The sequence below is a fragment of the Micromonospora sp. NBC_01699 genome (assembly GCF_036250065.1).
In the GTDB taxonomy this organism is placed as follows: domain Bacteria; phylum Actinomycetota; class Actinomycetes; order Mycobacteriales; family Micromonosporaceae; genus Micromonospora_G.
The window spans coordinates 6,443,119-6,557,413 of the sequence record NZ_CP109199.1 but is presented as its reverse complement, the minus strand read 5'-3'; the positions used below and the strand labels follow the sequence as shown (position 1 = coordinate 6,557,413).

Genomic DNA, 114,295 nt, shown 5'->3' with positions numbered 1-114,295 from the left:
GCCCGATCCGCCAGGATTGGAAAGAGCGGGGCCGTGAGACGTGGCCGGCGTCGGGCGCCACCGGCCGGCTCGCTAGGCTGACCTTGGTCCAGCCGTACCCGCTCCCGCTCAGGAGGAAAACAGCGTGTCCACCAGCAGCCAGGACGAGCGCACCCTCGTTCTGATCAAGCCCGACGCGGTTCGCCGCGGCCTGGTCGGCGAGATCCTCTCGCGGTTCGAGCGCAAGGGCCTCGCTATCGACGCGTTGGGACTGCGCACGATTGGCGGCGATTTCGCCGACCAGCACTACGCCGAGCACGTCGAGAAGCCGTTCTACCCGCCGCTGAAGGAGTTCATGACCGGCGGCCCGCTGGTCGCGGTGGTGCTCTCCGGCGACCAGGTGATCGAGGTGGTTCGCGGACTGGTCGGTGCCACCGACGGCCGCCGGGCGGTGGCCGGCACGATCCGCGGCGACTTCTCCCTGTCCAACCGCGAGAACCTGGTGCACGCGTCGGACTCGGTCGACAGCGCCAAGCGCGAAATCGGGCTCTGGTTCCCCGAACTGGGCTGATCTCCGTACCCCGGTCGTGGGCCCGGCGGGTGGCGTGACGGGTGTGTCCGGTTGTCGTACCGGACGACTAGTTTCTGCGGCATGGCCACGCTGGCGACGTACTCATATCTGCGCCCGTCCGGGCTCACCCCCGACGACCGGCAACTGACCTTGCAGACCTCGGGTGGGCCATCGGCCCACCCGAGGTTCTTCGACGGCTTCCTGACCACCCCCGAACCGGCCGCCGTCGGCCTGCTCGCGGTCGCCGAGGTCGCCAGGACCCGCTACTACCAGCCGGTCAGCCCGGCCAGTCTCGACCCGGTCGTCACCGGTGGACTCGACCGGCTGCGATTCGAGTCGTTCTCCGGCTGCTGCGGGGTCTACGCCCGGCTCGACGTGCTGCCGGCCGGTCTCGACGGTCGGATCACCAGCCACGGCACCACCAACGTCGACGTCAACCCGCCGCTGCGCCAGTCCCTGGCCGGCCTCGGCGGCAACGACCCGATGCACGTCGCGGTCGGGCCGGACGACCTCACCGTCACCACCATCGACGACGGGCCGCTGGTCGAACGGAAGGTGCCGCTGCCCACCCGCTGGCTGCGCGGCTTCGCCGAGGCGCAGGTCATCACCGCACCGTTCGAGCCCCGGGTCGAGGTCAGCGGGGCCGAGGCGACCGCGTTCCTGCGCCGACTGCCCAGCGGATCGGACCGGTCGGTGCTGTGGGTGGTGCCGGCCGGGCGGTCCCTGCGGCTCACCTCACGCGCGGTGCCCGGCGCGGTCTGCCTGCCCGGCGCCGGCCGGTTGGCCGCCCTGCGGCCGTTCCTGCGGTTCGCCACCGCACTGCGGGCGTACGGGCCGGTGGTGCGGACGGGCAGCGGTCCGGTCGCCAGCACCTGGGAGCTGAGCACACCGGCCCTGCGGCTGTCACTGACCCTGTCACCCGAACCGCACCGAGGCTTCTCCGGCGAGGGCGCGGTGCTCGCCGCGCTCGCCGGTGACGACGTCTGCGACGACGCCGACCTGGTCAGCGCGTTGCTCTCCTGGGACCCGACGATCGACATCGGCGCGCTGGCCGCCGCCGCCGGGCTCCCCGTCGACCGGGTACGGGCCGCGCTGACCCAGCTCGGCACCGCCGGCCGGGTCGGCTACGACGTGGCCGAGGCGGGCTACTTCCACCGGGTGCTGCCCTACGACGGGGCCGCGGCCGAGCGGATGAACCCACGGCTGGTCGGCGCGCGGGCACTGGTCGACGCCGGCTGCGTGCGGATCGACGGCGAGCTGGCAACCGTACGCAGCGGCGAGGAGACGTACCGGGTCCGGTGGACCGGGGCCGCCGCCTCGTGCACCTGTCCCTGGTGGGGTAAGTATCGGGGCGGGCGCGGGCCGTGCAAACACGCGCTCGCGGTCCGGCTGGTCACCGCGGCCACCGCGCCGTCCGAGGTGTCGGTGTGAGCGCCATCCACCGGGAACCCGAGCTGAACTGGCCGGACCTGCGGCACGCGATCGAACTGGCCCGGGTCGGGGTGGTCGGCAAGCTGCTTCGCGGCGGGACCGAGGAGCAGCGCCGGACCTTCGGCCCGGAGCTGGAGGCGTACGTCAAGGGTCTGCCCGACGAACGCTGGTGGGGCAACCGCCGGCCGGCCGCGGCGGTGGCGGTCGCCGCGCTCGGCTGCCTGCCCTCCGCCGCCCGGACCGCGGCCCTGCTGACTCGCCGGAACGTACGCGACTGGTGGGGCGACATCCCGGTCGGCGAGATGGTCCAGATGGCCCGCGCCCGGGACCTGCCGTGGCTCGGCGACCTCGCCCTGCGACTCGCCGGCAAACTCGGCCGGGACGGGGAGGTGGGGCAGTGGGCGCTGGTCGCCGGGCTGCTCACCGAGGCCGGGGTCGCCCCGCCCACCGACGACGCGTTCGTCCGGGGCTGGCTCGGACACCTACAGGCGTGGCACCTCGGCGACAAGCGCCGCCCGCTGCTCGACCGGCTGCGGGTCGACCCGTACCTCGACGCGCTGCTGCCCCGTCTGTTCGAGGTCGACGGGCTCGGGGTCGAACTGGCCCGCAGCACCTGGGACCAGACGCAGCGGCGCTGGGACCACCAGCCGGCGATGCCGTCCGCCCTGGTCGCGCTCGCCGCCGAGGGACGCGTCGACCGGGCGGTGCTGCTCGACGGCGTACTCGGCCGGTTCCTGCGCGGGGACAGGGTGGGGGCGCTGCGCGCGTTCGTGGTGCTGCACGACGAACTGGCGCCGACCGACGCCGAGCTGACCGTACGCGTCGGCCGGTACGCGCGGCTGCTGCCGGACGCCCACTCCACCGTCGCCGGGCTCGCCCAGCGGGCCCTGCGCCGCTTGGACGACAACGGCCGGCTGGAGCTGGACACCCTGCTGCACGGCAGCGGCCAACTCCTGGCCCGGCCGGAGAAGATGCTGGTCAAGGCGCAGCTGAGCTGGTTGGACCGGGTCGCGAAACGGGACCGGGACCGGGCCGGCGAGGTGCTGGAGACGGTGGCGGTCGCCTTCGGACACGACGCCCTCGACGTACAGGAGCGGGCGCTGACCATCGTGCTCCGGCACGCCGCCCGGATCGAGCCGCCGGTCCGCGACCGGCTCGCCGAACTGGCCGCCGTACTCGGCGGTGACCTGCCCGGCCGGGCCGCCGCCGTACTCGGTGAGTCGTCGGTGGTGGTCGACGTACCGGCCGGGCTGCCGCTGGTGCCGATGCCGCCGGTCACGCCGATGCCGCCGCCGGTGACGAGCGCCGCCGAACTCGCCGAGGAGATCGGCGCGCTGGTGCACGACCAGAGCTCGTTGATCGGCTGGGAACGGGTGCTCGCCGGACTGGTCGCCTGTCACGCGGACGATCCGGTGGCGCTGCGCGACGCGCTCGTGCCGATCCTCGACCGGTACGAGGCGCAGTTCCTGCCCGGACACGTGCAGGGCGCTCCCCGGCTGCGGCAACTGCTCGGCGAGGCGGTCCGGGCGGCCGTACGCGTCGACACCCGGCTCTCCGGCTGGCAGCGCGGGGTCGGAATGGTCCGGGCCGCGCTCGGCGGTTCGCCCGCCGGGCTGCCGATCACCGGGTACGGGCCGGGACCGCAGCAGGTGATGGCCCTGCGGGTCGCCGAGATGGCGGTCCACACCCGGTACCGGCCGGTGCCGATGCTGGTCGCCACCCCGAGCCGGGCCAACGGCCAGCTCGACGCGACGGTACTGGTCGATCGGCTCGCCGAGGCCGAACGGGCGGGCTGGCAGCCGTGGCGGTTCGACCTGGAGCAGGCGTTGCTGCGGCTGCCCCGGGAGATCGACGGCGACGCGCTGAGCCGGGCCGCCGCGCTGCGTTCGCCGGCCGGCGTACGACTGGCCCACTGGCTTACCGACGGCGGTGCACCCGATCCGGTATCGGTCCGGGTGGAACAGCGGCGGCCGGCGGCCCGGCGCTTCGATCGCTGGGAGCTCAGTCAGCTGCCCGAGCGTCGGGTGGTCGTCGCGCTCCGGCCGGGTGCCGCCGAACACGGGCCGCTCGGCCGGGAACTGTTCGAGATCGACCCGCCGGACCGGCCGGTGTTCCAGTTCAGCGACCCCGAGCACCAGCTCTGGCCGGGGGTGCTGCCCAACCATCGCGAGGTGGTTGCGGCGTGGGCGCTGCCCACGTTCGCCGGCCTGGCCGACTCCGACCAGCGCGGGGCCGAACTGTTGCCGCTGCTCGCCGAGGTCGCCGGCCCGGTCGGCCCGGCGGTGACCCTGGCGCTGACGTACGCCCTGGCGGCCCGGCACGAGGCGGACCGGGTCGCCGGAGTGGACGCGTTCCTCGCCCTGGCCGGCTCCGGGGACCTCGACGGGCCCGCCCTCGGTCGGGAGTTCGGTGGTCTGGCCGCGGACGGCACGATCAAGCTGACCCGGGTGGTGGCGGGCCTGTCCGAGGCGGCTCGGGCCGGTGCGCGGGCGGAGGTCTGGGCCGCCATCGAGGCGGCGCTGCCGGCGGTGCTGGCCACCACTGGGCGCGGCGGACCGGACCTGCTCGCCCTCGGCGCCCAGACCGCGACCGTCACTCCCACCGTCACTCCCACCGCCCGTATGACGGGCGGCGGATCGGGGACCGGGGGCGCCGGTGAGGCGGCGGGCGGGCCCGGTCGGGGCGCGCTGCTGGCCGTACTGGCCGAGATTTCGGGGCGCGGGGGCAGCGGTCGGCTGGTGACCGAGGCCCGCCGGCTGGCCCGGGTGCTCGGCGAGTAGCGGCGCCTCAGGTTCGGCACACGGACAGGGCGGGCTCTCTCCCCCTCCCCCCTCCCCCCTCCCCCTCCCCCCGGGCCCCCGCCGCGCCCGCCTCCCCCGCCGCGTTGATCTAGGGCAAATGGGGGTGATTAGAGATCAACTAACACGTATTTGCCCTAGATCGCGGGAGTGACGGGGCGGGGGGAGGGGAGGGGGAGGGGGAGGGTTACTCGGGGGTGGTGGGGGTGGGGGGCGGGTAGGGTGGGGGGATAGGCGATGACCCGGATATCACCGGTGAGCCTCCGGAAGAAACGGCGGGGTCCCGACAGGGGTGCCGGCGGAGTAGAACCGGACGGGGCCGGCCCGTCACAGCCGACGAACGAGCGGGCGGTTGATCCTGACCGTCAAGCGGGGTGGTACCGCGGGTCCCGCGGCGCGCCGGCTGTCCGGCGTACCGTTTCGGGCTCGTCCTCGCAGTCCACTGACAGTGAGCTGCACCGAGGAGAGCGACCCCCGATGGCGTATCCCAAGCACGCGTCCGACGGCACGGGCGTACCGGCGAGCCCCGACCTGCCCGCGGTCGAGCGCCGTGTGCTGGAACACTGGACCGCCGACAAGACCTTCGAGGCGAGTGTCGAGCAGCGGCCGGCCGGCGACAACGGTGCCAACGAGTACGTCTTCTACGACGGCCCGCCGTTCGCCAACGGCCTGCCGCACTATGGTCACCTGTTCACCGGCTACGTCAAGGACGTGGTGCCGCGCTACCAGAGCATGCGCGGCCGGCGGGTCGAGCGGCGGTTCGGCTGGGACACCCACGGCCTGCCCGCCGAGGTGGTCGCCGAACGGCAACTCGGCATCACCAGCAAGGCCGAGATCCTCGACCTCGGGGTGGCGAAATTCAACGACGCCTGCCGTACGTCGGTGCTCCAGTACACCCACGACTGGGAGCGGTACGTCAACCGGCAGGCCCGCTGGGTCGACTTCGGCAACGACTACAAGACCCTCGACCTGGACTACATGGAAAGCGTCATGTGGGCCTTCCAGACCCTGCACAAGAAGGGGCTGATCTACGAGGGCTTCCGGGTGCTGGCGTACTGCATGCGCTGCGAGACGCCGCTGTCGAACACCGAGACCCGGATGGACGACGTCTACCGGGAGCGGCACGACCCGACGCTGACCGTCTGGTTCCAGCTCGACCCGACCGCCGACGGCCAACCCGGCGAGAAGATCGGCGTCTGGACCACCACCCCGTGGACGCTGCCGTCCAACCTGGCGCTTGCCGTCGGCCCGGACATCGAGTACGCCGTACTCGAACGCAACGGGGAGCGGTTCATCGTCGGCGCCGCGCGCGTCGGCGCGTACGCCAAGGAGCTGGACGGGTTCACCCAGATCGGCACGGTGTACGGCCGTGACCTGGTCGGACGCCGCTACACCCCGCTGTACGACTTCCTGGTCGAGCAGGCCGGCCCGAACGCGTACCAGGTGCTCGGGGCGGAGTTCGTCACCACCGAGGACGGCACCGGTGTGGTGCACCTCGCCCCGGCGTTCGGCGAGGACGACCAGAACGCCTGCAACGCGGCCGGCATCCCGACCATCGTCACGGTGGACGACCACGCCCGGTTCACCGCGCTGGTGCCGACGTACCAGGGCGAGCAGGTGTTCGACGTGAACAAGCCGGTGATCCGTCAGCTCAAGGAGCGGGGGGTGGTGCTGCGGCAGGACACGTACACCCACTCGTACCCGCACTGCTGGCGCTGCGACACCCCGCTGATCTACAAGGCGGTGTCGTCCTGGTTCGTGGAGGTGACCCGCTTCCGGGACCGGATGGTCGAGCTGAACCAGGAGATCAACTGGACGCCGGGGCACGTCAAGGACGGCTCGTTCGGCAAGTGGCTGGCGAACGCCCGCGACTGGTCGATCAGCCGCAACCGGTTCTGGGGGTCACCGATCCCGGTCTGGAAGTCCGACGACCCGAACTATCCCCGGGTCGACGTCTACGGCTCGCTGGACGAGATCGAGCGGGACTTCGGCGTACGGATCACCGACCTGCACCGGCCGGTGGTCGACGACCTGGTCCGCCCGAACCCGGACGACCCGACCGGACGCTCGACGATGCGCCGGGTGCCGGAGGTGCTGGACTGCTGGTTCGAGTCCGGTTCGATGCCGTTCGCCCAGGTGCACTACCCGTTCGAGAACCGGGACTGGTTCGAGGACCACTATCCGGGCGACTTCATCGTCGAGTACATCGGCCAGACCCGTGGCTGGTTCTACACCATGCACGTACTGGCGACGGCGTTGTTCGACCGGCCCGCGTTCCGTAACTGCCTGGCACACGGCATCCTCCAGGGCGCCGACGGGCGCAAGATGTCCAAGAGCCTGAACAACTACCCCGACGTGTACGGGGTCTTCGACTCCTACGGGTCGGACGCGATGCGCTGGATGCTGATGTCCTCGCCGGTGCTGCGCGGCGGTGACATGCCGGTGACCGAGGTCGGCATCCGCGACGCCGTACGTCAGGTGCTGCTGCCGCTGTGGAACGTCTGGTACTTCTTCTCCCTCTACGCCAACGCAGACGGCTACGAGGCGAAGCGGGTTGAACCGGAAGTAGTGGGCACTCTGCTCGACCGGTACGTGTTGGCGAAGGCGGGTGAGCTGGTCGGCACCGTGCAGACCCAGCTCGACGAGTACGACATCTCGGGCGCCTGCGCCACCGTAAGGTCGTTCCTCGACGCGCTCACCAACTGGTACGTCCGCCGTTCCCGGGACCGCTTCTGGTCCGGCGACCGGCAGGCGTTCGACACCCTCTACACCGTGCTGGAGACGCTCTGTCGGGTGGTCGCGCCGCTGGCGCCGCTGACCGCCGAGGAGATCTGGCGCGGGTTGACCGGCGAGCGTTCGGTGCACCTGACCGACTGGCCGGACGCGGCCGAGTTCCCCGCCGACCACGAGCTGGTGGCGGCGATGGACAACGCCCGTACGGTCTGCTCGGTGGCGTTGTCGCTGCGCAAGGCGAAGGGCCTGCGGGTCCGGCTGCCGCTGTCGTCGCTCACCGTGGCCAGCTCGAACGCGACCGCCCTGGAACCGTTCGCCGACCTGATCGCCGACGAGGTCAACGTCAAGACGGTGCTGTTCACCACCGAACTGGCCGGCTACTGCGAGCAGGTCCTCACGGTGGTGCCGAGGGCACTCGGCCCGCGCGTCGGTGGCCAGGTGCAGACGGTGATCAAGGCGGTCAAGGCGGGCGACTGGTCCCTGGTCGACGGTGCGCCGGTGGCCGCCGGGGTCACCCTCGCCGAAGGCGAGTACGAGCTGCGCCTGGTCGCCGCCGACGTGGAGCACTCGGCCCCACTGCCGGGCGGCGAGGGGGTGGTGGTGCTGGACACCACGGTCACCGCCGAACTCGCCGCCGAGGGCCTGGCCCGTGACGTCGTACGGGTGGTGCAGCAGGCCCGCCGGGCGGCCGACCTGGACGTGTCGGACCGGATCGAGGTGGCGTTGACGGCGTCGCCGGAGGTGGTGGCGGCGGTCGAGGCGTACCGCGACTTCGTGGCGGCGGAGGTGCTCGCCGACGCGATCGCGCTCACCACCGCCGACGGGCAACTGCCGCCCGACGCCTTCACCGGCGAGGTCGGCGAGGGCGAGCCGGTGGCGGTGACCGTGCGGCGGGTCTGACGCTGATCGCGGTGACCGTGCGGCGGGTCTGACGCTGATCGCGGTGACCGTGCGGCGGGTCTGACGCTGATCGCGGTGACCGTGCGGCGGGTCTGACGCTGAACCGGCGGGACCGTGGGGACGGGGAGGGCGCCGCTTCGTACATCGAAGTGGCCCTTCCCGGCCCGGCGGACCGGGCCCTGGCCAGCGCAGGGTGAGATGGAACGCTGGCGATGCTGAAGTCGGAGCGCCTCTGGCCTACCATCGGTGCGGCGGCGAGGGCCGCCGCGACCGGTGGGCCCGGGCGCTGACCAGGGGAGGCCGCGTGCCGCTGCTCTACACCGTCGGCAAAATCACCGTCGGAACGGCAATGAACGTGGTCTGGCGTCCCACCATCGAGGGGCTGGAGAACGTTCCCGCCACCGGCGGCGCGATCATCGCGGGCAACCACCTCTCGGTCGCCGACGAACTCTTCCTCGGCTCGGTGGTGCCCCGGCACATCTCCTTCTGGGCCAAGGCCGAGTATTTCACCGGGACCGGGTTCCGGGGCTGGCTGAGCCGCTCGGTGATCGGCGGGCTGGGGGCGATCCGGGTCGAACGCGGCGGCGGGCGGGCCGCCCTGTCGGCGTTCGACGGGGCGATCCCGGTGCTGCGTTCCGGTGAACTGGTGGCGATCTACCCCGAGGGGACGAGGTCACCCGACGGGCGGCTCTACCGGGGGCGTACCGGCACGGCCCGGCTGGCGATGGCGGCCGGCGTGCCGATCATCCCGGTCGGCATGATCGGCACCGACCGGGTCCAGCCGATCGGCGTACGGGTGCCGAGGCCGCACGTGCGCGGCGTGGTGATCCGGTTCGGCAAGCCGATCGACGTCAGCGGGCGACAAGACGACCGCACCTCGTTGCGCGAGGTCACCGACGAGCTGATGGCGGAGATCCAGCGGCTCACCGGCCAGGAGTACGTGCCGCGTTACGCGCCCGCCCGGCAGAGCCCCACCTCCGACCCGACCGAGTAACAGCACTCACCGTCGGCTCCCCGGTCCCGCGTCACGGGGCCGTGGAGCCGCGCCGCCGCTCCTGCTCCCGGACCGCCGGCACGTTGTCGAGCCGGTCGAGCTGGTGCAGGCTGCGGGCCATCCGCGCGTTGCCGGGCAGGCGCTCCCGATTACGGTCGAGAAAGACCCAGTGCCCGGCGGTGTACGGGCACGCGTCCTCGCCCAGCCGCCGCTTCGGGTCGTACCGGCAGCCGCCGCAGTAGTCGCTCATCCGGTTGACGTACGAGCCACCGGCCGTGTACGGCTTCGTGCTCAGCTGGCCCGGGTCGGCGTACTGGCTCATGCCGGCGACGTTGGCCGTCAACGCCCACTCGTGGCCGTCGACGAACGACCGGTGGAACCAGTCGACCAGCTCCGACGGGCGCCAACCGCGCTGCACCGCGTAGTTGCCGAGCACCATCAGCCGGGGCACGTGGTGCACCCAGCCCCGGTCCCGTACCCCCGCCAGCACGTCGGCGAGGCAACGCGCCTGCACCGCGTCGGCGTCGAGATCGGCGAACCAGGCCGGCACCGACTTGCGGGCGCCGAGCCGGTCGGAACCGCGGGAGCCGGCTTCGAAGTACCAGTACAGGTGCCAGACGAAGTCCCGCCAGCCGAGCAGCTGCCGGACGAAACTCTCCACACCGGATAGTGGGGCTTGCCGCTCCCGGTAGGCCCGCTCGGCGCCCCGGATCGCCTCCATCGGATCGAGCAGGCCGAGGTTGAACGACGAGGAGAGCAGGCTGTGCGCCATGAACGGGTCGGTGGAGAGCATCGCGTTCTCGTACGGCCCGAACGTCGGCAGCCGGTGTCGCAGGAAGTGCCGAAGCCGGTCGGTCGCCTCGGCCCGGGTGGCGGGGAACAGCCGGGGGCCGTCCCGGCCGACGAACCGGATCCCCTCCGCCGCCCACCGGTCGAGGTCGTACCGGACCTCGGCGTCGATGTCGTCCTCCGCCGGGAGTGGGGGTGGGGGGACGTCGAGCCGTTCGGACTCCCTCGGCGGCGGCTGCCGGTTGTCGGCGTCGAGACTCCACCGGCCGCCGACCGGCTCGTCGGCGTCGAGCAGGACCCGGTGCCGGCGGCGCGCGTGGCGGTAGAAGTCGTCCAGTCGCATCGCCCCGCGCCGGTCGTCGGCCCAGGCGGTGAAGTCGGCCTGGCTGGTGACAAAACCGCGCGCCGGCAGCACTGTCACCCGGTCGTCCAGGGACCGGACCAGGTCCCGGGCCCGGCGCGAGGTCGGATGGCAGACCTCGATCGGTCCCCGGACCTGTCGAAGCCCCTCCCGATAGGTGTCCGTCCGTACGTGCAATGCCTGGTCACCGAGCTCGGCGGCCCGATGTCGGAGCGCGGACAGGATCAGGTGCGCCTTCTGCCGGTGGAACGCCCGGCGACGGAAGACCGCCTTCGACTCGATCAGGAGTAGTTGCTGTTCGCGGTCGTCGAGGAAGTGCGGCCCGAGTTGGTCAGCGAAGATCCAGCGCCGCGACATAGCCCGATTGTGCACCGCCTGACTGGTTTCTACCGGAGCTTATCCGTCGGTCGACTGTGTATCCGGTCACACGAAATACGGTCACTCGTGCCTGATGATCTCGGTCCGCAACCGGGCGAGCAGACTCGCACTGTCCTCCATCGACAGTCGGGTGAACAGCACGGTTCCGAGGCTGCCGTGATCGGCCCAGGAGCAGACCACCACGTCGGTCCTGCCGGCCTGGCCGATGCCGCAACGCTGGAACTCGCCCCGTACGCCGGTGTCGATCACGGTTACGTCGTTCAGCGCGTACTCGGTGCTCAGTTGCGCCATCGCGGTGTCGAGGTCCTGCTCCGGGTTCAACCGGAACCCGGTGCTGCCGTAGATGGTGACCACCTTGTTCGACGGGTCGGTGTAGACCCCGGCGAAGGTGTCGCCGAACAGGTCGCTGGTGGCCATCTGCTCCCTGAGCTGCGTGGTGACCTGCTCGCTCGCCTGGTCCTCCCGCTTGTGCAGGTCGATCACCTCGGCCGGCAGGGTGGCGCTGACCGGGTACTGCTCCCACATCGGCTTGGCGTACCAGGCCGGGCCGCCGCAGCAGCAGACGAGGCCGAGCAGGGACAGCACCAGCATCACCCTCGGCCACCGTCGCCGTCGCCGGGCGGTGACCGCGACGTACCCGGGTGGTGGACGCCAGCCGGGCGGCGGCGCGGATGTCGGGCCCTGGGGCGGCGGCCGGTCGCGGTCCCGGCGGCCGCGCCTGGTCTGCGCCGGCACCTTCGCCACCGGAGCCGGCACCTTCGCCACCGGCGCCGCTGCCGGCGGCCGACCGGACCGCGCCGACGGCGGTGGCGGCGGCGGGGGCGCGGCGGCCGGCGGGCCCGCCGAGAACGGCCGGGTCGCGGGGTACGGCCGCACCGGCGGACGCGGCGGAGCCGGCGGGTACGCCTGCGCGGGCGAAACCGGTCGGTACGGCTCGCCCGGCGGCACCCCCCGGCGCGGATCATCCGACCCGACCGGCCGGTACGACTCCGCCGGCAAGGTCGGCCGGTACGGCTCCGCCGGGGAGACCGGGTGGTACGGCTCAGCTGGTGAGACCGGCCGGTACGACTCCGCCGGGGAGACCGGCTGGTACGGCTCAGCCGGCGAGATCGATGCCACGTGTGCCGCCCAGGGTTCCGGGTCTGCGGCGGCCCACGGGTCGACCGGGGTGTCCCGGTCCGAGATGTCCGGTTCGCCCACGGGTAGCCGCAGGGTGGGGTTGCGCGGCGGCGGCACGGCCCGGTTCTGCTCCCCGCCCCCGCTTCCGGCCGCGCCCCCGCTTCCTATTCCGCCCAGGGGGCGCCGCTTCTTCTTCGGCGTCGGTGGCGGCACCGCCGCCGACCCGGTCCAACGTGGTGGTGCCGGCTCGGTCACCGGCTTGTCCGACCTGGTCGCCGGCAGGTCGCCGGCCTGCGGCGTCTGCGCTCCGGCCGGGTCCGCGTCGCTTCCGGCCACCGGTATATCCGCCTTCGTCGCGGTCGCGTCGGTCGCGGTCACCGGCGTCTGCGCCTTCGTCGGCGGTGCGGGGGTCGGGCCTGTCGGCGTCTCTACCTTCGTCGGGGGTGTGTCGATCCGGGCCACCGCCGGCTCCGCCTTCGTCGGGGGTGCGTCGGATCGAGCCGGCGGCGGCTTTGCCCCGGTCGGCGGCGCGTCGCCGCGCGGTGTCTCGATCCCGGCCGTGGGCTGGTCGGCCGGGGGTACAACCGTGCTCCCCGCCCTCGCGTCGGCCGAGGTCGGCGGCTGCGGAGTCGGGGTGGGGGTCGGGTCGGCGGGACCCCGCTCCGGGGGCGGAGCGGCAGCCGAGGGCTCGGGCGGTCGGGACTGGCCGGCCGGTGGGGTGACTTCCGGCTGTGGCTCCGGCATCGGGGTGTGCTCCTCTCGCGCGCCGGTACGAGGGTAGTAGCGGCGGGCCACTGCGGCATCGAGGGCCACGGGGGGCATCAGCGCTCCCGCGCCGGTGAGCACACGACCGCTCGGGCATATGGTGACCGGTCGGCCGGGCGCGCCGCGTACCCTTGGCGGTCATGAGCGTCCCGACGACCACGACGAGCCACAGCAACAGCATCTGGCCGCAGCTTGAGCCGCTGTTGCCCCGGGTCAGCAAGCCCATCCAGTACGTGGGCGGCGAACTGGGCGCGGTAATCAAGGAGTGGGAGTCGGCAACCGTCCGCTGGGCGCTGATGTATCCGGACGCGTACGAGGTGGGCCTGCCCAACCAGGGCGTACAGATCCTCTACGAGGTGCTCAACGAGCAGCCCGACGTGCTGGCCGAGCGGACGTACGCGGTGTGGCCCGATCTTGAGGCGTTGATGCGCGAGCATCGGGTGCCGCAGTTCACCGTCGAGGCACACCGGCCGGTCGGCACCTTCGACCTGTTCGGCATCTCGTTCAGCACCGAGCTGGGTTACACCAACCTGCTCACCGCGATCGACCTGGCCGGCATGCCGATGCTCGCCGCCGACCGGACCGACGCCGACCCGATCATCGTGGCCGGCGGGCATGCCGCGTTCAACCCGGAGCCGATCGCCGACTTCATCGACGCGGCGGTGCTCGGTGACGGTGAGGAAGCCGTACTGGAGATCACCGCGATCGTGCGGCAGTGGAAGCACGAGGGGTCCCCGGGCGGCCGGGACGAGCTGCTGCTGCGGCTGGCCCGGACCGAGAGCGTCTACGTTCCCAAGTTCTACGACGTTGACTACCTGCCCGACGGCCGGATCCAGCGGGTCGTGCCGAACCGGCCGGACGTGCCGTTCCGGGTGCACAAGCGCACGACGATGGATCTCGACGCCTGGCCGTACCCGAAGAAGCCCCTGGTCCCACTCGCCGAAACGGTGCACGAGCGGTACGCGGTGGAGATCTTCCGGGGGTGTACCCGGGGTTGCCGGTTCTGCCAGGCCGGCATGATCACCCGTCCGGTACGGGAGCGGTCGATCACCACGGTCGGGCAGATGGTCCGCGACGGTCTGGAGTTCTCCGGCTTCTCCGAGGTGGGCCTGCTCTCGCTCTCCTCGGCCGACCACTCCGAGATCGGCGACATGTGCTCCGGCCTGGCCGAGCAGTACGCCGGCACCAACGTCTCGCTCTCGCTGCCCTCCACCCGGGTCGACGCGTTCAACATCGACCTGGCCCAGGAACTGTCCCGCAACGGCCGGCGCACCGGGTTGACCTTCGCCCCGGAGGGCGGTTCGGAGCGGATCCGCAAGGTGATCAACAAGATGGTGTCGGAGGAGGACCTCATCCGCACCGTCGTCACCGCCTACACCAACGGGTGGCGGCAGGTGAAGCTCTACTTCATGTGCGGGCTGCCCAGCGAAACCGACGAGGACGTGCTTCAGATCGCCCGGCTCGCGCACGAGGTGATCAAGGCTGGGCGGGCGGCGACGGGGTCGAAGGACATCCGCTGCACCGTCTCCATCGGCGGCTTCGTACCCAAGCCGCACACCCCGTTCCAGTGGGCGAAGATGGAGACCCCGGAGGTGATCGACAACCGGCTCCGGCTGCTCAAGCAGGCGATCAACTCGGACCGGTCGCTGGGCCGGGCGATCGGCTACCGCTACCACGACGGCGAGCCGTCGCTGATCGAGGGGCTGCTCTCCCGTGGCGACCGCCGGGTCGGCGCGGTGATCCGCAAGGTCTGGGAGGACGGCGGGCGGTTCGACGGCTGGAGCGAGCACTTCTCCTACCAACGCTGGGTGGGTGCCGCCGCCGAGGTGCTGCCGACCTTCGGCGTGGACCTCGACTGGTACACCACCCGCCAGCGCGAGGAGCAGGAGGTGCTGCCCTGGGACCACCTCGACTCCGGCCTGGACAAGACCTGGCTCTGGCAGGACTGGCAGGACTCGATGTCCGAGTTCGAGCAGGATGACTGCCGATGGACCCCGTGCTTCGACTGCGGTGTCTGTCCCTCGATGGACACCGAGATCCAGATCGGGCCGACCGGTAAGAAACTGCTGCCGCTCACCCCGGTCAACGCCGGCCTGCGGACGCCGACCGGCGTCTGACCCGGCCACCGTCGGCCGCCGCAGGCCGTACCCATCCGAGCCGGAGCGGGCCACCGCCCGCCCGGCCACACCGAGGAGCACCACGATCAGCAAGAAGAACCAGCCAGAGGGTGGTCAGGCGCCGGTCGTACAGCGGATCCGGATCAGGTACGCCAAGCGCGGGCCGCTCCGGTTCACCTCGCACCGCGACTTCGCGCGCGCGTTCGAGCGGGCCCTGCGCCGGTCCGGCGTACCGGTGGCCTTCTCGCAGGGCTTCACCCCACACCCCAAGATCTCGTACGCCAGCGCGGCCCCCACCGGGACCGCGAGCGAGGCCGAGTACCTGGAGGTCGGGTTGCAGGCCGAGGTCGACCCGGAGGCGTTGCGGGTCGCGCTCGACGCCGCCCTGTCGCCCGGACTCGACGTGTTGGAGGTGGTGGTCGCCCACGGCGGCAGTCTCGCCGATCGGATCGACGCCTCGCACTGGCGGATCGAGCTGCCGGGGGTCGAGTCCGACGTGGCACGGCAGGCGGTGGAGAAATTCCGGGCCTCGTCCGAGGTACTGGTCGAGCGGTTGACCAAGCAGGGGCGGCGTACGTTCGACGCTCGCGAGGCAGTCAACAGGGTCGATGTGATCGACCAGACTGGGGCACCTTCCGAGGTCGCGGGCGTACCGTGTGCGATACTCGACCTAGTCATACGGCAGGTCACTCCGTCCGTACGACCCGATGACGTCCTTTCCGGCCTCCGCGTGGTGGCCGACCTGGAGCCGCCGGTGCCGCCAAGGGCGACCCGGCTGGCACAGGGCTCGTTGACCGCGCACGGGGCGATCGCGGATCCGTTGGAGGCGGACCGCGACGGGGTAGACCATCGGTGAACGCTAGTCGAATTCCGGCCAGCGCTCAGTGTTAGCCAGACTTCGGTAGTCCGTGCATCTGGACGCGCTGCCGGAAACACCTTTGCGGCAACCCTGCGTGGCAGCGCTCACCCGCGCCCGGGGCAGCCAGAACTGGAGAACGTCCAATGCTCGACAACGAGCCCGAGGGCGGCGAACGGACCGGCTCCCAGCCGGCCGGTGACCCCGCCGAGACCACTGACAGCAGCACGCCCGTGCGGCGTACCCGCACGACCCGGCGGCGGACGCCGTCGGCCACCGCCGAACCTGCCCAGGCCGGTGCCCCGGTCGAGGCTCCGGGCGATTCCCGGACCGGCTCCGACGAGGCACCGCAGGCCGAGGTTTTCGCCCCGGTCGCGGGCGACACCGAGCCGGCGCCGAAGGTCACCCGTCGACGGCGAAAGGCCACCACCGCCGACAAGCGGGACGAACCGCCCGTGGCCGGTGAACTCGGCACGAGCGGCGTCGCCGATCCCGAACTGACCGCCTCCGGCGGAGACTCCACCCAGCTCACCGGCAGTGCGCCGGTGGCCGAGCCCGAACAGCCCGAGCCTGCCGCGCCGGTCAAGGTCACCCGTACCCGGCGGCGCAAGGCCGTACCGGCGGCGGCCGAGGCCGAGCCGGAGAACGTACCCGCCGAGCCTGAGGTCACCGCCGCGCCGCCGGCGCCCGCACCGGCCGCCGTCGAGGAGGAGCCGACCCCGTCCGCGAGCACCGAGCAGGTGCCGCCGGGTGTCGCCGTACCGCCGACCTCGGCGACCGCCCCGAGCGGGCCCGACCTCGCCGAGCCGGCCGAGGAGGAGGTGCCGCGTACGCGTCGCCGTCGCGCCGCGCTGTCCGCCCCCACCGTGCTGTTCATGGCGCCCGAACCGGAGATGGCGCCAATCCGGCCGACCACCCCGCCGCCGGCCGTACTGATCGAGCCGGTTCCGGTGCCCCTCGACGACGAAGCGGCCGAGGAGGCCGACGCCGAGCCGATCGAGCCGTCCCGTCGCCGTCGCCGCGGTCGCCGTACCGGTGAGCCGGTCGAGCTGCCCAACGACGCGGTCGAGCCGGTCACCGACGCCGCCATCGAGGGCGAGCCGGACCAGGTGGACCTGGACGAGGACGACGAGGACGAGGACGACGAGGCCGGTGCCCGGCGCCGTCGTCGCCGCGGTCGCCGGGGCCGGGGTCGGGGCAAGGGCCCGACCGACGAACTTGAGGACGAGGACGCCGAGGAACCGGCACAGGCCGAAGCCGAGGCGGAAGAGGACGAGGAAGACGACACCGACGGTGGCGACGGGCTGACCCGCCGCCGTCGTCGCCGCCGGCGCAAGGGCGCCGGGGACGGCACCGAGGCCGGTGCGGCCGAGGACGGCGTACACACCGTTGTCAAGATTCGCGAGCCGCGTCGGACCACCGACGAGGTGCAGGGCGTCTCCGGGTCGACCCGGCTGGAGGCCAAGCGGCAGCGTCGGCGCGACGGGCGCGAGCAGCGCCGTACCCGGCCGCCGATCCTGAGCGAGTCGGAGTTCCTGGCCCGCCGCGAGGCGGTCGACCGGGTGATGGTGGTCCGCCAGCGCGGCGACCGTACGCAGATCGCGGTGCTTGAGGACGGGGTGCTGGTCGAGCACTACGTCACCCGGGCCACCTCCGGAACCATGGCCGGCAACGTCTACCTGGGCAAGGTGCAGAACGTCCTGCCGAGCATGGAGGCGGCGTTCGTCGACGTCGGGCGGGGCCGCAACGCCGTGCTCTACGCCGGTGAGGTCAACTGGGACATGAGCGGCCTGGAGGGGCGCGCCCGCTCGATCGAGCACGCGCTGCGCTCCGGCGACGCCGTGCTGGTCCAGGTCACCAAGGATCCGATCGGGCACAAGGGGGCCAGGCTGACCAGCCACATCGCCCTCTCCGGTCGGCACCTGGTCTACGTGCCGAACGGCAACGCCTCCGGGATCAGCCGCAAGCTGCCGGACAACGAGCGCAAGCGGTTGCGCGACGTACTGAAGAAGCTGGTCCCGGACGGCGCGGGCGTGATCGTCCGGACCGCCGCCGAGGGGGCCAGCGAGGACGAGCTCGCCCGCGACGTCAAGCGGTTGCAGGCGCAGTGGGACGACATCCAGGCCCGAGCCGCCGAGGGTGGCGCCCCGGCGCCGCTCTACGAGGAGCCCGATCTGGTCATCCGGGTGGTTCGGGACCTGTTCAACGAGGACTTCCAAGAGCTGGTCGTGCAGGGCGACGAGGCGTACAGCCAGGTCGAGTCGTACCTGGCGCACGTCTCGCCCGACCTGGTGGCCCGGCTGCACCGGCACACCGGCACCGGTGACGTCTTCGTCGAGCGGCGGATCGACGAGCAGATCCTCAAGGGCCTGGACCGCAAGGTCTACCTGCCCTCCGGTGGTCACCTGGTGATCGACCGGACCGAGGCGATGACCGTGGTGGACGTCAACACCGGTAAGTACACCGGTGCCGGCGGCAACCTGGAGGAGACCGTCACCCGGAACAACCTGGAGGCGGCCGAGGAGATCGTCCGTCAGCTCCGGTTGCGCGACCTCGGCGGCATCGTCGTGATCGATTTCATCGACATGGTGCTGGAGTCCAACCGTGAGCTGGTGCTGCGCCGGCTCACCGAGTGCCTCGGCCGGGACCGGACCAAGCACCAGGTCACCGAGATCACGTCGCTCGGCCTGGTGCAGATGACCCGCAAGCGGATCGGTGCCGGGCTGCTGGAGGCGTTCAGCGAGACCTGTGACTGCTGCAAGGGCCGTGGTGTGATCATCCACACCGAGCCGGTGCCGGAGAAGCGCGCCCCGGCCGGCGTGAACGGTGGCGGCGACCGGGTGAAGGCGGTTGCCTCGGCGACCGCACCGAGCGGAACCACCGTACCGAGCGGCCCCGCCGCGTCGGCGGCACCGGCCGAGACACCGACGGTCAGCCGGCGTACGCGGGCCCGCAAGAGCGCGGCGCCGGAGCGGGTCGCGGTCGAGATCGCCGACTCCGACGAGATCGACACCATGGGGTACGACCTGTCGCGTTACGAGGTCGACACGAACGACGCGCCGGATGTCGCCGACGCCCCGTTGACCGGGTCCGCCCGGCTCGCCGGAGCCGACGACCCGGACGCGTTGGGCGACGAGCTCGACGAGGACGGCGAGCCGACCGAGGGCGGTGTCGGTGGCCGGCGGCGGTCGCGGCGCGGTGGTACGCGTCGGCGTACCCGTCCCTGACCTGTCCTCCGATCGACCCGGACGCCGATCCGTAACGATCATGTGCCCCGCACCGGTTGCGTCCGACGCGCCGGTGCGATGCACTAGGGGGCCGAGCGCTGAGAAGGCCCCTTCCAGGCCAAAATGCGACTGGAAGGGGCCTTTTACCATCCGCACCCCCTCGCGAGGAGAACAGATGCGACGCCCGCTGCCGGCCGCCGTCATCACGACCGTCGTACTCACCGCCGTCCTGCTGGTCGGTTCCGGTTGTGCCGCCGAACGTCCCCGTGGGGAGGCGTCGGGCACGGCCGCGCCGTCCGCGTCCGGTTCCGACGTACCGGGTGCGCCCGGTGCCAGCGGCATGCCGCCGGCCGGTTCGACCGACGCGCCGGGCGGTGCCACCGGTGGCCCCGGCGCCCCGGCGAATCCACCGCCGGTGCTTCCCCCGGCCGGCGGTAACGCCAAGGAGGTCTGCGCGGCGGCGCTGAAGACCAACACCGACATGGGTACGGCCTTCATCACCGAGATGGTGACGATGATGCAGGCGACCAGTGACGGCGACAACGCCGCGGCGACGGCCGCCCAGGGTCGGGCGCAGAAGAGCCTGGCCGACTGGACCGGCGCGCTGCGCGGGCACGCCGCCGAGGCCAGCGACGCCACGCTGAAGAGCACGCTTGGCGATCTGGCGACGCAGGTCTCCACGATGAAGCCCGAGGCGAACTCGATCGACGAGATCAAGCTTGAGTCGCTGAACGAGCGCATCGGTCAGCTCTGCGGGACCTGATCACCGGGGCCCGGTTTGGGCGTCGGACCGGCCATGGCGTACGCTAGCCTGCGGCGCACCTTTGGCGCCAAGCTCTCGCGTGCCCGCCCCCGCATTCGTGCGGCCGAGGCGGGCTCCGCGAACAGCATTCCAAGCAGCCTCAACGACAGGGAGTCCGCCTCCGATGTACGCGATCGTCAAGACCGGCGGCAAGCAGTACAAGGTCGCCGAGGGCGACGTGATCGAGGTCGAGAAGCTCGTCGGTGAGCCTGGCGACGCGGTGACGCTGTCCGCGGTGCTTCTCGTCGACGGTACCGACCTGGTGACCGACGCGGCCAAGCTCGCCAAGGTCGCGGTTTCCGGCGAGATCGCCGCCCACACCAAGGGCCCGAAGATCCGGATCCACAAGTTCAAGAACAAGACCGGTTACCACAAGCGTCAGGGGCACCGTCAGCCGCTGACCCAGGTCAAGGTGACCGGCATCTCCAACGGTAAGTAGTCGGCGGCAGGGTAAGAGTCCAGCGGAAAGTTAGGTCGTCCTCAGATGGCTCACAAAAAGGGTGCGTCCAGCTCGCGCAATGGTCGCGACTCCCAGGCGCAGCGGCTCGGTGTCAAGCGGTTCGGTGGCCAGGTGGTCAGCGCCGGCACGATCCTGATCCGGCAGCGCGGCACCAAGTTCCACCCCGGCGACCTGGTCGGGCGCGGCGGCGACGACACGCTCTTCGCGCTGGCCCCGGGTGCGGTCCAGTTCGGCACCAGGCGTGGCCGCAAGGTCATCAGCATCGTGCCGGCGGCACAGTAGTTAGCTTCTCCAATCGGCGGAGCGGGCCGTGGACCTGAGTGTCCCGGCCCGCTTCGCCGTTTGCGTGGCAGGCTTGTTGTCGCGGGGATGGACTCCGCGGAGAGGATTGGCGTCGTGATTACCTTCGTTGACCGGGTCGTCCTGCATCTGCGGGCCGGCGACGGCGGGCACGGCTGCGTCTCCATCCACCGCGAGAAGTTCAAGCCGTTCGGCGGGCCGGACGGCGGCAACGGCGGGCACGGCGGCAGCGTCTCGCTGGTCGTCGACCCACAGGTGCACACCCTGCTCGACTTCCACTTCCGGCCGCACATCAAGGCCGACAACGGCAAGGGCGGCGCCGGTTCCAACCGCGACGGCGCCAACGGCGGCGACCTGGTCCTCAAGGTTCCCGCCGGCACGGTGGTACTGAGCACCACCGGCGAGGTCCTGGCCGACATGACCGGCGCCGGCACCGTCTTCGAGGTCGCCCGCGGCGGGCGCGGTGGACGCGGCAACGCGTCGCTGGCCAACGCCCGGCGCAAGGCCCCCGGCTTCGCCGAACTGGGCGAGCCCGGCGACGAGATGGACGTCGTACTCGAACTCAAGAGCGTCGCCGACGTCGGCCTGGTCGGCTTCCCCTCGGCCGGCAAGTCGTCGCTCATCTCGGTCATCTCGGCCGCCAAGCCGAAGATCGCCGACTACCCGTTCACCACCCTGGTGCCGAACCTCGGCGTGGTCCGGCAGGAGAACCACACCTTCACCGTGGCCGACGTACCGGGGCTGATTCCGGGCGCGGCCAGCGGCAAGGGGCTCGGACTGGAGTTCCTGCGGCACATCGAGCGTTGCTCGGTGCTGGCACACGTGGTGGACACCGCGACCCTGGAGCCGGGCCGGGACCCGCTCGCCGACATCGACGCCATCGAGGCCGAGCTGTCCGAGTACGGCGGGCTGGCGGACAAGCCCCGGATCGTCGTACTGAACAAGGTGGACGTACCGGACGGGCAGGATCTCGCCGACATCACCCGGGCCGACATCGAGGCGCGGGGCCTGCGGGTCTTCGAGGTGTCGGCGGCGACCCGGGTCGGGCTGCGGGAGCTGACCTTCGCCATGGCGGAGTTGGTCGAGCAGCACCGGGCGGCGACGCCGGTGCTCGAACCGACCCGGATCGTGCTCCGCCCGGTCGCGGTGGACGACGCCGGTTTCACCATCGAGACCGACGCCGACGGGGCGTTCGTGGTGCACGGCCCGCGCCCGGAGCGCTGGGTACGGCAGACTAACTTCGACAACGACGAGGCGGTCGGCTTCCTCGCCGACCGGCTGGCCCGGTTGGGCGTCGAGGAGAAGCTCGCCAAGGCGGGTGCCGAGCCGGGCAGCCTGGTCCGGATCGGCGTACGCGAGTTCGACTGGCAGCCGACCCTCTACGCCGGTGCCGACTTCACACCCGGTAACCGGGGCACCGACATCCGGCTGGAGACCCAGTCGTCGCGTCCGTCGGCGTCGCAGCGGTTGGCGGCTCGGAAGGCCCGTCGGGTGCGTCCCGAGGACGAGTTGCAGGCGGCGCTGGCCGCGGCGGCTGCCGCCGACGCCGACGAGGCGCCGGTGACCGTCGGTGGCGGGGACAGCACCGCCGACTAGACGGATTCACGCTCTGTTGGCGCCACTTTCGAGAAACCTGGGCGAAACGGCGTTTGATTACCCTGAGTGGATGTTAATCGAGTCTCGTCCATACTCCGATCCGGAGCTCGCCGCCCTGATGACCGCGCAACAGCGGGAACTGCGTGAGGCGAACCGACCGGTCGGTGGGGTGGCCGACTCCGTACCCACCCGCGACGACGTACGGCACCTGGTTGGCGTGCTCAGCGGGCGTGCGGTGGCCTGCGGCGCGATCCAGTCCATCGATGAGACGACGGCCGAGATCAGGCGGATGTACGTCCGCCCGGCCCACCGCAGGCGGGGCATCGGGCGGCAACTGCTCGGCGCGCTGGAGGAACTGGCCTTCTGGGCCGGTCACTCCGTGTTGCGACTTGAGACCGGCACCTACCTGCCCTCGGCGCTGGCGCTCTACCGCTCGTCCGGCTACACCGAGATCCCGGTCTACGGCCGGTACGTCGGCAACCCGTACAGCGCGTGTTTCGAGAAACGGATCTTAGTTTCGGCGTGAACGGTGTACGGGGGAGCGCTGTGTCCCCCGTACACCGGGTCACCGCTCTTCAGGTGAGCAGGCCGATGGCGCGCTTGGCCCGGTGCACCGTGTCGGTGGCACCGTCGCGGGCCCGTTCGGCCCCCTCGGCCAGCACCCGCCGGACGTAACCGGGGTCGCGGGTCAGTTCGGCGTGGCGCAGTTGGATCGGCCGCAGCAGCGCCTCGACCGCCTCCGCCACCGCCCGCTTGAGCTTGCTGTACGAGGTGAACTCGTCGGCGAGGGCGGTCGGCGGAGCGTCCACACAGGCGGCCAGGATCTCCAGCAGGTTCGCCAGGCCGGGACGGGTGTCCGGGGCGTACTCGACGCCGCGACCGGAGTCGGTGACCGCGCGGGTCACCTTGCGCCGGATCACCTCGGGCGGGTCGAGCAGGAAGATCGTGCCGGCGTCCGCGCTGGTGGTCTTGCCCATCTTCGAGGTCGGGTCGCTCAACTCCATCACCCTGGTGGCCACCGGCGGGTGTACGGCGCGCGGCACGGTGAACGTCTCGCCGTACCGGGTGTTGAACCGGATCGCCACGTCGCGGGCGAGTTCGAGGTGCTGGCTCTGGTCCTCGCCGACCGGCACCTCCTCGGCGTCGTGCAGCAGGATGTCGGCCGTCATCAGCACCGGGTACGTCAACAGGCTCAGCCGTACGTGCTGTTGCTGGGCGGCGGACTGCTCCTTGAACTGGATCATCCGCTGGGCCTCGCCGACGCCGGTCGCGCATTCGAGCAGGAAGTGCAGCTCGGTGTGCTCCGGCAACTGCGACTGGACGTACAGGATGGCCCGGTCCGGGTCGAGACCGGCGGCCAGCAGCATGGTCGCCTGCTCCAGGGTCCGTTCGCGGACCCGGGCCGGTTCGTGGGCGACGGTGAGCGCGTGCAGGTCGGCGAGGAAGACGATGGTCTCGGCCCGGTACTGGGCGTCGACCACCGGGCGGATCGCGCCGAGCAGGTTGCCCAGGTGCAGCGAGCCGGTGGGTTTGAGGCCGGTCAGCCGGCGTTTCGGTACGGTCCGGGTGATCGTCGGGGTCGCGGTCATCGGGGGGCTCCTTCGGAGGTACGTCGACCGCCCGTCCCGGGTGCGCATACGTCAACGGCCGCCCGGGTGGGGCGGCCGTGGTGGGTCTCGGGGTGCGCGGATGCGTGGCCGCCCGTCAGGGGGCCCGCCAACCGTCTGTTGTCATCCGCACCCGATCAGCTTAACCCACCGGACCGGGCGGCTCGTCCGGGTGGCCGGGTGCGGATGTGCCGTAACGCCGTCGCCTCGGTGATCGTTTGCCCGATCGTGAGGGGCTGATCGGGGCATCGGAGCTGATCGGGGTCGGTGAGCATCGGAGGGATGCGTGAGCGGCCGCGCCGTTGCCTGGTTGGGCCGGCGGGACCCGGGCTACCGGACCATCCGCCGCGCCGTACGGCTGACGCTGATCGGTGTCTTCGTCTTCTACGGCGGCATCTACCTGGTCGGCAGCATCACGATGGCCCTGTACGCGGTCTTCACCGTCTTCGCCGTCGGGGTGCTGGCCCACCTGCCGGTCACCCCGTGGGAACGGGCTCGGGTGCTGCTCGCCGCGCTCCCGGTGGCCTGGGTACTGGTGGTGTTCGGCACCGTGCTGGCCGCGCACATCTGGGCGGCGGTGGCCGGCATGCTGGTGGTCGGGTTCGGGGTGACCTTCCTCGGGGTCGGTGGGCCCCGGCTGGCCGGGGTGGCAGCCGGGCTCCAGCTGTTCTACATCCTGTCCTCCTTCGGCCCGTACGCACCGGACACGCTGGGTGAGCGGCTCGGCGGGGTGACCGCGAGCACGCTCCTGCTGGTCTTGGCCGAGCTGGTGCTCTGGCCGGACAGGGTGACCCTGGTCCGTTATCCGCAGCGGCTCGCGAGCGCGGCCCACGCGGTCGCCTCGTTCCTCGACGTGCTCGCCGACGTGCTGTCCGACCGGGTCGATCCGGGGCCGGAGCCGGCCCGGCGGCAGGCACTCGCCGGGCAGGCGGTCAACCGGCTGACGTTCGAGGAGTTGCCGGCGACCGAGCGGCCGACGAGCGCCTGCCGCCGGGACCGGGCGATGCGTGACGCCGCCGTGGCCCTGCGGGAGGCGCTGGACTTCGCCGAACGGCTGGCCGTCGACACGGCGGTGCCGGGGGCGTCCGCCCCGACCGGTTCGCCGCCGCCGCCGGGGGTGCCGGGGACGCCGGACAGCGACCTGGACCGGTTGCTGCGCCGGGGAGCGGACCAGATCCGGGCCGCCGGCCGTACCTTCGTCGGCGAGGGGGAGCCGATCGGCGCGGGAGAGCCGCTGCGGCTGCACCGGACGATCGAGGAGATCCGGGCCCGGCCGCGCGGCGAGTCGGCACAGGAGCCGGGTCTGAGCCGGCTGTGGTTGGACGCGATCGTCCTGCGGGTGGTCGAGCAGGCGCCGATCCTGGCCACCGCGGCACGGATCACGGCCCGGTTGCCGGTCGGGGACCTGACCCGGCTCCCCGGCCAGCCACACCGCCCGTTCGAGTACGCACACCGCCCGGTGATCGCGCTCTACTGGGAGCGGCTGCGGGTGCACCTGACCCCGAGGTCGGTGCACTTCCAGGGTGCGGCGCGGATCGCCCTGGCGTTGTCGGCGGCTCGGGTGGTGGCCGGTTACCTGAACCTCCAGCACGGTTTCTGGGTGCTGCTGGCCACGCTCACCCTGTTGCGTACGTCCGCCGCCGACACCCGGACCACGCTGGGCCCGGCGGTGATCGGCACGGTGTGCGGTGCCGCCGCCGGGGCGGGGCTGCTGCTGGTCGCCGACCGGCCGGAGGTCTACCGGGGGGTCCTGCCGGTGGCGATGGTGCTGGCCTTCGCGGTCGGCCCGCTGCTCGGGCTGGCCTGGGGGCAGGGCTTCGTGACGCTGCTGCTCACCACCCTGTTCGCCCAGATCGGACCGGCGAGCCTACAGATAGTGCAGGCCCGGTTCCTGGACGTGGTGGTCGGTGCGGTGGTCGGTGTGCTGGCCGGTCTGCTGCTCTGGCCCCGCGGTGGGGGCGGTGAGCTGCGCCGGTCACTGTCGCACTATCTCGACTCGGCGGCGGCGTCGAGCGAGGAGACGGTCGAGGTGCTGACCGGCCGTCAGCCGGACCGGGGGGAGCTGGGGCGGGCGCAGCGGGCGATGGTGCTCGCCGAGGCGTCGATGATCCAGTACCAGGCGGAGCGACCGGCCCGCCGCAACGAGGGGGTGGACTGGAGCGCGGTGCTGATCGCCGGGCACGAGATGGTGCGGGGCGGCCAGGCCCGGCGGGACTACCGGCCGCCGCCGTACCCGGAGCTGACCGACGAGGTGGCGGGGCCGCTGGACGACTTCGCCCACCGGGTACGGCGCGCGTACGGGGACGTCGCGGACCAGTTGCGTCGGGGTGGCCGGGCGTACGAGGTGGCGACGCCGCCGGCGCCCGACGATCTGCCCGCCCGGCTGCGGACCCTGCTCGGGGCCGGTGGCACCAGGGCGGAGGCGTTGGATCTGGTGGACCTGGAGATGTGGCTGATCTGCCTGACCGCGCACCTGGACCGGATCCAGACCGAGGTCGACGGTGCGTCAAGACAACTACCGCTGCGTTAGCGCCGACCGCTGCCGCCACCGCCGGGGTCGGCCGTCCGGGCGGGACCGGGCGATGATCGCTCAGATCCGGCGTACGGCCGCCCGTGCGTCCGGGGCGCGTCGCAGCCTGGAGGGGCGAGCCCGGCGGATAGCGGAAGGGGTGCCATGACGCAGCAGCAGACGGTCGCGTTCCTGGGCCTCGGCGGCATGGGACAGCCGATGGCCGCCACCGCGCTGCGGGCCGGTCTGCCGACGGTGGTGTGGAACCGTACGCCCCGGGCGACGGAGTCGCTGGCCGATCTCGGTGCGCGGGTGGCCGGGAGTGCGGCCGAGGCGGCCGGGCAGGCGGCGATCGCGGTCACCATGGTGACGGACGTCAACGCGGTCACCGCGATCGCGGTCGACCAGGGCATGCTCGCCGCGTTGCCACCGGGTGCGATCTGGGCGCAGATGAGCACGATCGGGGTGGCCGGCATCGAGCGGCTCGCCGCGCTGGTCGAGCGGGAGCGGCCGGACGTGGTGTTCCTCGACGCGCCGGTGGCGGGTAGTCGGGGACCGGCGGCGGCCGGACGGCTGACCATCTACGCGTCCGGGCCGACCGGGGCCAGGGACCGGGTGGCGCCGCTGTTCGACGCGCTCGGTCAGCGTACGGTCTGGGTCGGTCCGGCCGGGCAGGGCTCCCGGTTGAAGCTGGTCAACAACATCCTGCTGGCGTTCCTCGCCGAGGGGATCGCCGAGTCGGTGGCGCTGGCGCACGCTGTCGGCATCGGTACGGAGACCGTGCTGACCGCGCTGGCCGGCAACCCGATCGTCCCGCCGTGGGCTGAGGCGAAGCTGCCCCGGATGGCCAGGGGGGATTACTCGCCGGAATTTCCGCTGTCGCTGGCGCTCAAGGATCTCTACCTCACGCTCGACGCGGTCGACCCGGCCGAGTTCACCGTCGCGGGCTGCCTCGCCGCGCAGTGGCGGCGGGCGGTCGACCGAGGCTTCGGTGGCGACGACGTGACGGTCATCGCGCGAGCCATGACGCCGGGCCCCGGATGACGGCGCGTGGGCCGTGACGCCGGACGACGGATGAGGGCGCGCGGGCCGTGACGCCGGGACCCGGACGAGGGCAGGCCCGTCCGGGTCATCCGAGCGGTCGGCCGGCGGCGCGGTCGCTCGGATGACCCGGAGCGGTTGTCGTCCTACTCCAGGTCGAACTCGCCGTCCTGGGCGCCGGCCACGAACGCGTCCCACTCGGCCTGGGTGAACACGAGCACCGGACCGTCGGGCTCGGCGGAGCTGCGCATGCCGATCAGGTCGTCCACGAACGCGACCTCCACCGCCGCCTCGGACGTGTCGCCCTCGGCCCGCTGCCACACCGCGCGGGACAGGTCGAAGTCGCCCTTCGGGTGCTGCGCCATCGTCGATTCCTCCACTGCGCGATCCGTCATGGGAAAGCCTTTCCACTCTTCATGTTGCAGGATATGCGGATGCCGAGCCTTACCCGGGTCGAGGCGGCCGAGCGCGCCGCGTTGCTGACCGTCGAGTCGTACCATATTGATCTTGACCTGACCGCCGGTGACACCGGTTTCCGGTCCGTCACCACGATCCGCTTCCGGGCCACCCCCGACAGCACCACCTTCGTCGATGTCAAGCCGGCCCAACTGACCAGCGTACGGCTCAACGACACGACGATCGATCCGGCGACGCTCGCCGACGATCGTCTTGTGTTGACCGGGCTGCTGGCCGAGAACACGCTGACCGTCGACGCGGAGATGGCGTACTCGAACACCGGGGAGGGACTGCACCGTTTTGTCGACCCGGCCGACGGCGAGGCGTACCTCTACGCCATGTCCTTCCTCGACGACGGACCCCGGATCTTCGCCAGCTTCGACCAGCCCGACCTGAAGGCACCGGTGACGTTGAGCGTCACCGCGCCGGAGAACTGGCTGGTCGCGGCGAACGGGGCGGCACTGCACCCGCCGACCGGCGGCCGCTGGGAGTTCGCGCCGACCGTCGCGCTGGCGACCTACTTCACCTCGCTGATCGCCGGCCCGTACCACGCCCGGTACGACGAGCACGACGGTATCCCGCTCGGCATCTATTGCCGCCGGTCGCTGGCCGAACACCTGGACCGGGACGCCGACGAGATCTTCACCGTGACGAAGCAGTGCCTGGACCGGTTCCACGAGCTGTTCGACGTCCGCTACCCGTTCGGCAAGTACGACCAGGCGTTCGTGCCGGAGTTCAACGCCGGCGCGATGGAGAACCCCGGTCTGGTGACGATCCGGGACGACTACGTCTTCCGGTCGGCGGTCACCGACAGCGAGCGGGAACTGCGGGCCACCACCATCGCCCACGAGATGGCGCACATGTGGTTCGGTGACCTGGTCACCATGCGCTGGTGGGACGACCTGTGGTTGAACGAGTCGTTCGCCGAGTACCTGGGGACCAGGGTGACCGCGGAGGCGACCCGGTTCACCGGCGCCTGGACCACCTTCGGCCTGCGGCGCAAGGGCTGGGGGTACGCGGCCGACCAGCGCCCGTCCACCCACCCGGTCGCCCCGGACGACGTTCCCGACGCCGCCGCCGGACTGCTCAACTTCGACGGCATCTCGTACGCCAAGGGCGCCTCGGTGCTGCGCCAGCTCGTCGCCTGGCTCGGTGACGAGACCTTCCTGGCCGGGCTGAACGCGCACTTCGCCGCCCACCGGTACGGCAACGCCACCCTGGCCGACCTGCTCACCGCGATGAGTACGGCCAGCGGGCGGGACCTGTCCGAGTGGACCGAACTCTGGTTGCGTCGGCCACAGGTGAACACCCTGCGGGCCGAGGTGACGGTCGCCGACGACGGCACGTACACCGAGGTGGCGGTGGTGCAGACGGCCACGCCGGAGCATCCCGTACTGCGTCCGCACCGGATCGGGGTGGGCCGGTACGACACCGACGACTCCGGTGAGCGGCCGGTGGCGGTGCTGCGGGAGCGTACCGAGGTCGATCTCGACCCGGCGCTCGACAAGGGACGGACGGTGCTGACCGAGCTGACCGGTCGACCGGCCGCGGCGGTGCTGCTGCTCAACGACGGGGACCTGACCTTCGCCAAGGTGCGCCTGGACGACGCGTCGGCCGCGGCCGTACCGCAGGTTCTGCCCGGCCTGACCGACTCGCTGGCCCGCGCGGTGCTGTGGACCGCGACCATCGACGCGGTGACCGACGGGGAGCGCCCGGTCTCCGACCTGGTCGCGTTGATCCTCGCCGCGCTGCCCGGCGAGACCGAGGTGATCGTGGTCGAGGATGTGCTGAAACTCGCCCGTACGCTGATCGACCGCTACCTCGACCCGGAGCGCCGGCTGGCCGCCCTCGGGTACGTCACCCAGGCCTGCGACCGGCTGCTCGGCACTGCGGCGTCGGGTGGTTCGGTGCAGCTCGCCGCCGCTCGCGGGCTGATCGGGGCGAGTGCCGACGCGGCCCGGCTGACCGGCTGGCTGGCCGGTGCGGGGGTGCCGGACGGGCTCGCGATCGACACCGACCTGCGCTGGGCGCTGGTCGGCCGGCTGGTCGTGCTCGGCGTGGCGGGGGAGGCGGAGATCGCCGCCGAACTGGCCGCCGACCGGAGTGCGGCCGGCGAGGAACGGGCCGCCCGCTGCCGGGCCGCGCTGCCGGACCCGGCCGCGAAGGAGCGGGCCTGGCAGATCATCGTCAGCGACACGTCGCTGTCGAACCGGCTGGTCGAGGCGAACGCGGGCGGGTTCTGGCAGCCGGAGCAGGAGGCGCTGACCGAGTCCTACGTGGAGCGGTACTTCGCCGAGATGCCGGCGGCGGCGCGGCGACGTACGGCCTGGACCGCCGACCAGGTCGCCAAGCTGGCCTTCCCCGAGTACGCCGTGCAACCGCGGACCCTGGAGTTGGCCGCGGCGCTGCTGGAGCGCGACGACCTGACGCCGGGGCTGCGCCGGGTGGTGACCGACGCCGACGACGACCTGCGCCGGGCGCTGCTGTCCCGCTCCGCCGGGCTGCTCTGAGGCTCGCCCGACCCCGGTACGGGGAGCATCGACCGGGTGCGATCTGCGTCATGCCGGGGCGGTTGGGCCACCGCCCCGGCATACGATCAAGAGGTGGAGGAAGATACCCGGCGAATCGGGATCATGGGCGGAACTTTTGATCCGATCCATCACGGTCACCTGGTCGCGGCCAGTGAGGTCGCCGACCGGTTCGGGCTCGACGAGGTCGTCTTCGTGCCCACCGGCCACCCGTGGCAGAAGGCCGACGAGCCGGTCTCCTCGCCCGAGGACCGCTACCTGATGACGGTGATCGCGACCGCCTCGAATCCGCGCTTCCAGGTGAGCCGGGCCGACATCGACCGGGACGGCCCGACCTACACCGTCGACACCCTGCGCGACCTGCACGAGGAGTACGGCCCGAAGGCGCAGTTGTTCTTCATCACCGGCGCGGACGCGTTGGAGAAGATCCTGTCCTGGAAAGACGCCGACCGGATGTTCGAACTGGCCCACTTCATCGGGGTGACCCGGCCCGGTTTCGAACTCTCCGCCGGGCACCTGCCGGCCGACTCGGTGAGCCTGGTGCAGGTGCCGGCGATGGCGATCTCGTCCACCGACTGCCGGGCCCGGGTGGCCGCCGGGGAGCCCGTCTGGTACCTCGTTCCCGACGGTGTGGTCCAGTACATTGCCAAACGCCGGCTCTATCAGTAACAGTTTGTGGTGGTTTGCGACCCGTTGTTCGCTAACTGCCAAGCTGTAACTCGGCCACGTGTGAGAGGCTAGATAGGTCTCATGGTCGACCCCAAAGGAGTACGGTGACAGCTTCCGATCGCGCCCTCGAACTGGCATTGGCCGCCGCCCAGGCCGCCGCTGACAAGAAGGCGCAGGACATCGTCCTGATCGACGTAGGCGACCAGCTGGCCATCACCGACGTGTTCCTGATCGCCTCCGCCCCGAGCGAGCGCCAGGTACAGGCGATCGTCGACGCGATCGAGGAGCAACTGCTCACCCTCTCGGACAAGGCGAAGCCGGTCCGGCGTGAGGGCGAGCGGGCCGGACGTTGGGTGCTGCTCGACTACGTCGACATCGTGGTGCACGTCCAGCACACCGAGGAGCGCGAGTTCTACGCTCTCGACCGGCTGTGGAAGGACTGCCCGATCATCCCGTTCGTGGATCGTGACCTCGTCGACGCCGACGCCGGCCACGGCGAATGACCCGACTGATCATCTGGCGGCACGGCAACACGGACTGGAACGCGGGCAACCGCGTGCAGGGGCAGACCGACACCCCGCTCAACGAGCTGGGTCTCGTACAGGCCGCCAACGCGGCAGCCCTGCTGGCCGAGCTGAAGCCGGACGCCATCGTCGCCAGTGACCTGCAACGGGCCAGCCGTACGGCGGAAGCCCTCGCCGCGCTGACCGGGTTGCCGGTACGCACCGACGCCCGGCTGCGTGAGCGTTACTACGGGCAGTGGCAGGGTCTCAGCATGACCGAGGTGGCCGCCCGGTTCCCGACCGAGCACGCCCGCTGGCGCAACGGTGACTCCGATCCCGGCTGTCAGGTCGAGGCGCTGGACGACCTGGCCGTGCGGATCGGCACCGCGTTCCAGGCGGCGGCCGACGCCAACCCCGGCGGCACCACCGTGGTCGCCACCCACGGCGGCGGCGCCAGGCAGGGCTGTGGCCACCTGCTCGGCTGGGGGCCGCCGATCCTGCGTGCGCTCGGCTCGTTGCAGAACTGCCACTGGACCGAGCTGCGCCACGACGAGGTACGCGGCTGGCAACTGCGCGCGCACAACGTCGGCCCGGCGGCCCGGGAGCCGATCCCCGCCGCCATCTGAGACGGCGCGCTGGCCGACCGGCCCGTTTTGGTGCTTGTTCCGCGCCCAACGCTGCTGATTTGCGGCATTCGTCCTGGTGGCACCCCATATCAACGACGGCGGTCACCAGGTGGATCGGCTACCGTGCCGGGATGCCCGTCGCGGTCGCCACCGACTCCACCGCCTACCTGCCGGAACCGCCCACCGACCGGGCGACGGCCGGCGCCGGTGCCCGGCCCACCGTCGTCCCGCTGACGGTGGTTCTCGGCGGGGTGCAGGGGCTGGAGGGCATCGAGGTGTCGCCGGCCGACGTGTCCCGGGCGATGACCGGGCGCCGGATCGCGGTGAGTACCTCCCGACCGGCACCCGAGCAGTTCGCGGCGGCGTACCGCCGGCTGTTCGACCTGGGGGCGAGCGGCATCGTGTCGGTGCACCTGTCCGCCGAACTCTCCGGCACGGTCGACGCCGCGACGCTGGCCGCCGCCGAGTTCGGCGACCGGGTCACCGTGATCGACTCCCGGTCCACCGGCATGGGTCTCGGCTTCCCCGCACTCGTCGCCACCAGCGCCGCCGCCGACGGCGCGGACCTGGCCCGGGTCGCGCAGGCGACGAGGGAAGCCATCGGGCGTACGTTCAGCTTCTTCTACGTCGACACCCTCGAATTCCTCCGCCGGGGCGGCCGGATCAACGCCGCCGAGGCGCTGCTCGGCACCGCCCTGTCGGTCAAGCCGATCCTGCACGTCCGCGACGGCCGGATCGCCGTCCGGGACAAGGTGCGCACCGCGAGCCGGGGACTGGCCCGACTGGTCGACCTGGCCGTCGCCGCCGCCGGTGACTCGGCGGTCGACGTAGCCGTACACCACCTGGCCGCGCCGCAGCGCGCGGAAGCCCTGGCCGAGGCGCTGGCCGTACGACTCGGCGACCGGCTGCACGACCGGCACATCACCGAGGCGGGTGCGGTGGTCGGGGCACACGCCGGACCGGGGCTCGCCTGCGTGGTGGTGCACCGCCGGCCGTGATGCCCCCTCCCGCGACTCAGCCGAGGGTCAGCCAGCGGACGCCGGTCCGGTTGATCCGCTCGGTCTCGGCGGGGGTGATCGGGGTTCTTCCGGTCGCCTTGCGCAGGAAGGTCAGCCGGTCCCAGCCGAGGTCCTGCCTCGCCGTGGTGCCTCTCAGCAGGTCCTCGACCAGTTCGGCGGCGGGTCCGGTCAGCCACGGTGGGCGGTCCAGCGCCGCGGCCAGGTCCAGGCCGTGCACCGCGACCTCGACCACCCTGGTACGCAGAAACTCCGTCAACAGCATCGGATCGCCGTGCCGGGTGCGGACGACCCGGTCGGGCGGCTCGGCCCGACAGAGCCGGTCGACGCGTGACCAGGTGGCGATGAAGTCCCGGACCAGCGATTCTCCGTTGTCGTATGCCGCCGCGTGCTGCTGGGCGAGCCTGATCCGGGTCCCGTTGGTGTCCGGGGCGAACCGGTCGTCCGGCCGGTAGTACGCCGCCGCGTCCACCTCGGCGCCCGGCGGTGGTTCGGCCGCCAGCATCTCCGGCAGCCAGGCGATCACCACTCGGACATGCCCCAGCAGGTCGCGTACGCGCCACGGGGTGCAGGCGGTGGGGCGGTCCCAGTCCCGTTCGGACAGCCCGGTCAGGGCGCGGCCGAGCTGCTCGGCCTCGCCCCGGAAGACGTCCAGCACCCGATCTTCCGCCATGCCGGTCAACGTACCAATCGGGCTGTGCCATCCGTCCTTCGGTCGGTCGAGGCCTTTCCGCCGGCTACGACAGTGCCGGACGGGATTGCCGGAATCCGTACTCGTTGTCCGAACGCAATGGGCGCCTGGTCGGTCATTGTTTCCTGCCGCTCGTACACCTCTTGTTAGCCGACCGCGGCTAGCTTTCGCTGGACCAATTCAGTTCGACCCGAAAGCCGAATGACATGAGCGCAATCCTTGTGAAGATCGCCGTCGACGTTCTCGCCGCCGCGCTGGTGGCCCTCGTCGCAGCACTCGTCCAACGGGCGCTGCGCGCCGCCTGAACCGCCCGACATCGTCGCCCGCCCGCCCGCCCGCGCCGCCGCTCGCGCGGCACGCCTTGACCTCAAGTCCAATTGAGGTTCTACCGTTCTGGGGTCCGTCCAGTTTGGTCGGCGGCCCGGTTCGTAGGCGCCCGGTTCGGTAGGTGTTCGGTGGGCGGTCGGGAAGGAGCAGCAGAGGTGGTCGTGAGGGAGTATTCGCAGGAGGAGCTTGCCGCCCAGCCCATTGGTTACTGGAGTGGCGAGGCATACCGCAGGGTGGTCGGCCGGATCCGGGCGGAGTTGGCCGTGGAGGACCTCACCCAGCCGCACTGGTGGACCCTGAACCATGTCGCCGGCGCTCCCGGCACGTGGACCCGGACAGCGCTCGCCGAACGGTTGCTTCCGTTCGACGACCTCGGGATCGACTTCGGCGGGGTCTTCGACGACCTGATCGCCCGAGGGTGGATGACGGAGGACGCCGGGCTGCTGACGCTGACCGAGTCGGGCGAGGGCGGCCGACTTCGGGCTCGGGCTCGCAACCTGGGCGTCCACGAACAGACGCACGAGGGCATAACAACGGCGGAGTACGTCGCCGCGCTCAACGTACTGCGGCGCATGGTCGCGAACCTGGGCGGCAACAGCGACCTTCCCTGAGCGGGGAACCGGTAAGCGCCCCGGGATCCAGCACCCGATCCCGTGGCAGGTCGGTCAACGTACCAAATCGGCGACTGCGGGGGAGTCAGCTCGGCCGGGACGGGGGTGTGTTGGCCGACATGCGACGGAGGGGCACACCCAACCGGGTGTGCCCCTCCTCTCCGCGCCGGCGCCGCTACTTCTGGTATCCGTAGTTGTCGCAGGTCCTGCGCTGGAAAACGCAGTTCTTGGTGCGCTTGTTCATGGTGTTCACGTCCCACATCACAAAGGCGTCACCGTGCATCGAGGAGGCGCTCTTGCCCTCCTTGTCGGAGGAGAGGTAGTAGCCCTGCGGGGTGCCCTTCGCCCCGTACTGGATGTCGAAGGTGATCGCCGGGATCTTCACCGGGTGGCTGGACGGGCAGCCGTCGCCGACGCCGTACGCCATGTGGTCCTTGTGGTTGGGGCTGTCCAGGTGCTTACCGTCCCAGCAGCCCGGAAACTGCATCATGAAGTGCAGGGTGGCGTCCCCGCCGCAGATGGGCCAGTTGCCGTTGGTGCTGCGGGCAATGCCGTCGAGGTCGCCGGGGCCGTAGAAGGCGCAGTAGAACTGGCCGGTCGCCCCGCGCGGCGTCGGTTTCTTCTTCTTGGCGTCGCCGCTGATCATGCGCAGACCGTTGGGCACCGGCAGCAGGCCGGTCGAGTTCTTCGTCAGCGCGCGGTAGTAGACCCGGAAGCCCGTGGTCTCGACCGGCTTGCCGGTCGCGTTGTCGTAGAGCGTCGGCACCCAGTACGCGGAGTGGTCCTGGACCGGCTTGCAGGAGGTGGCCGTGAACTTCATCAGGTCCTCGGCCACGGTGCCCGCGTCGACGGCCTTGTTGCCGACGAACGAGTGCATGTGCGAGGCGCCCGGCAGGCCGGGGGCGACAATCGGGTCGTCCGGCAGCGAGTGGCTGTACTGGCAGTCGGCCCGGAACTCCGGGAGGTTGCCCACACCGGCCGGGACGGCGTCGATCTTCAACCCGTTGTACGCGTCGACCTGCGCCTTCCAGGCCGCCTTGTCGACCGGGATCCAGCCGGTGGCGGGGATCTTCTGCGTGCTGGCGGCGGGCGGCTTCGCGGAGCCCGAAGGTGTCCCGGCGGCGGACGGCGTGACGGAGGCGGACGGCACCGCGCCGAGCGCCTCCGCCTGCGCGGCCGGCGCCGAGGCGTACGGGAGGGCGTTGGCCGCGTTCGACGGCTGGGGCTCGGCGGGGGCGTTGGCCCGGTACAGGGCCGTGGCCGCGACGGCGATCACGACGACGGCCACACCGGCGGCCATGCTCAGCCTGTTCCGGGCGAGTCGCCCCGGCAGGCCGGGGCGCGCCGGCGGTGGGCTTGCGTCGGGTTCGCGGAACGAGGCGTACGACAAGGGTTACTCCCCAACAGGCAAGACACGACAAGCTGACCGAACGGCCACGGCCGCCGTATGTTAGGCGCTTCCCGCCCGTACCCGATAGTTTCTTAAACCTCCCTTAAAGCAGGAGCTACGAGTATGTGTATCGCGGTTGGTTGTCGTCGCCGAAACTGTAATGTCCGCTGACCACGACGGTCCGCGCCCGTGGTCCGACGGGCGGACCAGTCCGTCTACCGTCGACCCTGCACCGTGAAGCGGATCACGAGCAGGGCGACAAGCTGGCGCACTCCAGGTGGCGGAATCTCCTTGTCGCGGGATACTTGCGCCGTGACGGAGCGAGCCCAGTGGCACAACCTCGGGGCGATGATGCGCACGGCCCGAATCAAACATCGCGACGGTTCCGGACAGATGTTGTGGCCGGTCCAGCGTCTGGTCACCGAACTAGATCGTGCCTTGCCGACCAGTGAGCTGGCTCGGGTCCGTGACCAGGGCGTCATTCTGCGTCCTTGGAAACGTAGCGCAATTTATGCGGCCGAGAGTGGTCAGGTGCCCTCGCGGGAGCTCGTCGAACTCTATGATGCCCTGTTTGATTATGGTGCTGGCACGCTGGTTATTGTCTACGAGAATGCGAAGGCGGTATCGCCACCTCGTTACCGGCCGAGCCGAGGGGATGATGGATATCCGTTGGAAGGCGATGCATCGGAATTCGTCTGTGACGTAACCGTGCCCGATGGCCTTGCCGTCCCGTTGGGGGCACGTTTCACCAAGATCTGGCGCTTCCGTAATTCCGGCACGGTGCCCTGGGTTGGCCGTAGACTTGCCCATATCGGTGCAATAAGTCATTTCGCGATGCCTACCGCGCCACGCGCCGTGTTGGTTCCCGATACCTATCCGGGCGATATCGTGGACGTCGGAGTCGAGCTGGTGGGGCCTCCGATGCCGGGTGCCTTCATCACCTACTGGAAGTTCGTGGACCCCGACGGATCACCGTATTTCCCGCAGTACCCACTGGGGGTCAACTGTCTGTTTCGGACAGTTGAAGGAGTTCCTATGCCCGATACGCGTATCCCGTTCGTCTCGGGTGAGCGGCAGGGTTGACCAACCGTTGGTAACGGGCCGAATGCTACGGCCTCTACTGGTGCAGCTCGCGGCGCTCATCGCGCCGAGCTGCACCAGTGGGCCTTATTCGAGTTAACATCCGATCGGTACTCCGAGAACTGCTCAGCAGACGGTCTCGTAATTCGAGCCGGCGTTGTATGTCTCGGCATAGTGACTGCCGTTGGAGTACTTGAGGTGTACCTGGAAGTGGATGCAGGTGCTGCCCGGTGCATAGACCTGCATGCTGTAGCTGGAGCCGGTGCCGTAGTCTGTCTCCGCGGGAATGCCGGGCTGTCCGTCAGCCCAAAGGTTCTTGACGGTGGCGCCACCGGCGGGATTGCTGCGCACTCGAATCCAGTTGGTCGCGCAACTCGAAGAGTAGTACACGTCTACGTAGGACACGATCTGGCCATACTCGGTCTCGATATCGCGGGTCGCCACCAGGAAGGCATTCTGGTTGCAGCCGGTCACCGCCGGGTCGGTGCCATGATGCTGGCTCCCTGCCATCGCCGCCTGGGGGTTGGGCAGGGTCGATACGACGCCGAGCGCAAGAATCGCGATCACCCTAGCGATTGTACGTCTCATTCGCGTTCTCCGATCCCATAATCTTTGGCTGGTTGTCGAAACTAGTGACAATCATGCGGTACGGGCCCTCGTCCGGCGATAGCTGGACATGCGATCATGAGATGAGTTTCTGGCGGTAAGGGGTCTTGCCGCGTCCACTTCTCGCTATGACGTGCCTCTACCGGAGAAAAGAATCGACAACCCGACCTGATGCGGGGCCCCGATGATCCGGGAGAGTCTGGCTCGCCATCGCCGGCCGAACTCTTCGGGATCATGGGCTTCGAATTTCTTGATTGTGGGGCCTAGCAGATTTGGGCATGATCAGGGCGTTTTCCACAGGCGGGAGAGTTGTCCACAGGAGAGCTTCGAGCGGCGGTGTGACGGGCGGATTCCGCCTAGCGTCCGGCTGGTGTCCGATGACGACGACGAGACGAGGGTGCGGGAGCGGCTGGCCCGGCTGCTGGGTGGTGCGGCGGCTCGTCCGGCCGTACCGGTGGAGGTTGGTGTAGCCGCGCCGGGTGACAACCCGGCGGCGGATCCGCCACCGGGCAGGCTGGGTGGGCCGGGTGCCTTCGATCCCGGTCGGCGTGGGGTCAAGGCGCTCGCGGTGGTGGCCGCGCTGGTGGTGCTCGGTGCCGCCGGCTGGGCCTGGCGTGCCCGCCCGCAGGCCGAACCGGTCGACGTGGCAGCGACGGCGGGCGCCGACGAGCCAACATCCGCGAGCGCCGGACCCGGTCCGGGCCCGAGTGCGAGCGCCGGGCCGGAGGTGGTCGTGGCGGTCGCCGGCAAGGTACGCCGCCCCGGCCTCGTTCGGCTGCCCGCCGGAGCCCGGGTCGCCGACGCGCTGACCGCCGCCGGAGGTGCCCTGCCCGGAGTCGACGTCGCCCTACTCAACCTCGCCCGCAAGGTCACCGACGGCGAGTTGATCCTGGTCGGGGTGACCGCCCCGCCCGGAGTCGCCGCCGCACCCGCCGGTCCGGGACAGCCCGGCGACCCGGCTGTGGCCGGCGGCGGCAAGGTCAACCTGAACACCGCCACCCTGGCTCAGCTCGACACGCTGCCCGGTGTCGGGCCGGTGCTCGCCCAGCGCATCCTCGACCATCGCGACCAGCGCGGCGGCTTCCGATCCGTGGGCGACCTGCGGCAGGTCAGCGGCATCGGCGACGCCCGCTACGAGCAGCTCAAGGAACTGGTCACGGTATGACCAAGGCGCACGCTACGAGCAAGGCGCACGCTAGGAGCACGGCTCACGGTACGACCACAGCAGTGGCGAGCCGGGCTGGACGGGTCGAGCCCGACGTCCGGCCGACACCGCCGGACCTGCGGCTCGCCGCAGTGGCGCTGGCGACCTGGCTCTCCGCCCTCGCGACGCTCTACCTGTCGGCGCGCTCCGGAGTGCTGATCGCCGTACTGGCCGGTGCCGGTGCGCTGACCCTCGTCGCCTGGCTGACCCGGCGGAGCGGCCCGTTCGGCAACCGGTACGGCTGGGTAGCGGTCGCCGTACTGATCGGGGTGGTTTGTGGCAGTGCGGCAACGGCCGCCCGGCTGGGCGTACGGGACGCGGCGCCGCTGGCCGAGCTGGCGCGTACGCGGGCACCGGTGACCGTCGAGCTGGTCGTGCGCGACGATCCGCGCGCGGTGGCCGGGGCGGCGGGGCGGCCGGCGATGTTGCTGCTCTCGGCGGAACTGGCCTGGCTGCGCGGGCCGGACCGGCGGCGGATCGAGCTTCCGGCCCGGATCCTGGTGCTGGCCACCGATCCACAGTGGCGAAACCTGCTGCCGGGGCAGCGGCTGACCACCGATGGTCGGCTGGCTCGGGCACGCGGTGGTGACCTGACGGCGGCCGTACTGTCGGTCAACAGTGCGCCGGTGCTGGTCGGGGCGCCCTCGTGGACCCAGCGGGCGGCCGGGGCGCTGCGGGCCGGATTGCAGCGGGCCTGCCTGCCGCTGGCCGACGAGCCGGGCGGGCTGCTGCCGGGGCTGGTGGTCGGTGACACCAGTCGACTGTTGCCAGCGGTCGAAGACGACTTCCTGACCACCGGCATGACCCACCTCAATGCTGTTTCCGGGGCGAATGTGGCAATTGTCGTTGGACTGGTGCTGCTCTGTGCCCGCTGGGCTCGCGCCGGCCCGTGGCTGACCGCCGTGATCTGCGGCATCGCCCTGGTCGGCTTCGTGATCCTGGCCCGGCCGTCGCCGAGCGTGGTCCGGGCCGGCACGATGGGCGCGATCGGGCTGCTGGCGCTGGCCCTCGGTCGACCGCGCGCCGCCCTGCCGGCGCTGGGAGCGGCGATCACCGTCCTGGTGGTGGTCGATCCGGAACTGGCCGGCGACGCCGGGTTCGCGCTGTCCGTACTCGCGACCGGTGGGTTGCTGCTGGTCGCGCCGAAGTGGCGGGACCGGTTGCGGCGCCGGGGAGTGCCGGCGGGGCTGGCCGAGGCGTTGGCTATCCCCGCGGCGGCGCAACTGACCTGCGCCCCGGTGGTGGCCGGGCTCTCCGGGACGATCAGCCTGGTGGCCGTCCCGGCGAATCTGCTGGCCGTGCCGGCGATCGCGCCGGCCACCGTACTCGGGGTGGCCGCCGCCACGGTGTCGCCGGTCTGGCCGGCGGGAGCCGAGTTCGCGGCCTGGCTCGGTGGTTGGCCGGCTTGGTGGCTGGTGCTGGTGGCGCGCTACGGCGCCCGGGTGCCGGCCGGCACGCTGCCCTGGTTGGACGGTGTCGCCGGTGGACTGCTGCTCGGTGCGCTCACCGTGGCGCTGCTGGTCGCCGCCCGGCATCCGCTGGTCCGCCGGCTGGTCGCGGTGGTCGCGGTCGCGGCGGTGATCGGCGCGCTGCCGGTACGCCTGGTCGCCGCCAATTGGCCACCGGACGGCTGGGTCTTCGCGCTCTGCGCGGTCGGGCAGGGCGACACCGCCGTGCTGCCGATCGGGGCCGGGCGGGCCGTGGTGGTCGACGCCGGACCCGATCCGGCGGCGGCCGACCGGTGCCTGCGCCGGCTCGGCGTACGGGCGGTGCCGCTGCTCGTGGTCAGCCACTTCCACGCCGACCATATCGGCGGACTGGCCGGGGTGCTGCGGGGCAGGCGGGTCGGGGCGGTGGTGACTCCGCAGTGGCCGGAGCCGACCGCCGGCCGCTCCTCGGTCGAGCGGGCCGCAGCGGCGGCCGGAATCCCGGTCGGCGGCATCGGCCCCGGCTGGCGGTACGTCGCCGGCCCGGTGGAACTGACCCTGCTCGGCCCGCCGTACCCGATGCGCGGCACCAGATCGGACCCGAACAACAACTCGCTGGTGCTCAAGGCCAGGGTCGGCGGTGTCCGGGTGCTGCTCGCCGGGGACGCCGAAGAGGAGGAACAGCGGGCCCTGCTCGACCACCTGCCCGCCACCGACCTGCGGGCGGAGCTGTTGAAGGTGGCCCACCACGGATCGGCGTACCAGGAGGTCGGTTTCCTCGACGCGGTCGACCCGGCGGTGGCGCTGGTGCCGGTCGGGGTGGGCAACGACTACGGCCACCCGAACCCGGCCGTGCTGGCGAGGCTGACCCGCAACGGCGCGCGGGTGTTGCGTACGGACACCGACGGCGACCTGGCCGTGATCCGGCGCGACGGTGCGCTCGCGGTCGTCCTACGGGGACTCGGACCCGGCGAGGAACGGCCGGACTGATGACAGCCGGAGCCCACAGGTCAAGAGCAGTACGTCAGGATTAAGATAAATGTCTGGATTTGCGCTAAGTGCGGGCTCGGCTACGGGTACCGGGGTGACCAGGCCCGACCTGCGCACCTGGCGTGCGACGATGCTCAGGTGACCTCCGTTAGCCTCGCCCCGGTCCTGCTCGTCCTCGGAGACGAGGAACTGCTCGTCACCAGGGCGCTCGCCGGGGCCGCCGAAACGGCCCGCGAGATCGATCCCGGCGCCGACGTCCGTGACTACGAGGCCGGCTCGGTCAACCCCGGCGAGGTCGCCGAGATGCTCAGCCCGTCCCTGTTCGGCGGTCGCCGGGTACTGCTGCTGCGCAACGGCCAGGACGCCCGCAAGGACCTGGTCACCGTGCTGCTCGCGTACGCGAAGAACCCCGACCCGGACGTCCACCTGGTGGTGGCCCACGCCGGTGGCGCCAAGGGCAAGACCTTCGCCGACGGGCTGCGGACCGCCGGAGCGACAGTGATCCCGGCGGCCAAGCTCAAGGGCGAGCGGGAGCGGATCGCCTTCGTCCGCGACGAACTGCGGCGCGGCGGCGGCAAGGCCACCGACGACGCGGCTGCCGCCCTGGTCGCCGCAGTCGGCAACGACCTGCGTGAACTCGCCTCCGCCTGCGCCCAGCTCATCGCCGACACCGACGGGCGGATCGGTGCCGACACCGTCGCCCGGTACTACAGGGGGCGGGCCGAGGTGAGCGGCTTCACCGTCGCCGACGCCGCCATGGTCGGTGACCTGCCCGGCGCGCTGGAGGCGCTGCGCTGGGCACTGCACGTCGGCGTCGACCCGGTGCCGATCGCCGATGCCCTCGCCGACGGCGTACGCACGGTCGCCCGGGTCAGCTCCGCCGGGCGAGGTAGCGCGTACCAGTTGGCCAGCACCCTCGGCATGCCGGCGTGGAAGATCGAGCGGGCCCAGCGGCAGGGGCGCGGCTGGACCCCGGAAGGGCTGGTGGACGCGATGCAGGCCGCCGCCGAGTGCAACTCCGCGGTCAAGGGCGGTGCCGACGACCGGGCGTACGCGCTGGAACGGGCCGTCTTCGCGGTCGCCGCGGCCCGCACCGGAAGTGGTACGCGATGAGCGGGCCACCCCATCTTCGACTGCCCGTCCGGTTACCCGTTGGTTGGCGCCGCCGGACGGCCGACGAGGCGAGCTACCCGGACCTGTCGGAAGCGTTGGACGATGCCGGCCCGATGGTCGCCGGGAACGTCGCCGTGAGCTACCCCGGCCTGGTCGCGGAGGTCTGCGCCGACCTCGACGGGGCCTCGCGCGCCGACCAACCCACCGTACGGGTCTACCCCCGGCTGCTCGAACCCGTCCACCAGCCCCCGCCCGTCGACGACGAGCGGGTACGCCCGCTGTACTCCCGCGTGCTCCGGCTGCACCACGTCGACCCCGGTGGCCTGCTCTGCTTCCTCTTCTTCGAGGGCACGGTGGCCCTGGGTCTGCTGCTCGCGCTCGCCGAACTGGTCAGTTGGTGGGGAGTGCTGGTCCTGCCGGTGACGGTCGCCGTCATGGTCAAGCTCAACGACCTGGTCGCCGCCGCCGTGGTCCGCAACGCGGCCCGAGTGCCCGACCTGGAACAGGAGCGGTTCCGGCGGGAGATGCTGCCGGCGGTCGGCCGAGCCCGAGTGCCCGACGCGTGGAAAATCAGCCCGTACGCGCCGCCGCCCGCTGCGATCGGCGCGCCGGACGCGTACGGCACCGGCAACCCTGCCTCCTTCGGCACCGGCAACCCGGCCGGAGACGACCTCGCCAGCGGCTTTGCCAGCCCGGTCGGCGGCGGAGCGCAGGCGGGTGGTGGCACGGCGGACCGGACCCGGCCACAGCCCGGCACGTCCGGTGCACCCGAGTCCGTCGAGCCGGGAGCGGCCGAGGCGCTGCCGGCGGTCGCGCGGGTGGTGCTGGGGCGGGTCGCCGCCAGCCGGATCCGCGCCAACTCCGGCCACCCGGGTTCCCGCCGTACGACGATCGGGCGCCCTGCCAACGCGCACCCAGCGGCGGGGGAGCGGACCGAGCAGTGGCCGGGCCAGCAGGCCGGGCGATGGACCGACCCGGCCGACCCGCCGCAGCAGCGCGCCCGTCAGTCGGGCACCCACTACTACGAGCAATAGGCAGGCGCTGTGTGATCGGCTGATGAGACCGGAGCTGCGCCGGTTATCACGACAGAGCGCTGATAGGACAGAGCTACGCCCCGAGCCTTCTCGGCTCGGGGCGTAGCGGTGAAGTCTGTGTCGAGTCCGTCAGGCAGCGACGGAGAGCGACTCCAGGCGCTTGGCGATTGCCGACTTGCGGTTCGCCGCCTGGTTCTGGTGGATGACGCCCTTGCTGACAGCCTTGTCAAGCTTGCGCGAGGCGTCGCGCATCAGCGCGGTGGCCTGCTCGGCGTCACCGGTGACAGTCGCCTCGTTGAACTTGCGGATGGCGGTCTTCAGCGACGACTTGACCGACTTGTTGCGCAGCCGGCGCTTCTCGTTCTGCCGGTTGCGCTTGATCTGGGACTTAATGTTCGCCACGCGACAGCCTCGTCTTGATAGCTCGGGTTGGTCAGCTTGATGCACGGGCGACGATCGGCGTAGGCCCTCCGGGGCACCAACACACAGTTACATCGCCACACGCGAAAAGTCAGGTTACCAGGTCGGCCCGGTGGGGCCAAAACCGGTCACCGTCCGGCCCCTGGTCGGCGGTGCTGTCACGGCCGCCAACCCCGCCGGGCGGCCAGCCAGCCCAGCGCCGTCTCGCCGCTCCACCGCTGGTGCGCCCGCAGGTGCGGGGAGTCGCCCGAGGGTTCCGCCGTCGCCCGGACCAGCCAGTATCCGGCGAGCGCGGCGAGCGCGGCGTCCAGCCCGTCGGCCGGTGCGTCCCGGGCGGCCGGATGCGTCGCGAAGGCCCGGTCGGCGTCGAGCCCGCTGGCGTACACGGTGACCAGGAACCCGGCCAGGTCGAACCAGGCGGGCCCGAAACAGAGCCAGTTCCAGTCGCAGATCCAGGCCGCGCCGGCCCGGTCGATCAGTACGTTGTCCAGCCGCAGGTCGCAGTGGATCACGCTGCTGCCGTACGCGTAACCGGGCAGCAGGCCCTCCAGGGCGGCCAGCTCGGGCAGCCGCCCCCGCAGGCTCGCCGGCACCCCGGCCGGCACCGGCTCGCGCCCGTCGACGATCTCCCGCCACCAGGACAGGTCGGCCCGGAGCAGGTCGGCGAGCTGCGGCAGGCCGAGCGCGACCAGTTCGGCCGGGGGTTCGCGCAGCGCCTGCGCCACCCGCGCGTACGCCTGGAGCGTGGCGGACAGGTCCGCCGGGTGCCACGGCAGGGCAGGCGTACGGCCGTCGATGGCGTCCAGACAGATGACGAAGTGACCGGCGGTGGTGAGGGTCCACCGGGGGCGGGCGACCGGCAGGTCGGGCGGGAGCGCGGCGATGATCGCGGTTTCCCGGGCGTACCAGTCGCTCAGGTGGCGCTGGTCGGCGAGCGAGGCGGCCTTGACGAAGACCCGGTCCCCGGCGGTGGTGTCGAGCACCCCGGCGAAGCCGTTGGTGAAGCCGCCACCGGCGGTGGTCGCCCAACTGACCCGGGCCCCGAGCCGGGCGCCGATCGCGGCGCGCAGTTCCGCCGGCAGATCGGCCCAGTCCGGCCGGACGGCGGTCGCACCGTACGGCACCAGCGGTAACGAACTCGCGGACATGCCCCCATCCTGCCTCAGCCGGCCCCACCGTCGCCGGCACCCGTGGCGGGGCTGGCGGGACCGGTCCACCAGTACTGGTGGCGGGGCTGGCGGGACTACTGGTGGAGGGGCTGGCGGGACCGGTCCACGAGCATCGCCGTCACCGGCGGCGGGGGTGGCGGGGGATGTCACAGCGGTCTGCCAGACTGCCGGGACATGAGGACCGACGACTTCTGGGCGCTGATCGATGATGCCCGCACCGGTGCCGACGGCAGCACCGAGGCGATCACGGCGCGGGCGGTGGCCCTGCTGGCGGCTCGGGACGTGACCGAGATCGCCGGCTTCGACCAGCACCTGTGGCGGGTGCTGGCCGCCTCCTACCGGGCCGATCTCTGGGGCGCGGCGTACCTGATCAACGGTGGCTGCTCCGACGACGGCTTCGAGTATTTCCGCTGCTGGCTGGTGCTACAGGGGCGGGCGACCTTCGCCCAGGCGGTCAAGGACCCCGACTCGCTGGCCGTCCTGCCGGCGGTTGCACAGGCGGCGGTCACCGGCGAGGAGTTCGAGGCCGAGGACGTGTTGCAGATCGCCCACGACGCGTACCGGAAGGCCACCGCGTCCGAGTTGCCGGACCAGCAGCACGCCACCTACCCGGAGCTGGACGAGTTCTGGGACTTCGACGACGAGGCGAGCGCCCGCCAGCAGCTGCCCCGGCTCGCGGCGCTCTTCGTGGAGCCGCCGGACTGAACATCTACGCACCCGGCCGGTGCCAGCGGCGGCGGTCATCGTCGTTCTGCTGCCAGCGGCGGCGGTCATTGTCGTTCTGCACGGCGGGGCCGGGGTGCTGTCGTACCGGGGTGGCACGCTGCCGGGCCGTGGACATCGACGGATTCTGGGCGCTGATCGAACGGTCGGCGGTCCTCGCCGACGCACCCGACGACCGGCTGGAGTGGCTGACCGACCGGCTCGCGGAGCTGCCGGCCGCCGAGATCACGGACTTTTCGGTACGGCTGGACGAACTGCGCCGCCGGGCCGACACCCATCACCTGTGGGGTGCCGCGTACCGGATCTGTGGCGGACTCTGCTCCGACGACGGGTTCTTCTACTTCCAGGCCTGGCTGGTCGGGCTCGGTCGGGAGGTGTTCGAGCGGGTGGTGCGTGATCCGGACGAGCTGGTCGAGGTGCCGGCGGTACGTCGGCTGGCCGGGCGGTCGTCGGGGGACTGGGACGACGACGAGTGGCCGGACTGGGAGGGGCTCGACTACGTGGCGGACGCGGCGTACGAGCGGGTGACCGGCGGGCCGGACGGGCTCGACGCGGTGCTGGAGCGGGACGGGCACGACCTGCTGCTCAGCCCCGAGCCGACCGACGACGACTTCGACCCGCGCGACCGGGCCCAGGCCGTGGCCCGCTACCCACGGTTGGCCGAGCTGTTCCCGCTGTCACCCGCCCGGCTCTGACCGGGGTCGGCCGCCGGCTGAAGCAGCGTCGGCTGCGGGTCGGCCGCCGGTCGGTTGCCGGCTGAGCAGACGGGCTGCGCCGGGGAGTCCCGGGGGCATGGGATCATAGAGAGTGGTCGGCGCGAGCGTCGGCCGTCGCGCCGCGCCCACCGGGCCGGCGCGCCCGCCCCAGCGTCGGGCAGCCGGACGGCTGCCGACCCGACCAGACCCGCTCGACTAGACCCGCTCTTGCCAGCCCGACTAGAACGGACCGCCGTGCCACCGACGCCCGACCCAGGCGCGAACACTCCTGGTGCCACCGATCCCGGCCGGATCAGGAACTTCGGCATCATCGCCCACATCGACCACGGTAAGTCGACCCTGGCCGACCGGATGTTGCAGCTCACCGGCGTGGTCGACCCGCGGCAGATGCGGGCGCAGTACCTGGACCGGATGGACATCGAGCGCGAGCGCGGCATCACCATCAAGAGCCAGGCGGTCCGGATGCCGTGGACCGTACGGGAGGGCGAGCAGCAGGGCGAGCACGCCGTGCTGAACATGATCGACACCCCGGGACACGTGGACTTCACGTACGAGGTGTCCCGTTCGCTGGCCGCCTGCGAGGGTGCCGTGCTGCTGGTCGACGCGGCGCAGGGGATCGAGGCGCAGACGCTGGCGAACCTCTACCTGGCGATGGAGAACAACCTCCACGTCATCCCGGTGCTGAACAAGATCGACCTGCCGGCGGCCCAACCGGAGAAGTACGCCGAGGAGCTGGCCCACCTGATCGGGTGCGAGCCGAGCGACTGCATCCGGGTCTCCGGTAAGACCGGCGACGGGGTGCCGTACCTGCTCGACGAGATCGTGCGGCAGTTCAAGCCGCCGGTCGGTGACGCCGCCGCCCCGGCCCGCGCGATGATCTTCGACTCGGTCTACGACGTCTACCGGGGCGTGGTCACCTACGTCCGGGTGATCGACGGGCGAATCGAGGCCCGCGAGCGGATCAAGATGATGTCCACCGGCGCGGTGCACGAGCTGCTGGAGATCGGGGTCATCTCGCCCGAGATGGAGAAACACACCGCGCTCGGCGTCGGCGAGGTCGGTTACCTGATCACCGGCGTGAAGGACGTACGCCAGTCGCGGGTCGGCGACACCGTCACCATCAACAACCGGCCGGCGACCGAGGCGCTCGGTGGTTACAAGGACCCGAAGCCGATGGTCTACTCGGGTCTCTACCCGATCGACGGCTCGGACTACCCCAACCTCCGTGACGCGCTGGACAAGCTCAAGCTCAACGACGCCGCGCTCGACTACGAGCCGGAGACGTCGGGTGCGCTCGGCTTCGGCTTCCGCTGCGGCTTCCTCGGCCTGCTCCACCTGGAGATCATCCGGGAGCGGCTGGAGCGCGAGTACAACCTCGACCTGATCTCCACCGCGCCGAACGTGGTCAACCGGGCGCTGCTGGAGGACGGCAGCGAGATCACCGTGACCAACCCCAGCGAGTACCCCACCGGCCGGGTCGTCGAGGTGTACGAGCCGGTGGTGCGGGCCACCGTACTGACGCCGAACGACTACGTCGGCGCGGTGATGGAGCTCTGCCAGGGGCGCCGGGGCAACCTGCTCGGCATGGACTACCTCTCCGCCGACCGGGTGGAACTGCGCTACACCCTGCCCCTCGCCGAGATCATCTTCGACTTCTTCGACCAGCTCAAGAGCCGCACCAAGGGCTACGCGTCGTTGGACTACGAGCCCTCCGGTGAGCAGAAGTCCGACCTGGTCAAGGTGGACATCCTGCTGCACGGCGAGCCGGTCGACGCGTTCAGCGCGATCGTGCACAAGGACAAGGCGTACAACTACGGGGTCACCATCGCGGCGAAGCTGCAAAAGCTGATTCCCCGGCAGCAGTTCGAGGTCCCGATCCAGGCCGCGATCGGCAACCGGGTCATCGCCCGCGAGACGATCCGGGCGATCCGCAAGGACGTGCTCGCCAAGTGCTACGGCGGTGACATCACCCGTAAGCGCAAGCTGCTGGAGAAGCAGAAGGAAGGCAAGAAGCGGATGAAGATGGTGGGCCGGGTCGAGGTGCCGCAGGAGGCATTCATCGCCGCGCTCTCCTCCGACGAGTCGTCCGGCGACGGCAAGGGCGGCAAGGCGGGCGGCAAGAAGTGACCCTGCGGGCGTACGGGCCGGACGCCTCGTTCTGCCCGCGCTGCGGGGCGCCGCTGGCCGGCGCCCCGCCCATCGCCTGCGGTCGCTGTGGCTACAACCTGTTCGTCAACCCCCGCCCGACCGCCTGCCTGATCGTGCTCGACGGCGACCCGGTCACGCCCCGCTTCCTGGGCCTGCTGCGCGCCGCCGAGCCCTGCTCCGGGCAGTGGGCGACGCCGGGCGGCTTCTGCAACGGCTGGGAACACCCGAGCGCCGCCGCCGTCCGGGAGGGACGGGAGGAACTCGGCGTCGAGGTCACCCTCGGCGACTGTGTTGGCATGTACCTCGGCAGCTACGAGTACCAGGGCGAGACGCTGCCCGTACTGGATGTGTTCTATTTTGCCGCGATCGACGCCGGTGAGATCCGGCTCGACCCGGCGGAGGCGTCCGAGATGGCGTGGTTCGAGTTGGCCGACCCTCCCAAACTGGCCTTCGAGACCATGAACGAGGCCGTTCGGGCAGCCGCGCGACAACTGGGACTCTGAGTCGGTTTGAGATTTCGACGGGTCGGGCACTAACCGGTCAGCACACGACAGGGTGTGAATGACCCGAGTAGGAGACGACCGATGACTGTTGTTGGCATCATCACCGCACTCATTGTTGGCCTGATCGTCGGCGCCCTCGGCCGCCTGGTCGTGCCCGGCAAGCAGAACATGCCGATCTGGCTGCACATGCTGATCGGCGTCGGCGCCGCGCTGCTCGGCACCGTGATCGCACGGGCCGCCGGCATCGCCACCGAGACCGCCGGCATCGACTGGCGCGAGCTGCTGGTACAGGTTGTCGTCGCGGCGATCGCGGTGGCCATCGTGGCCGGTGTCGGTGGGCGCCGCAGCGTCAGCCGCTACTGACCCCCGGTAACAGCACCTCCCCGTACGACATGGCAGGGGCGTCCGACCGAACCCGGTCCGGCGCCCCTGCCGTACGTCTCGGGGGCGTCGTAGGGTGTGGAACATGACGGGCAGAGTTGTTTCGGTCAACCTGGGCCTGGTGACGCGGGCGGCCTGGGCCGGCGACCCGAGCGGACGCACCGGCATCGACAAGCGGCCGACGACGGAACCGGTGGCGTTGCGCACCGGCGGGGTGGCCGGCGACTTCGTCGGCGAACTCTCGGTCCACGGCGGGCCGGACAAGGCGGTCTACTCGTACGCCCGCGAGGACGCCGACTGGTGGTCGCGGGAACTGGGGCGGGAGATCCCGCCGGGCGGCTTCGGCGAGAACCTCTCCACCGAGGGAGTCGACCTGACCGGGGCGGTCATCGGCGAGCAGTGGCAGGTCGGTTCGGCGCTGCTACAGGTGAGCCAGCCGCGTACGCCGTGCCGGACGTTCGCCGGCTTCTGGGACGTACGGGACCTGATCAAGCGGTTCGTCGCGCGGGCGCTGCCGGGGGCGTACCTGCGGGTGCTCCGTGAGGGCGAGGTGACGGTCGGCGACTCGGTGACGGTGGTGCACCGACCGGCACACGGAATCACCATCGGGGAGACGTTCCGCGCCCTCAACATCAGCCCGGAACTGCTGCCGCGCCTGCTCGACGTACCGGAACTCCCGGCCCACCTGCGGGAGCGCGCCGAGCGGCGGACCGCCGGCCGGCCGGGCTAGCGGAACCGCCGGTGTCCTATCCCTCGGCGTAGACCTCGGCCACGACCAGCGTCGAGTTGGCCGACCCGTCGGTGATCGGCGCCCACGAACCCTCGTCGGCCGTCCATTCCAGATTCTCGAAGCTGACCCGCTTCACGCCGTTGTCGCCCGCGTGCGAGACGAGCCAGTGGGCGTAGCGCCAGCCGGTCTGGACGCTGGCCGCGGGCACCGCCAGACCGGTCAGCTCGGCCGGCGCCGTCGTCTGCAACCTGCCCCAGTCCAGGTTGAGCCCGGTGGTGAGCGCGGTCGCGGCGGCGTCGCCACGCAGCAGCGGCTTGCTGCCGACGGTGCAGGAGACGGCCCCGGTCGCGTTGCCGAGCAGCGCCCTGGTGAGTACGGCCGACTCGTCGGACCACTTCTCGTACGCCTCGGGGAACGCCGACCGCTGCACCTTCTGGGCGGCGTCGGTGACCCGCATCTGTTCCCAGCCCTTGACCTTCTTCAGCGCGGCGTAGAACTTGTTTGCCGCGTAGCGCGGGTCCCGGATCTGCTCCGGGGTGCCCCAGCCCTGGCTCGGGCGCTGCTGGAACAGACCGATCGAGTCGCGGTCGCCGCCGGCCAGGTTCTCCAACCTGGACTCCTGGAACGCCGTGGCGAGGGCGACGATCACGGCCTGCTCGGGCATCTTGCGCTGGGTGCCGATCGCGGCGATCGTGGCGGCGTTCGCCATCTGCTCCGGGTTCAGGTTGACCCGACCGTCGGCCTCGACGGTGCAGCCCCGCACGGCCGTGGGCAGCGGCAGCTTGCCGACGATCTCGCGCGAACCGAGATAGACCCCGAAGGCGGCAACCGCCGCGAGCGCCACACCGGCGGCAACCATCGCTCTCGTCCGCACCCGCACCCCCTGCTCGTCCGGTCGGCCCGACCCGTCCGCGTCGATCCCCGGCCCGTCCGGGCCGGCGATGATCGTCGAACAGCGCCTAGCGTACGTCCCGTCGCCATACTCTCGGCCAGCCTTGTTTTCCCGGCAGACCTGTGCTCATTCGATCTTCATCGGTTCCATACCGGTGACCAACCCCGTCCGCCGCTGTTCAGGCCCCGGGTACCCAACGAGCCGGCCGTTTCTCGCGGAACGCGAGGATTCCCTCCCGCCCCTCCTCGGACCGGAAGTAGCCGGTCGACAGGGCGCCGAGCCGGGCGAGTTCGGCCCGCAGGTCGGCACCGGCCGGTCGGGACAGCAGCTCCTTGGTCCCGGCCAGGGCGCCGGGCGCACCCCGGACCAGGGCGGCGCAGTAGTCGGCCACGGCCGCGTCCAGCTCGTCGGCCGGCACCGCCCGGCTGACCAGCCCGATCCGCTCGGCCCGCTCCCCGTCGAAGGTCTCGCCGGTCAGGTACAGCTCGGCGGCGGCGCGCGGCTGCAACCGGGGCAATACGGTCGCCGAGATCACCGCCGGGATCACCCCGATCCGTACCTCGGTGAAGGCGAACGTCGCCTCCCGGGCACAGAGCGCTATGTCGGCGGCGGCGATCAGGCCCAGGCCGCCCGCGCGGGCCGGTCCGGCGATCCGGGCGAGGACCGGCTTCGGGCACTCCGCAACGGCGGCGAGTACGTCGCCGAGCATCCCGGCCGGCACCGAGCCGCTGTCGAACGCCGCCGCGGTCTCCTTCAGGTCGGCACCGGAGCAGAACACCGGCCCGTTATGCGACAGCACCACCACCCGTACGGTGTCGTCGGTCACAGCGTCGGCCAGGGCGGCGAGCAGCTGGGTCATCAGCGGGGTGGAGAGCGCGTTGCGGTTGCGCGGGCTGTCCAGGGTGAGCGTGGTCACCCCGGCGGCGGTCGACACCCGGACGAGAGTGTCAGCGGCTGCGGTCATGCCGGCACACTAGTCGCATGCCCGGCGTCCTCCCCGAAGGTGAACCCGTACCCGCTGACGGTTCGCTGCCCCGTACCGCCCTGGCCGCCGTCGGCGCCCGGGGGTTCGGGGTCTACGTGCACGTGCCCTTCTGCGCCAGCCGGTGCGGATACTGCGACTTCAACACGTACACCGCCACCGAACTCGGCGGCGGTGGTGGCCGGGACGGCTACGCCGACTCGGTGCTGGCCGAGCTGGCGCTGGCCGGGCGGGTGCTGGGCGAGGCCCCGCCGGGGCGGGTGGACACCGTCTTTGTCGGCGGCGGCACCCCGACCCTGCTGCCCGCCGACGAGCTGGCCCGGATCCTGGACGGGATCGACCGGACCTGGGGGCTGGCCGCCGACGCCGAGGTCACCACGGAGGCGAACCCGGAATCGGTGACCCCGGAGTCGCTCAAGACGCTGCGGGCCGCCGGCTACACCCGGATCTCGCTGGGTATGCAGTCCGCCGCCGCCGGGGTGCTCGCCCTGCTCGACCGCAAGCACACCCCGGGACGGGCGGTCCAGGCCGCGCTGGAGGCGCGTGACGCCGGGTTCGACCACGTGAACCTGGACCTGATCTACGGCACGCCGGGCGAGACCGCCGACGACTTCGCCGCCTCGCTGGCCGCGGTCACTCGGGCGGGCGTCGACCACGTCAGCGCGTACGCCCTGATCGTGGAGGACGGCACCCGGCTGGCCGGTCGGATGCGGCGCGGCGAGCTGCCGTACCCGAGTGACGACGTGGCGGCGGACCGCTACCTGGCCGCGGAGGCCGCCCTCGGCGCGGCCGGTTTCTCCTGGTACGAGGTTTCCAACTGGGCCCGCACCGCCGACGCCCGGTGCCGGCACAACCTGCTCTACTGGACCGGCGGGGACTGGTGGGGCCTCGGTCCGGGGGCACACAGCCACGTCGGCGGCGTGCGGTGGTGGAACGTCAAACACCCCACGGCGTACGCGGACCGCCTCGCCGCCGGTGCGTCTCCCGGTCAGGCGCGGGAACTGCTCACCGGTGACGATCGGCACATGGAGGACGTGATGCTGCGGCTGCGGCTGGACTCCGGTCTGCCGTTGGCCGGGCTCGACGACGCCGGCCGACTCGGAGCGGACCGGGCCCTGGCCGACGGTCTGCTCAGCCGGCCCGAGTACGCGGCCGGCCGGGCGGTGCTGACCCTGCGCGGCCGACTGCTCGCCGACGCCGTGGTACGCGACCTGCTGCCCTGAGCCGGCGGCCCCCCGTGCTGGCTCGGGCCGGTTCGGACCGACCCGAGCCAGCGCACGACAGCTACTTCACCAGGCGGTACGTCATCGGGTACCGGTAGACGGCACCCTCGTTCGCCTTGAGACCGCCGATGATCGAGAAGACGACCACCACGGCCCAGGTGATCAAGGGAAGGAAGGCGAGGAGCCCGAACGAGCAGACCCCGAGGATCACCGCGACCAACGTGGCGACGGCCCAGGTGATCTGGAAGTTGAGCGCCTCGACCGCGTGCACCCGTACGGTCGGCGACTCCTTGCCCTTCGCCAACAGCGAGATCAACGGGGCGATGAAACCCACGACGATGCCGCCGAAGTGCGCGATCAGGGCAAAGGTCTTCTCGTCGCTGTTCGCGTACCCGTGCGGGACCGGGCCGCCCGGGTAGCCGCCGGGCGGCGGGTAGCCACCGCCGGCGGGCGGGTAACCACCCGGCGGGGGGTAGCCACCGGGCGGGGGATAACCACCCGGTGGCGGGTAGCCACCGGGCGGGGGATAGCCGCCGCCGGGCGCGTCCGGTGCGCCGTACTGCGGGGCTGGCGGAGGGGAGCCGTACTGCGGGGCGGCCGGCGGCGGGCCGTACCCGGGCGGCGGAGCCTCACCGGGACTCGGGTACGAGCCCGGCGACGTGAACGGAGCGGTCGGCGGTTCCGGCGGGTGACCGCCGTTGCCGCCCTCTCCGGGAGGGCGGGGTGGTTCAGTCATGGTGGTCACGGTAGGGGTATCGATCAAGCGACGCCACCTACCACGGGTGACGACCGGTGGACAATTGCCGACTGAAGCTGTTGTGCCGACATCGGGTCGGTTACGGTCCACCAGATCACCCATGATCTCCGCCACCGGGTCAACCAGGTTCTCCTGGCGGCGCGAGGTCGATCATCGCAACCGGGTGGGCCCGCGTCGTAGACTGGCACTCGTTACAGTCGAGTGCCAGACTGGTGGCCCGGGTGCTCGCACCGACCCGGTCGCAGGGAGGTGAGGATGGGTCTCGACGACCGCAAGCTCGACGTGCTGCGCGCGATCGTGGAGGACTACGTATCCACCCAGGAGCCGGTCGGCAGCAAGGCCCTGGTCGAACGGCACCAACTCGGTGTGTCGCCGGCCACTGTCCGCAACGACATGGCCGTACTCGAAGAAGAGGGCTACATCCGGCAGCCGCACACCAGCGCCGGCCGGGTGCCCACCGACCGGGGCTACCGCCTCTTCGTCGACCGTCTCTCCCGGGTCAAGCCGCTCACCCCGGCCGAACGCCGGGCCATCGAACGTTTCCTGGTCGGCGCCGTCGACCTCGACGACGTGGTGCACCGTACGGTCCGGCTGCTCGCCCAGCTCACCCGGCAGGTCGCCGTGGTGCAGTACCCCAGCCTGGCCCGCTCGTCCGTACGTCACCTGGAACTCGTGCCGATCTCCACCACCCGGCTCATGTTCGTCATGATCGCCGACACCGGTCGGGTCGAACAGCGCCTGGTCGAGATGCCCGCACCACTGCTCGCCGACGACGTCACCGACCTGCGCCGACTGGTCAACGAGAAACTCGTCGGCAGCCGGCTCTCCGACACCCCGCCGCTGGTCCAGGCACTCGTCGACGAGGTCACACCCGACCTGCGCCCGGCGATGGTGACCCTGGCGACGGTCCTGCTCGAAACCCTCGTCGAACGAAACGAGGAACGCATCGCCCTGGCCGGCACGGCCAACCTGACCCGTGGCGGGCTGCTCGACTTCCAGGGCTCGCTGCGCCCGATCCTCGAAGCGCTGGAGGAGGAGGTCATCCTGCTCAAGCTCTTCGGCGAGGTCGAACCCAGTACGCTGCGAATTCGGATCGGCGACGAAAATGAGATCGACAACCTGCGGGCCACCTCGGTGGTGAGCACCGGGTACGGCACCGGCAGCAACATCCTCGGCGGGCTCGGGGTGCTCGGGCCGACCCGAATGGACTACCCCGGCACCATCGCGACCGTACGCGCGGTCGCCCGTTACGTGGGCGACCTACTGGCACAGAACTGATGGCGCCGGGGCAGCGGGCAGCACCGGCGCGGAACCGACCGACAAGCTGACCCGACAACATCGGCGGACGGCACGACTGACATGGGGACACGGAACACAGTGGCCAAGGACTACTACGGGATTCTCGGCGTCAGCCGGGGGGCCTCCGACGACGAGATCAAGCGCGCCTACCGCAAGCTGGCGCGGCAGTTCCATCCGGACGTCAATCCGGATCCGGAGGCGCACGAGAAGTTCAAGGACATCAACGCCGCCTACGAGGTCCTCTCCGACGACCAGAAGCGCCAGATCGTCGACCTTGGCGGGGACCCCCTGGCCCCCGGCGGTGGCGGCGGTGGTGCCGGACCCGGCGGAGCCGGCCCGTTCGTCGGCTTCCAGGACATCATGGACGCCTTCTTCGGTGCCGCGGGTGGGAGCAGGGGGCCCCGGCCACGTACCCGGCCGGGCGCCGACGCCATCCTGCGCCTCGAACTGGACCTGAACGAGACGGCCTTCGGCGTCGAGGCGCCGATCACCGTCGACACCGCCGTACTCTGCACCACCTGCGCCGGTGCGGGCACCGCCGCCGGCACCCATCTCGCCACCTGTGAGGCGTGCGGTGGGCGCGGCGAGGTCCAGTCGGTGCAGCGGACCTTCCTCGGCCAGGTCGTCTCGTCCCGGCCGTGCACGGTCTGCCAGGGCTACGGCACCGTCATCCCGCAACCCTGCCCGACCTGTGCCGGTGACGGCCGGGTCCGTACCCGCCGGTCGCTGACCGTCAAGATCCCGGCCGGGGTCGAGGACGGCATGCGGATCCGGCTCGCCCAGCAGGGCGAGGTCGGCCCCGGTGGCGGCACCGCGGGCGACCTCTACGTCGAGATCCACGAACGCACCCACGACGTCTACTCCCGCAAGGGCGACGACCTGCACTGCCGGGTCACCGTGCCGATGACCGCCGCCGCGCTGGGCACCCGGCTCACCATCAAGACGCTGGACAGCGACGAACCCGTCGACGTCAAGCCGGGCACCCAACCGGGCAGCACCCTGCGGCTGCGCGCCCGTGGCGTACCGCACCTGCGCGGCACCGGACGGGGTGACCTCTTCGTCCACCTGGACGTCCGTACCCCGACCAAGCTCGACGCCGACCAGGAGCGCATGCTCCGCGACTTCGCCAAGACCAGGGGCGAGGAGGTGGCCGAGCTGAGCAAACAGGGCGGCTTCTTCTCCCGCATGCGAGACGCGTTCAACGGGCACTAGTTTTTTGGCCCCGGCTCCGCCGGGGCGGCTCGCTCCGCTTCGCGCCGCCCAGGTGCGGTGACTTCGTCCTGCGGGCGACGAAGGCTTCGCCTCGTCGTCCTCGGACGAAGTCACCGCGGCGGCGCTCGGTCGACTCGCGACGTTGGTTGCGGTCAAAGCTGGCGGGGTGATTGGCAAGTTGTAGAGAAAGAGTGGTTATTCCTTTGGGGGTAGCCACTCTTTTTCTACGTGAGGGGCCTTATTGGGGGTGGGGGTGGGGGTGGGGGAGCGGTTAGCCTTTCTTCGTGTCTGTGGCGTTGTTTTTGGTGGAGGACCTGCCGGTGGGGGAAGTGTTCACGCTGGGGGGAGTTGAGGGGCATCATGCGGCTACGGTGCAGCGGTTGCGGGTGGGGGAGGGGTTGCTGCTCGCGGATGGGCGGGGTGGCACGGCCAGCGCGGTGGTGACGGCCGTCGGCCGGGGGACGTTGGAGCTTCGGATCAGCTCGTTGGCGTACGACGATGCGTGCGACCCGCGTCTGGTGGTCGTGCAGGGGATCGCCAAGGGGGACCGGGGCGAGTTGGCCGTACAGGCGATGACCGAGGTCGGGGTGGACGAGATCGTGCCCTGGGCGGCGTCCCGTTCGGTGGTGCAGTGGCGCGGTGAGCGGGGTGGCCGGGCGCGGGAGAAGTGGGTGGCGACCGCGCGGGAGGCGGCGAAGCAGTCCCGCCGGTCGTGGTTGCCGGTGGTGGCCGGGCCCCCGGACGAGTCGACCGGGCGGGTGGTGGACCGGATCGCCGGGGCGGCGGCGGGCTTCGTGCTGCACGAGGAGGCGACGGTGGGGCTTTCCACCGTGGAGCTGCCGGCGAGCGGGGAGATAGTGCTGGTGGTGGGGCCGGAGGGCGGCATAACCCCGGCCGAGGTGGCCGCATTCGAGGCGGTCGGTGCGCGGACGGTGCGCCTGGGTCCGGCGGTGCTGCGTACGTCGACCGCGGGCGTGGCGGCGCTGGCTGTGTTGTCGGCGAGGCTTGGGCGCTGGTAGGCCGGATCGATCGGGCCGGGGGCCGACGGTCAGTCGGTGACTTCCAGGGTGGTGGTCAGGCGGATGTCGGCGACGCCTCGGGCGGCTTCTACGGTGTAGGGGCCGGGGACCGTACGCCATTGACCGGCCCAGATCTGGGTGGAGCGGGCGGCCAGCGGGACGCGTACGGTGATCGTCTCGTCGGGTGCGGCGGTGACCGTGGCGAAGCCGGCGAGTTGCCGGGTCGGGCGCTCGGGGTCGGGCTCGGCCGGGCCGACGTAGAGCTGTACCACCTCACGGCCGGTACGGCTGCCGGCGTTGCGCAGCGTCACCACCGCGACCGGGTTGTCGGCGGTGGTGTCGACCGTCAGTGACTCGTACGCCCAGGTGGTGTAGCCGAGGCCGTGGCCGAACGGGAAGAGGGGTTCGGCCCGCCAGCCCCGGTAGCCGATGAAAACGCCCTCGTCGTAGCTGAGGGTGCGGTCGGTCGGGGCGGTGGAGAGGACGGGTGCGTCGTCGGCGTGTCGGGGCCAGGTGGTGGGCAGCCGCCCGCCGGGCTCGGCCACGCCGAGCAGTACGTCGGCGAGCGCGGCACCGGCCTCCTGTCCCGGAAACCAGGTGAGCAGGATCGCCGCCACCTCGTCGGCCCAGGGCATCAGGACCGGGGAGCCGGCGTTGACCACGACGACCGTACGCGGGTTGGCCGCGGCGACCCGGCTGACCAGTTCGTCCTGGCGGCCGGGCAGGGCGAGGCTGGTCCGGTCGAAGCCTTCGGACTCGACCTGTTCGGTGGTGCCGACCACGACGACGGCCACGTCCGCCTCGGCGGCGGCGCGGGCGGCCGCGTCGATCAACTCGTCGGGGCTGGCGGTCGGTGCGGCGTGGCCGAGGGCGAAGTGCACGGCGCCGGCCATTCCCTCGACCACCTGCTGGGTCAGGGTCACCTGCACCGGTTCGCCTTCGAGCAGGGTGATCGCGAAGCGTCGCTCCACCGGGGCGAGGAATGTCTCCGCCGGGTCCTGCTCCCCGTCGAAGAGCGGGCCGTCGAAGATCTCGGTGCCGGCGACGGTGAGCCTGAACAGCCCGAACCCGTCGATCGAGAGCTGGTGTTCACCGCTGGTGTGCGGGGTGCAGCGGGCGGACAGTTCGACCGAGGCCAGTTCGGTCGGGTCGACGCCGGCGGGCAGGGCGCCCAACCAGCGGGCGACGGCGGTGCTCAACTCGGCCCGGTAGAGCGCTTCGCCGTCGGCGTCGCGCAGGGTCGCGGTGATCGAGGACCACTGTTCGCCGCCGGCGGCGGCGAGCCTCGGCCGGGGGTCGGCGCCGATCGCGTACGTGACCTCGGCGTTGGGTAGCGCGAGGGTGAGCCCGGCGAGCGGGGAGACGACCCGCTCCGGGACGACCTGGGCGCTGCCGCCGCCGAGGATCCTCGCGTCGGTGGCGAGCGCGCCGCAGACCGCTACTCGGCGCAGCGCGGTCGAGTCCAGCGGCAGCAGGTCGGCGACGTTCCGGGCGAGCACGAAGGAGCGGGTCGCGATGTAACGCGCCACGTCGGGTCCGTGCAGCGGCGCCGGCCGATCGTCGGGTTCCACCGCCGGGGGTACGCCGTCCAGCAGGCCCACCCGTGCGGCGAGGCGCAGAACCCGCCGTACCTTGTCGTCCACCATGTCCTCGGCGACCCGGCCGGCGCGTACGGCGGCGACCAGTTGTGGCCCCCACGGGTCACCGTGGGCGGGCATCACCACGTCGAGCCCGCCGTTGGCGGTGCCCACCGCAGACCGGGCGGCGGTCCAGTCGGAGACGATGAACCCGTCGAAGCCCCAGCGTTCTTTCAGGAGCCCGTGTTGGAGGTCGGCGTGTTCGGTCATGGTGACGCCGTTGACCCCGTTGTACGCGGCCATCACGCCCCATGCTCCGGCAGCCACTATCCGCTCGAACGGGGCCAGGTACAGCTCGTGCAGCGCCCGGTCGGACACCCGTACGTCGACGGTGAACCGTTCGGTTTCGGAGTCGTTGGCGACGAAGTGCTTGACCGTGGTGCCGACGCCCTGGTCCTGCACGCCGGTGACATAGCCGGCGCCGATCTCGCCGGTGAGCAGCGGATCCTCGGAGTAGCACTCGAAGTGCCGGCCACCGAGCGGGCTGCGGTGCAGGTTGACCGTGGGAGCGAGCAGCACGTGCACACCCTTGCGCCGGGCCTCCTGGCCGAGCAGCCGGCCGGCTGTCCTGGCCAGCTCCGGATCCCAGGTGGCGGCGAGCGCGGTCGGGCTGGGCAGCGCCACCGACGGGTCGTCGGGGGTCCAGCCGATTCCGCGTACGCCGATCGGCCCGTCGGACATCACCAGGGAGCGGAGCCCGATCTCGGGCAGTGCGGGCAGGGTCCACCAGTCCTGGCCGGACAGGAGCCGGGCCTTGGTTTCCAGGTCGAGCGCGGTCAGCGCCCGCTCGATCGCCGTCTCGGTTGCCGAAGCTGTCGCCGCTGCCGTCATCCCGCCGCCCCCTGAAAGGTCGATTCCGCTCGATCCTGCCAGCCGAAAGCCGCCCCCGCATGCCCATCCACACCCCGATACCCGTGGTCGTCCGCAGGTCGCCTCGCGTGTCGGCGAGGGCTCCGCCTAGGGTGGCTGACGTGTCGGCAGTTGTAATGGATCAGGGTCAGCAGGAACGTACGTTTGGTGACGTCTTCACGCGCCGGTGGGTGGTGGACGTACTACTCGACCTGTCCGGCTACCTTGTCGACCGCGATCTGGCCCTGCTGAGGCTGGTCGAGCCCTCGGCGGGGGCGGGGGCGTTTCTACTGCCGGCGATCGAGCGGCTGCTGACCAGTGCCCGAGCCCACGGCCACGCGATCGACGAGCTTGCCGACTGCATCCGGGCGTGGGAGGTTCAGCCGCAGCTTGCCTCGGACCTGCGCGCGCGGATCGCCGCCACGCTGGTCACCTCTGGAGTTGACCCGGACGATGCCCAGCGGCTGGCCCGCTTGTGGGTGGTGAGCGGTGACTACCTGTTGAGTGGAAACGTGCGGTGGATATCGCCGGACCATCGGGCCGACATCGTGATCGGCAACCCGCCCTACATCCGGCTGGAGGACATCCCGGACGAGCTGGCGGGGCAGTACCGCAAGCGTTGGCCAGCGATGGGCGGGCGGGCCGATGCCTACGTCGGTTTCATCGAACGATCTCTGTCGATTCTGCGTCCGGGGGGACGGGTGGCGTTCATCTGCGCGGACAGATGGATGCGCAACCAGTACGGCAGGGGCCTACGCAAGATGGTCGCCGACGGCTACGCCCTCGACCATGTCTGGGTCATGCATGATGTCGACGCCTTCGAGCAGCAGGTGTGCGCCTACCCGGCCATCACGGTAATCCGTCAGGGCGAGCAGGGCGGTGTGATCGTCGCTGACACCACCGCCCGATTCGACGAGCACACGGCGGCGCGGCTGGTGGCCTGGAGCGCCACCGCTCGGGCGTCGGGGTTCAGCGGGCGCGGTGTCGAGGCATACAGGTTGCCCCACTGGTTCGGCGGCGACGAGTCATGGCCGACGGGAAGCCCGGCCCGGCTGAGGCTGATCGAGAAACTCAACGACAAGTTCCGTCCGCTGCACGACGCGGAGACGGGGACAAAGGTCAGTATCGGCGTGGCAACCGGGGCCGACGGGGTCTTCATGACGACGGACCCGCACTGCGTCGAGTCCGAGCGGCTGATCCCATTGGCGATGGTCCGGGACCTGACGTCGGGGACCTTCGCCTGGTCGGGCACCTACCTGGTCAACCCCTGGCACGAGGACGGATCACTGGTTGACCTCGACCACTACCCGAGGTTGAATGCTTACTTCAGGGCGCACAGGCTGAAGTTGCGCGGCCGATACGTGGCGACGAAGACCCCGGCGGCCTGGTACCGGACCATCGACAAGGTCGATCCCAATCTGACCGGGCGGGATAAGTTACTGCTACAGGATATGAAGTCCACCATTCATCCTGTGCTGGAATCGGGCGGGCACTATCCACACCACAACCTGTACTACGTGGTTTCCGACAAGTGGGACCTGAACGTTCTCGGGGGATTGCTGCTGTCCCGGATCGCGCAGGCGTTCATCGAAGCCTACTGCGTACGCATGAATGGCAATACGCTGCGCTTTCAGGCTCAGTATCTGAAGAAGATCCGGGTACCTCGCCCCGATGCCGTACACGCCGGTACCCGCGCCCGGCTCGCGCGGGCATTTCGCGATCGTGACGTCGACGCGGCAACCGTGGCTGCCGCCGAGGCGTACGGAATCGACCTCAAGGACTACGAACTTGTCTGACGACACCATCCCCGATCCCACCAGCGACGCAGTTTCCCTGTTCTGGGATAAGCGCACTGCTCAGTTGGCTGCCTTGCCTGACCGGGGTGCCGCCGGTGGTGGCGCCCGCGCCGGTAAGCACATGAACGGAATCCGTGAGCTTGTGGCGTCGATATTCGTCGAGGCTGGAATGCCCGAAGAGGCGATTGTCAGGGAGCCGTACCTGCCCGGCTACTACCGAGCCCGCAAAAATTGGGACCTGGCGGTACGGTACAGAGGAGCGCTGGTTGCTGCGTTCGAATTCAAGAGTCAGGTCGGTAGTGTCGGCAAGAATATCAGCAACCGTCTCGAAGAGGCTCTAGGAGCGGGAACTGACGCGAAGGAGGCGCAGCGTAAGTTCGAAGCGTTCGGGGATATCCCGCCCTGGCTCGGCTACGTCTTCGTCCTGGAGGAAAGCTCAGAGACCGAAAAGGCTGGTCGTCATATGTCCGCCCTGTTTCCGGTGGACCCTGCTTTCCATGGCATGTCTTACAGTCAGCGCTACCAGGAGATGATCCGTCGCTTGATGAGTGACAACGTGTACCAGCTCGGCTGGTTTATCACGACTTGGATCGACGACCACGGTGCTGTCTACTACGACGAACCCCTCGCGACGGCAACTGGAAAGGCGTTCCGGGCGGCTGTGCAAGGCCGGGTCGATTATGTTCGTCAAGTCCTCGGCTGAGGCCGAAACGCCAGCACCGGGCCGGACTTGTCCCGGCTGTCACGTATCTGGGCGGTGCGGTCGACGTACCGAGCTTCGACGCGCTGGCCGTCTCGATCTTGGTACTCGCCGTCCCGGATCTTCTTGATCATCGCAGTCGACGCCCTCGCGGACAACGCCGAGGCGCGCAGGCTGTTGAAGACGACGGTACAGCGCCGGACATCCTCGCCTTCGGCGCAGAGGTCGCCGGTCAGGCCCTCGATGTAGACACTCCGGGTCCAACCGAGCCGCGACGCGTTGCTCGATGGCTTCGGGTGCGGGCTGGGTCGCCCCGCCGCTCGCGATCGCGCGGGCGTACTCCTCGGTCTGAAGATGACCCGTTACCACGATGGTCTCGAAGTTCTGTAGCTCGTCGGCGGCGGATTCCAGGCCGATGTACTGGCGGTAGGTCGGTGGTGGGTCGCCCGCTTTTGCGGCTGGACGGTGCCGGGACGGCCTTTCCCGGCGATCGGGGGCGGGACTATGCCGCGTTCAGTTCCAGGGTCGTGCCGTCTGGGTCGTCGAAGTAGACGACCTCGGTGCCGGGGGCGCCGGTGGGAGCGTCCGCGTCCACGTACCGAAAGGGCAGACCGAGGAATTCGATGCCGGCCGCCGTCATGCGTTCCCGGACATCGTCCAGGTTGTCGACCCGGAAGCAAAGGTGCATGCTGCCTGGTCGGTCGCCGGCCACCACAGCCCGGTCGGCTGATGGTCTGTCGAATTCCACCAGGTTGATGCGTACGTCCCGAAGCTGAAAGATGGCGTACCTCAGCCGGGCCGGCGGTGAACCGGGCTGGTCGGGGGACTCGGGCCCCTCGGTCCGTTCGTTTCCGACACTGGGGTCGATGCCCGTGAGCAGTCGGTAGAAGGCGATCGACCGGTCCAGGTCGGCGACCGTGATCCCCACGTGAGCGGTCGCGGTCAGGCCGATCGGCGCCGACGTCGAGTCGCCGGGAGTGCTGGTCATGTGCGTGGCCCGGTCAGTCGTCGCCCACGAGGTCATCGGCTACCGGCCATCTGCCACCCGCCGGCATGTCCAGATTCTCGTGCAGGGATTCGCGCCATTCCGGCGTCGGGAACGGCTCGCCCCAGTAGTCGGTGACCTGGACCGCCTTGCCGTCCCGTACCTTGGCTATCGTCACGTTCCGGTAGATCCGACCGTCGCCGTAGTCGTTGCTCCACTCCACGATCCGGGCGTCGCCGGCATCCGTACGCTGCCCTACCGCGAGCCGTAGTCCGACGAAGTGCGACTCCACCTCGGCAATCGTTTTCCGGCCCCGAATCAGTTCACCGGATTGCGGCCACTGCCGTACGGCGTCGTCCGCCAGCGGCATGTCGAGAATCCGTTCGAGCCGTGTCTGCGCCCCGTCGCCCATATCTCGGAGCCTAATTGCGGGACCGGATGCGGCAGGGCCCAACGCGTCTCTTGATGTTGAGCCCGGGGCTTCCGGTCAGCTGCGCAGGTACGAGGCACCGTTGAGGTCGAGGATGGTGCCGGAGGCCCACTCGGCGGCCGGTGAGGCGAGCCAGTGCACGGCGGCGGCGATCTCCTCCGGGCGGGCGACCCGGTCGAACGGGCTCTGTGCCCGCATCGCCGCGGTGCGCGGCGCCTTGATGTGCTCGTTGGTCAGGTCCGGTTCGACGAAGCCGGGTGCGACGGTGGCGACCGCGATGCCGTACGGGGCCAACGCCACCGCCAGCGACTGGCCGAGCGCGTTCAGCCCGGCCTTGCTGGCGCCGTACGCGGGGTGGTTCGGCTCGCCCCGGAAGGCGCCCCGCGAGGAGACGTTGACGATCCGGCCGCCCCGCTCCCGCATGTGCGCGACAGTGCACCAGGTGACGTTGGCGGCACCGACCAGGTTCAGGTCGATCGTCCGGCGCCAGTGCTGCTGCCACTGCTCGTACGTGGTTTCGGTGATCGGGTGCGGCGTCGACTGCCCGGCGTTGTTCACCAGTACGTCCAGCCCGCCGAGCCGGGCGGCCGCGTCGTCCACCATCCGGCGTACGGCTTCGGGGTCGGTCAGATCGGCTCGGACCACGACGTGTCCGGTGCCGGGCAGCGCCGCCGCGAGTTGTTCGGCCAGCTCGGCGGACTCCCGGTGGTGGACCGCCACCCGGTCGCCGCTCTGCGCGAACGCGGTCGCCACCGCCCGTCCGACTCCCCGGGAGGCCCCGGTCACCAGCACCGCTCGTCCTGTCACGCGCATCATCATCCCCCGGAGGCATAGCATGCCGGGCGTGGAGACTGACTGCTTGTTCTGCCGGATCGTGGCCGGCGAGATTCCGGCGACCGTGGTCCGGGAGACCGAAACGACGCTCGCGTTCCGCGACATCTCGCCGAAGGCACCGGTGCACATCCTGGTGATCCCGAAGGAGCACTTCGTGGATGTGGCGACGCTGGCCGAGGCGGATCCGGCGCTGGCGGGTGCAGTGCTGGAAACGGCGGCGACCGTGGCCGAGCAGGAGGGGCTGACCCTGGACGGCTTCCGGCTGATCTTCAACACCGGGCCGTGGGGCGGCCAGGAGGTCTTCCACGCCCACGCGCACCTGCTCGGTGGCGCCCCGCTCGGGCCGATGCTCGCCGGCTGACCGCTGCCGGGCAACCGTCCTCGGCGTACGGGGTGGCGCCGCCGATATCATCAGCGTGATCTTGACGGTGGCGGGAACGTGGCGGTGGAGGGTTGGGCCGATGACCGAGGTGGGCCGGCAACTGGCACGGATGACCCGTGAGGTCCAGGCGCAGGAGCGGGTGCCCGCCCTCTCGGTGGCGCTGCACCGGGCCGACCGGCCGCTCTGGGCGCTCGCGGTCGGCGGGACCGGCAACGACAACCCGCTCGGGCCGCAGACCCCGTTCCGGATCGGCTCGGTGACCAAGACCTTCACCGCCGTACTGGTGTTGCAGGCCCGTGACGAGGGGCTGCTCGACCTGGACGACCCGATCGGCGCGCACCTGGACCTGCCGGCACACGGCGAGCTGACCGTACGCCGGCTGCTCTCGCACACCGCCGGGCTGCAACGCGAGCCGTACGGCGACGTCTGGGACACCCTGAGCGCACCCTCGGTGGACGGGCTCCTGGCCGAGCTGGACCGGGCCGAGCGGGTGCTGCCGCCGGCCCGCCGCTACCACTATTCCAACCTCGGGCTGGCGCTGCTCGGGCACGCGGTCGGCCGGCTGCGCGGCGGCACCTGGGCCGAGGTGTTGGTCGACCGGGTGCTGCGCCCGCTCGGCCTGTCCGCCACCACGATCACCCCGGCCCCGACCGCCGCGACCGGGTTCCTGGTCGACACCTACTCCGACCACGCCCACCCGGAGCCGCCCACCGACTTCGGTGCGGTCGCCCCGGCCGCGCAGCTCTGGAGCACCGCGCCGGACATGGCCCGGTGGGCCGCCTTCCTGGCCGACCCGGCGGCGGTCGACCCGGCCGGGGCGGTGCTCGCGCCCGCCACCCTGGATGAGATGCGCTGGCCGCTGACGGTCACCGACGAGACGCTCTGGGGCCGTACCTTCGGCCTCGGGCTGATCATGGTCCCGCAGCCGGACCCGGTGACCGGTGGGCCGCGCCGGGTGGTGCACGTCGGGCACGACGGCGCCATGCCCGGCTTCCTGGCCGGCGTCTACGGCCGCCGGGGTGGCCCCGGTACGCCGGGCGCGATGGGCGCCGCCGTGCTCGCCTCGTCCGGCACCGCGAGTGCGATCCTGGACCTGCCGCACCGGCTGCTCGAAGCCGCGGTCGCCGACGACCCGGCCGACATCGTCGCCTGGACTCCCGGCGAACCGGCCCCCGAGCGCTACCGGGGCCTGCTCGGCCGCTGGTGGGGCGAGGGGTACGAGTACGTCTTCTCCTGGCGGGACGGGACGCTTCAGGCGCGCGGCGCGGACGACCCGGCGGGGCGACCGCCGGCGATCTTCACACCGCTGCCGGACCGGCCGGACGTGCTGCGTACCGTCTCCGGGCGGGAGGCGGGTGAGCTGCTCCGGCTGACCCGTGACGAGCGGGGCACGGTGGTCCGGATGCACTGGGCGACGTACCGGTTCACCCGTGCCCAGGAGGGCTTCGACGGGTTCGACTTCCGGGCCGTCGACGGGCGGTAGCGGGGCGGTGCGCGGGCGGCGCCCGAAACGACCGACGGGTGTGGCGCCAGGAGCGGAAATGGGCGGCGCCCCGCCGGTGTTGAGCAGATACGATGGGAAAGTCGTCCGTACGCTGCGCCATCAGGGCGCGGCCATGAGATCGAGAGCAGGTGGCGTGGGGCCCGCCGGGCCCGACCTATGACCGGTACCCCACCTCCCGGGCAGGCCCGGGTGCAGACCAGGATCACCGTTCCTGACTCGCAGATCATGGTTAACCTGCTCGGACCGGGAGACGAGGTTCTCCGCCTGGTCGAGCGATCGATCAACAGCGACGTACACGTACGGGGCAACGAGATCACCATCACCGGCGCCCCGGCCGACAACGCGCTCGCCGAGCGGCTCTTCACCGAACTCCTCGAACTGATCGAAAAGGGCGAGACGCTGACCGTCGACGCCGTACGGCGTACGGTCGGCATGCTCGAACAGGGCAGCGCCGAGCGGCCCGCCGAGGTTCTCACCCTCAACATCCTGTCCCGGCGCGGGCGCACCATCCGGCCCAAGACGCTCGGCCAGAAGCGCTACGTCGACTCGATCGACGGGCACACCATCGTCTTCGGCATCGGCCCCGCCGGCACCGGCAAGACCTACCTGGCGATGGCAAAGGCCGTCCAGGCACTCCAGGCCAAGCAGGTCAACCGGATCATCCTGACCCGGCCGGCGGTGGAGGCGGGTGAGCGGCTCGGCTTCCTGCCCGGCACCCTCTTCGAGAAGATCGACCCGTACCTGCGCCCGCTCTACGACGCGCTGCACGACATGCTCGACCCGGACTCCATCCCGAAACTGATGCAGGCCGGGACGATCGAGGTCGCGCCGTTGGCGTACATGCGGGGGCGGACCCTCAACGACGCGTTCATCATCCTGGACGAGGCGCAGAACACCACGCCCGAGCAGATGAAGATGTTCCTCACCCGGCTGGGCTTCGGCTCCCGGATCGTGGTGACCGGCGACATCACCCAGGTCGACCTGCCCGGCGGCACGACCAGCGGCCTGCGGGTGGTCCGTGACATCCTGGCGAACGTGGAGGACGTCCACTTCGCCCAACTCGCCAGCTCGGACGTCGTACGTCACCGACTGGTCGGCGACATTGTCGACGCCTACGCCCGGTGGGACGCCGAGCGGGAGGCGAAGCAGGCCCAGGGCGTGCACGCCGTGCCCGGCTCGACCGCACAGGGTGGCCGCGCCAGCCGGCGCCGCTAGACCAGCCGCAACTATCAAGCAGCAGGGGAAACAGTTGTCCATCGAGATCGCCAACGAGTCGGGCGCCGAGGTCGATACCGACGCGGTGCTCGCCGTCGCCCGCTACGCCCTGGACGAGATGGGGGTCAACCCCCTCGCCGAGCTGTCCGTGCTGCTCGTCGACATCGAGTACATGGCCGAGCTGAACCACCGCTGGATGGGTGGGGACGGGCCGACCGACGTACTCGCCTTCCCGATGGACGAGGGCAGCGTCGACCACGGCCCCGGCGAGGTCAGCGGCGGTGAGCCGGCGCTGCTCGGCGACATAGTGCTCTGCCCCGAGGTGGCGGCCAAGCAGGCGGCCACCGCCGGCCACTCGTCCGGCGACGAACTGCACCTGCTCACCGTGCACGGGGTCCTGCACCTGCTCGGTTACGACCACGCGGAGCCGGAGGAGGAGCGCGAGATGTTCGCGTTGCAGGCCAAACTCCTCTCCGGTTGGCGAGCAGCGCGAGCCCATTGATGCCCGACCACTTAGCCGCCGCCGGTGCCACCGCCGCCGGCCTGCCCGATCTGCAACTCCTGTTCTTCGGCGCCGCCCTGGTGGTGCTCGCCGGCCTGTTCGCGATGACCGAGGCCGCGCTCGCCGCGATCTCCCCGGCCCGCGCCGGCGAACTGGCCCGCGACGGGGCACGCGGCGCCCGTACGCTCCAGATCGTCGCCGCCGACGCGGTCCGGCACCTGAACCTGCTGCTGTTGCTGCGACTGCTCTGCGAACTGACCGCGACCACCCTGGTAGCCCTGGTCGCGGTCGACACCTTCGGTGCCGGCTGGCGGGCGGCCCTGGTCACCGCCGGCGCGATGACCGTGGTCAGCTTCGTGGTCGTCGGCGTCGCGCCGCGCACCATCGGCCGGCAACACGCGTACGCGGTCGGCCGGGCCAGCGCGCCGCTGGTCCGCTGGCTGGGCCGGGCGCTGAACCCGCTCGCCTCGCTGCTGATCCTGATCGGCAACGCGGTCACCCCCGGACGGGGTTTCCGCGAGGGCCCGTTCGCCACCCAGGTGGAGTTGCGCGAGCTGGTCGACCTGGCCGAGCAGCGGGGCGTGGTCGAGCACGGCGAACGGCAGATGATCCACTCGGTCTTCGCCCTCGGTGAGACGATCGCCCGCGAGGTGATGGTGCCGCGCACCGAGATGGTGTGGATCGAGGCGCACAAGAAGCCGCCGCAGGCGATGCTGCTGTTCCTGCGCTCCGGATTCTCCCGGATCCCGGTGATCGGCGAGAGCGTCGACGACGTGCTCGGCGTGCTCTACCTCAAGGACCTGATCCGGCGCACCCAGGGCGGCGACCCGGCCGCTGAGGAACTGCCGGTCTCCGACCTGATGCGCGAGGCGATCTTCGTACCGGAGTCCAAGCCGGTGGACGACCTGCTCTCCGAGATGCAGGCCGCGCGTACCCACCTGGTGATCGTGGTGGACGAGTACGGCGGCACCGGTGGCCTGGTCACCATCGAGGACATCCTGGAGGAAATCGTCGGCGAGATAACCGACGAGTACGACGTCGAACGCCCACCCGTGCAGCGCCTCGACGACGGCGACGTACGGGTCACCGCCCGGCTGCCGGTCGAGGACCTCGGTGAACTGTTCGACGTCGAACTTCCCGCCGACGAGGTGGAAACCGTCGGCGGCCTGCTCGCCCAGGCGCTCGGCCGGGTGCCCATCCCCGGTGCCGCCGCCGAACTCGGCGGCCTGCGGCTGATCGCCGAGGGCACCACCGGCCGACGCAACCGGATCGACTCGGTGCTGGTCAGCCGGCTCGGCATCGGCGGCCGGGACGAGCCGGAGGGCACCGAGTCGCACCGGGCCGCCGAGCCGCGCAAGAATGCCGAGCCGCGCAAGAATTCCGACCAAGGCAAGAGCCAGAAGCAGAACCAGGACCGAACCGAGGAGAGGCAACCCGCTGATGCCTGAGTCGCCCGCCGTATCCGCCGCCGCACCGGCAGGGCCGATCGGCTCCGCCGACGCGCCCGCCGAGTTGAGCGCCGAGGACGCCAAGCTGGTTGTCCTGGCCCGGGGCGCCCGCGCCCGGATCGGCGCGGTGGAGGGAGCGGCCGTGCGCGACCAGGACGGCAGGACGTACGCCGCGGCCAGCGTCGCCCTGCCCTCGTTGACCATCACCGCCCTCCAGTTGGCGGTCGCCTCGGCGGCAGCCGCCGGAGCCAACCGACTGGAGGCGGCCGCGGTCGTCACCGAGGCGTCGACGCTCGACGGTGCCGGACACGCCGCCGTACGCGACCTGGCGGCCGACGCGCCGATCCACGTGGCCGCCCCGAACGGCACCCTGCTCGGCACGGTGCTCGCGTGAGCGGCCGGACGGCCACCCCGCGCGGGCTGCGGACGGACGGGACGGGGGCAGCGCCGTACCGTGCGGGTTTTGCCTGTTTCGTCGGACGGCCGAACGCCGGCAAATCCACCCTGACCAACGCGATCGTTGGCCAGAAGATCGCCATCACCTCCAGCAAACCGCAGACCACCCGGCACGTGATCCGGGCCGTCCTGCACCGCCCGGAGGCCCAGCTCGTCCTGGTCGACACCCCCGGCCTGCACCGGCCCCGGACGCTGCTCGGCGAACGCCTCAACGACCTGGTCCGCTCCACCTGGAGCGAGGTCGACGTGATCGGCCTCTGCGTGCCGGCGAACGAGCCGGTCGGACGCGGCGACCGGTTCATCACCGGCGAGCTGGCCGAGCTGAAGGCCAGCGTCATCGCCGTGGTCACCAAGACCGACCTGGTCGACAAGAAGCGGCTGGCCGAGCAGTTGCTCGCGGTCAACGACATGGGCGAATTCGCGGCCGTGGTGCCGGTCAGCGCGGTCTCCGGACACCAGGTCGACGTCCTGGTCGACGTGATGACCGGCTACCTGCCGCCGTCGCCGCAGCTCTACCCCGACGACATGCTCACCGACGAGCCCGAGCAGGTGCTGGTCGCCGAGCTGATCCGGGAGGCGGCGCTGGAAGGGGTCCGTGACGAACTGCCGCACTCGATAGCGGTGGTGGTCGAGGAGATGGTCCCCGAGGACAAGCTGATCCGGATCTACGCCGACGTGTACGTGGAACGGTCCAGCCAGAAGGCGATCGTCATCGGTCACCAGGCCAGCCGGCTCAAGGACGTCGGCACCCGCGCCCGGCAGCAGATCGAGGAACTGCTCGGCAGCCGGGTCTACCTCGACCTGCACGTACGGGTCGCGAAGGACTGGCAGCGGGACCCGAGGCAGTTGCGCAAACTCGGCTTCTGACACGGGGGAGATGGACGTGGCGCGGGAGCTTCTCGTCACCGGGTCGGCCGGCCGGATCGGTCGGCTGCTCCGGCCCCGGCTCGCCGCGCCCGGCCGTACGCTGCGCCTGCTGGACCGGGCCGACCAGGACCCGCCCGCGCCCGGCGAGGCGGTCCGCCTGATCCGGGCCGACCTGACCGATCCGGCGGCACTCGAAGCGGCCTGTGCCGGAGCCGACGCGATAGTGCACCTGGCCGCGCTGGCCGGCGAGGACAGCTGGGAAAACCTGCTCCGGACCAATGTGGACGGCACCCGTACGGTGCTGGAGGCGGCGCGGGCGGCGGGTGTGTCGCGGGTGGTGCTGGCCTCGTCGGTGCACGCCGCGGGTTTCTACCGCCAGGCCGGCAGCACCCCCGAACCGGCCGGGGTGCCCGCCCCGACCGGCCCGGACGGGGTGCCGGCCGACGTCCCGCCCCGGCCGGACACCTACTACGGCTGGACCAAGGCCGCGGTCGAGGGGCTCGGCAGCCTCTACGCCGACCGGTACGGGATGACCGTCTTCGCGCTGCGGATCGGCGCCTGCTTCCCCGAGCCGCCGGGCGTACGGGGCCTGGACATGTGGCTGTCACCGGACGACTGCGGTCGACTCGTCTCGGCCTGCCTGGAGACCGGGGTGACCGGCTTCCGGGTGCTCTGGGGAGTCAGCCGCAACACCCGCCGCTGGTGGTCACTGGCCGAGGGCCGGGAGATCGGGTACGAGCCCCGCGACGACGCCGAACCGTACGCCGCGACCGTACGTGAGCGCGCCGGAGAACGAGAGACGGCCGGCCTGATCGGCGCCGCCTTCTGCACCTACCCACTCGGCACCATCCCGCACTACGACAACTAACGCCTCCCCGCCTCTCCCCGCTCTCGTCGACGATCTTGCACTTGTGGTGCCTGATTTAGGGCACTCATCCGGATTTGTGGACGACCACAAGTGCAAGATCGCGCGGTGTTTGAGAGTGTGGTGTATATACACTGGATTGGTTCGGGGGGATATAGGCGGATCCTGTGGGGTTGTTCACCTGTGGGGCACCCAGTGCATCGTTCGAACGGTGGAGCGGCAGGGTAGGAAAACGTACGACCCCCTGTCGCCCCGGTTTAGATGCAGGCTGATGCGAAACAGATACGTAGATCTGCTCCGTTTTCTGGCAATCATCCGAGTTGTCGTCTACCACACCACCGGCTGGGCGTTCCTGACCATCGCCTTCCCCGCGATGTCGGTCATGTTCGCACTCGGCGGATCGCTGATGGCGGCCTCCCTCGACCGCTCCGGAGCCGGGGCGGTGGGCCGACGGTTGCGCCGCCTGCTCCCGTCGCTCTGGCTGCTCGCCGCGTTCTTCGTACCGGCCATGCTGCTCACCGGACTGCCGGTGAGCTGGCGGCTGCTGTTCTGGGCCGCGCCGATCGCCGACCCGCCCAGCAACGGCTGGGGCGCGCTCGCGCTGAGTGCCATCTGGTACCTGCGCGACTACCTCTGGTTCGTGCTCGCCTCACCACTCGCCCTGTGGCTGTTCCGGCGGTTCCCGCTGCCCACCCTGGCCGCGCCGTACGTGCTGCTGGTCGTGGTGGAACTCTGGTTCCCGACCGCGCCGATCGTGGTCCGCGACTTCGGGCTCTACTTCGGAGCGTGGCTGATCGGCTTCGCGCACCACGACGGCCTGCTGCGGCGGATCCCCCGCCGGGTGCTGATCCCGGTCGCCGGCACGCTCGCCGCGCTCGGCGCCGCGTGGTTCCTCACCCACCCGGGACCGCGCGGCTTCGACCTGAACGACATCCGGCTCGGCAACGGCCTCTGGTCGGCCGGATTCACCCTGCTACTGCTCGGACTCGCCCCGGCCGGTGCCGCCTGGGTGGACCGCAACGAGATCCTGGGCCGGGCGGTGACGGTGCTCAACCGGCGGGCACTGACCGTCTACCTCTGGCACATGCCGATCGTGATCGGCCTGACCGCGCTGATGGCATGGGCCGGTTGGAAGCAGACCGACCTCACCGGAGTCACCGTCCGGCTCGTCGTGGTCGCCACCCTGGTCGCGTTGGCCACCGGCCTGTTCGGCTGGATGGAGGACCTGGCCGCGCGCCGCCGTACGGTTCTGCTGCCCGGTGGCGAAACCGCCGCCCGACCGCGCGACGGGACAGCCGTACCAGGTGGTGGGGACGGCCGATCGCGGCCGGACCGGACCGGTGGTGCCGATCCCGCCGCGCCCGGTGCCGAGCAGCCGATCGCCCCGGCCCCCGAGCCGGCGGCGTCGCCCGCCCCGGCGGCCGGTCCGGTACGCCCGGTTCGCCCCACCCGCCCGGCGATCCCGATCCAGCGGACCGGGCCCGCGAACGGGCGCGGCTCCGCCGACCGGGGTGGACCGGCCCGCCCGCAGGAAACCGTGGACCGCGACCGGATCCGGCGGTGAACCGACTCAGCGGGGAGTGATCGTGATGTCGCCGCTGCCGGTCTCCAGGTCCAGCCGGTTGACCGCGCTCGGGTCGTCGGCCAGTCGGGAACGGGCCGTGCCGGACGAGGTCGCCGACCGGATCCGGTACGCCCCGTCGGGCACCGTCAGCTCGATCGAGCCGCTCGACGCACGCGCGTTCACCGAACCCGCCGTGTCCAGCGCCAGGATGATGTCCCCGGAGCCGGTGGTGGCGTCGACCGTACCGCCGAGCCCGTGGCCGTTCACCGAGCCCGAACCGGTGCGTACGGTCGCCGCGGTGCCGATCCGGCCGAGGTCGATGTCGCCGGAGCCGGTCTGTGCCCGGACCGTGCCGGTCGCGCCGATCAGGGTGATGTCACCCGAGCCGACCTTCACGTCGACGTCGCCGACGTCGGACAACTCCACGTCACCGGAACCGTTCTCGCCGCTGACCGACACCCCGGTCGGGGCGACGATCTCGTACGAGACACCGCACCGCGAGCCGCAGTCGGTGTCGATCCGCAGCTCGCTGCCCTCGATCACGTACGTGGAACCGGGCTCCGAGCCGCGGTAACGGACCACCCGCTTGATCCGTACGTCGGACACCGCCGCCGTCGACACCACCACGTCACCGGAACCCGGCGCCACCACTATCTTGGCGATCTTGACCTTTTCGGTCTGGTCGAAGTCGAGTCGCCGCTGCCCGACCGTCAGGTCGTCGCAACCGGCCAGGATGCCCAGGGTGAGCGCGCCCGCCGTGACGGCGGTGACGATCCGGAACATGGTCATACAGATCAGGCTATGAGCCGGCGGGCCCCCCGGACATCAGGGAGGAGCCACGCATCCGCCCCGGAGAAGACCCTGAGAACGCCCTCAGGGTCACCGTCCCGACCCGGGTGCACCGGGGCCGACCCGGGGCAGGGGAGAATGGTCGGATGGCCGGGTACCGCAGACAGCTCTACCGCGACGACGCCGTGGTGCTGCGCGTACAGAAGCTTGGCGAATCCGACCGGATCATCACCCTGCTGACCCGCAAGCACGGCCGACTGCGGGCGGTCGCCCGAGGCGTACGCCGAACCAGCTCCCGCTTCGGCGCCCGGCTCGAACCGTTCGGCCACGTCGACCTGCAACTCGCCGGCGACCCGCAGGGCAACATCGGCAGCCCGCTGCACACGGTCAGCCAGGTCGAGGGAATCGACCTGTACGGTCGCCGGTTCCTTGAGGACTACCCGCGCTACACCACCGCCAGCGCCATCGCCGAAACCGCCGAACGACTCACCCCGGTGGAACGCGAACCCTCGCTGCGGCTGTTCCAACTCACCCTCGGGGCGCTGCGCGCGCTGGCCGAGGGGAGCCACGCCAGCAGCCTGGTGCTCGACGCGTACCTGCTGCGCGGGATGGCGCTCGCCGGCTGGGCGCCGGCCCTGGTCGCCTGTGCCGTCTGCGGCACCCCCGGAGCGCACCGGGCGTTCTCCGTACCGGCGGGGGGTTGTGTCTGCCCGGACTGCCGCCCACCCGGCGCCGCCCACCCGGCCCCGGCCACCATCGACCTGATGTCCGCCCTCACCACCGGCGACTGGCGGGTGGCCGACGCGACCGAGGTCAGCCACCGGCGCGAATGCAGCGGCCTGGTCGCCGCACACCTGCAATGGCACCTCGAACGCGCGCTACGCTCGCTGCCGTTGGTTGACCGAGACGACCGGCCCGTCCGGGCCGATCGGAACGACCCGGCCGGAACATCGGAGTACGGGCCGGAGCAAGGGGAGACAACGCAGTGATCCGATCCATGACCCGCGGAGCACGTCGGCAACCGACCCCGCCGACCCCGCACCCCACCGGCGCCCGCCCGCCGGCTCTGCCCGCGGACGCCCTGCCCAAGCATGTCGCGGTGGTGATGGACGGCAACGGACGGTGGGCCAAGGACCGGGGCCTGCCCCGGACCAAGGGCCACGAGGCCGGCGAGTTCTCCCTGTTCGACACGATCGAGGGCGCCATCGAGCTGGGCATTCCCTACCTGTCCGCGTACGCGTTCTCCACCGAGAACTGGCGGCGCTCGCCGGACGAGGTGCGCTTCCTGATGGGCTTCAACCGGGACGTGATCCGGCGGCGCCGCGACCAACTGGTCGACCTCGGCGTACGGGTGGTCTGGTCCGGGCGGGCCGGACGGCTCTGGAAGAGCGTGATCTCCGAGTTACAGACCGCCGAGGAGATGTCCCGCGACAACACCGCGCTGACGCTCCAGTTCTGCGTCAACTACGGCGGCCAGGCCGAGATCGCCGACGCGGCGGCTGCCATCGCCCGTGACGTCGCGGCCGGCCGGCTCGACCCGGCGAAGGTCAACGAGAAGACGGTCGCCCGGTACCTCTACCACCCCGAGGTGCCCGAGGTCGACCTCTTCCTGCGCCCCTCCGGCGAGCAGCGGACCTCCAACTTCCTGCTCTGGCAGAGCGCGTACGCCGAACTCGTCTACCTCGACGTGCTCTGGCCCGACTTCGACCGCCGCCACCTCTGGTACGCCTGCGAGCTGTACGCCCAACGCGACCGCCGCTTCGGCGGCGCCCTCCCCAACCCCGTCCCCCCGAGCCCCCTCTCGCCCCCGAGCCCCCTCTCGCCCCCGAGCCCCCTCTCGCCCCCGAGCCCCCTCTCGCCGTCGATCTAGGGCAAATGGGGGTGATCGGAGATCAACTCACAACGATTTGCCCTAGATCGACGAGGCGGCGGGTGGCGAGGGTTCTGATTACCTCGGGGGTGTCGGTCAGGTCGGTTAGGACCGTGTGGGCGCCGGCTGCGGTGAGGACGGCGGCGGGGGTGGTGCCGGTGGCCACGGCTACGGCGGTTACTCCGTTGGCCAGCGCACCGGCTACGTCGTGCACGGTGTCGCCGATGACCAGGATGTCGGCGGGGGCGAAGCGGTGTCCGTACTTGGCCTCGGCCCGGTCACGGCACTGGCGGACCAGGGCCGCGCGTACGGTGTCGTGCCGGCCGTAGCCGCCGATGTCGAGATCCAGGCCGGCACCGAGACCGAGGGCGGTGAGCTTGTCCTCGGCGACGGCGGGGATGTTGCCGGTCACCAGGGTCTGGACGACGTGGGGATGGGCGCCCAGCCCGGCGAGCACCGCGGCGACGCCGGGTAGTACCCGCCCCTGCTCGGTGATCAGATGCCGGCGGGCGGCGAGCGCGGCGGCGTAGCGGAGGAAGAACTGCTCCAGCAACGGCTCGTAGTCGGCGACGCCGTGCGTGGTGAACGCCTCGGCGGCCAGGTCCCGGTCGGTCCGGCCGGCCGAGTGCGGCATCCGCTGCCAGGCCACCCCGGTCAGGGCGGTGAAAGCCTCCGCGTACGCGAGCTTCGCGACCCCTCCGGTCTGCACCAGCGTGCCGTCGATGTCCCACATCAGCAGCCGTGGTGCCGGCGTCAGCGGACCGGTGGGTGGTGCCGGCGCGCTCATCCGTCGGCCAGCCGGGCCTCGATGTGCGCCACCTTCGCCGTCAACGCGTCGGTGACACCGGCCCGGATGTCCGCCTTGAGGACCAGGCTGACCCGTGGCGACTGCTCGGCGAGTACGTCGACCGCCCGCTTCACCACCGCCATCACCTCGTCCCACTCGCCCTCGACCAGGGTGAACATGGCGTTGGTCTCGTTGCGCAGTCCGGACTCCCGGACCACCCGTACGGCCTCGGCCACGGCGTCACCCACGGACTCGCCACCGCCGAGCGGACTCACCGAAAACGCGATCAGCATGTCGTTGATGGTCGCACCGCTGGCCGGCCCGGACCACCATGACGGGTCCGGCCGAGATAAATCGGATGCGTCGGGGAGGACGGCGTGGTTAGTCTCTGCCCATGCGTTACTGATGCCCCTGTGCACCGTGCCGGCCCGCCGCCTTTTCGCCGTGGGCCCGTGCCGGGCGTCCACGCTCTCTCCGCGCCTGCCGCGATGATCCCGAGCGTTGAACATCCTCGCCGTCGATTGTCGTGACATCCGGTCGTCGTGACCGTCGCGGAGCCGTTGTCTTCGGACGCTCCGGGCACTCGTTTCTCACCTGACCGCCCCGACGCGAGCGGGGTGGAGATCTTCCAGAGGAGGCCAGAATGCCTGGTAAGTCACACTCTCGAACCAACGGTCAGCGCAAGCAGGGCGTCGCGTTCGTCGTACCGGCGCAGGAGCGGGAGCACGGCGACGTGACCGGGGTGCTCGGACCGATCGAGGTCCCGGAGACCGGCGAACCGGTGTCGCTTCCGCCGGCCGCGCCGAAGGCCGGTCCGCCGGTCCGGGGCGGGCGCTCGGGCGGCGTCGGCCGCTCGCAGGGCACCCGCCCGACCCGCCAGTACGCCTTCCGTCGCAGCTGATCGACCCGGCGACGGCTGATCCGCCCGGCCGTAGCTGATCCGCCCAGCCGTAGCTGATCCGCCCGGTCGCGGCGGGCCGGCGGCGTAGAGGGCCCCTTCCTGTCGTTCTCCGGCCGGAAGGGGCCCTTTTCCGGCCGCAAGCGGCCCTCTTTGGTGGACGCAACAGGCGTCGGGTCGGGCTGCTCGCGGCGTTGGATGACGCTCGATGTAGCGCGGTTCGGGTGGGCGGCGGGGTGCGGGGACGAAACCGGTGTTTCCGGCGCGGTCGGTCGCCGGGCCGGGCTACCGTGCCCAGGAGGGGGCCGGCGCCGCCCGCTGTCGCCGGACACGACGCCGGTGGCCCGACACACGCCCCGACCCGCCGCCTGGTCGGCCTAGCGGCTGGTGGACCCACCGGCTGGTCGGCCCGTTGGCTGGTCGGCCCACCGGCTGGTCGGCCCGTTGGCTGGTCGGCCCACCGGCTGGTCGGTCTGGTGGCAATCGAGGAGGTGGGACCGTGGTCGCCCGTGAGGTCGTACGGACCGACTACTCGGCGCGCCGGCTCACGATCCCGGTGGACGCGTCGTTCGACGACTTCCAGCGGCGGTACGAGCAGGCCGTACCGGTGTTCGACCCCGCGACGTTCAAGCCGCTGGCCGACCGGAAGGCAGACTGGTCGGAGTGGGTCGAGGTGACGAACAGGGCGGCGCCGTACGAGTTTCTCATCTACTGGCACATCGACACGCAGTGGATCATGGGGGCGGCCGGGGACCAGGCCCGCTGCGCCCAGTACCAGATGGGCAACCACGTCGTCGCCGAGCGGATGTTCCGGCACGATTCGACCGTGTTCCTGTACGTGCCGCTGGCGGTCACCATCACCGACGACGGCAGCACCGGCACCTGGTTCTCCATCGACCAGCCGAGCAGCACCCTCCGCTCGTACGGCCGTCCGGAGATCACCTCGGTCGGGATCGAACTCGACCACAAGGTCGCCCGACTGCTGGAACACCTCGGTGTGGCCGTACCGCCGGTGTTGGTGGCCTGATCGCCCCGACCGGTGTCAGTTCGGCGCCGGGGACGGGCTCGGGCTGAGCACCCGGCACGCGTCCAGGGCGGCGCCGACCTTCGGGTCGGTACTGTCCAGACCCGCGGCGAGCGGCACGCCGTGGTCGCTGAGGCAGTTCGCGTACGCGCTGTCGGGTGCGGCGCCGCCACCGGGTCGGCCGCTGTGGCCCTGGCCCCGGCCGGGTCCACCGCTGGGCAGCACGGAGGCACACGCCTGCTGAGCCCGCTGCCAGGTGGCGTCGTCCACGTCGGACGGCCGGAACCCGGAGAACCCACCGCCGGGCCCCCGATAGCCGCCCGGCCAGCCGGACGCACCCGGCGACGGCTGGCCGGACGGCCGCCCGGAGGGAAAGCGGGACGGGCGTCCGGACGGAAAGCCGGACGGTCGACCGGAACCGTCGGGCCGGGGTCGCGCGGACGGCCGCCCGGTGGGCAGGTTGTCAGGTACGTCGATGCCCTGCTTCCTCAGACAGTCGACGTACGCGGCGAAGGCGTCGGGTCGACCACCCGACGTCGGCTCGGCCGCATCCTGACCGCTGGTGTCGGCGCCCCCGCATGCCGTCGCGAGGATCAGGGCCGCCGACCCCGCCGCCGCGGCCAACGTCCAGCGCACCCACCAGCTCAACACCGCCACCGGTACCTCCCTCGGGTTGACGCCACCGGGGCCGGAGAGGGTGAGAGGGGTTCCCCGGGGCGCGTACACAGGTAACCGCGACCACCTCCGGGCAAGATCGGATCAGGCTCGACGCCGGCTGGGAATCCGTGCCGATGCCCGCGCCCTCGTGCCGCCGCGCGCCTGCGAAGGACTCTCAGCCGATTCCGAGGTGCGGCCGAGGCGGCCCCGAGCCGGGGCGATGACACTCGCCCGTCATGGGTATCGGCCTGAACGCCGCTGGGCATGCCGGACGCGGCCGGCGGGTGTGGTGGTTGTCCGGTGGCGTGACCGTGGTGCTCGTACTGTCCGGCTCGGTGGCGGCGTACGCGTTGACCGGCGACGATGCCGAGCCGTCCCGCCCGGCGGCGACCGTCCGGGTGGATCGTGGCGACGTCACGCTCGCCATCGCCACCACCGGCGTACTGCGCCCCGGCCGGACCCGCAGTCTCGGATTCAGCGGCGCCGGTACGGTCACCGAGGTCGGAGTACGGGCCGGCGACCAGGTCACCGCCGGTCAGTTGCTGGCCCGGCTCGATCCCGCCGACGCCCAGCAGCGGGTCGACTCGGCCAGGGAGGCGTTGACCGAGGCGCGAGCCGCGCTCGACGCCGCCGAGCAACGCCAGGCCACCCCACCCGGCACGGCCTGGGGCTCGGGCGCGGGTGGTGGCGCAACGGGTGCCAGCGGCGGGACCGGTGGCGGCGGGACACCGATGCCGAGCCGGTTGGCCGCTCCGAGCACGTTGGCCGCTCCGAGTCGGTTGGCCGCTCCGAGTCGGTTGGCCGCTCCGAGCTCGCCGAGCACGTCCGGCACGCCCGGCTCGTCGGCCACGACGGGGCCGTCCGGACCGTCGGCCAGCACCGGGCCGTCCGGACGGCCGGGAGCGTCCGCCGGTACCGGGCAACCGGCTGGCGGGGCGGACTGCGGCGGCCGGAGCGGATCCGCGTCGGTGGGCGGGCCGGATCCCGTACTGCGGGCGCAGCAGCAGGTGACCGACGCCCAGCTGAACCTGGACACGGCGACGGACGCGCTCGCCGGGACCAGGATCACCGTGCCGATCGCCGGCAGGGTGCTCTCCGTGGCCGCCGGGGTCGGCGCGGTGGTGGGCGGCGGCAGCTCCTTCGTCACCCTCGGCGACGTGGCCGCGATGGAGGTCGAGGCGAGTTTCCCCGAGGCGGACGTCGGACGGCTGGCCGTCGGCCTGGTTGCCACCGTGACCCTGGCGAACCGGCCCGGTGAGCAGTTCCCGGCGCACGTGGCGCAGGTCGACCCGGTCGGCACCACGGTCGGGCAACTCGTCCGCTATGGCGCCGTACTCGGTTTCGATCGGGTGCCCGCCGACGCGCTGGTCGGACAGACCGCCGACGTGCGGGTGACGATCGACTCGGTGTCGAGTGTGCTGCGGGTGCCCGCCGGCGCGGTGCACCCGACCGACCCGGCCGCCCCGAGCACGACGGACGGCACCGGACAGGTGCGGCTCCGGACCCCGGCCGGCGGCACCGAACGCCGCCGGGTCACCGTCGGCGTACGGGGGGACCGGTACGTCGAGATCGTCGGTGGCCTCGCCGAAGGGGACGAAGTCGTACTCGACTGGTGATAGCGCCAGCTCACCGTGACCCGGTTCCCAGGTCGCTCCCAGCGGACTGGGCTAGAGATGACCCGGAGTTCGAGGGGGAGGAGGCCGAGGGTGCGCCCATCGGCGGGAGAGTCGACCCGACGGTCGACCAGGGTGCTCGTCGTGGACGACGAGCCGAACATCTGCGCGTTGCTCTCGGCGACCCTGCGGCTGATCGACTTCGAGGTGCGGATCGCGTACGGCGGGCACGAGGCGCTGGTCGCCGCCGCCGAGTTCGAGCCGGACCTGGTGGTGCTCGACGTGATGATGCCGGACCTGGACGGCTTCCAGGTGGCGCGACGGTTGCGCACGGCGAGCGACGGCCGGGGCGTACCGGTGCTCTTCCTCACCGCGCGCGACGCGGTGGAGGACCGGATCTCCGGGCTGACCGTCGGTGCCGACGACTACGTCACCAAGCCGTTCAGCCTGGAGGAGGTGGTGCTGCGGATCCGGGCCATCCTGCGGCGCAGCCGGGTCGAGCCCGAGCCGGGTGTGATCCACTACGCCGATCTGGAGCTGAACGAGGACGCGCACGAGGTACGCCGCGCCGGCCGGCTGGTCGAGCTGTCGCCGACCGAGTTCAACCTGCTGCGCTACCTCATGGTCAACGCCGGTCGGGTGGTCAGCAAGGCGCAGATCCTGGACCGGGTCTGGAGTTACGACTTCGGCGGCGACGGCCGGATCGTCGAGTCGTATGTCTACTACCTGCGGAAGAAGATCGACCGCTGGGATCCGCCACTGATCCAGACGGTACGGGGCGTGGGGTATGCGCTCCGGCTGCCTCGACCGGTCGGCGAGTGACCGGCCGGCTCGGCCAGCCCGGCGGTTCCGGACCACCCGGTCCGGCCGCCGCACCCGGCTGGCCGCCCCCGCCACCGCCCGACTGGACGGCGGCACCCCCGGTCGGGCGGTGGCGGCGGCGACTGGCCCGGGTACGCAGGTGGAGCCACTGGACGCTGCGCGCCCGGCTGGTGGTGGTGATCGCCGTACTGACCGCCATCGCGCTGGTCGTGGCGAACGCGGCCGGGCTGGTGCTGCTCCGGTCGTACCTCACCGATCGGGTGGACGAGCAGTTGCAGCGGTCGATCCGCCCGTACATCGCGGGTTTGGTGCCGGAGCTCGGCCCCGCGCCGGCCCACGGCGGCCGATCCACCCCGGCCGGCGGGCCGGGCCAGGCGGTGGTGATCTACGACCCGGGTGGCTCGGTGCTGGTCGCCGTCCTCTCCCACGAGGAACTTTCCCCGCCCGACCTGACCGGCTTCGCCGACCTCGCCGGTCGGGCCGACGGCGGTAGGCCGTTCACCGTGGACGCGGTCGACTCCGGCAGCGGGTGGCGGGCGCTGTCCGCACCGACCGCGAGCGGCGGGCTGGCCGTGGTGGCGGTGTCGCTGCGCGACGTCGACGCCACCGCCGAAGGGCTGCTGCTGATCGACGGCACGGTGATGGTGCTGGTCCTGCTCGTGCTCGGGCTGGTCGCCGCGCTGGTGGTACGGATCGGGTTGCGCCCGCTGACCCGGATGGAGAACATCTCCAGCGAGATCACCGCCGGTAACCTGGCCCGGCGGGTGGAGGACGCCGACCCGCACACCGAGCCGGGGCGGCTGGGCATCGCGCTCAACGTCATGCTCGACCGGATCGGCGCCGAGATGGCCGCCCGTACCGCCTCCGAGCAGCGGCTTCGGCAGTTCGTCGCGGACGCCTCGCACGAGTTGCGTACGCCGCTCACCTCGATCCGCGGCTTCGCCGAGCTGTACCGGCGCGGCGGGGCACCACCCGGAGCGGCACTGGACGAGACGATGAGCCGGATCGAGGGCGAGGCGGCCCGGATGGGCCTGCTCGTCGAGGACCTGTTGCACCTGGCCCGGCTGGATCTGCGCCGGCCGATGGACCGGGCCCCGGTGGACCTGTTGGCGATCGCCGCCGACACCATCCGGGACGCGTACGCCCGCCGCCCCGACCGGCCGATCCGGCTGGTCCCGTTCGAGGGCGGCGCCGACGCGGACACCCCCGGTGGTGGCCTGGAGCCGGTCACCGTGCTCGGTGACGAGCACCAGTTGCGCCAGGTGGCGACGAACCTGGTCACGAACGCCCTGCAACACACCCCGCCGGACGCCCGGATCACCGTCCGGGTCGGCCGCTGGTCCGCCCCGGTCCCGGCCCGGTCCACCACCGACCCGATTCCCGGGTACGCGGTGCTGGAGGTGTCCGACACCGGTCCCGGCATCCCGCCCGAGCACGCCGGCCGGATCTTCGAGCGGCTCTACCGGATCGACCAGAGTCGCACCCGTACGCCCGGTGTCGGTTCCGGGCTGGGCCTGGCCATCGTGGCCGCAATAGTGCAGGCCCACGGCGGTCGCGTCGACCTGATCGACTCAACCGGCACCGGCGCAACCTTCCGCCTGCTGCTACCCACCCCACCCCACCCCCACTGACCCCAAGCCCGCCGCCCCCTCCTCCTCCCCCTCCTCCTCCCCCTCCCCCTCCCCCTCCTCCTCGTCGTCGATCTAGGGCAAATACGTGTTAGTTGATCTCTAATCACACGTATTTGCCCTAGATCGACGTCGGGGTGGTTCGGGGGGAGGGGGAGGGGAGGGGGTGGGGTTTTCAGGGGGCTTCGAGGTGGCGTTGGGGTTGTTTCGAGTTGGGGGATCCAGGCTGGACCGCATGCCGGTGCGACGTCTGGGTCTGCTACGCCGCCCGTCGGTGCTCGTCAACGCCGTACTCGGCCTGGCGATCATCGGCGGTGGTGTCTGGGTCTACGCCTCGTTTGTCGAGCCCGAGTCGAGCGCGGCGGCGACCGGGGGTACGACCCGTACGCTCCCGGTCGGGCAGGGCACGGTGACCGCCACCGTCTCCGCGCCCGGTACGTTGCGCAGCGCCGCCACCGCGACCGCCACCTTCGGCACCGGCGGTACGGTCAGCGAGATCCTGGTCAGGGTCGGTGACCTGGTCACACCGGGCACGGTGCTGGCAAAGGTGAACCCGACCGCCGCGAACCGGCAGCTCACCGCCGCGCGGGCCAACCTGGACGCGGCGAAGGCGGCCCGGGACCGAGCCGAGGCGGCCGGCGCCGACACCACCGACGCCCGGAGCCAGGTCACCACCGCCCAGTTGGCCGTCGACACCGCCCGGGACGCGGTCGACGGCACGGTGCTCAGGGCGCCGATGGCCGGCACCGTGATCGCCGTAAACGGAACCGTCGGTGGTTCCGTCAACGGCGCCGTTGGTGGTTCCGCCGGCAACGGCGCTGGCCCGAGCGGTAGCGGCTCCGCCGCCGGCCAGTCGAACGGTTCGTCCGGCGTGGGCTCGTCCGGTGCGTTGTCGTCGGGCGGCTCGTCGTCGGGCAACGCGTCCGGCTCGTCGTCGGGCAACGCGTCCGGCTCATCGTCCGGCAATGCATCGGGTGGCAGCGCGTCGTCCGGCAATGCATCGGGTGGCAGCGCGTCGTCCGGCAATGCATCGGGTGGCAGCGCGTCGGGCGGGTTTGTTCAGCTCGCGGATCTGGGCAAACTGGAGGTGTCCGCCTCGGTTGCCGAGGCCGACGCGACCAAGCTCAGGGTGGGGCAGGCGGCCACGATCGCCTGGAACGCGCTCGCCGGTGCCACCGCGACCGGCAAGCTCACCTCGATCGACCCCAACGCCAGCACCAGCAACAACGTGGTCACCTACGGCGTGGTGTTCGGGCTGGACCAGCTCCCGCCCGGTGTCCGTCCCGGCCAGACCGTCCAGGCGACCGTAATCGTCGGCCAGGCGCAGGACGCGATCTACGTCAACTCGGCGGCGCTCACCACCGTCGGCAACCGGCACACCGCGACCGTGCTGGAGAACGGGCAGCCGGTGACCCGCCCGGTCGAGGTCGGGCTGACCGGCGACCAGACCGTACAGGTCACCTCCGGGCTGAGCGTGGGTGAGCTGGTCGTACTCAGGACCGCCGCGACGGCCGGGACCGGATCGACCGGTGCCGGCCGGACGGGCGGCGGTTTCACCGGTGGCGGCGGCTTTCCCCGGGGCGCCGGGGCCCCGCGCGGTGGGCGATGACCGCGCCGGGCCGCGCGGTGCTCGACGTCCGCCGGCTGACCAAACGGTACGGCGACGGCGAGGCGACCGTACGCGCGCTGCGCGGGGTGTCGCTCGTCGTCGGCGCCGGTGACTACCTGGCCATCATGGGTTCGTCGGGTTCGGGCAAGTCGACGCTGATGCACATCCTCGGCTGTCTGGACGTGCCCACCACCGGGCAGTACCTGCTGGACGGGGTGGACGTCAGCCGGCTCGACGACCGGCAACTGGCGCTGGTCCGCAACCGACGGATCGGCTTCGTCTTCCAGGCGTTCAATCTGATCGCGCGGACCAGCGCACTCGCCAACGTCGAACTGCCACTGGCGTACGCCGGGGTCGGGGTGAACGAGCGGCGCCGGCGGGCGTTGGCCGCGCTGGACCTGGTGGGGTTGGCCGATCGGGCCGGGCACGAGCCGAACCAGCTCTCCGGCGGACAGCAGCAGCGGGTGGCGGTGGCCCGCGCACTGGTCACCGAGCCGGCACTGATCCTGGCCGACGAGCCGACCGGCAACCTGGACAGCCGGTCGACGGCGGACGTACTCGCCATCTTCGACCAATTGAACGCGGCCGGCCGCACCATTGTCGTCATCACCCACGAGTCGGAGGTGGGTGACCGGGCCAAGCGGCTGATCCGGCTCTTCGACGGGGAGATCGCCAGCGACCAGCGCCAGGACGGCCGCGATGGCCAGGACGGCCGGGCCGGTCCCGCCACCCTCGTGCCGGCGACGGTACGACCGGAGCCGATCCGGTGAGTCTCTTCGAGATCCTGCGGTTCGCCGTACGCGGCATCACCGTCAACAAGCTCCGCTCGGCGCTGACCATGCTCGGTGTCCTGATCGGGGTCGGCGCGGTGATCCTGCTGGTCGCCGTCGGCAACGGCTCGGCGAAACAGATCACCGACCGGATCGCCGCGCTGGGCAGCAGCACGCTCACCGTGCAGAGCACAGCGCGCGGCGGCAGCGGCGGTGACGCGATCACCGTACCGACGGCGTTGGCGTTGCGGGACCCGGTCCTGGCCCCGGACGTGCGGTCGGTCTCCCCGGTGGTGAACGCGTCGGCGACCATCACCCACCAGGGCGCCGACCACCAGGTGGCGCAGTTCGTCGGCACGTACCCGAGTTATCTGGGGGCGTCGAACACCTCGGTCGCGACCGGCGCCGCGTTCGGCGACTCCGATCTTGCACAGGGCCGGCGGGTGCTGCTGATCGGGCAGACCGTGGCAGCCGAGCTGTTTCCCGGCACCGACCCGATCGGCGCGCAGGTCACCGTCGGCGGAGCGCTCTACACGGTGGTCGGCGTACTGGCGGAGAAGGGTTCCGCGACCGGGTTCCAGGATGCCAACGACGTGGCGATCGCGCCGCTGACCGCGGTCCAGCAGACCCTCACCGGCTACGGACCGGTCAACTCGGTGCTGGTCGAGGCGACCGGACCGGACCGGGTGGACGACGCCCAGGCGCAGATCGCCACGATCCTCGACCAGCGCCTCAGGATCACCCCGGCCGCCGCCGGGCGGGCGCAGAGCGCACCGTACCGGATTCAGAACGCGGCCCAGCTGCTCCAGACCCAGACCCAGACCGAGACCGCGGACACCTTCACCGTCCTGCTCGGCGCGGTGGCCGGGATCAGCCTGCTGGTCGGCGGGATCGGGATCACCAACATCATGCTGGTCACGGTGACCGAGCGGACCCGCGAGATCGGCATCCGCAAGGCGCTCGGTGCGCCCCGCCGGGTGATCCTGACCCAGTTCCTGGCCGAGGCGACCATGCTCAGCCTGGTCGGCGGGGGACTGGGCGTGCTGGCGGCCCTGGTCGGCAGCCAGTTCACCATCGTCGGCGTCAAGCCGGTGGTGGTGCCCGGTTCGATTGCCCTGGCGCTGGGCGTCTCGGTCGCGATCGGACTCTTCTTCGGCAGCGTACCGGCGAGCCGGGCGGCCGGCCTGCGGCCCATCGACGCCCTCCGCTACGAGTGATGACGAGTGATTCGGGGCGGGCGGGCCCAGCCAGGACGAGACCTCCGGGGGAGCAGCCATGACGAGAGCAGCGCGGTGGGGCCGCCGGTCGCCGGACGTACCCGGTGTGCACCGCGACCTGTCGGCGGACGCCCCGACCGTGGTCGGTCCGCCGCCCGTGGCCGCCGGACCGGGTGCCCCGCCGGCCGGGGCGGGACCCGACGACGACCTCGCCGGTGAGCTGGCCGCCGTGGCGGGTCGCCGCTGGTGGAACCGGGCAACGCTTTACCTCGGTGCGGCGGTGCTGCTGATCGGCGGCTTCGCCGGTGGCGTGCAGGTGCAGAAGTCGTACGGTAATCCGGCCGGAACCGGTCCGGCGGCCGCGACCGGCCGGGGTGCCCAGCGCGGCGCGGCCGGCTTCCCCGGTTTCCCCGGCGCCGCCGGCCGCCCCGGCGCTACGGGAACCGCCGCTGGTGCCGACACCGAGACCGGTACGGCGCAGAGCACCACCGGCACCGTGAAACTCGTCGACGGCACCACCGTCTACCTACAGACCGCCGACGGCACCGTGATCACGGTACGGACCGGCGCCGACACCGCCGTGGCGATCGCCCGGTCCGGTTCGCTCAGCGACCTCCGGGCCGGTGACACCGTCACCGTCGACGGACCGAACTCCGCCGGCACGGTCACCGCCACCAGGGTCACCGCGCAGTCGAAGTGACCGGTGCCACCGGTCCGGCATCGGCTGGGGCGTGGTGCCGGACGTGCACGTGACCGTCGTTGGGGAACGGCGGCCGGGCCGGCAGGACCTGCTCGAACCGGTACCCGGCCTTCTCCGCCACCCGGCACGAGGCGGCATTGTCCACCTGGTGCAGCAGGTCCAGGCGGGTCAGGCCCGCCGGTGCGAAGGTCTCGAAGGCCCAGCCGGTCAACGCCGTCAGCGCCAGCGGTGCGATCCCCCGACCACGGGCGTAGACCGCCGTCCAGTAGCCGACCTCGGCGGACCCGGAGCCCGGCTCGACCGTCTTCAGCGCGACATTCCCCAGCAACCGCCCCGGCCGCTCCTCCCGCCCCGGCCCATCCTGCACCGGCCCATCCTGCACCGGCCCATCCTGCACCGGCCCATCCTGCACCGGCCCATCCTGCACCGGCCCATCCTGCACCGGCCCGTCCGCCAGCACGGCGAAGCTGTGCCGCTTTCCGCTCCGCCAACCCTCGCTCTGTAGGGCCAGCCAGCGCGCCGCGTCCCCGGCGTGCGCCACCGGCATCCGGGTCCACCGGCGCAGGACCGGATCGCGGTACGCCTCGACCAACCCCTCGGCGTCAGCCTCGATCCAGGGCCGCAGCAGCAGCGCGGGCGTGGACGCCGTGGCCCGTACCCGCAACACGAAAGTCATCGGAATCCTCCCCGAGCCGCGGTGCGACACCGACCGGTGATGATCAGCCGAGCAGCGGTTGGAAGGTACCGAGCAGGATGCTGACCGTCAGCGCCGCCCCGGCCAGTACGGCGGCACCCAGGATCAGTGCGGTGTCGGCGACGGTGAACCGCTGCCGTCGGGCGACCGTACGCGGGGTGCCGGCGTCGAAACCGCGGGCGTCCATCGCGGTGGCCAACCGGGTGCCCCGGCGGATCGCCCCGACGAGCAGCGCGAACGCGGTGGCGGCGAAGAGCCGCAGTCGAGCCACCGGGTTGCGCCCGGCGTCCACGCCCCGGGCCCGCCGCGCCATGCCCAGCAGTTGCCACTCGGCGGCGAGCAGCGGCAGCATCCGGAACGCGGCCAGCGCGCCGAGCGCGAACCGGGGCGGCGCCTTGGCGTTCTGGATCAGCGCGTCGGCCAGGTCGGTCGGGTCGGTGGTCGCGAACACCAGTACGCCGGGCAGGGCCACCGCCACCAGGCGCAACGCGAGTCCCGACGCCGAGGCGAGGACCCCGGTGGTGACCGTGACCGGGCCGGCGTCGAGCAGCAGGGTTCCGGTCCGGTCGGCGGCGAACAGCACCATCGTGAACACGACGCCGAGCGCGCTGAGCAGCAGCGGCCAGGCCCGTCGGGCCAGGGTGGCGTAGCGGACGCCGAACAGCGGCAGCACGGCGAGTTCGATCGCGATGGCCACGGCGGGCGCTACCGGGTCGATCGTGGCGACCAGCGTGAACGAGAAGACCAGCGCGGCGGCGAGTTTCGCGACCGGGTTGCGCCGGGCCAGCGGCGCCGTCGCCGTACCGACCGGCCCGGTGACGATCACGCCGACCCTTTCCGGTGCACACCGTCGGCTCCCCGGCGCACGGGGCCGGCCGCCGGGTCGGTGGCGCCGGCCAGGGTCACGGTCCGGTCGGCGATCGCGGCGACGAAGTCGGCGTCGTGGGTGACGGTGACGACGCCGTGGCCGGCGTCGCGCAGATCGGCGAGCAGGTCGACCAGTTCGATCCAGGTACGCCGGTCCTGGCCGAAGGTCGGCTCGTCCAGTACGAGCAGCCGGGGCGCCGTGGCCAGCGCGGTCGCCACGCTCAGCCGCCGCGCCTCGCCACCGGACAGGGTGTACGGGTTCGCGCGTGCGAGCCGGTCCAGTCGCAGCCGGGTCAGCAACTCATCCACTGTGGAGCGCACGGCGGCTTCGGGGTGGCCGGTCCGGCGTGGCCCGAGGGCCAGTTCGTCGAAGACCGTACCGGTGAGGAACTGGTGTTCGGGGGACTGGAAGACCGAGCCGATCCGGCGTACGAGCGCCGTGGCCCGCCAGCGGTGCGGTGGTGTGGCGGCGTCGGCTCCGGCCAGGGCGGCAGTGGCGGTGAGTCGACCCGTACCCGGTTTCATCAGCCCGCCGAGTTGCAGCGCCAGGGTGGTCTTGCCGACCCCGTTGCGCCCGAGTACGGCAACCGCCTCGCCGGAGCGTACGGTCAGATCGGTCGGGGCCAGCCGGGGTGGTAGGCCGAGCCGGTCGGCGGTGAGCAACCCCTCGCCCGCGGCGGTGGCCGCCGGTCGGGCGCGCACCGACCGGCCGGGCACCCAGACCCCGGCGTCGGCGAGGCTGTCACCGTGTGCCGCGAAGACCTCGTCCGGGGTGCCGTCGGCACGCACGCCGCCGCCCGGTTCCAGCACCACCACCCGGTCGACCAGCGGCAGTGCCTCGGCGATCCGGTGTTCGACCAGGATCAGGGTGGTGTCCCGGTCGACCGCCGCACCGATGGCGGCCCGGACCAGGTTGGCGCCGGCCGGGTCGAGGTTGGCGGTGGGCTCGTCGAGCAGGAGCAGTCCGGGCCGGAGCGCGAGTACGCCGGCCAGGGCGAGTCGTTGCTGCTCACCGCCGGAGAGGGCGGCGGTGGACCGGTCCCGCCCGTAGGGGAAGCCGACCCGGTGCAGCGCCTGGTCGACCCGCGCCCAGATCTCGCCGGCCGCCACCCCCCGGTTCTCCAACCCGAACGCGACGTCGTCCCCGGCCCGCGCCATCACCAGTTGACTCTCCGGGTCCTGGAAGAGGATCCCGACCCGCTCCCGCGCCGTACGCGGATCGCTGCCGTCGACCTCGATCCGCCCCTCCTGCTCCCCGGAGTCCTCGGCCAACAGCCCGGCGAGCGCGGCCAGCAACGTGCTCTTTCCCGCCCCCGAGGCCCCGAGCAACAACACCCGCTCCCCGCGCTCAACCCGCAGATCGACCCCCCGCACCGCCCACCGCTTCCGCCCCGCATGCCGCCACCCAAACCCCCGAACCTCAACCCCCCTAACCGCCCCCACCCCCTCTCACTCTCCTTTGTGCGCGTTGATCATGAAGTTAGCGACCGAAATAGAGATCAAACTTGCGCTAACTTCATGATCAACGATGTGGGCCGGCGGGCCGGGTGGGGGTGGGGTGGGGGTTAGATGGGGGTGCGGGTGCGGCCGGCGGGGAAGCGGTCCAGGGCGCCGGTGTTGGCCAGGGCTCGGGTGAGGGCGATGCTGCCGAGGCCGGCGACGACCAGGGAGCTGACCGTGGTCAGGGCGAGGTACGGCAGGCGGAAGCTGCCCCACGCGGTTCCGGGGTACCAGACGACGATGTCGTAGATCGCGGCGGCGAGCCCGGCCAGCGCGGCGGCCAGCAGTGACACCGGCAGCCGGTACACCCGGTAGGCGAAGAGCGCGAAGGCCAGCTCCGCGGCGGCCGCTTCGAGTGGCCCCTGCACCACGAGTGTCCAACCCCAGCTGGTGCCGAGGGCCACCGAGACCAGTGCGGCCAGGGTCAGGGTGTAGAAGGCGGCGCCCGGCTTGCGGATCACCAGTGCGCCCAGGACGGCCGGCACCAGCCACACCCCGTAGATGACGGCTCGACCGGGCAGCGGAATGGCGTCCGCCGGGCCGTTCCAGAGCAGGCCCCAGGCCCAGAAGATGACGCCGAACGCCACGCCGAGGGTCGACGCGATGACGATGTCGACGGTACGCCAGCGGTTGTTGGTGGAGCCTTCCATGGTGTTGCCTCCCAGTTCTCGAAGTGAACCAGGAGAAGTCGCACGCCTCGGCCGGCAGAATGCCGGACTCCGGCGCGGGCCGGAGCATGACCGAACTCCCTGCGCTGGCATTACCCAGATCAGGTTCGAGGGTCTGCGGATGTCATCCCGCACTCTCAGCGCTGTGCGCTCCCCTGTCGGATGTGAAGTTGTTTCGGCGACGCTAGCACCGACCGGCGGCGCGGCACAGTGCCGTATCGATCGGGTGTGGCGGTCGACACCGGGACTCGGGTTAGGGTGAGCTGCCATCGGACCAGGCCGAGCGAGGAGAGCAGAGACGCCGTGACCGCCTCCGACCGCGCGACCGAGCGTCGCGCCGGACCCGGCGACGAGATCGACTGGACGATCCCGCCCGCCACCGGCAGCGACCCGGCGGGTCCGCACCAGCACGGTTCGTCCACCGGTCCCGGCCGTGGGTCCACCACCCCCGGCGGTACGCCCACAGCTCGCGACAACCCGCCCCGGCGGCGCCTGTTCGGGGACAGGATCGGCTCGGTCGAGGTGCTCGCCGTGCTGCTCATCCTGCTGGTCGTCTTCCGTGACCCGGTCGCCGACGCGATCTCCGGTCCCCGGTTGCAGACCTGGACGACGGTCTTCGTCTCGGTGTTGGTGCAGGCGGTGCCGTTCCTGGTCTTCGGTGTCGTGCTCAGTGCGGTGATCGCGGTTTTCGTGCCCCGGTCGTTCTGGGCGAAGGCGTTGCCGAAGCATCCGGCGCTGGCCGTGCCGGTGGCGAGCTGTGCGGGCGTGATCCTGCCCGGTTGCGAGTGCGGCGCGGTGCCGATCGCCGGGTCGCTGATCCGCCGGGGCGTCACCCCGGCCGCCGCGCTGGCGTTCCTGCTCGCCGCCCCGGCGATCAATCCGATAGTGCTCACCGCCACCGCTGTCGCCTTTCCGCAGAATCCGGAGATGGTGGTCGGTCGGGGTGTGGCCAGCCTGATCGTGGCGATGGTGATGGGTTGGCTCTGGCTGCGGCTGGGCCGGGCCGACTGGATCCGGTTGCCGCACCGCCCCGACCTCGACGGGGTGTCGAAGGGGCGCGCGTTCTTCTCGGCCGTACGGCATGACGTGGTGCACGCGGGCGGGTTCCTGGTGCTCGGGGCGATGGCGGCGGCCTGTATCAACGTGCTGGTTCCGGAGCGCTGGTTGCAGACGCTGGCCGACAATCCGATTTTGTCGGTGCTGGCGTTGGCGGTCCTGGCGGTGCTGCTGTCGATCTGCTCGGAGGCGGATGCCTTCGTGGCCGCGTCGCTGTCCCAGTTCTCGCTCACCTCCCGGCTGGTGTTCCTGGTCGTCGGGCCGATGGTCGACCTCAAACTGATCTCGATGCAGGCCGGTGTCTTCGGTCGGCGGTTCGCGTTCCGGTTCGCTCCGGCGACGTTCGCGATTGCCGTACTGGCGGCGGTGGGAGTGGGAGCGGTGGTGCTCTGATGAACCGACAGGCACAGGCGGTCGTGTTGCTGCTGCTCGGCGGGGCGGTGCTCAAGGCCAGCCTCTCCGACCTGTACCTGCGTTATGTCAAGGAGGGGCTGCAACCCTTCCTGATCGGGTCCGCGTTGCTGCTGATCGCGGTCGCGGTGATGACCCTGGTGTACGACCTGCGCCCGGCCCGACGCAGGGCCGGGGGCGAGCAGGAGCACGACGACGATCACGGGCACGACCACGGTGGCAAGGGCCACCATGAGCCGCGGGTCGGCTGGCTGCTCATCCTGCCGGTGCTCGGCCTGCTGCTGGTCGCCCCGCCGGCCCTCGGCTCGTACGCGGCGGGCCAGGCCGGTACGGCGCTCGGCAGCCAGCCGTTGTCGGACTATCCGCCGCTGCCCGACGGGGACCCGGTTCGGATTCCGGTGCTCGACTACGCCTCCCGTGCGATCTTCGACAGGGGAGCGTCGCTCGGTGACCGGCGGGTGCAGCTGACCGGCTTTGTCGCCACCGGCGCCGACGGTGAGCCGATCCTGGCCCGCATGATCCTGTCCTGCTGTGCCGCCGACGGTCGGCCGATCAAGCTGGGGCTGACCGGCGACCCGCCGACCGGCCTGGCCCCGGACACCTGGGTCGACGTGGTGGGCCGCTATTCCGACCGGGTTGGCAAGGACCCGGTCAACGACGAGGACATCCCGTATCTCATGGTGGAGTCGTGGCGCCAGGTTGAGGCGCCGAAGCAACCGTACGAGTGAGTGTGGTCGGTGCCGGTTGTGCACCACCACGTCCCCCGCCAATCGGCCGCAACCATAGAAATAGCTGATGATCGATATCTAGGGATTAATCAGGCGAACTTCGTGTCGCCTTGACGACCCCGTACAAATATCGATCAACGCCTATTATCGGTCGGGTAAATGTCCGGTGATCTGAGCCACCGGACATGGCTTTCACGGGTGTATCGGAGGCGATGATCGGCATGGAGGCGGGTGAGCGACATGGACATGGAAGACGTCATGAATTACCTGGTGGACAGGAGGGCGGACGATTTGCCGCCACAGGCGTTCTCCGGAACCTTCATGTCGCTGTCGTGGTACCTGGCCCCGGAGGGGGACAAGATCCTGGCGGTCGCGAGGAAGTGGCTCACCCTCGACGACGAGTACCGGGTGGCGGTGGCGCTCGGGCTGGACGAGGTCTTCCCGGCCGATTCCCGCGCCGAACTGGTGGAGTTGGCCGCCTCCGTACGCGAACGGTTCCCGGCCCTCGCCGGCCCGGCCGAAGAATGGTTGGAACGGTGGGACAGAGCGTTCGGCGGCGGGTGAGGACGATCGTGTGTTGGCCGAGGCGTTGATCTGACGCGTCGGACAGGCTGGACCCCGGGCGTCACCGACGCCCGGGGTCCACGTTCTTCGGGGTCGTACGAGCACCAGCGCGCGGTAATCATCTCGTCGGCGGCGACACAGAACAGGGTGAAGGTCGCCGACGAGTTGGGAGTTCGGATGGGTCCACCACGCAGACGCGACGAAAACTGGTTCACCGGCATCTACGCCGACCAGTACCCCCACATCGTGCGCTACGGCCAGCGCCGGCTCGGCGATCCGGAGGCGTCGGCCGAGTTGGCCCAGGAGGTCTTCGTGATCGCCTGGCGGCGCCGCGCCGAGGTGCCCGACCACACCCTGCCCTGGCTGTACGGGGTGGCCCGGCGGCTGTTGGCGAACCACTGGCGGGCCCGTCGGGCGGCGCCGGACGTACTGCCGATCGGGGATGTGGAGCGGCTGTGGGAACCGGTTTCGGCGGGGCCCGAGGCGACCGTCGCGGTCACCGATCTCCGTACCGCGTTGTCCACTCTCACCGATCTCGACCAGGAGATTCTCCGCCTGGTCGGCTGGGAGGAGCTGACCGTGTCCGAGGCGGCGCGGGTCCTCGGCTGTACCCGTACGACCGCTGCGGTGCGGCTGCACCGCGCCCGTGGACGACTGACCGCCGCGATCACCGCCCGGACGGCCCGGCCGGCGGCCCGGCCGGCGCCGGCCCGGTCCTGAGAGGAACCGTGATGTTCGGAGAACAGCAGATCCGTACCCTGCTCGGCCCGGCGGACCCGGCCCGGCCCGGCGCCGTCGCACCGCCCCGGCTGTCGGCGCACGACCTGATCGTGCTCGCCGAGGCGGCGCCGGAACCGGTCGACACCCGCCTGCCCGCCCGTCCGACCCGGCGACTGGTGCTCGCGGCGGGCGCGGCGGTCGCCCTGGCCGCCGCCGGAACCGTCGTCTACACCTCCCGCGACGAGCCCCTGGAAGTGCCGAACGCCATGGGCCGCCCCGGCGCGAATCCGGCCGGGCCGGTGCTGGTGCCGATCGCGTACCAGTTCCCGGAGGGGACCAGACCGGCCGCCGCCGAACTGCTGGCCCTGGCCGGGCGGTTGCGGGACGCACCGTACGAGAACAGCGTCGGCCGGTACGCCTACCACTCCTCCAGGATGTGGGGCATTCCGATGATGATGGCGACAGCGGGGGGTCCGCCGAGAAGCGGCGGCCCCTACGTGATAGGCCCGGCCTACGAGCTCAAAACCTGGCAGGCAGCCGACGGGACCGGTCGGCAGATCCGGACGTTCTTCGATCCGGAGTTCCCGGACGAGGCGTCCCGCGACTCCTGGACCAACAATCCGCGCCCGTCGAAGGAGTTCCCGTCCTCCAGCTCCGAGGTACTGCCACCGGCGATCATCCGGCCGCTGCCGTCGGACCGCGCCGGCCTGTCCGACCTGCTCAGGGTCGGGCACGGCGCGGGTTGGGCGAGCCTGGAGACCACGAGGGTGTACGAGCGTTATGTCGTCCCGCGTGGGACCCGCGCGGAGATTCTGCGGGTGCTCGCCGACGTACCCGGTTTTGTCTGGCGGGGTGAGGTGACCGACCGGGCCGGGCGGGCGGGCCTGGCGATCACCTTCGATGACCGCGCCAGCGGTCAGCAGCACCTGCTCGTTTTCAACCCGACGACCGGCGAGCTGGCCGCGCACGAAGTGCTGACGCTCGAACCTTTGTTGCGGATCAGCACATACGCGATGATCCTCGACACCGGCCGGACCCACACCACCGGCTGACCCTCCGGCACCGGGCCACCGCTCACCGGTGGCCCGGTGCCCTCGGTCCGGTCACGTGCCGACGGGTCGGAGTTCGGATCCGACCGCACCGATGACCCGTTCGATCTCGTCCGCCGGGTACGGGGTGGCCCGGCTGGTCCCGTGCAGGTGCCAGTAGAACTCGTTCAGCGCGGTGCCGACCGGGGCGTACCGCCGGATGATCGCGGCGGCGGCCGGCGGCAGATTCGGCGGCTCCTCGCCAGCGGCGTACCGGCGGACCAGCTCGTTGCGTTCCCGGGCGGTGAACGGCCTCGGACCGACCGCGCCGATCAGCGCGGTGACCAGCCAGTTGACCAGCGTCGTGACGGCGTAGGCGGCGTCGTGGCTCGAATTGGCGGCGAGAAAGTCCCGCTCGGCGGGGGAGAGGTCGAACCGGGGCGAGGTCGCCAGGCCGAAGTCGGCGAGGTAGAGCCGCCGGCCGTCGGTAAGGATGTTCCGGAAGTGGGCGTCGAAGTGCGTCAACCCGTTCGCGTTCATGAACGCGACGTCGGCGATCAGTTGCCGTTCCACCATGACGCAGGCGGCCTCGATCGCGTCGGTGCCGAGGGCGACCTGTTCGGTCAGCCATTCGTGCAGGGTCTGCGGCAGGTGTTCGAGGAAGAGCACCACGGTCGCGGTCGACCGGGCGGCGGCCAGAATCCTTTCCCGTACGGCAGACAGCCCACCCCAGTACGCGACCGCGCCCTCCACGTCGGCGTGTTCCTCGGGTGTCGGCACCGCCCCCGGCAGTACCCGCCAGTGGTACATCAGCGGGAAACTCTCGCTCTGCCCGCCGAGCACCCAGTTGGTGGTCATGACGTTCGCGGCCAGTTCCCGCCACACGCCGAAGCCCGGCCCGCCGACGCCGTACTGGCAGGCGGTGGGCAGGCCGAACATGTTGGCGGTCGACCTGACGTTGCCCGGCTGGCGTTCCAGGTCGGTCAGGGGTACGCGCTTGGCGAAGACCGGAACGCCCGCTATCTCCAGCGCCACCGCGGCGCCCCCGATGCCGGCGCCCAGGGGCGGCGCCTCGTCCACCAGTCTGCCGAGTTGTCGGTCACTGAGGAGGGCCAGGGCGGTGGACACCACCGAATGACTGCGCAGCCGCGCGGTACGGGACATGCCGGAAGTTTATGGAGTCGGATCGATCGATATCGTCCCCGGAATTTTCTACGGGGGTTAGCCTGCGATCGTCATCCAGGTCACGCCGCACGGAGGTTCCGGTGGTCTCTCGTCTCAACCCGTACATCAGCTTCGACGGCAACGCACGGCAGGCGATGGAGTTCTATCGCCTCGTTTTCGGCGGCGACCTGAGCCTGACCACGTTCGGCGAGTTCGGGGCCGCCGGCCCGGAGGACGCGGACAAGATCATGCACGGCCAGTTGGAAACCGCTAGCGGGTACACCATCATGGGCGCCGACACCCCGCCCGGAATGGCGTACAACCGGGGGGACAACGTCGTGGTGAGCCTGAGCGGGGACGACGCCGACGAACTCCGTGGCTACTGGGAAATGCTGTCCGACGGCGGCAACGTGTCGGTTCCGCTGGCGAAGCAGGTGTGGGGCGACGAGTACGGTGCCGGCACGGACCGGTTCGGCGTCGCCTGGATGGTCAACATCGGGCAGCCACAGGGCTGAGCCGCCCGGCCGGGCACCGCCGTCAGCGTTCCTTGACCGTGCCGACGAACGCCTGCCACGCCGGGGCGTCGAAGGTGAGTACGGGTCCCTGGCGGTCTTTGCTGTCGCGTACGCCGACGATGCCGGGCAGGTTGTCGGCCACCTCGACGCACGTGTCGCCACCGTTGGACGAGCGGGTGGACGTGCGCCAGGTCGCGCCGGTCAGCTCCATGTCTGTGCCACTTGCTTGATCAGGTTGACGGACTGCCGGTGGGGCAGTGCCTCGCTCCGAATACGCTCCCATGTCTCCTGGAGAGTCGCAATGTCCTCGTGGTGGCTCACGATTTGACCTCGGAGCTGGGTATCCAGGTAGGCCACCCAGCCGCCGTCGTCGAATCCGGCGAGCAGGAACGGGCCGTTCAACCCGACGTGTACGCCGACCTCGTACGGCACCACGTGGATGCCGACGTGCGGTAGCTCGGCCAGGGTGACCAGATGGTCGAGTTGCTCGGCCATCACCCTGCCATCGCCTACCCGCCGGTGGAGGGTCGCCTGATCCAGGACGGCGATGAGCTGCGCCGGTTCCTCACGGGTCAGGATCGACTGCCGTTCCATTCGCGCAGCGGCCGGCGCGGCGGCCCTCGTCGGTGAACCGCGCTCATGTTTGGTGCAAACCCCTGCCGGGCAAACCTGGCCGCAACCAAACATGAACGAGAGGTGGGCCCGGGTGTCCAAGGAGACCGAGAAGCAGCGCTGGCAGCGCAACTTCGCCGATCTACTCCAGGAGTTACGGGTCGCGCAGACCGGCGTGCAGATCCTGTTCGCGTTCCTGCTCACGCTCCCTTTCAGTAACGGCTTTCCGGACACCAGCCAGTTCCAGAAGGACGTGTACGTGGTGGCGCTGCTCGCCGCCGCCGCCGCGACCGCGCTGATCATCTCGCCGGTGGCGTTCCACCGGGCGCTGTTCCGGCAGGGGCGCAAGCCCGAACTGGTGCTCTTCGCGCACAGCATGGCCACCGGTGGGCTGGGTTTCATGCTGATCGCGATGGTCAGTTCGGTGCTGCTGATCACCGACTTCGTCCTGGCCCGCCCGATCGCGTTCCTGCTCAGCGGGTTGACCGCCGTCTGGTTCCTGACCTTCTGGGCCGGGCTGCCGTTCCTGCGCCGCAAGTGGGGCGAGGACGACGACGAGGACGACGAGGCGGTGGAGGACGACGAGCCGAAGGTGCTGCCGGGGAGTTGACCGGCTCGGTCACGGTTGCGGAGCGTCACCGGCCGATGCCTCAGAGCTGAGCTGAACTCACTATAAAAACTATCCCGGATGAGGTAGATATTTGCTGGCGGGCGGGGTAACGTTCCTGGTGTCGAGAGAGCACGAACAACGAAGACGCGGACGAGCTGACCGGCACGCGAGGACGCGACCGGCAGGGGAGTCGGGGCCAGGCAGGTAACCAGGGTTCCGATTCGATAGTGCCGTCGAAAGTGCATGGGGCCAGGTGGTTGTGAGGGGCTCCGGCAGCGACGGACATGGAAGTGAAGCACAGCAAGGTAAGTGAAGTAACGACAGTAGGTAAGTAGAGGAATCAGAGGAAAGGGGAGGGCAAGACACCGTTGGATCGCCCGTCGGCTGCGCTCTTGCGCGCGGACGGACACCGTAGTCCCATCGTAAGAAAGGTGGTCTCCGGTCACGATTATGCGATCCGCGTACCGTCAGCCGCTTCGGGCGGCCGGTGCGCACGCGAGAGATCGGCGTCAGCGCCGGTAAATGGTGTTCAACCCAAGACCCTGGGCCCCGGTGCTTCGGCACCGGGGCCCTCGTGACGTGGAGGTGCAGTGGGTCAAGACCCGAACGCGACGTTCGACGACGAGCACTACCCGGCCTACACCATGGGTCGAGCCGCCGAGATGCTCGGGATCACCCCGGGATTCCTGCGCAGCCTGGGCGAGGCGAAACTGATCGAGCCGCAACGCTCGTCCGGCGGACACCGCCGCTACTCCCGCTACCAGTTGCGCCTGGCCGCCCGCGCCCGCGAACTGGTCGACCAGGGCACCGCCCTGGAGGCGGCCTGCCGGATCATCATCCTGGAGGACCAGCTCCAGGAAGCCCTGCGGATCAACGAAGAGCTGCGCGAACGCGACTGACCGATCCCGGTACGCCGACGCTTCGGCGTACCGGCACAGGTCGTCGTCGTCACCGGCACGGGTCGTCGTCGTCACCGGCACGGAATGCCGTCGCTGTCGGAAATCCGGGGGAGTGCACGAACCTACCGCTGGGTAACAGGGGCGCAGCGGCGTTGTCTGTGCAGGCAGCGCGGGCTTTCAGCCGTACCTCGCTCTAGGGGGTTGCCATGACCACCACGAAGGACGACCGGCCGGCGGCGGACGGCGCCGACGGACCGGTGCCGACCAGCTCGAAGGATGGCGTCGGGCCGCTGCCCAAGGAAGCCGGTCAGGTCTCCGAAACGGAGGCCCGCCGAGTCGCCGAGGCGGCCCGGGAAACCGACTGGGGCAAGCCGAGCTTCGGCAAGGAACTCTTCCTCGGCCGGTTCCGGCTCGACCTGATCGACCCGTGGCCGAAAACCGACCCGGACCGCGCCGGCAGGGCCGAGGAGTTCCTCGCCCGGCTCGACACCTACGTCCGCACCGAGGTCGACGGCGCCCAGATCGAACGTGACGCGCTCATCCCCGACGAGGTGTTCCACGGGCTCGCCCGGCTCGGCGCCTTCGGCATGAAAATCGACGAGAAGTACGGCGGCCTCGGCCTGTCGAACCTGCACTACTGCCGGGCGCTGACCCTCGCTGGCTCGGCCAGCCCGGCAATCGGTGCCCTGCTCTCCGCCCACCAGTCGATCGGGGTGCCGCAACCGCTGAAGATGTTCGGCTCCGACGAGCAGAAACAGCGGTTCCTGCCCCGGCTAGCCGCCGGTGAGGTCTCCGCCTTCCTGCTCACCGAACCCGACGCCGGCTCCGATCCGGCCCGGTTGGCGACCACCGCCGAGCCGACCGAGGACGGCACCGGCTACCGGCTCAACGGGATCAAGCTCTGGGCCACCAACGGCACCGTCGCCACCCTGCTCGTGGTGATGGCCCGGGTGCCGGCGACCGAGGGACGACGCGGCGGGATCACCGCGTTCGTGGTCGAGGGCGACTCGCCGGGCATCACGGTCGAACGGCGCAACACCTTCCTCGGCCTGCGCGGGCTGGAGAACAGCGTCACCCGGTTGCACGACGTGTTCGTGCCGAAGGAGAACGTCGTCGGTGGCGAGGGTAGGGGGCTGAAGATCGCCCTGACCACCCTCAACACCGGCCGGCTGTCGCTGCCGGCGATGTGCGTCGGCGCCGCCAAGTGGTCGCTCAACGTGGCCCGCGAGTGGTCCGCCGAGCGGGTCCAGTGGGGGCGCCCGGTCGGCGAGCACGAGGCCGTGGCGAAGAAGCTCTCCTTCATCGCCGCCAGCACCTACGGGCTGGAGACCATGCTCGACCTCTGCTGCCTGCTCGCCGACGACGACCGCAACGACATCCGGATCGAAGCTGCCCTGGTCAAGCTCTACGCCAGCGAGATGGCCTGGCGGATCGGCGACGAACTGGTGCAGATCCGGGGCGGGCGCGGATACGAAACCGCCGATTCGCTCGCCGCCCGAGGCGAACGTGCCGTCGCGGTCGAGCAACTCCTGCGCGACCTGCGGATCAACCGGATCTTCGAGGGCTCGACCGAGATCATGCACCTGCTGATCGCCCGCGAGGCGGTCGACGCCCACCTCGCGGTGGCCGGCGACATCATCGACCCCGACGCCGGACTCGGTCGCAAGGCCCGCGCCGCCGCCACCGCCGGCGCCTTCTACGCCAAATGGCTGCCGACGCTCGCGGTTGGTCGCGGCCAGCAACCCCACTCGTACGCCGAGTTCGGCCCCCTGGCCCAGCACCTGCGGTACGTCGAGCGGTCGTCGCGCAGGCTGGCCCGCTCGACGTTCTACGCGATGTCCCGCTGGCAGGGCAAACTCGAACGCAAGCAGGCGTTCCTCGGCCGGATCGTGGATATCGGCGCGGAACTGTTCGCGATGTCGGCGGTTGCCGTACGGGCCCGTGCCGAATCGGCCGAGCGTCCCGAGGGCGTGGAGTTGGCCGACCTGTTCTGCCGCCAGGCCCGGTCCCGGGTCGAGATCCTGTTCCACACCCTCTGGGAGAACACCGACTCGGTTGACGTGGTGGCCGCCGGGCGCATCCTCGCCGGCCGGTACGCGTTCGTCGAGGACGGTGTGCTCACCCCGCCGGCCGAGCGGGAGTGGGTCGCCGCCTGGGAACCGGGCCCGGCCACCGTGCCGGACGTACGCCGTCGCATCCCGCCCGACCCGTCCACGGCCGCCGCCCCGCCGGAGACCACCGCCCGGCCCGGGACCGCTTCGGGACGGTTACCAGATGACGAGGATGACCAGGGCGAGCACGGCCAGGTTGAGCGGGATCAGGACCAGGTAACCGATCCGGGGGATGCCCCGGCCCCGCTGGGCGGCCCAGAGCAGGGCCGCCGCGTAGAGCAGCAGGAGGACGCTCAGTAGACCCAGCAGGATGCGCACAGTTGTCGACTCTATCGACCACCGCGCAGGCCGAGGTGCCGTAGTTCCAGCGCGGCCAGGGCGTCGACGGTGGATTCGTCGCCGAGGCGCCACGCCTGGGCCACGTCCGGGTCGATCCGGGTGAGCCGGCGCAGCGGCTGGTTGGCCAGGGCCCGCAGGGCGAGCAGATCCCGTCCGGCGGCGGCGTCGCGCAACGCGGCCGCCGCACTGGCCCGGCGGATCCAGCGCAGTCGCAGCGGCAGCCAGCCGAGCAGCACCAGCGCCAGCGGGAAGACCAGCGCCAGCAGGGCCAGGGTGAGGGACAGGTCGGCGACCTGTTCCTGCTGGTTGTGGCCGGCTTCGGCGAGCGACCGTGCGGCGTCGGCGGCCCGGTCGAACGGTCCGGTCAGGTCGTCGCCGACGATCGGCGTACGACCGATCTTGTCGCTGGCCTCGCTGAAGTTCCGGGCCAGGTCGGTGCCGGCGCCCTCCAGCTTCTGGCCCGGTACGGCGAGTTTCTGCACCAGGTCGTACAGCCACATCGAGAACCTGATCGACAGGTACACCCAGGCGATCACGAGCAGGTCGGTGAGCACCTGCCGGGCGGCCTTCGGAAAACGGTCAGCGTAAATCTTCACGCCGGACAGGGTGCCACGTCCCGGCCGACTGTACGAGGTCCCGGCGGACGCACCTGCGCCCACTACCGGCGCCGTTTCCGGGGTTGACCGGTGACGCCGCAGCGGGTGGGTGGGCGGTTGCGTCCGCCGGGTCCGTGGTTGGGGCCCCGGTCGGGCCCGGGGGCCGGTGGGTCGGGCCCGGAGGCCGCCGATGGGTCAGGCCCAGGGGGCGGTCGGGTACCAGGGGATGATCTCGCGGCGGTCGAGCAGGCGTACGTCCCAGTAGAGGAAGGTGAAGACGCCGGCCACCAGCAGCGCGACCGCGGTGATGACGGTGATCCGGCGCGGGTTGACCGCGATCCACCGCTGCAACCGCCCCCCGACGGTGTACGTCAGCAGCAGGAACAGCAGCGCCATCACCACGACGTTGCCGAGCGACTGGAGGGTGAACGCGGCGGCGCCGTACAACGGGTTGCCGCTTTCGGCGGCGTCCCGGAACATCTGCCGGAACAGCGCGAACGGGCGTCCGATCAGGAAGGCGCCGATCAGTACGCCCATGACGACCATCGGCGCGTTCGGGAAGCGCCGGGCGAGCCGGGCGAACGGGTCGCGCACGACGCCGAGTGCCGCCAGCCCGAGGTAGGTCATGGCGAGTCCGACCACTCCGAACACGATCATCGACTGAATGCTGCGGGGTGACAGTTCACCGACCGGGTTCGGTGCGGTGGAGAACTGTGGCATGTCGGTGCCGACGAGCCCGACCAGGATGCCGTACGGGATGGAGACGCTGATCATGCCGACGGCCAGCCAGCCCAGTGGCCGCAGGGTCTGGCCGAGCCGCTGCCACCGGCCGCCGGTGCCGCCGAGCAGCGGTGCCACCGCCCCGAACGCGGCGATGTTGCAGGCGGTGAACGTGCCGGCCAGCCCGGAGACGAAGGCGAACGCGATGCCGGCGGCGATGCCGGCGATCGGGGTCTGCTTGGCGTCGTGGCCGAGCAGCGTGTTCGCGACGTTGTCACCGATGGTCGAGTCGACGAACTCGGCGGACCAGACGACGGTCAGCAGGAAACCGCCGAGCACGCTGAGCAGGATGATGAGCCCTCGTCGCCGGGGAAAATACCCATTGACCAGGGTGGATGTTGGTACTGAGTCGGGAACTACCGTCGATGGGATGTGGATGAGGTCCGGATCGCGCGTTTGACTCACTGCGGTCCTCCCGATTCACGGCCGATGCTCAGGCGGCGGCAAATATGTCGACCGAGTATCCGACCGGAACGGCCGCAGTGGCCACTCCATTGTTGCTCAGATTTATGTCAACGAATGCGAGCAGGTGGTGCAGTCGGGACAGGTGCCGAAGATCTCCAGGGTGTGGCTGACGTCGGCGTACCCGTGTTTGGCGGCGACCCGGTCGGCCCAGTTCTCCACCGCCGGCCCCTCGATCTCGACCGTACGGCCGCAGCCCCGGCAGACCAGGTGATGGTGGTGCCCGTCGCTGCACCGCCGGTAGAGGTGCTCGCCGCCGGCCGGTCGCATCACGTCGATCTCGCCCGCGTCGGCGAGCCCCTGCAACGTCCGGTAGACGGTGGTCAGCCCGACCCGTTCGCCCCGGTCACGCAGCATCCCGTGCAGGTCCTGGGCGCTGTGGAAGCCCGCCACCTCCGCCAGCAGGGCGCTGACCGCGCTGCGCTGCCGGGTGTTGCGTATGGCGGTGCCGGTCTCCGCCTCCGTGTCCGTCATGTCTTCCTCCAGCTCGGTCAGCTCGCCGACAGCCGGGCCGGGGCGGCCTCGCCCGCATGGCTGACGGCGTCCGCCACGATGTGCGCGATGTGCTCGTCGACCAGCGCGTACGCGATCTCCCGGCCACGGCGTGAGCCGCGCACCACACCGGCGCCGCGCAGCACCCGCAGATGCTGGGAGACCAGTGGTTGGGCCGCGCCGAGTTTCTCCACCAACTCGTGCACACAGCGTTCGCCGTCGGCCAGTTCGGTGACGATCGCGACCCGGATCGGAGCGGAGAGCGCGCGCAGCAGTTCACCCGCGCTCTCGTACACCTCGTATCCGCTGGCGCTCGTCATCCCGTAACGGTAACCACTATCGTCCCGGTCCCACCAACGGGGCGGCGTGATCCAGCACCGATTCCGGCACCTCGATCGACGAAATGCCCGCCCTGACCGGAACCACCCGTCGGCGGACCGCCCGCCAGGCCGTACCGCCCACCGCGACGAGCAGGAAACCGGCGATGGAAACCACCACGATCGTCGCCCCGGGTGCGGTGTCGGCGGTCCCGGCCAGCCACACCCCGACCGCGGCGGCGAGCAGGCCGAGCGTCATCGCCGCCGCCATGGTGCCGCGGAAGCCCCTGGTGAACTGCTGCGCGGTGGCGACCGGGATCACCATCAGGGCACTGATCAGCAGCAGGCCGACGGTGCGCATGGCGATCGTCACGGTCACCGCCGTGGTCGCGGCGAGCAGCAGGTTGAGCGCGCGTACCGGCACCCCGGACACCCGGGCGTACTCCTCGTCGTGCGAGATCGCGAACAGCACCGGGCGCAGGCCCAGCATGGCGACCAGGACCACGGCCGCGACCACCACGATCACCACCAGGTCCTGCGGCGCCGTCGTGGTCAGCGCGCCGAACAGGTACGACATCAGGTTCGCGTTGCTGCGGTTGGCCGACAGGCCGACCAGCATCACCCCACCGGCGATACCGCCATAGAACAGCAGCGCCAGGGCCAGGTCGCCGGAGGTCCTGCCCCGTTCCCGGACCAGCTCGATCGCCACCGCGCCGACCGCCGAGACGATCACGGCGGTGAGCACCGGGGAGGTGTTCAGCAGCAGGCCCACCCCGACCCCGGTGAGCGCGACGTGTCCGACCCCGTCACCGATCAGCGACATCCGGCGCTGCACCAGGTAGATGCCGAGCGCCGGGGCGGCCAGCCCGATGACCAGCGCGCCGACCAGGGCGCGCAGCATGAAGTCGTACTGGAAAAGGCTCATTCGATGCACAACCCCGGTAGTTCCTCCGGACCGTGCGGGTGGACGTGGTCGTGCCCGGCACCGGCGTGATGACCCGCCGGCTCCGGCACCGCGCCGTTGTGCACGATCTCCCCCTGGGCGACGACCACCGCCCGGCTGATCAGTGGGGCCAGTGGGCCGAGTTCGTGGGCGACGAGCAGCACCGTGCCACCGTCGGCGACGAAGTGGCGCAGCGCCCCGGCGAACGCCTCCTGGCTGGCCGCGTCGACCCCCGCGGTCGGCTCGTCCAGGATCAGCAGCTCCGGCTGACCGGCCAGGGCACGGGCGATCAGGGTGCGTTGCTGCTGGCCGCCGGAGAGGGTGGCGACCGGGTCGCCGGCCCGGTCGGCGAGACCGACCGCGCGCAGGGCGCTGGCCACCGCCGTCCGGTCGGCGGCGCCGGGCGGGCGCAGGAAACCGCGCCGGGCCAGCCGGCCGGAGCCGACCACCTCCGCCACCGTCGCCGGTACGCCGCCACCCGCACCGAGCCGCTGCGGTACGTAACCGAGCCGGGCCCACTGCCGGAACCGCCGCAGCGGGGTGCCGAACAGCTCGACCGACCCGCCGCTCAGCGGGACCAGCCCGAGCACGGCCCGGATCAGCGTCGACTTGCCCGAACCGTTCGCTCCGAGTACGGCGACCACCTCACCGGCGGTCACCCGGAGCGAGACACCGCGCAGGATCGGCCGCTCGCCGTACGCGACGACCGCCCGGTCGACGGTGATCACCGTCCGGTCCGGCTCGTGCCGCTCTCCCGCATCCATCCCTAGATCGTCGCTCATGAGCAGTTCAGGGCGGTCTTCAGGGCGCCGAGGTTGGTACGCATCACCGAAACGTAGTCTGCGGTCCCGCCCTCCGACAGCCCCTCGATCGGGTCGAGGACGGCGGTGGTCGCCCCGACCTCGCGGGCGATGGTCTCGGCGACCTTCGGGCTGACCAGGGTCTCGAAGAAGATCGTGGTGGCGCCGTGCTCGCGGGCCTCGTCGGCCACCTCGGCCAGCCGCTTCGGCGACGGCTCGTCCTCCGGGGTGATGCCGGAGATGCCGACCTGTTCGAGTTGGTAGCGCGCGGCCAGGTAACCGAAGGCGGTGTGCGCGGTCACCAGCTCCCGGCGCTGGCAGTCGCGCAGGCCCTGGCTGTATTCCCGGTCCAGCGCGGTCAGCTCCGTACGCAGCGCCTGCGCCCGCGCGGTGTAGTCGGCGGCCCGCGCCGGGTCGGCCCTGCCCAGCCGTTCGGCGAGCTTGTCGGCGATGGTGGCGAGCCGGGTCGGGTCGAGCCAGACGTGCGGGTCCTTGACCCCGGCCCGTTCGCCGCCACCGGCGCCCTCCTGCTCGTGCTCGTGGCCGCCGGTCGGGGCGTCGCGCAGCGGCTCCACCCCGGCGACGTCGAAGGTGCGGTCGCCACCGACCTGCTCCACCGCGTCGTCGACGGCCGGCTGGAAGCCCTTCAGGAAGATGATCACGTCGGCGTCGCTGACCTGGCCGACCTGGCTCGGGTTCAGCTCCAGGTCGTGCGGTTCGGCACCGGGCTTGGCCAGGTTCGTCACCCGTACGGCGTCGCCGCCGACCCGCTCGGCCACGTATTGCAGGGGGTAGAAGGCGGCGACCACGTCGACCCGGCCGCCGGCGTCACCCCCGGCGGCGTCCTGCCCACAGGCGGCGAGGCCACCCAGTGCGAGCACGGCGCTCGCGGCGACGGCCAGGGTACGGGGAGCGGAGCGGATCAGCATGCCATCTACTCTCCGCGCGAATGAGAATGATTGTCAAAAACGCATGCTTGCATGTGAGGGAGGCTTCGCCTCCGAACAAGGAAGAGTGGTCGGGCCGGTCAGAGGATCTTGACTAGGGCTACCGCTACCAGCAGGGTCAGCATCAGCAGGCGGATGATCCGGGTCGCCGGCGGCTGGACCGGCCAGGTGAGCCGCAGCAGGGCCACCAGTCCGGCGGCGAGCGCCAGCAGCACCGCCCCGCCGACGATTCCGGGCGCGAAGAGGCCGACCAGCACCACGGCGACCGTGGCGAGGAACACCACGGTCGGGTTCACCCGGGCCAGCCGGGCCAGCAAGACGCTCTGCGTACGCTGCATGGCACAGACTCTACGAGGAGGCACCGGGTGCTGGTGACGAACCGGTTCGTGGTCGACGAGGACGCCGCCGCGTCCTTCACGGAACGGGCGCATGCCGCGCTGGCGGCACTGGCCGCCCGACCCGGCTATCAGCGCGGGCAGCTCGTCCGCGCACTGGAGGATCCCCGGCAGTGGTCGCTGGTGACCGAGTGGGAGTCGGTCGGCACCTACCGGCGGGCGCTCGGCGCGTTCGACGTCAAGGTGTACGCCACCCCGCTGCTCGCCGAGTCGCTGGACGAGCCGTCGGCGTTCGAGGCCCTCGCCAGCGCCGAACCGGGCGGGCAGGTCGAGGTGGCGGTCAGTGACCGGGCCACTGATCCGAGCCGATGAGGTCGCGGGCACTACCCTTGCGTCCATGACCACTGCGGGGCCGGGCGGCCCGCCGATGCCGTACCCGGTGACACCCGGACCGGATGGCCCGCCGCCGGCCTATCCGGCCTATCCGGGCTGGGACGGGTCGGGGAGCGTGCCGCCTGCGTACCCGGGCTCGGACGGGTCGGGGAGCGTGCCGCCGGTGTACCCGGTGCCGGCCGGGCCGGCGCCGTACGGTGTGCCCGGCCCGCCGCCGGGGCCGGGCGTGACGCCGCCGTTCGCCGCCCCGCCGACCGAGGGCCGGACCATGCGGCTGTGGCTCGGGCTCGGGGTCGCCGGCCTGGCCGTCCTGCTCTGTTGCGGTGGCGGGGTGGCGGCCGTGGTCGGTCTGACCGTCTCCGGCGTCGAGGCGATCAACGAGCAGGCCCAGGTGGTCGCCGGTGACTACTTCGAGGCGGTCAGCAACCAGGAGTTCGACAAGGCGTACGACTTCCTCTGCGACGCCGCCCAGCGCCGGGAGTCGCCGCGCGAGTTCGAGCAGCGGGTCGCCGAGGAACCGGAAATCGACTCCTTCCGCATCGGCGAGGTAACAGCCACCAACGACCTGATAGTCCCCGTCGGAGTCACCTACACCAGCGGCAGCCGCGACAACCTCCGCGTCCGCCTGACCCAGGACACCCGCACCGGCGCCCTAGAAGTCTGCGACATCACCTAACCCACCCCGCCCCTCTCCCGCCCCACCCCGCCGCCCTCCCCCTCCCGCCCCTCTTGGCCGGCGATCTTGCACTTGTGGCGCCCGAAATAGGGCACTCATCCGGATTTGTGTACGACCACAAGTGCAAGATCGCCGGGGGGATGGGCGGGGGATGGGGTGGGGATGGGCGGGGGATGGGGGTGGGATGGGGGTGGGGGGCGGGGGATGGGTGGGGGTGGGTGGGGGCGGGGTAGTCTGCTGGGCTTGGAACAGCGGTGGGTGGTGCCGTTGTTCGTTGTTGTCCGTTTCGTTCCTGATGCGTCCCCGCCGACCGCCAGTCGGCGTAGGAGGAGAACCATGCCGGCCGACCGTATCGATGCCGTGGTCAGTCTCGCCAAGCGCCGAGGCTTCGTCTTCCCCTCCAGCGAGATCTACGGAGGCACCCGGTCGGCCTGGGACTACGGTCCGCTCGGCGTGGAGCTGAAGGAGAACGTCCGGCGCCAGTGGTGGCGCAACATGGTGCAGCAGCGCGACGACGTGGTCGGCCTCGACTCGGCCGTCATCCTGGCCCGGGACGTCTGGGCCGCTTCCGGGCACCTGGAGGCGTTCGTCGACCCGCTGACCGAGTGCCAGTCCTGCCACAAGCGGTTCCGCGCGGACCACCTGGAGGAGGCGTTCGAGGCCCGCAACGGCCGCCCGCCGACCTCACTCGCCGAGATCAACTGCTCGAACTGCGGCAACAAGGGCACCTTCACCGAGCCCCGCATGTTCAACGGGCTGATGAAGACCCACCTCGGCCCGGTGGAGAGCGACGAGGGCCTGCACTACCTGCGGCCGGAGACGGCGCAGGGGATCTTCGTCAACTTCGCCAACGTGATGACCTCGGCGCGCAAGAAGCCGCCGTTCGGCATCGCCCAGGTCGGCAAGTCGTTCCGCAACGAGATCACCCCGGGCAACTTCATCTTCCGTACGCGGGAGTTCGAGCAGATGGAGATGGAGTTCTTCGTCGAGCCCGGCTCGGACGAGCAGTGGCACGAATTCTGGCTGCGGGAGCGCTGGAACTGGTACCTCGACCTCGGGCTGAGCGAGTCGAACCTGCGGCTGTTCGAGCACCCGAAGGAGAAGCTCTCGCACTACTCGAAGCGCACCGTCGACATCGAGTACAAGTTCATGTTCGGCGGCACCGAGTTCTCCGAGTTGGAGGGCATCGCCAACCGGACCGATTTCGACCTCACCACGCACAGCAAGCACTCCGGTGTCGACCTCTCCTACTTCGACCAGGAGAAGGGCGAGCGCTGGATGCCGTACGTGATCGAGCCGGCCGCCGGCCTGACCCGCGCGGTGCTGGCCTTCCTGCTGGAGGCGTACGACGAGGACGAGGCGCCGAACACCAAGGGCGGCGTGGACAAGCGGACCGTGCTGCGGTTCGATCCCCGGCTGTCGCCGGTGAAGGTGGCCGTGCTGCCGCTGTCGCGCAACCCGGAACTGTCCCCGAAGGCCCGCGACCTCAGCGCGGCGCTGCGCAAGCGCTGGGTGGTCGAGTTCGACGACTCGCAGGCGATCGGCCGGCGGTACCGCCGCCAGGACGAGATCGGCACCCCGTTCTGCGTGACGATCGACTTCGACACCCTCAACGACAACGCGGTCACCGTACGGAACCGGGACACCATGTTGCAGGAGCGCGTCTCGCTCGACCAGGTGGAGAACTACCTGATCGAGCGCCTGCCCGGCTGCTGAGCCACCGGTCCGGTCAGCTCAGTCGACGGGCCAGGTCAGCCACGCGAGCAGTACCGCCCCGGCGATCCCGGCCACGCCGGCGATGCTGAGCGCGCCCGGCAGCGTCCAGGAGCCGGCCGTCGCGGCGATCCGGCGGGCGTGCACCTGCTCGTAGGTGCCGGTGGTGAGGACCGTCACCGGTCCGCGCCGGGACGGGGTGAGCACGAGGTTCCCGCCGTCGGACCGCGCCCTGCCGATCGCGTACGCCCGCTGGCCGGCGTGCACCAGCAGCTCGGTCAGCACCAGGGTCTCGTGCTTTCCGGTGCCGAGGTACACGTCCCGGGGGATGAGCTGCGGTACCCGGTCCTCGTCCTCGCGGCCGTAGCGCCGGACCGTCGTGGTGGTGATCAGCGGGTCCCCGTCGGTCGACCGCCGGCGCAGTAGTCGGGGATCGATGAGCAGGCTGCCGGTGTGGTCCTGGAGCGCGGGCGGCCCCGGCGCCTCCTGCGTCCACAGGTGGTCCACGCTCGACGCGGTGTCGTCGTACCGGCGCGACGGCTCGCGGACCAGGTCCACGGCGTACCAGGCGCAGGCGGTGCCGGTGACCGGGGAGATTTGCACCCCGGTCGGGCCGGCGGTGGTCATGCCGGCGGCGGCCTGCCAGCGCCGGCCCGCTTGCCAGTCGGCGCACGGCACCAGCGCGGCCCGTTCCAGGATCCGCCGTTGGTTCGCCTCGTACCAGCGGAGCAGGGCGGCCACCGCGCCGCCGACGATCAGGCAGCATCCCAGGCCGAACAGCAGGGCGGCAAAGGTAATCACGGCGGTAAATATAAATCAGATTGACGTCCGGGGGTCCTCGCCAGTCGTGCGGTCCGGGGTGGGATCCTCGGAGGATGACGTCGACCGCCGCTCCGGCCGTGCCGGGTTCGTTGGCCATCGGCGGGCACCCGGTCTGGCCGCCGGTGGTGCTCGCGCCGATGGCCGGCATCACCAATGTCGCCTTTCGCCAGCTCTGTCGGGAACAGGGCGGCGGCCTGTACGTCTGCGAGATGGTCACCACCCGCGCGCTGGTGGAGCGGAACCCGCGCACCATGCGCATGATCGCCTTTGGCGCCGACGAGCGCCCGCGCAGCCTCCAGCTCTACGGCGTGGATCCGGAAACCACCGCCGCGGCGGTGCGGATGGTGGTCGAGGAGGACCGGGCCGACCACATCGACCTCAATTTCGGCTGCCCGGTGCCGAAGGTCACCCGCAAGGGCGGCGGCGCGGCGTTGCCGTGGCGGCGCCGACTGTTCGCCCGACTGGTCCGGGCCGCGGTCGACGCGGCGGCACCGGCCGGGGTGCCGGTCACGGTGAAGATGCGCAAGGGCATAGACGACAACCATTTGACGTACGTCGAAGCCGGTCTCGCCGCCCAGGAGGCCGGGGTGGCGGCGGTGGCGCTGCACGCGCGTACGGCCGAACAGCGCTACTCCGGCAGCGCGGACTGGGACGCGATCGCGACCCTGAAGCAGGCGCTGGACGTACCGGTGCTTGGAAATGGCGACATCTGGGAGGCGGACGACGCGCTGCGGATGATGGCCCGGACCGGGGCGGACGGCGTGGTCGTCGGCCGTGGCTGCCTGGGTCGGCCGTGGCTCTTCGCGGACCTGGCGGCGGCCTTCGCCGGGCGGTCCGAGCGGCGGCTGCCCGACCTCGGCCGGGTGGCCGGGACGATGCGCCGGCACGCGGAGTTGTTGGCCGAGTGGATGGGCAGTGAGCGGGACGGCTGCACCGACTTCCGCAAGCACGTGGCCTGGTACCTCAAGGGTTTCCCGGTCGGCGGCGAGCTGCGCCGGGCGATGGCGATGATCAACAGCCTGGCCGAGCTGGACGACCTGCTCGGCAAGCTCGATCCGGCCGAGCCGTTCCCGCTCAACACCCTCGGTCAGCCGCGCGGCCGGACCAACTCACCCGGCAAAGTGCACCTGCCCGACGGCTGGCTGGCCGACCGGGACAGCGACGTCGTACCGGCCGGCGCCGAGATGGACGATTCCGGCGGCTGAGAACCGTCGAGCCGACGCGAATCCAGCGCCACTCGGAATCTGAATCGGGCTGTGCCTCATAACGGGGTCGGAGTCATGCATTGATCGCGGCGAGGTTGAGGGTGGCCGGGTCCGGCACGTGATCAGGTCGCTTCCCGAGCTCTTGCGCGTTCTTGGCTTACCTGTTCGAGCATGGCAGTGTCGGATGCGAGGTCCGGGTGCCCGACCTGGCGGTCGAGGTTGACGACGAGTTCGAGCTCGCCGATCGCCCGGTCGAGGTTTCCCTCCGTCCGGTAGATCATCGCGATGTTGTACCGGGTGGCCGCTTCGCCGGCGCGGTCGCCGACCTCTCGCGCGATGGAGAGGGCCTGCTGGTAGTGGGTCATGGCTCGCTGCCGGTCCCCGAGATCGTCGTACACGCGACCGACGTTGCTGAGGGTGATCGCTTCGCTGGCGCGGTCGCCGACCTCTCGCAGGATGGGGAGGGCCTGTTGGCAGTAGGTCAGGGCTTGCTGCCGGTCCCCGAGGCTGTCAAATGCGGTACCGATGTTGCTGAGGGTGGTTGCTTCGCCGGCGCGGTTGCCGACCATCCGCTGGATGGGGAGGGCCTGTTGGTAGTAGGTCAGGGCCTGTTGCCGGTCCCCAAGGTGGTCGTGCACGCGGCCGATGCCGTTAAGGGTGGCGGCTTCGTTGCCGCGGTTGCCGACCTCGCGGTACAGGTGCAGGGCGCGCTCGAAGCTCTCCAGAGCCTGTCGGAGTTTCCCCGTGGAGGATTGGGCCCAGCCCAGGTCGTAGAAGGCGCCGGCGTCCGGGCCGAGGGGCAGGGTGGCGTTCGCGAGGGCCGCGACGTCTGCGAACCGGGACCGGCGCAACCACACCCTTGCCACCCGGTTCCCGACGTCGCGGGCGATTGCCGGTTCCCGACCGGCCACCGCCAATCGGTGCACCTCCACCCACTGGGCGTGGGGGGTCATGGAGCGGGCCTGGGGGTGGCGGGGTCGGTGACCCAGAGTTTGTGGAGGGATCGTGCGGCGGCGGCGCAGGCCCGGGTGTATTCGTCGTCGGTGAGCAGGGGGCGGATGAGGGGGCGTAGGACGTTGGAGACGTAGTAGCGGGGTTGGCGGGTTCCGGGGTCGGTGCCTTCTTCGATCAG

General features: G+C 71.2%; 109 protein-coding genes, 2 pseudogenes and 1 riboswitch (1 of these 112 cut by a window edge). Of the genes and pseudogenes, 71 read left to right on the top strand and 40 right to left on the bottom strand.

Annotated elements, in window-relative coordinates; all coding sequences use genetic code 11:
• The first annotated feature begins 124 nt into the window (after positions 1-124).
• The 5 genes from ndk to OG792_RS26690 all read left to right on the top strand — a co-directional run bounded on the left by ndk (position 125) and on the right by OG792_RS26690 (position 9,406).
• The gene (gene ndk, locus OG792_RS26710) at positions 125-550 is read left to right on the top strand and encodes a nucleoside-diphosphate kinase (RefSeq protein WP_329103431.1); all 426 of its coding nucleotides are present in this window, start codon (positions 125-127) and stop codon (positions 548-550) included.
• Positions 551-631: 81 nt separating this feature from the next.
• Positions 632-1,981, top strand: a complete 1,350-nt coding sequence (locus tag OG792_RS26705) for an SWIM zinc finger family protein (RefSeq protein ID WP_329103429.1) — start codon at positions 632-634, stop codon at positions 1,979-1,981.
• Complete coding sequence (locus OG792_RS26700) at positions 1,978-4,761, top strand: DUF6493 family protein (protein WP_329103427.1); 2,784 nt, start codon at positions 1,978-1,980, stop codon at positions 4,759-4,761. Before OG792_RS26705 ends, OG792_RS26700 begins: the two co-directional genes overlap by 4 nt.
• Positions 4,762-5,256: 495 nt before the next feature.
• Positions 5,257-8,412 (top strand): isoleucine--tRNA ligase, encoded by a 3,156-nt coding sequence (ileS, locus tag OG792_RS26695; protein WP_329103425.1) that lies wholly within the window; start codon positions 5,257-5,259, stop codon positions 8,410-8,412.
• 304 nt (positions 8,413-8,716) lie between these two features.
• Positions 8,717-9,406: a lysophospholipid acyltransferase family protein gene (locus OG792_RS26690; RefSeq protein ID WP_329103422.1), complete on the top strand. Its 690-nt coding sequence runs from the start codon at positions 8,717-8,719 to the stop codon at positions 9,404-9,406.
• A 31-nt stretch (positions 9,407-9,437) separates the two neighbouring features.
• On the opposite strand, the gene OG792_RS26685 is transcribed toward OG792_RS26690, so the two are convergent.
• Together OG792_RS26685 and OG792_RS26680 are read right to left on the bottom strand one after the other, a co-directional pair.
• Positions 9,438-10,913, bottom strand: coding sequence for a cryptochrome/photolyase family protein (locus OG792_RS26685; RefSeq protein ID WP_329103420.1), 1,476 nt, complete (start codon positions 10,911-10,913; stop codon positions 9,438-9,440).
• Between the two features lie 81 nt (positions 10,914-10,994).
• Positions 10,995-12,797: a hypothetical protein gene (locus tag OG792_RS26680; protein ID WP_329103418.1), complete on the bottom strand. Its 1,803-nt coding sequence runs from the start codon at positions 12,795-12,797 to the stop codon at positions 10,995-10,997.
• 161 nt (positions 12,798-12,958) lie between these two features.
• On the opposite strand from OG792_RS26680, the gene OG792_RS26675 reads away from it, so the two are divergent.
• The 8 genes from OG792_RS26675 to OG792_RS26640 all read left to right on the top strand — a co-directional run bounded on the left by OG792_RS26675 (position 12,959) and on the right by OG792_RS26640 (position 22,702).
• Complete coding sequence (locus OG792_RS26675; protein ID WP_329103417.1) at positions 12,959-14,935, top strand: TIGR03960 family B12-binding radical SAM protein; 1,977 nt, start codon at positions 12,959-12,961, stop codon at positions 14,933-14,935.
• A 142-nt stretch (positions 14,936-15,077) separates the two neighbouring features.
• Positions 15,078-15,791, top strand: a complete 714-nt coding sequence (locus OG792_RS26670) for a TIGR03936 family radical SAM-associated protein (protein WP_329111442.1) — start codon at positions 15,078-15,080, stop codon at positions 15,789-15,791.
• Positions 15,792-15,937: 146 nt separating this feature from the next.
• Positions 15,938-19,018 (top strand): Rne/Rng family ribonuclease, encoded by a 3,081-nt coding sequence (locus OG792_RS26665; RefSeq protein ID WP_329103415.1) that lies wholly within the window; start codon positions 15,938-15,940, stop codon positions 19,016-19,018.
• 175 nt (positions 19,019-19,193) lie between these two features.
• Positions 19,194-19,781 carry a hypothetical protein gene (locus OG792_RS26660; protein WP_329103412.1) on the top strand — a complete coding sequence of 196 codons (588 nt, stop codon included), beginning with the start codon at positions 19,194-19,196 and terminating at the stop codon, positions 19,779-19,781.
• A gap of 163 nt (positions 19,782-19,944) precedes the next feature.
• Positions 19,945-20,259, top strand: a complete 315-nt coding sequence (rplU, locus tag OG792_RS26655; RefSeq protein ID WP_326556235.1) for a 50S ribosomal protein L21 — start codon at positions 19,945-19,947, stop codon at positions 20,257-20,259.
• A 45-nt stretch (positions 20,260-20,304) separates the two neighbouring features.
• Positions 20,305-20,562: a 50S ribosomal protein L27 gene (gene rpmA, locus OG792_RS26650; protein ID WP_329103407.1), complete on the top strand. Its 258-nt coding sequence runs from the start codon at positions 20,305-20,307 to the stop codon at positions 20,560-20,562.
• Between the two features lie 114 nt (positions 20,563-20,676).
• Positions 20,677-22,176, top strand: coding sequence for a GTPase ObgE (obgE, locus tag OG792_RS26645; protein ID WP_329103404.1), 1,500 nt, complete (start codon positions 20,677-20,679; stop codon positions 22,174-22,176).
• A gap of 70 nt (positions 22,177-22,246) precedes the next feature.
• On the top strand, positions 22,247-22,702 hold the full coding sequence (locus OG792_RS26640; protein WP_329103402.1) for a GNAT family N-acetyltransferase: 456 nt from the start codon (positions 22,247-22,249) through the stop codon (positions 22,700-22,702).
• Positions 22,703-22,751: 49 nt separating this feature from the next.
• On the opposite strand, the gene trpS is transcribed toward OG792_RS26640, so the two are convergent.
• The gene (trpS, locus tag OG792_RS26635) at positions 22,752-23,765 is read right to left on the bottom strand and encodes a tryptophan--tRNA ligase (RefSeq protein WP_329103400.1); all 1,014 of its coding nucleotides are present in this window, start codon (positions 23,763-23,765) and stop codon (positions 22,752-22,754) included.
• A gap of 304 nt (positions 23,766-24,069) precedes the next feature.
• Here trpS and OG792_RS26630 point away from each other — a divergent pair, with 304 nt between their 5' ends.
• Together OG792_RS26630 and OG792_RS26625 are read left to right on the top strand one after the other, a co-directional pair.
• Entirely contained in the window at positions 24,070-26,313 is a 2,244-nt protein-coding gene (locus tag OG792_RS26630) for an FUSC family protein (protein ID WP_329103398.1), read from the top strand.
• Positions 26,314-26,457: 144 nt separating this feature from the next.
• On the top strand, positions 26,458-27,336 hold the full coding sequence (locus tag OG792_RS26625) for an NAD(P)-dependent oxidoreductase (RefSeq protein ID WP_329103397.1): 879 nt from the start codon (positions 26,458-26,460) through the stop codon (positions 27,334-27,336).
• Positions 27,337-27,479: 143 nt separating this feature from the next.
• Here OG792_RS26625 and OG792_RS26620 read toward each other — a convergent pair whose 3' ends face one another.
• Positions 27,480-27,698 carry a DUF397 domain-containing protein gene (locus tag OG792_RS26620; protein ID WP_326556242.1) on the bottom strand — a complete coding sequence of 73 codons (219 nt, stop codon included), beginning with the start codon at positions 27,696-27,698 and terminating at the stop codon, positions 27,480-27,482.
• Between the two features lie 69 nt (positions 27,699-27,767).
• Between OG792_RS26620 and pepN the strand changes: the two genes are divergently transcribed.
• The 5 genes from pepN to OG792_RS26595 all read left to right on the top strand — a co-directional run bounded on the left by pepN (position 27,768) and on the right by OG792_RS26595 (position 33,113).
• Positions 27,768-30,299: an aminopeptidase N gene (gene pepN / locus OG792_RS26615; protein ID WP_329103395.1), complete on the top strand. Its 2,532-nt coding sequence runs from the start codon at positions 27,768-27,770 to the stop codon at positions 30,297-30,299.
• Between the two features lie 93 nt (positions 30,300-30,392).
• Positions 30,393-30,986 carry a nicotinate-nucleotide adenylyltransferase gene (gene nadD / locus OG792_RS26610; protein WP_329103393.1) on the top strand — a complete coding sequence of 198 codons (594 nt, stop codon included), beginning with the start codon at positions 30,393-30,395 and terminating at the stop codon, positions 30,984-30,986.
• A gap of 104 nt (positions 30,987-31,090) precedes the next feature.
• Entirely contained in the window at positions 31,091-31,489 is a 399-nt protein-coding gene (gene rsfS / locus OG792_RS26605; RefSeq protein ID WP_326556245.1) for a ribosome silencing factor, read from the top strand.
• On the top strand, positions 31,486-32,115 hold the full coding sequence (locus OG792_RS26600; RefSeq protein ID WP_329103389.1) for a histidine phosphatase family protein: 630 nt from the start codon (positions 31,486-31,488) through the stop codon (positions 32,113-32,115). Before rsfS ends, OG792_RS26600 begins: the two co-directional genes overlap by 4 nt.
• A gap of 131 nt (positions 32,116-32,246) precedes the next feature.
• Positions 32,247-33,113, top strand: coding sequence for a DegV family protein (locus OG792_RS26595; protein WP_329103387.1), 867 nt, complete (start codon positions 32,247-32,249; stop codon positions 33,111-33,113).
• Between the two features lie 16 nt (positions 33,114-33,129).
• On the opposite strand, the gene OG792_RS26590 is transcribed toward OG792_RS26595, so the two are convergent.
• Entirely contained in the window at positions 33,130-33,804 is a 675-nt protein-coding gene (locus OG792_RS26590) for a maleylpyruvate isomerase N-terminal domain-containing protein (RefSeq protein ID WP_329103385.1), read from the bottom strand.
• A gap of 506 nt (positions 33,805-34,310) precedes the next feature.
• On the opposite strand from OG792_RS26590, the gene OG792_RS26585 reads away from it, so the two are divergent.
• Positions 34,311-34,760, top strand: coding sequence for a MarR family transcriptional regulator (locus OG792_RS26585; protein ID WP_329103382.1), 450 nt, complete (start codon positions 34,311-34,313; stop codon positions 34,758-34,760).
• Between the two features lie 175 nt (positions 34,761-34,935).
• Here the strand turns inward: OG792_RS26585 and OG792_RS26580 are convergent, their stop codons facing one another.
• Positions 34,936-36,150: a DUF1996 domain-containing protein gene (locus OG792_RS26580; protein ID WP_329103380.1), complete on the bottom strand. Its 1,215-nt coding sequence runs from the start codon at positions 36,148-36,150 to the stop codon at positions 34,936-34,938.
• Between the two features lie 312 nt (positions 36,151-36,462).
• Between OG792_RS26580 and OG792_RS26575 the strand changes: the two genes are divergently transcribed.
• The gene (locus OG792_RS26575) at positions 36,463-37,233 is read left to right on the top strand and encodes an NBR1-Ig-like domain-containing protein (protein WP_329103378.1); all 771 of its coding nucleotides are present in this window, start codon (positions 36,463-36,465) and stop codon (positions 37,231-37,233) included.
• A 123-nt stretch (positions 37,234-37,356) separates the two neighbouring features.
• On the opposite strand, the gene OG792_RS26570 is transcribed toward OG792_RS26575, so the two are convergent.
• A complete protein-coding gene (locus tag OG792_RS26570) occupies positions 37,357-37,797 on the bottom strand; it encodes a DUF2690 domain-containing protein (RefSeq protein WP_329103376.1) in 441 nt (146 codons plus the stop codon).
• Positions 37,798-38,206: 409 nt separating this feature from the next.
• On the opposite strand from OG792_RS26570, the gene OG792_RS26565 reads away from it, so the two are divergent.
• The 4 genes from OG792_RS26565 to OG792_RS34815 all read left to right on the top strand — a co-directional run bounded on the left by OG792_RS26565 (position 38,207) and on the right by OG792_RS34815 (position 43,604).
• Positions 38,207-39,001 (top strand): ComEA family DNA-binding protein, encoded by a 795-nt coding sequence (locus tag OG792_RS26565; RefSeq protein ID WP_329103375.1) that lies wholly within the window; start codon positions 38,207-38,209, stop codon positions 38,999-39,001.
• The gene (locus OG792_RS26560) at positions 38,998-41,457 is read left to right on the top strand and encodes a ComEC/Rec2 family competence protein (RefSeq protein ID WP_442932309.1); all 2,460 of its coding nucleotides are present in this window, start codon (positions 38,998-39,000) and stop codon (positions 41,455-41,457) included. The genes OG792_RS26565 and OG792_RS26560 overlap by 4 nt, the downstream gene beginning before the upstream one ends.
• Before the next feature lie 138 nt (positions 41,458-41,595).
• A complete protein-coding gene (holA, locus tag OG792_RS26555; protein WP_329103371.1) occupies positions 41,596-42,570 on the top strand; it encodes a DNA polymerase III subunit delta in 975 nt (324 codons plus the stop codon).
• Positions 42,567-43,604: a hypothetical protein gene (locus OG792_RS34815; RefSeq protein WP_442932308.1), complete on the top strand. Its 1,038-nt coding sequence runs from the start codon at positions 42,567-42,569 to the stop codon at positions 43,602-43,604. The genes holA and OG792_RS34815 overlap by 4 nt, the downstream gene beginning before the upstream one ends.
• A gap of 129 nt (positions 43,605-43,733) precedes the next feature.
• Here OG792_RS34815 and rpsT read toward each other — a convergent pair whose 3' ends face one another.
• A complete protein-coding gene (rpsT, locus tag OG792_RS26545; RefSeq protein WP_329103370.1) occupies positions 43,734-44,006 on the bottom strand; it encodes a 30S ribosomal protein S20 in 273 nt (90 codons plus the stop codon).
• Between the two features lie 176 nt (positions 44,007-44,182).
• Positions 44,183-45,172: a phosphotransferase family protein gene (locus OG792_RS26540; protein WP_329103368.1), complete on the bottom strand. Its 990-nt coding sequence runs from the start codon at positions 45,170-45,172 to the stop codon at positions 44,183-44,185.
• A 195-nt stretch (positions 45,173-45,367) separates the two neighbouring features.
• Between OG792_RS26540 and OG792_RS26535 the strand changes: the two genes are divergently transcribed.
• Positions 45,368-45,898 (top strand): DUF4240 domain-containing protein, encoded by a 531-nt coding sequence (locus OG792_RS26535; protein ID WP_329103367.1) that lies wholly within the window; start codon positions 45,368-45,370, stop codon positions 45,896-45,898.
• 4 nt (positions 45,899-45,902) lie between these two features.
• Here the strand turns inward: OG792_RS26535 and OG792_RS26530 are convergent, their stop codons facing one another.
• Positions 45,903-46,034, bottom strand: a complete 132-nt coding sequence (locus OG792_RS26530; RefSeq protein ID WP_329103365.1) for a hypothetical protein — start codon at positions 46,032-46,034, stop codon at positions 45,903-45,905.
• Here OG792_RS26530 and OG792_RS26525 point away from each other — a divergent pair.
• The 5 genes from OG792_RS26525 to OG792_RS26505 all read left to right on the top strand — a co-directional run bounded on the left by OG792_RS26525 (position 46,027) and on the right by OG792_RS26505 (position 50,394).
• On the top strand, positions 46,027-46,611 hold the full coding sequence (locus OG792_RS26525) for a DUF4240 domain-containing protein (protein WP_329103363.1): 585 nt from the start codon (positions 46,027-46,029) through the stop codon (positions 46,609-46,611). The genes OG792_RS26530 and OG792_RS26525 overlap by 8 nt on opposite strands.
• Before the next feature lie 255 nt (positions 46,612-46,866).
• Positions 46,867-48,759: a translation elongation factor 4 gene (lepA, locus tag OG792_RS26520; RefSeq protein ID WP_329103361.1), complete on the top strand. Its 1,893-nt coding sequence runs from the start codon at positions 46,867-46,869 to the stop codon at positions 48,757-48,759.
• Positions 48,756-49,283, top strand: coding sequence for an NUDIX domain-containing protein (locus tag OG792_RS26515; protein WP_329103359.1), 528 nt, complete (start codon positions 48,756-48,758; stop codon positions 49,281-49,283). The genes lepA and OG792_RS26515 overlap by 4 nt, the downstream gene beginning before the upstream one ends.
• 81 nt (positions 49,284-49,364) lie before the next feature.
• Positions 49,365-49,646: a GlsB/YeaQ/YmgE family stress response membrane protein gene (locus tag OG792_RS26510; protein WP_329103358.1), complete on the top strand. Its 282-nt coding sequence runs from the start codon at positions 49,365-49,367 to the stop codon at positions 49,644-49,646.
• A gap of 103 nt (positions 49,647-49,749) precedes the next feature.
• Positions 49,750-50,394 (top strand): MOSC domain-containing protein, encoded by a 645-nt coding sequence (locus OG792_RS26505; RefSeq protein WP_329103357.1) that lies wholly within the window; start codon positions 49,750-49,752, stop codon positions 50,392-50,394.
• A 16-nt stretch (positions 50,395-50,410) separates the two neighbouring features.
• Here OG792_RS26505 and OG792_RS26500 read toward each other — a convergent pair whose 3' ends face one another.
• A complete protein-coding gene (locus OG792_RS26500; RefSeq protein WP_329103354.1) occupies positions 50,411-51,274 on the bottom strand; it encodes a hypothetical protein in 864 nt (287 codons plus the stop codon).
• A gap of 190 nt (positions 51,275-51,464) precedes the next feature.
• The gene (locus OG792_RS26495; protein WP_329103352.1) at positions 51,465-52,250 is read right to left on the bottom strand and encodes an enoyl-CoA hydratase-related protein; all 786 of its coding nucleotides are present in this window, start codon (positions 52,248-52,250) and stop codon (positions 51,465-51,467) included.
• Positions 52,251-52,267: 17 nt separating this feature from the next.
• Between OG792_RS26495 and hemW the strand changes: the two genes are divergently transcribed.
• Positions 52,268-53,491 carry a radical SAM family heme chaperone HemW gene (hemW, locus tag OG792_RS26490; protein ID WP_329103350.1) on the top strand — a complete coding sequence of 408 codons (1,224 nt, stop codon included), beginning with the start codon at positions 52,268-52,270 and terminating at the stop codon, positions 53,489-53,491.
• A 61-nt stretch (positions 53,492-53,552) separates the two neighbouring features.
• Here hemW and OG792_RS26485 read toward each other — a convergent pair whose 3' ends face one another.
• Entirely contained in the window at positions 53,553-54,227 is a 675-nt protein-coding gene (locus OG792_RS26485) for a DUF4870 domain-containing protein (RefSeq protein ID WP_329103348.1), read from the bottom strand.
• Positions 54,228-54,503: 276 nt separating this feature from the next.
• Between OG792_RS26485 and hrcA the strand changes: the two genes are divergently transcribed.
• The 3 genes from hrcA (at position 54,504) to OG792_RS26470 (ending at position 57,778) form a co-directional block, all read left to right on the top strand.
• Entirely contained in the window at positions 54,504-55,526 is a 1,023-nt protein-coding gene (gene hrcA / locus OG792_RS26480; RefSeq protein WP_329103346.1) for a heat-inducible transcriptional repressor HrcA, read from the top strand.
• A gap of 99 nt (positions 55,527-55,625) precedes the next feature.
• Positions 55,626-56,759 (top strand): molecular chaperone DnaJ, encoded by a 1,134-nt coding sequence (gene dnaJ / locus OG792_RS26475; RefSeq protein WP_329111439.1) that lies wholly within the window; start codon positions 55,626-55,628, stop codon positions 56,757-56,759.
• 284 nt (positions 56,760-57,043) lie between these two features.
• On the top strand, positions 57,044-57,778 hold the full coding sequence (locus OG792_RS26470) for a 16S rRNA (uracil(1498)-N(3))-methyltransferase (RefSeq protein ID WP_329103344.1): 735 nt from the start codon (positions 57,044-57,046) through the stop codon (positions 57,776-57,778).
• Between the two features lie 29 nt (positions 57,779-57,807).
• Here the strand turns inward: OG792_RS26470 and OG792_RS26465 are convergent, their stop codons facing one another.
• Positions 57,808-60,246 carry a beta-glucosidase family protein gene (locus OG792_RS26465; RefSeq protein WP_329103342.1) on the bottom strand — a complete coding sequence of 813 codons (2,439 nt, stop codon included), beginning with the start codon at positions 60,244-60,246 and terminating at the stop codon, positions 57,808-57,810.
• A gap of 140 nt (positions 60,247-60,386) precedes the next feature.
• On the opposite strand from OG792_RS26465, the gene OG792_RS26460 reads away from it, so the two are divergent.
• Complete coding sequence (locus tag OG792_RS26460) at positions 60,387-62,060, top strand: Eco57I restriction-modification methylase domain-containing protein (protein WP_329103340.1); 1,674 nt, start codon at positions 60,387-60,389, stop codon at positions 62,058-62,060.
• Entirely contained in the window at positions 62,053-62,763 is a 711-nt protein-coding gene (locus tag OG792_RS26455; protein ID WP_329103338.1) for a PaeR7I family type II restriction endonuclease, read from the top strand. Before OG792_RS26460 ends, OG792_RS26455 begins: the two co-directional genes overlap by 8 nt.
• A 39-nt stretch (positions 62,764-62,802) precedes the next feature.
• Here the strand turns inward: OG792_RS26455 and OG792_RS34810 are convergent, their stop codons facing one another.
• From OG792_RS34810 to OG792_RS26440, 4 genes are all read right to left on the bottom strand, one after another.
• Positions 62,803-63,177: a Scr1 family TA system antitoxin-like transcriptional regulator gene (locus tag OG792_RS34810; RefSeq protein WP_442932504.1), complete on the bottom strand. Its 375-nt coding sequence runs from the start codon at positions 63,175-63,177 to the stop codon at positions 62,803-62,805.
• A gap of 85 nt (positions 63,178-63,262) precedes the next feature.
• A complete protein-coding gene (locus OG792_RS26450) occupies positions 63,263-63,748 on the bottom strand; it encodes a VOC family protein (protein ID WP_329103336.1) in 486 nt (161 codons plus the stop codon).
• A gap of 13 nt (positions 63,749-63,761) precedes the next feature.
• Positions 63,762-64,157 carry a hypothetical protein gene (locus tag OG792_RS26445; protein ID WP_329103334.1) on the bottom strand — a complete coding sequence of 132 codons (396 nt, stop codon included), beginning with the start codon at positions 64,155-64,157 and terminating at the stop codon, positions 63,762-63,764.
• 75 nt (positions 64,158-64,232) lie between these two features.
• Positions 64,233-64,988: an SDR family NAD(P)-dependent oxidoreductase gene (locus tag OG792_RS26440; RefSeq protein ID WP_442932307.1), complete on the bottom strand. Its 756-nt coding sequence runs from the start codon at positions 64,986-64,988 to the stop codon at positions 64,233-64,235.
• A gap of 22 nt (positions 64,989-65,010) precedes the next feature.
• On the opposite strand from OG792_RS26440, the gene OG792_RS26435 reads away from it, so the two are divergent.
• The 9 genes from OG792_RS26435 (at position 65,011) to OG792_RS26395 (ending at position 73,812) form a co-directional block, all read left to right on the top strand.
• A complete protein-coding gene (locus OG792_RS26435) occupies positions 65,011-65,370 on the top strand; it encodes a histidine triad nucleotide-binding protein (RefSeq protein ID WP_442932306.1) in 360 nt (119 codons plus the stop codon).
• 100 nt (positions 65,371-65,470) lie between these two features.
• A complete protein-coding gene (locus tag OG792_RS26430; RefSeq protein ID WP_329103329.1) occupies positions 65,471-66,874 on the top strand; it encodes a serine hydrolase domain-containing protein in 1,404 nt (467 codons plus the stop codon).
• 177 nt (positions 66,875-67,051) lie between these two features.
• Entirely contained in the window at positions 67,052-68,110 is a 1,059-nt protein-coding gene (locus tag OG792_RS26425) for a PhoH family protein (protein ID WP_329103327.1), read from the top strand.
• A 34-nt stretch (positions 68,111-68,144) separates the two neighbouring features.
• Entirely contained in the window at positions 68,145-68,612 is a 468-nt protein-coding gene (gene ybeY / locus OG792_RS26420; RefSeq protein WP_329103325.1) for an rRNA maturation RNase YbeY, read from the top strand.
• Positions 68,612-70,060, top strand: a complete 1,449-nt coding sequence (locus tag OG792_RS26415; RefSeq protein WP_329103323.1) for a hemolysin family protein — start codon at positions 68,612-68,614, stop codon at positions 70,058-70,060. Before ybeY ends, OG792_RS26415 begins: the two co-directional genes overlap by 1 nt.
• Positions 70,053-70,454 (top strand): cytidine deaminase, encoded by a 402-nt coding sequence (locus OG792_RS26410; protein WP_329103321.1) that lies wholly within the window; start codon positions 70,053-70,055, stop codon positions 70,452-70,454. Before OG792_RS26415 ends, OG792_RS26410 begins: the two co-directional genes overlap by 8 nt.
• Positions 70,455-70,480: 26 nt before the next feature.
• Positions 70,481-71,383, top strand: a complete 903-nt coding sequence (gene era / locus OG792_RS26405; RefSeq protein WP_329111437.1) for a GTPase Era — start codon at positions 70,481-70,483, stop codon at positions 71,381-71,383.
• A 16-nt stretch (positions 71,384-71,399) separates the two neighbouring features.
• Positions 71,400-72,251 carry an NAD-dependent epimerase/dehydratase family protein gene (locus OG792_RS26400; RefSeq protein WP_329103319.1) on the top strand — a complete coding sequence of 284 codons (852 nt, stop codon included), beginning with the start codon at positions 71,400-71,402 and terminating at the stop codon, positions 72,249-72,251.
• 268 nt (positions 72,252-72,519) lie between these two features.
• Positions 72,520-73,812 (top strand): acyltransferase family protein, encoded by a 1,293-nt coding sequence (locus OG792_RS26395; RefSeq protein WP_329103317.1) that lies wholly within the window; start codon positions 72,520-72,522, stop codon positions 73,810-73,812.
• A 6-nt stretch (positions 73,813-73,818) separates the two neighbouring features.
• On the opposite strand, the gene OG792_RS26390 is transcribed toward OG792_RS26395, so the two are convergent.
• Positions 73,819-74,601, bottom strand: coding sequence for a DUF4097 family beta strand repeat-containing protein (locus tag OG792_RS26390; RefSeq protein ID WP_329103315.1), 783 nt, complete (start codon positions 74,599-74,601; stop codon positions 73,819-73,821).
• Positions 74,602-74,747: 146 nt separating this feature from the next.
• Here OG792_RS26390 and recO point away from each other — a divergent pair, with 146 nt between their 5' ends.
• Together recO and OG792_RS26380 are read left to right on the top strand one after the other, a co-directional pair.
• Complete coding sequence (gene recO, locus OG792_RS26385) at positions 74,748-75,590, top strand: DNA repair protein RecO (RefSeq protein WP_329103313.1); 843 nt, start codon at positions 74,748-74,750, stop codon at positions 75,588-75,590.
• An 8-nt stretch (positions 75,591-75,598) separates the two neighbouring features.
• Positions 75,599-76,396 (top strand): annotated as a pseudogene (locus OG792_RS26380) (isoprenyl transferase); the annotation flags it as partial.
• A gap of 97 nt (positions 76,397-76,493) precedes the next feature.
• Here OG792_RS26380 and OG792_RS26375 read toward each other — a convergent pair.
• Together OG792_RS26375 and OG792_RS26370 are read right to left on the bottom strand one after the other, a co-directional pair.
• Complete coding sequence (locus tag OG792_RS26375; RefSeq protein ID WP_329103311.1) at positions 76,494-77,258, bottom strand: HAD family hydrolase; 765 nt, start codon at positions 77,256-77,258, stop codon at positions 76,494-76,496.
• Entirely contained in the window at positions 77,255-77,551 is a 297-nt protein-coding gene (locus OG792_RS26370; protein WP_329103309.1) for an MTH1187 family thiamine-binding protein, read from the bottom strand. The genes OG792_RS26375 and OG792_RS26370 overlap by 4 nt, the downstream gene beginning before the upstream one ends.
• A gap of 350 nt (positions 77,552-77,901) precedes the next feature.
• Between OG792_RS26370 and OG792_RS26365 the strand changes: the two genes are divergently transcribed.
• Both OG792_RS26365 and OG792_RS26360 read left to right on the top strand, forming a co-directional pair.
• Entirely contained in the window at positions 77,902-78,159 is a 258-nt protein-coding gene (locus tag OG792_RS26365; protein WP_329103307.1) for a hypothetical protein, read from the top strand.
• Between the two features lie 496 nt (positions 78,160-78,655).
• Complete coding sequence (locus OG792_RS26360; protein ID WP_329103305.1) at positions 78,656-79,183, top strand: hypothetical protein; 528 nt, start codon at positions 78,656-78,658, stop codon at positions 79,181-79,183.
• A 15-nt stretch (positions 79,184-79,198) separates the two neighbouring features.
• On the opposite strand, the gene OG792_RS26355 is transcribed toward OG792_RS26360, so the two are convergent.
• On the bottom strand, positions 79,199-79,837 hold the full coding sequence (locus tag OG792_RS26355) for a hypothetical protein (protein ID WP_329103303.1): 639 nt from the start codon (positions 79,835-79,837) through the stop codon (positions 79,199-79,201).
• Between the two features lie 236 nt (positions 79,838-80,073).
• Here OG792_RS26355 and OG792_RS26350 point away from each other — a divergent pair, with 236 nt between their 5' ends.
• From OG792_RS26350 to OG792_RS26320, 7 genes are all read left to right on the top strand, one after another.
• The gene (locus OG792_RS26350; protein ID WP_329103300.1) at positions 80,074-81,453 is read left to right on the top strand and encodes an efflux RND transporter periplasmic adaptor subunit; all 1,380 of its coding nucleotides are present in this window, start codon (positions 80,074-80,076) and stop codon (positions 81,451-81,453) included.
• A gap of 132 nt (positions 81,454-81,585) precedes the next feature.
• On the top strand, positions 81,586-82,272 hold the full coding sequence (locus OG792_RS26345; RefSeq protein WP_442932503.1) for a response regulator transcription factor: 687 nt from the start codon (positions 81,586-81,588) through the stop codon (positions 82,270-82,272).
• A gap of 122 nt (positions 82,273-82,394) precedes the next feature.
• A complete protein-coding gene (locus OG792_RS26340) occupies positions 82,395-83,903 on the top strand; it encodes a sensor histidine kinase (RefSeq protein WP_329111436.1) in 1,509 nt (502 codons plus the stop codon).
• Positions 83,904-84,135: 232 nt separating this feature from the next.
• The gene (locus OG792_RS26335) at positions 84,136-85,509 is read left to right on the top strand and encodes an efflux RND transporter periplasmic adaptor subunit (RefSeq protein WP_329103296.1); all 1,374 of its coding nucleotides are present in this window, start codon (positions 84,136-84,138) and stop codon (positions 85,507-85,509) included.
• A complete protein-coding gene (locus OG792_RS26330; RefSeq protein ID WP_329103294.1) occupies positions 85,506-86,279 on the top strand; it encodes an ABC transporter ATP-binding protein in 774 nt (257 codons plus the stop codon). Before OG792_RS26335 ends, OG792_RS26330 begins: the two co-directional genes overlap by 4 nt.
• On the top strand, positions 86,276-87,496 hold the full coding sequence (locus OG792_RS26325) for an ABC transporter permease (protein ID WP_329103293.1): 1,221 nt from the start codon (positions 86,276-86,278) through the stop codon (positions 87,494-87,496). The genes OG792_RS26330 and OG792_RS26325 overlap by 4 nt, the downstream gene beginning before the upstream one ends.
• Positions 87,497-87,554: 58 nt before the next feature.
• Positions 87,555-88,196 carry a hypothetical protein gene (locus OG792_RS26320; protein WP_329103291.1) on the top strand — a complete coding sequence of 214 codons (642 nt, stop codon included), beginning with the start codon at positions 87,555-87,557 and terminating at the stop codon, positions 88,194-88,196.
• Here the strand turns inward: OG792_RS26320 and OG792_RS26315 are convergent.
• The 4 genes from OG792_RS26315 to OG792_RS26300 form a co-directional block, all read right to left on the bottom strand.
• Positions 88,177-88,872 carry a GNAT family N-acetyltransferase gene (locus OG792_RS26315; protein ID WP_329103289.1) on the bottom strand — a complete coding sequence of 232 codons (696 nt, stop codon included), beginning with the start codon at positions 88,870-88,872 and terminating at the stop codon, positions 88,177-88,179. The genes OG792_RS26320 and OG792_RS26315 overlap by 20 nt on opposite strands.
• Positions 88,873-88,915: 43 nt before the next feature.
• A complete protein-coding gene (locus OG792_RS26310) occupies positions 88,916-89,716 on the bottom strand; it encodes an energy-coupling factor transporter transmembrane component T family protein (RefSeq protein WP_329103288.1) in 801 nt (266 codons plus the stop codon).
• Positions 89,713-91,200 carry an ABC transporter ATP-binding protein gene (locus OG792_RS26305; protein WP_329103286.1) on the bottom strand — a complete coding sequence of 496 codons (1,488 nt, stop codon included), beginning with the start codon at positions 91,198-91,200 and terminating at the stop codon, positions 89,713-89,715. The genes OG792_RS26310 and OG792_RS26305 overlap by 4 nt, the downstream gene beginning before the upstream one ends.
• Before the next feature lie 122 nt (positions 91,201-91,322).
• The gene (locus tag OG792_RS26300) at positions 91,323-91,907 is read right to left on the bottom strand and encodes an ECF transporter S component (RefSeq protein WP_329103284.1); all 585 of its coding nucleotides are present in this window, start codon (positions 91,905-91,907) and stop codon (positions 91,323-91,325) included.
• Positions 91,908-91,985: 78 nt separating this feature from the next.
• Positions 91,986-92,092: riboswitch (TPP riboswitch) on the bottom strand.
• Positions 92,093-92,417: 325 nt separating this feature from the next.
• Here OG792_RS26300 and OG792_RS26295 point away from each other — a divergent pair.
• The 5 genes from OG792_RS26295 (at position 92,418) to OG792_RS26275 (ending at position 96,456) form a co-directional block, all read left to right on the top strand.
• Positions 92,418-93,374 carry a permease gene (locus OG792_RS26295; protein ID WP_329111434.1) on the top strand — a complete coding sequence of 319 codons (957 nt, stop codon included), beginning with the start codon at positions 92,418-92,420 and terminating at the stop codon, positions 93,372-93,374.
• Complete coding sequence (locus OG792_RS26290; RefSeq protein WP_329103282.1) at positions 93,374-94,120, top strand: TIGR03943 family putative permease subunit; 747 nt, start codon at positions 93,374-93,376, stop codon at positions 94,118-94,120. Before OG792_RS26295 ends, OG792_RS26290 begins: the two co-directional genes overlap by 1 nt.
• Before the next feature lie 231 nt (positions 94,121-94,351).
• A complete protein-coding gene (locus OG792_RS26285; RefSeq protein ID WP_329103280.1) occupies positions 94,352-94,684 on the top strand; it encodes a hypothetical protein in 333 nt (110 codons plus the stop codon).
• A gap of 177 nt (positions 94,685-94,861) precedes the next feature.
• The gene (locus OG792_RS26280) at positions 94,862-95,404 is read left to right on the top strand and encodes an RNA polymerase sigma factor (RefSeq protein WP_329103279.1); all 543 of its coding nucleotides are present in this window, start codon (positions 94,862-94,864) and stop codon (positions 95,402-95,404) included.
• Positions 95,405-95,415: 11 nt separating this feature from the next.
• Positions 95,416-96,456 carry a CU044_5270 family protein gene (locus OG792_RS26275; protein ID WP_329103277.1) on the top strand — a complete coding sequence of 347 codons (1,041 nt, stop codon included), beginning with the start codon at positions 95,416-95,418 and terminating at the stop codon, positions 96,454-96,456.
• 51 nt (positions 96,457-96,507) lie between these two features.
• On the opposite strand, the gene OG792_RS26270 is transcribed toward OG792_RS26275, so the two are convergent.
• Positions 96,508-97,596, bottom strand: coding sequence for a serine/threonine protein phosphatase (locus tag OG792_RS26270; RefSeq protein ID WP_329103275.1), 1,089 nt, complete (start codon positions 97,594-97,596; stop codon positions 96,508-96,510).
• A gap of 101 nt (positions 97,597-97,697) precedes the next feature.
• Here OG792_RS26270 and OG792_RS26265 point away from each other — a divergent pair, with 101 nt between their 5' ends.
• Positions 97,698-98,111 (top strand): VOC family protein, encoded by a 414-nt coding sequence (locus OG792_RS26265; RefSeq protein WP_329103273.1) that lies wholly within the window; start codon positions 97,698-97,700, stop codon positions 98,109-98,111.
• Between the two features lie 22 nt (positions 98,112-98,133).
• Here the strand turns inward: OG792_RS26265 and OG792_RS26260 are convergent, their stop codons facing one another.
• Complete coding sequence (locus OG792_RS26260; protein WP_329103272.1) at positions 98,134-98,322, bottom strand: DUF397 domain-containing protein; 189 nt, start codon at positions 98,320-98,322, stop codon at positions 98,134-98,136.
• On the bottom strand, positions 98,313-98,798 hold the full coding sequence (locus OG792_RS26255) for a DUF5753 domain-containing protein (RefSeq protein WP_329111433.1): 486 nt from the start codon (positions 98,796-98,798) through the stop codon (positions 98,313-98,315). The genes OG792_RS26260 and OG792_RS26255 overlap by 10 nt, the downstream gene beginning before the upstream one ends.
• Before the next feature lie 19 nt (positions 98,799-98,817).
• Here OG792_RS26255 and OG792_RS26250 point away from each other — a divergent pair, with 19 nt between their 5' ends.
• From OG792_RS26250 to OG792_RS26240, 3 genes and pseudogenes are all read left to right on the top strand, one after another.
• On the top strand, positions 98,818-99,333 hold the full coding sequence (locus tag OG792_RS26250; RefSeq protein WP_329103270.1) for a DUF6328 family protein: 516 nt from the start codon (positions 98,818-98,820) through the stop codon (positions 99,331-99,333).
• A gap of 644 nt (positions 99,334-99,977) precedes the next feature.
• Positions 99,978-100,232 (top strand): MerR family transcriptional regulator, encoded by a 255-nt coding sequence (locus tag OG792_RS26245; RefSeq protein WP_329111432.1) that lies wholly within the window; start codon positions 99,978-99,980, stop codon positions 100,230-100,232.
• Positions 100,233-100,438: 206 nt separating this feature from the next.
• Positions 100,439-102,436 (top strand): annotated as a pseudogene (locus tag OG792_RS26240) (acyl-CoA dehydrogenase family protein); the annotation flags it as partial.
• Between the two features lie 236 nt (positions 102,437-102,672).
• Here the strand turns inward: OG792_RS26240 and OG792_RS26235 are convergent.
• The 8 genes from OG792_RS26235 to OG792_RS26200 all read right to left on the bottom strand — a co-directional run bounded on the left by OG792_RS26235 (position 102,673) and on the right by OG792_RS26200 (position 108,357).
• Complete coding sequence (locus OG792_RS26235; protein WP_329103268.1) at positions 102,673-103,278, bottom strand: hypothetical protein; 606 nt, start codon at positions 103,276-103,278, stop codon at positions 102,673-102,675.
• Between the two features lie 195 nt (positions 103,279-103,473).
• Positions 103,474-104,337 (bottom strand): hypothetical protein, encoded by an 864-nt coding sequence (locus tag OG792_RS26230; protein WP_329103266.1) that lies wholly within the window; start codon positions 104,335-104,337, stop codon positions 103,474-103,476.
• Positions 104,338-104,565: 228 nt separating this feature from the next.
• Positions 104,566-104,994, bottom strand: coding sequence for a Fur family transcriptional regulator (locus OG792_RS26225; protein ID WP_329103263.1), 429 nt, complete (start codon positions 104,992-104,994; stop codon positions 104,566-104,568).
• A gap of 17 nt (positions 104,995-105,011) precedes the next feature.
• Complete coding sequence (locus OG792_RS26220; RefSeq protein ID WP_329103261.1) at positions 105,012-105,332, bottom strand: ArsR/SmtB family transcription factor; 321 nt, start codon at positions 105,330-105,332, stop codon at positions 105,012-105,014.
• Between the two features lie 16 nt (positions 105,333-105,348).
• A complete protein-coding gene (locus OG792_RS26215; RefSeq protein WP_329103259.1) occupies positions 105,349-106,254 on the bottom strand; it encodes a metal ABC transporter permease in 906 nt (301 codons plus the stop codon).
• On the bottom strand, positions 106,251-107,036 hold the full coding sequence (locus tag OG792_RS26210) for a metal ABC transporter ATP-binding protein (protein ID WP_329103257.1): 786 nt from the start codon (positions 107,034-107,036) through the stop codon (positions 106,251-106,253). The genes OG792_RS26215 and OG792_RS26210 overlap by 4 nt, the downstream gene beginning before the upstream one ends.
• A 14-nt stretch (positions 107,037-107,050) precedes the next feature.
• The gene (locus OG792_RS26205; RefSeq protein WP_329103255.1) at positions 107,051-108,001 is read right to left on the bottom strand and encodes a metal ABC transporter substrate-binding protein; all 951 of its coding nucleotides are present in this window, start codon (positions 107,999-108,001) and stop codon (positions 107,051-107,053) included.
• A gap of 98 nt (positions 108,002-108,099) precedes the next feature.
• On the bottom strand, positions 108,100-108,357 hold the full coding sequence (locus OG792_RS26200) for a DUF6703 family protein (protein ID WP_329103254.1): 258 nt from the start codon (positions 108,355-108,357) through the stop codon (positions 108,100-108,102).
• 27 nt (positions 108,358-108,384) lie between these two features.
• Here OG792_RS26200 and OG792_RS26195 point away from each other — a divergent pair, with 27 nt between their 5' ends.
• The 3 genes from OG792_RS26195 to OG792_RS26185 all read left to right on the top strand — a co-directional run bounded on the left by OG792_RS26195 (position 108,385) and on the right by OG792_RS26185 (position 111,139).
• Complete coding sequence (locus tag OG792_RS26195) at positions 108,385-108,726, top strand: antibiotic biosynthesis monooxygenase family protein (protein WP_329103252.1); 342 nt, start codon at positions 108,385-108,387, stop codon at positions 108,724-108,726.
• Between the two features lie 220 nt (positions 108,727-108,946).
• Complete coding sequence (locus OG792_RS26190) at positions 108,947-109,423, top strand: hypothetical protein (protein ID WP_329111431.1); 477 nt, start codon at positions 108,947-108,949, stop codon at positions 109,421-109,423.
• A 336-nt stretch (positions 109,424-109,759) separates the two neighbouring features.
• Positions 109,760-111,139 carry a glycine--tRNA ligase gene (locus OG792_RS26185; protein ID WP_329103250.1) on the top strand — a complete coding sequence of 460 codons (1,380 nt, stop codon included), beginning with the start codon at positions 109,760-109,762 and terminating at the stop codon, positions 111,137-111,139.
• 18 nt (positions 111,140-111,157) lie between these two features.
• Here OG792_RS26185 and OG792_RS26180 read toward each other — a convergent pair whose 3' ends face one another.
• Positions 111,158-111,937, bottom strand: a complete 780-nt coding sequence (locus tag OG792_RS26180) for a hypothetical protein (protein ID WP_329103248.1) — start codon at positions 111,935-111,937, stop codon at positions 111,158-111,160.
• A gap of 74 nt (positions 111,938-112,011) precedes the next feature.
• On the opposite strand from OG792_RS26180, the gene dusB reads away from it, so the two are divergent.
• Positions 112,012-113,163, top strand: a complete 1,152-nt coding sequence (dusB, locus tag OG792_RS26175) for a tRNA dihydrouridine synthase DusB (protein WP_329103246.1) — start codon at positions 112,012-112,014, stop codon at positions 113,161-113,163.
• A gap of 122 nt (positions 113,164-113,285) precedes the next feature.
• Here dusB and OG792_RS26170 read toward each other — a convergent pair whose 3' ends face one another.
• Both OG792_RS26170 and OG792_RS26165 read right to left on the bottom strand, forming a co-directional pair.
• Positions 113,286-114,095 (bottom strand): tetratricopeptide repeat protein, encoded by an 810-nt coding sequence (locus OG792_RS26170; RefSeq protein WP_329103243.1) that lies wholly within the window; start codon positions 114,093-114,095, stop codon positions 113,286-113,288.
• A 17-nt stretch (positions 114,096-114,112) separates the two neighbouring features.
• A protein-coding gene (locus tag OG792_RS26165) for a CHAT domain-containing protein (RefSeq protein WP_329111430.1) crosses the window boundary here: on the bottom strand, positions 114,113-114,295 show its 3' end. 2,064 nt of this gene lie beyond the right edge of the window; the window shows 183 of its 2,247 coding nt (coding positions 2,065-2,247); its start codon lies off the right edge, out of view; its stop codon occupies positions 114,113-114,115.

Bases quoted from the DNA above. Each gene is read 5' to 3' on its own strand.
- OG792_RS26705 (WP_329103429.1), top strand. From the start codon at position 632: ATGGCCACGCTGGCGACGTACTCATATCTGCGCCCGTCCGGGCTCACC.
- ileS (WP_329103425.1), top strand. From the start codon at position 5,257: ATGGCGTATCCCAAGCACGCGTCCGACGGCACGGGCGTACCGGCGAGC.
- OG792_RS26685 (WP_329103420.1), bottom strand. From the start codon at position 10,913: ATGTCGCGGCGCTGGATCTTCGCTGACCAACTCGGGCCGCACTTCCTC.
- OG792_RS26680 (WP_329103418.1), bottom strand. From the start codon at position 12,797: ATGCCGGAGCCACAGCCGGAAGTCACCCCACCGGCCGGCCAGTCCCGA.
- OG792_RS26675 (WP_329103417.1), top strand. From the start codon at position 12,959: ATGAGCGTCCCGACGACCACGACGAGCCACAGCAACAGCATCTGGCCG.
- OG792_RS26665 (WP_329103415.1), top strand. From the start codon at position 15,938: ATGCTCGACAACGAGCCCGAGGGCGGCGAACGGACCGGCTCCCAGCCG.
- OG792_RS26660 (WP_329103412.1), top strand. From the start codon at position 19,194: ATGCGACGCCCGCTGCCGGCCGCCGTCATCACGACCGTCGTACTCACC.
- rplU (WP_326556235.1), top strand. From the start codon at position 19,945: ATGTACGCGATCGTCAAGACCGGCGGCAAGCAGTACAAGGTCGCCGAG.
- rpmA (WP_329103407.1), top strand. From the start codon at position 20,305: ATGGCTCACAAAAAGGGTGCGTCCAGCTCGCGCAATGGTCGCGACTCC.
- OG792_RS26640 (WP_329103402.1), top strand. From the start codon at position 22,247: ATGTTAATCGAGTCTCGTCCATACTCCGATCCGGAGCTCGCCGCCCTG.
- trpS (WP_329103400.1), bottom strand. From the start codon at position 23,765: ATGACCGCGACCCCGACGATCACCCGGACCGTACCGAAACGCCGGCTG.
- OG792_RS26625 (WP_329103397.1), top strand. From the start codon at position 26,458: ATGACGCAGCAGCAGACGGTCGCGTTCCTGGGCCTCGGCGGCATGGGA.
- OG792_RS26620 (WP_326556242.1), bottom strand. From the start codon at position 27,698: ATGGCGCAGCACCCGAAGGGCGACTTCGACCTGTCCCGCGCGGTGTGG.
- pepN (WP_329103395.1), top strand. From the start codon at position 27,768: ATGCCGAGCCTTACCCGGGTCGAGGCGGCCGAGCGCGCCGCGTTGCTG.
- OG792_RS26600 (WP_329103389.1), top strand. From the start codon at position 31,486: ATGACCCGACTGATCATCTGGCGGCACGGCAACACGGACTGGAACGCG.
- OG792_RS26595 (WP_329103387.1), top strand. From the start codon at position 32,247: ATGCCCGTCGCGGTCGCCACCGACTCCACCGCCTACCTGCCGGAACCG.
- OG792_RS26590 (WP_329103385.1), bottom strand. From the start codon at position 33,804: ATGGCGGAAGATCGGGTGCTGGACGTCTTCCGGGGCGAGGCCGAGCAG.
- OG792_RS26560 (WP_442932309.1), top strand. From the start codon at position 38,998: ATGACCAAGGCGCACGCTACGAGCAAGGCGCACGCTAGGAGCACGGCT.
- OG792_RS34815 (WP_442932308.1), top strand. From the start codon at position 42,567: ATGAGCGGGCCACCCCATCTTCGACTGCCCGTCCGGTTACCCGTTGGT.
- OG792_RS26540 (WP_329103368.1), bottom strand. From the start codon at position 45,172: ATGTCCGCGAGTTCGTTACCGCTGGTGCCGTACGGTGCGACCGCCGTC.
- OG792_RS26535 (WP_329103367.1), top strand. From the start codon at position 45,368: ATGAGGACCGACGACTTCTGGGCGCTGATCGATGATGCCCGCACCGGT.
- OG792_RS26530 (WP_329103365.1), bottom strand. From the start codon at position 46,034: ATGTCCACGGCCCGGCAGCGTGCCACCCCGGTACGACAGCACCCCGGC.
- OG792_RS26510 (WP_329103358.1), top strand. From the start codon at position 49,365: ATGACTGTTGTTGGCATCATCACCGCACTCATTGTTGGCCTGATCGTC.
- OG792_RS26505 (WP_329103357.1), top strand. From the start codon at position 49,750: ATGACGGGCAGAGTTGTTTCGGTCAACCTGGGCCTGGTGACGCGGGCG.
- OG792_RS26495 (WP_329103352.1), bottom strand. From the start codon at position 52,250: ATGACCGCAGCCGCTGACACTCTCGTCCGGGTGTCGACCGCCGCCGGG.
- hemW (WP_329103350.1), top strand. From the start codon at position 52,268: ATGCCCGGCGTCCTCCCCGAAGGTGAACCCGTACCCGCTGACGGTTCG.
- OG792_RS26485 (WP_329103348.1), bottom strand. From the start codon at position 54,227: ATGACTGAACCACCCCGCCCTCCCGGAGAGGGCGGCAACGGCGGTCAC.
- hrcA (WP_329103346.1), top strand. From the start codon at position 54,504: ATGGGTCTCGACGACCGCAAGCTCGACGTGCTGCGCGCGATCGTGGAG.
- OG792_RS26465 (WP_329103342.1), bottom strand. From the start codon at position 60,246: ATGACGGCAGCGGCGACAGCTTCGGCAACCGAGACGGCGATCGAGCGG.
- OG792_RS26450 (WP_329103336.1), bottom strand. From the start codon at position 63,748: ATGACCAGCACTCCCGGCGACTCGACGTCGGCGCCGATCGGCCTGACC.
- OG792_RS26445 (WP_329103334.1), bottom strand. From the start codon at position 64,157: ATGGGCGACGGGGCGCAGACACGGCTCGAACGGATTCTCGACATGCCG.
- OG792_RS26440 (WP_442932307.1), bottom strand. From the start codon at position 64,988: ATGCGCGTGACAGGACGAGCGGTGCTGGTGACCGGGGCCTCCCGGGGA.
- OG792_RS26435 (WP_442932306.1), top strand. From the start codon at position 65,011: ATGCCGGGCGTGGAGACTGACTGCTTGTTCTGCCGGATCGTGGCCGGC.
- OG792_RS26430 (WP_329103329.1), top strand. From the start codon at position 65,471: ATGACCGAGGTGGGCCGGCAACTGGCACGGATGACCCGTGAGGTCCAG.
- OG792_RS26425 (WP_329103327.1), top strand. From the start codon at position 67,052: ATGACCGGTACCCCACCTCCCGGGCAGGCCCGGGTGCAGACCAGGATC.
- OG792_RS26415 (WP_329103323.1), top strand. From the start codon at position 68,612: ATGCCCGACCACTTAGCCGCCGCCGGTGCCACCGCCGCCGGCCTGCCC.
- OG792_RS26410 (WP_329103321.1), top strand. From the start codon at position 70,053: ATGCCTGAGTCGCCCGCCGTATCCGCCGCCGCACCGGCAGGGCCGATC.
- OG792_RS26395 (WP_329103317.1), top strand. From the start codon at position 72,520: ATGCGAAACAGATACGTAGATCTGCTCCGTTTTCTGGCAATCATCCGA.
- OG792_RS26390 (WP_329103315.1), bottom strand. From the start codon at position 74,601: ATGACCATGTTCCGGATCGTCACCGCCGTCACGGCGGGCGCGCTCACC.
- recO (WP_329103313.1), top strand. From the start codon at position 74,748: ATGGCCGGGTACCGCAGACAGCTCTACCGCGACGACGCCGTGGTGCTG.
- OG792_RS26375 (WP_329103311.1), bottom strand. From the start codon at position 77,258: ATGAGCGCGCCGGCACCACCCACCGGTCCGCTGACGCCGGCACCACGG.
- OG792_RS26370 (WP_329103309.1), bottom strand. From the start codon at position 77,551: ATGCTGATCGCGTTTTCGGTGAGTCCGCTCGGCGGTGGCGAGTCCGTG.
- OG792_RS26365 (WP_329103307.1), top strand. From the start codon at position 77,902: ATGCCTGGTAAGTCACACTCTCGAACCAACGGTCAGCGCAAGCAGGGC.
- OG792_RS26350 (WP_329103300.1), top strand. From the start codon at position 80,074: ATGGGTATCGGCCTGAACGCCGCTGGGCATGCCGGACGCGGCCGGCGG.
- OG792_RS26335 (WP_329103296.1), top strand. From the start codon at position 84,136: ATGCCGGTGCGACGTCTGGGTCTGCTACGCCGCCCGTCGGTGCTCGTC.
- OG792_RS26330 (WP_329103294.1), top strand. From the start codon at position 85,506: ATGACCGCGCCGGGCCGCGCGGTGCTCGACGTCCGCCGGCTGACCAAA.
- OG792_RS26320 (WP_329103291.1), top strand. From the start codon at position 87,555: ATGACGAGAGCAGCGCGGTGGGGCCGCCGGTCGCCGGACGTACCCGGT.
- OG792_RS26315 (WP_329103289.1), bottom strand. From the start codon at position 88,872: ATGACTTTCGTGTTGCGGGTACGGGCCACGGCGTCCACGCCCGCGCTG.
- OG792_RS26300 (WP_329103284.1), bottom strand. From the start codon at position 91,907: ATGGAAGGCTCCACCAACAACCGCTGGCGTACCGTCGACATCGTCATC.
- OG792_RS26290 (WP_329103282.1), top strand. From the start codon at position 93,374: ATGAACCGACAGGCACAGGCGGTCGTGTTGCTGCTGCTCGGCGGGGCG.
- OG792_RS26280 (WP_329103279.1), top strand. From the start codon at position 94,862: ATGGGTCCACCACGCAGACGCGACGAAAACTGGTTCACCGGCATCTAC.
- OG792_RS26275 (WP_329103277.1), top strand. From the start codon at position 95,416: ATGTTCGGAGAACAGCAGATCCGTACCCTGCTCGGCCCGGCGGACCCG.
- OG792_RS26270 (WP_329103275.1), bottom strand. From the start codon at position 97,596: ATGTCCCGTACCGCGCGGCTGCGCAGTCATTCGGTGGTGTCCACCGCC.
- OG792_RS26260 (WP_329103272.1), bottom strand. From the start codon at position 98,322: ATGGAGCTGACCGGCGCGACCTGGCGCACGTCCACCCGCTCGTCCAAC.
- OG792_RS26255 (WP_329111433.1), bottom strand. From the start codon at position 98,798: ATGTTTGGTTGCGGCCAGGTTTGCCCGGCAGGGGTTTGCACCAAACAT.
- OG792_RS26245 (WP_329111432.1), top strand. From the start codon at position 99,978: ATGGGTCGAGCCGCCGAGATGCTCGGGATCACCCCGGGATTCCTGCGC.
- OG792_RS26225 (WP_329103263.1), bottom strand. From the start codon at position 104,994: ATGACGGACACGGAGGCGGAGACCGGCACCGCCATACGCAACACCCGG.
- OG792_RS26220 (WP_329103261.1), bottom strand. From the start codon at position 105,332: ATGACGAGCGCCAGCGGATACGAGGTGTACGAGAGCGCGGGTGAACTG.
- OG792_RS26215 (WP_329103259.1), bottom strand. From the start codon at position 106,254: ATGAGCCTTTTCCAGTACGACTTCATGCTGCGCGCCCTGGTCGGCGCG.
- OG792_RS26210 (WP_329103257.1), bottom strand. From the start codon at position 107,036: ATGGATGCGGGAGAGCGGCACGAGCCGGACCGGACGGTGATCACCGTC.
- OG792_RS26205 (WP_329103255.1), bottom strand. From the start codon at position 108,001: ATGCTGATCCGCTCCGCTCCCCGTACCCTGGCCGTCGCCGCGAGCGCC.
- OG792_RS26200 (WP_329103254.1), bottom strand. From the start codon at position 108,357: ATGCAGCGTACGCAGAGCGTCTTGCTGGCCCGGCTGGCCCGGGTGAAC.
- OG792_RS26185 (WP_329103250.1), top strand. From the start codon at position 109,760: ATGCCGGCCGACCGTATCGATGCCGTGGTCAGTCTCGCCAAGCGCCGA.
- dusB (WP_329103246.1), top strand. From the start codon at position 112,012: ATGACGTCGACCGCCGCTCCGGCCGTGCCGGGTTCGTTGGCCATCGGC.